The sequence below is a fragment of the Bradyrhizobium sp. UFLA06-24 genome (assembly GCF_054967145.1).
The window spans coordinates 1-111861 of the sequence record NZ_JADFUE010000004.1 but is presented as its reverse complement, the minus strand read 5'-3'; the positions used below and the strand labels follow the sequence as shown (position 1 = coordinate 111861).

The 111861-nt window shown below is 64.7% G+C and carries 108 protein-coding genes, 1 tRNA gene and 1 pseudogene (1 of these 110 only partly in view); 57 read left to right on the top strand and 53 right to left on the bottom strand.

The features are described 5' to 3' along the window. From IF809_RS05725 to IF809_RS05715, 3 genes are all read left to right on the top strand, one after another. Window positions 1-224: the final stretch of a calcium:cation antiporter gene (locus IF809_RS05725; RefSeq protein ID WP_128964241.1), read on the top strand. The gene continues 874 nt to the left of window position 1, outside the view; only the last 224 of its 1098 coding nucleotides appear in the window; its start codon lies off the left edge, out of view; the stop codon is at window positions 222-224. Window positions 225-249: 25 nt separating this feature from the next. Then, window positions 250-534 carry a cupin domain-containing protein gene (locus tag IF809_RS05720; RefSeq protein WP_209958831.1) on the top strand — a complete coding sequence of 95 codons (285 nt, stop codon included), beginning with the start codon at window positions 250-252 and terminating at the stop codon, window positions 532-534. A gap of 93 nt (window positions 535-627) precedes the next feature. Beyond that, the gene (locus IF809_RS05715) at window positions 628-1572 is read left to right on the top strand and encodes a hypothetical protein (RefSeq protein WP_462837059.1); all 945 of its coding nucleotides are present in this window, start codon (window positions 628-630) and stop codon (window positions 1570-1572) included. Between the two features lie 91 nt (window positions 1573-1663). Here the strand turns inward: IF809_RS05715 and IF809_RS05710 are convergent, their stop codons facing one another. Both IF809_RS05710 and rpsU read right to left on the bottom strand, forming a co-directional pair. Continuing rightward, window positions 1664-2314, bottom strand: coding sequence for a tetratricopeptide repeat protein (locus IF809_RS05710; protein WP_462837058.1), 651 nt, complete (start codon window positions 2312-2314; stop codon window positions 1664-1666). A gap of 120 nt (window positions 2315-2434) precedes the next feature. After that, window positions 2435-2731: a 30S ribosomal protein S21 gene (gene rpsU / locus IF809_RS05705; RefSeq protein WP_027545547.1), complete on the bottom strand. Its 297-nt coding sequence runs from the start codon at window positions 2729-2731 to the stop codon at window positions 2435-2437. A gap of 256 nt (window positions 2732-2987) precedes the next feature. Between rpsU and aqpZ the strand changes: the two genes are divergently transcribed. Further along, complete coding sequence (aqpZ, locus tag IF809_RS05700; RefSeq protein ID WP_453982047.1) at window positions 2988-3710, top strand: aquaporin Z; 723 nt, start codon at window positions 2988-2990, stop codon at window positions 3708-3710. Between the two features lie 36 nt (window positions 3711-3746). On the opposite strand, the gene IF809_RS05695 is transcribed toward aqpZ, so the two are convergent. Both IF809_RS05695 and purE read right to left on the bottom strand, forming a co-directional pair. Beyond that, entirely contained in the window at window positions 3747-4853 is a 1107-nt protein-coding gene (locus IF809_RS05695) for a 5-(carboxyamino)imidazole ribonucleotide synthase (protein WP_453995321.1), read from the bottom strand. Further along, window positions 4850-5338 carry a 5-(carboxyamino)imidazole ribonucleotide mutase gene (gene purE, locus IF809_RS05690; protein ID WP_128964246.1) on the bottom strand — a complete coding sequence of 163 codons (489 nt, stop codon included), beginning with the start codon at window positions 5336-5338 and terminating at the stop codon, window positions 4850-4852. Before purE ends, IF809_RS05695 begins: the two co-directional genes overlap by 4 nt. Window positions 5339-5479: 141 nt before the next feature. Here purE and IF809_RS05685 point away from each other — a divergent pair, with 141 nt between their 5' ends. Continuing rightward, window positions 5480-6190, top strand: a complete 711-nt coding sequence (locus IF809_RS05685) for a GGDEF domain-containing protein (RefSeq protein ID WP_462837057.1) — start codon at window positions 5480-5482, stop codon at window positions 6188-6190. Here IF809_RS05685 and IF809_RS05680 read toward each other — a convergent pair. From IF809_RS05680 to IF809_RS05670, 3 genes and pseudogenes are all read right to left on the bottom strand, one after another. Next, window positions 6191-6439: pseudogene (locus tag IF809_RS05680) on the bottom strand (hypothetical protein); the annotation flags it as partial. It lies immediately after the preceding gene. A 19-nt stretch (window positions 6440-6458) separates the two neighbouring features. After that, the gene (locus IF809_RS05675; protein ID WP_128964248.1) at window positions 6459-6677 is read right to left on the bottom strand and encodes a hypothetical protein; all 219 of its coding nucleotides are present in this window, start codon (window positions 6675-6677) and stop codon (window positions 6459-6461) included. 142 nt (window positions 6678-6819) lie between these two features. Then, entirely contained in the window at window positions 6820-7026 is a 207-nt protein-coding gene (locus IF809_RS05670) for a YdcH family protein (protein WP_128969171.1), read from the bottom strand. A gap of 326 nt (window positions 7027-7352) precedes the next feature. Here IF809_RS05670 and IF809_RS05665 point away from each other — a divergent pair, with 326 nt between their 5' ends. Then, entirely contained in the window at window positions 7353-7535 is a 183-nt protein-coding gene (locus IF809_RS05665; protein ID WP_092302764.1) for a YdcH family protein, read from the top strand. A 156-nt stretch (window positions 7536-7691) separates the two neighbouring features. Here IF809_RS05665 and IF809_RS05660 read toward each other — a convergent pair whose 3' ends face one another. Further along, window positions 7692-8795, bottom strand: a complete 1104-nt coding sequence (locus IF809_RS05660) for an NAD(P)/FAD-dependent oxidoreductase (RefSeq protein WP_462837056.1) — start codon at window positions 8793-8795, stop codon at window positions 7692-7694. Window positions 8796-9000: 205 nt separating this feature from the next. Here IF809_RS05660 and IF809_RS05655 point away from each other — a divergent pair, with 205 nt between their 5' ends. From IF809_RS05655 to IF809_RS05630, 6 genes are all read left to right on the top strand, one after another. After that, window positions 9001-11679 (top strand): sensor domain-containing protein, encoded by a 2679-nt coding sequence (locus IF809_RS05655; RefSeq protein ID WP_462837055.1) that lies wholly within the window; start codon window positions 9001-9003, stop codon window positions 11677-11679. A 139-nt stretch (window positions 11680-11818) separates the two neighbouring features. Beyond that, window positions 11819-13288, top strand: a complete 1470-nt coding sequence (locus tag IF809_RS05650; RefSeq protein ID WP_462837054.1) for a glycerol-3-phosphate dehydrogenase — start codon at window positions 11819-11821, stop codon at window positions 13286-13288. A gap of 52 nt (window positions 13289-13340) precedes the next feature. Beyond that, complete coding sequence (locus IF809_RS05645) at window positions 13341-14510, top strand: ABC transporter ATP-binding protein (protein ID WP_462837053.1); 1170 nt, start codon at window positions 13341-13343, stop codon at window positions 14508-14510. Further along, the gene (locus tag IF809_RS05640; RefSeq protein ID WP_462837052.1) at window positions 14507-15418 is read left to right on the top strand and encodes an ABC transporter permease; all 912 of its coding nucleotides are present in this window, start codon (window positions 14507-14509) and stop codon (window positions 15416-15418) included. The genes IF809_RS05645 and IF809_RS05640 overlap by 4 nt, the downstream gene beginning before the upstream one ends. A gap of 1 nt (window position 15419) precedes the next feature. After that, window positions 15420-16232, top strand: a complete 813-nt coding sequence (locus IF809_RS05635) for an ABC transporter permease (protein ID WP_462837051.1) — start codon at window positions 15420-15422, stop codon at window positions 16230-16232. A gap of 12 nt (window positions 16233-16244) precedes the next feature. Beyond that, the gene (locus IF809_RS05630; RefSeq protein WP_462837050.1) at window positions 16245-16745 is read left to right on the top strand and encodes a DUF6622 family protein; all 501 of its coding nucleotides are present in this window, start codon (window positions 16245-16247) and stop codon (window positions 16743-16745) included. Here IF809_RS05630 and IF809_RS05625 read toward each other — a convergent pair. The 4 genes from IF809_RS05625 to IF809_RS05610 all read right to left on the bottom strand — a co-directional run bounded on the left by IF809_RS05625 (window position 16742) and on the right by IF809_RS05610 (window position 21122). Continuing rightward, complete coding sequence (locus tag IF809_RS05625) at window positions 16742-17608, bottom strand: carbohydrate ABC transporter permease (RefSeq protein ID WP_128964255.1); 867 nt, start codon at window positions 17606-17608, stop codon at window positions 16742-16744. The two genes, IF809_RS05630 and IF809_RS05625, sit on opposite strands and share 4 nt — an antisense overlap. Next, window positions 17605-18474: a carbohydrate ABC transporter permease gene (locus IF809_RS05620; RefSeq protein WP_128964256.1), complete on the bottom strand. Its 870-nt coding sequence runs from the start codon at window positions 18472-18474 to the stop codon at window positions 17605-17607. The genes IF809_RS05625 and IF809_RS05620 overlap by 4 nt, the downstream gene beginning before the upstream one ends. Window positions 18475-18568: 94 nt before the next feature. Beyond that, window positions 18569-19954, bottom strand: coding sequence for an ABC transporter substrate-binding protein (locus IF809_RS05615; RefSeq protein WP_128964257.1), 1386 nt, complete (start codon window positions 19952-19954; stop codon window positions 18569-18571). Between the two features lie 229 nt (window positions 19955-20183). Then, entirely contained in the window at window positions 20184-21122 is a 939-nt protein-coding gene (locus IF809_RS05610; RefSeq protein WP_462837049.1) for a LysR substrate-binding domain-containing protein, read from the bottom strand. A 118-nt stretch (window positions 21123-21240) separates the two neighbouring features. Between IF809_RS05610 and IF809_RS05605 the strand changes: the two genes are divergently transcribed. Beyond that, complete coding sequence (locus tag IF809_RS05605) at window positions 21241-22314, top strand: 4-oxalomesaconate tautomerase (RefSeq protein WP_462837048.1); 1074 nt, start codon at window positions 21241-21243, stop codon at window positions 22312-22314. 55 nt (window positions 22315-22369) lie between these two features. Further along, entirely contained in the window at window positions 22370-23752 is a 1383-nt protein-coding gene (dctA, locus tag IF809_RS05600) for a C4-dicarboxylate transporter DctA (RefSeq protein WP_462837047.1), read from the top strand. 88 nt (window positions 23753-23840) lie between these two features. On the opposite strand, the gene IF809_RS05595 is transcribed toward dctA, so the two are convergent. Continuing rightward, a complete protein-coding gene (locus IF809_RS05595; RefSeq protein WP_164938979.1) occupies window positions 23841-25730 on the bottom strand; it encodes an AsmA family protein in 1890 nt (629 codons plus the stop codon). Window positions 25731-25992: 262 nt separating this feature from the next. On the opposite strand from IF809_RS05595, the gene IF809_RS05590 reads away from it, so the two are divergent. Genes IF809_RS05590 through IF809_RS05580 form a run of 3 tightly spaced genes read left to right on the top strand, consistent with a single transcriptional unit; the run spans window position 25993 to window position 28029 of the window. Then, complete coding sequence (locus IF809_RS05590; protein WP_128964262.1) at window positions 25993-26721, top strand: CoA transferase subunit A; 729 nt, start codon at window positions 25993-25995, stop codon at window positions 26719-26721. Continuing rightward, the gene (locus tag IF809_RS05585; RefSeq protein ID WP_092302797.1) at window positions 26721-27371 is read left to right on the top strand and encodes a CoA transferase subunit B; all 651 of its coding nucleotides are present in this window, start codon (window positions 26721-26723) and stop codon (window positions 27369-27371) included. The genes IF809_RS05590 and IF809_RS05585 overlap by 1 nt, the downstream gene beginning before the upstream one ends. 22 nt (window positions 27372-27393) lie before the next feature. Further along, window positions 27394-28029: a GNAT family N-acetyltransferase gene (locus tag IF809_RS05580; protein ID WP_128964263.1), complete on the top strand. Its 636-nt coding sequence runs from the start codon at window positions 27394-27396 to the stop codon at window positions 28027-28029. 43 nt (window positions 28030-28072) lie between these two features. Here the strand turns inward: IF809_RS05580 and IF809_RS05575 are convergent, their stop codons facing one another. The 3 genes from IF809_RS05575 to IF809_RS05565 form a co-directional block, all read right to left on the bottom strand. Further along, window positions 28073-28951: an SUMF1/EgtB/PvdO family nonheme iron enzyme gene (locus IF809_RS05575; RefSeq protein ID WP_128964264.1), complete on the bottom strand. Its 879-nt coding sequence runs from the start codon at window positions 28949-28951 to the stop codon at window positions 28073-28075. Window positions 28952-29003: 52 nt separating this feature from the next. Then, the gene (gene nirK, locus IF809_RS05570) at window positions 29004-30101 is read right to left on the bottom strand and encodes a copper-containing nitrite reductase (protein WP_462837046.1); all 1098 of its coding nucleotides are present in this window, start codon (window positions 30099-30101) and stop codon (window positions 29004-29006) included. A gap of 245 nt (window positions 30102-30346) precedes the next feature. Beyond that, window positions 30347-30553 (bottom strand): hypothetical protein, encoded by a 207-nt coding sequence (locus tag IF809_RS05565; protein ID WP_462837045.1) that lies wholly within the window; start codon window positions 30551-30553, stop codon window positions 30347-30349. Window positions 30554-30708: 155 nt separating this feature from the next. Here IF809_RS05565 and hemN point away from each other — a divergent pair, with 155 nt between their 5' ends. Further along, a complete protein-coding gene (gene hemN / locus IF809_RS05560; protein ID WP_128964267.1) occupies window positions 30709-32061 on the top strand; it encodes an oxygen-independent coproporphyrinogen III oxidase in 1353 nt (450 codons plus the stop codon). A gap of 130 nt (window positions 32062-32191) precedes the next feature. Next, entirely contained in the window at window positions 32192-32389 is a 198-nt protein-coding gene (locus tag IF809_RS05555) for a DUF1858 domain-containing protein (RefSeq protein WP_128964268.1), read from the top strand. Between the two features lie 87 nt (window positions 32390-32476). On the opposite strand, the gene IF809_RS05550 is transcribed toward IF809_RS05555, so the two are convergent. After that, window positions 32477-33187 carry a Crp/Fnr family transcriptional regulator gene (locus IF809_RS05550; RefSeq protein WP_128964269.1) on the bottom strand — a complete coding sequence of 237 codons (711 nt, stop codon included), beginning with the start codon at window positions 33185-33187 and terminating at the stop codon, window positions 32477-32479. Between the two features lie 127 nt (window positions 33188-33314). Between IF809_RS05550 and IF809_RS05545 the strand changes: the two genes are divergently transcribed. After that, the gene (locus IF809_RS05545; protein WP_128964270.1) at window positions 33315-34526 is read left to right on the top strand and encodes an NnrS family protein; all 1212 of its coding nucleotides are present in this window, start codon (window positions 33315-33317) and stop codon (window positions 34524-34526) included. Window positions 34527-34528: 2 nt separating this feature from the next. Here IF809_RS05545 and IF809_RS05540 read toward each other — a convergent pair whose 3' ends face one another. After that, entirely contained in the window at window positions 34529-35566 is a 1038-nt protein-coding gene (locus tag IF809_RS05540) for an AraC family transcriptional regulator (protein WP_128964271.1), read from the bottom strand. A gap of 202 nt (window positions 35567-35768) precedes the next feature. Between IF809_RS05540 and IF809_RS05535 the strand changes: the two genes are divergently transcribed. Both IF809_RS05535 and IF809_RS05530 read left to right on the top strand, forming a co-directional pair. Beyond that, window positions 35769-36389, top strand: a complete 621-nt coding sequence (locus IF809_RS05535) for a response regulator transcription factor (RefSeq protein ID WP_128964272.1) — start codon at window positions 35769-35771, stop codon at window positions 36387-36389. A 182-nt stretch (window positions 36390-36571) separates the two neighbouring features. Further along, on the top strand, window positions 36572-38254 hold the full coding sequence (locus IF809_RS05530; protein ID WP_462837044.1) for a mucoidy inhibitor MuiA family protein: 1683 nt from the start codon (window positions 36572-36574) through the stop codon (window positions 38252-38254). 211 nt (window positions 38255-38465) lie between these two features. Here the strand turns inward: IF809_RS05530 and IF809_RS05525 are convergent, their stop codons facing one another. From IF809_RS05525 to IF809_RS05510, 4 genes are all read right to left on the bottom strand, one after another. Next, entirely contained in the window at window positions 38466-39308 is an 843-nt protein-coding gene (locus IF809_RS05525) for a carbohydrate ABC transporter permease (protein ID WP_373291575.1), read from the bottom strand. Window positions 39309-39360: 52 nt separating this feature from the next. Beyond that, the gene (locus IF809_RS05520) at window positions 39361-40317 is read right to left on the bottom strand and encodes a carbohydrate ABC transporter permease (protein WP_462837043.1); all 957 of its coding nucleotides are present in this window, start codon (window positions 40315-40317) and stop codon (window positions 39361-39363) included. A gap of 169 nt (window positions 40318-40486) precedes the next feature. Then, entirely contained in the window at window positions 40487-41830 is a 1344-nt protein-coding gene (locus tag IF809_RS05515; RefSeq protein ID WP_453982069.1) for an ABC transporter substrate-binding protein, read from the bottom strand. An 88-nt stretch (window positions 41831-41918) separates the two neighbouring features. Then, complete coding sequence (locus tag IF809_RS05510) at window positions 41919-42962, bottom strand: C-terminal binding protein (RefSeq protein ID WP_164938462.1); 1044 nt, start codon at window positions 42960-42962, stop codon at window positions 41919-41921. Between the two features lie 250 nt (window positions 42963-43212). Here IF809_RS05510 and IF809_RS05505 point away from each other — a divergent pair, with 250 nt between their 5' ends. After that, window positions 43213-44898, top strand: a complete 1686-nt coding sequence (locus IF809_RS05505; RefSeq protein ID WP_128969173.1) for a methyl-accepting chemotaxis protein — start codon at window positions 43213-43215, stop codon at window positions 44896-44898. Window positions 44899-45020: 122 nt separating this feature from the next. Here the strand turns inward: IF809_RS05505 and IF809_RS05500 are convergent, their stop codons facing one another. Beyond that, window positions 45021-45998, bottom strand: a complete 978-nt coding sequence (locus IF809_RS05500; RefSeq protein ID WP_128964278.1) for a Bug family tripartite tricarboxylate transporter substrate binding protein — start codon at window positions 45996-45998, stop codon at window positions 45021-45023. Between the two features lie 93 nt (window positions 45999-46091). Further along, complete coding sequence (locus tag IF809_RS05495) at window positions 46092-47027, bottom strand: DMT family transporter (protein ID WP_164938463.1); 936 nt, start codon at window positions 47025-47027, stop codon at window positions 46092-46094. Between the two features lie 105 nt (window positions 47028-47132). On the opposite strand from IF809_RS05495, the gene IF809_RS05490 reads away from it, so the two are divergent. Beyond that, the gene (locus IF809_RS05490; protein ID WP_462837042.1) at window positions 47133-47522 is read left to right on the top strand and encodes a DUF1330 domain-containing protein; all 390 of its coding nucleotides are present in this window, start codon (window positions 47133-47135) and stop codon (window positions 47520-47522) included. On the opposite strand, the gene IF809_RS05485 is transcribed toward IF809_RS05490, so the two are convergent. Further along, on the bottom strand, window positions 47519-48451 hold the full coding sequence (locus IF809_RS05485) for a DMT family transporter (RefSeq protein WP_128964280.1): 933 nt from the start codon (window positions 48449-48451) through the stop codon (window positions 47519-47521). The genes IF809_RS05490 and IF809_RS05485 overlap by 4 nt on opposite strands. A gap of 154 nt (window positions 48452-48605) precedes the next feature. Next, window positions 48606-51104 carry a magnesium-translocating P-type ATPase gene (mgtA, locus tag IF809_RS05480; RefSeq protein WP_462837041.1) on the bottom strand — a complete coding sequence of 833 codons (2499 nt, stop codon included), beginning with the start codon at window positions 51102-51104 and terminating at the stop codon, window positions 48606-48608. Window positions 51105-51292: 188 nt separating this feature from the next. Here mgtA and IF809_RS05475 point away from each other — a divergent pair, with 188 nt between their 5' ends. From IF809_RS05475 to IF809_RS05455, 5 genes are all read left to right on the top strand, one after another. Continuing rightward, window positions 51293-52561: an efflux RND transporter periplasmic adaptor subunit gene (locus tag IF809_RS05475; RefSeq protein WP_128964282.1), complete on the top strand. Its 1269-nt coding sequence runs from the start codon at window positions 51293-51295 to the stop codon at window positions 52559-52561. Continuing rightward, window positions 52558-53784, top strand: a complete 1227-nt coding sequence (locus IF809_RS05470; protein ID WP_128964283.1) for an ABC transporter permease — start codon at window positions 52558-52560, stop codon at window positions 53782-53784. The genes IF809_RS05475 and IF809_RS05470 overlap by 4 nt, the downstream gene beginning before the upstream one ends. Continuing rightward, on the top strand, window positions 53777-54460 hold the full coding sequence (locus IF809_RS05465) for an ABC transporter ATP-binding protein (protein WP_462837040.1): 684 nt from the start codon (window positions 53777-53779) through the stop codon (window positions 54458-54460). The genes IF809_RS05470 and IF809_RS05465 overlap by 8 nt, the downstream gene beginning before the upstream one ends. A 199-nt stretch (window positions 54461-54659) precedes the next feature. Beyond that, complete coding sequence (locus IF809_RS05460) at window positions 54660-55952, top strand: adenylosuccinate synthase (protein ID WP_128964285.1); 1293 nt, start codon at window positions 54660-54662, stop codon at window positions 55950-55952. A 37-nt stretch (window positions 55953-55989) separates the two neighbouring features. Next, the gene (locus IF809_RS05455) at window positions 55990-57573 is read left to right on the top strand and encodes a hypothetical protein (RefSeq protein WP_462837039.1); all 1584 of its coding nucleotides are present in this window, start codon (window positions 55990-55992) and stop codon (window positions 57571-57573) included. Window positions 57574-57697: 124 nt separating this feature from the next. Here IF809_RS05455 and IF809_RS05450 read toward each other — a convergent pair whose 3' ends face one another. From IF809_RS05450 to IF809_RS05440, 3 genes are all read right to left on the bottom strand, one after another. Next, on the bottom strand, window positions 57698-57994 hold the full coding sequence (locus tag IF809_RS05450) for a hypothetical protein (RefSeq protein ID WP_453995383.1): 297 nt from the start codon (window positions 57992-57994) through the stop codon (window positions 57698-57700). Between the two features lie 255 nt (window positions 57995-58249). Continuing rightward, complete coding sequence (locus IF809_RS05445) at window positions 58250-58480, bottom strand: hypothetical protein (protein WP_128964287.1); 231 nt, start codon at window positions 58478-58480, stop codon at window positions 58250-58252. Window positions 58481-58515: 35 nt separating this feature from the next. Then, window positions 58516-58758, bottom strand: coding sequence for a hypothetical protein (locus IF809_RS05440; protein WP_453995385.1), 243 nt, complete (start codon window positions 58756-58758; stop codon window positions 58516-58518). Window positions 58759-58914: 156 nt separating this feature from the next. On the opposite strand from IF809_RS05440, the gene IF809_RS05435 reads away from it, so the two are divergent. Then, entirely contained in the window at window positions 58915-59340 is a 426-nt protein-coding gene (locus tag IF809_RS05435) for a DUF5413 family protein (RefSeq protein ID WP_453982081.1), read from the top strand. 60 nt (window positions 59341-59400) lie between these two features. Beyond that, complete coding sequence (locus tag IF809_RS05430) at window positions 59401-59946, top strand: DUF4112 domain-containing protein (RefSeq protein ID WP_128964290.1); 546 nt, start codon at window positions 59401-59403, stop codon at window positions 59944-59946. A gap of 140 nt (window positions 59947-60086) precedes the next feature. On the opposite strand, the gene IF809_RS05425 is transcribed toward IF809_RS05430, so the two are convergent. From IF809_RS05425 to msrA, 4 genes are all read right to left on the bottom strand, one after another. Next, window positions 60087-60380, bottom strand: a complete 294-nt coding sequence (locus tag IF809_RS05425; protein ID WP_128964291.1) for a hypothetical protein — start codon at window positions 60378-60380, stop codon at window positions 60087-60089. A gap of 211 nt (window positions 60381-60591) precedes the next feature. After that, window positions 60592-60756 (bottom strand): DUF3309 family protein, encoded by a 165-nt coding sequence (locus IF809_RS05420; RefSeq protein ID WP_453982082.1) that lies wholly within the window; start codon window positions 60754-60756, stop codon window positions 60592-60594. 107 nt (window positions 60757-60863) lie between these two features. Beyond that, on the bottom strand, window positions 60864-61283 hold the full coding sequence (gene msrB / locus IF809_RS05415) for a peptide-methionine (R)-S-oxide reductase MsrB (protein WP_462837038.1): 420 nt from the start codon (window positions 61281-61283) through the stop codon (window positions 60864-60866). Window positions 61284-61314: 31 nt separating this feature from the next. Next, complete coding sequence (gene msrA / locus IF809_RS05410; RefSeq protein ID WP_453982084.1) at window positions 61315-62016, bottom strand: peptide-methionine (S)-S-oxide reductase MsrA; 702 nt, start codon at window positions 62014-62016, stop codon at window positions 61315-61317. 243 nt (window positions 62017-62259) lie between these two features. Here msrA and IF809_RS05405 point away from each other — a divergent pair, with 243 nt between their 5' ends. After that, the gene (locus IF809_RS05405; protein ID WP_462837037.1) at window positions 62260-63945 is read left to right on the top strand and encodes a caspase family protein; all 1686 of its coding nucleotides are present in this window, start codon (window positions 62260-62262) and stop codon (window positions 63943-63945) included. A 15-nt stretch (window positions 63946-63960) separates the two neighbouring features. Here IF809_RS05405 and IF809_RS05400 read toward each other — a convergent pair whose 3' ends face one another. The 7 genes from IF809_RS05400 to napE form a co-directional block, all read right to left on the bottom strand. After that, window positions 63961-65328: a twin-arginine translocation signal domain-containing protein gene (locus IF809_RS05400; RefSeq protein WP_462837036.1), complete on the bottom strand. Its 1368-nt coding sequence runs from the start codon at window positions 65326-65328 to the stop codon at window positions 63961-63963. A gap of 78 nt (window positions 65329-65406) precedes the next feature. Beyond that, complete coding sequence (locus IF809_RS05395; protein WP_128964296.1) at window positions 65407-66522, bottom strand: ATP-dependent DNA helicase; 1116 nt, start codon at window positions 66520-66522, stop codon at window positions 65407-65409. A gap of 101 nt (window positions 66523-66623) precedes the next feature. Further along, window positions 66624-67277 carry a NapC/NirT family cytochrome c gene (locus IF809_RS05390; protein WP_128964297.1) on the bottom strand — a complete coding sequence of 218 codons (654 nt, stop codon included), beginning with the start codon at window positions 67275-67277 and terminating at the stop codon, window positions 66624-66626. Further along, complete coding sequence (locus IF809_RS05385; RefSeq protein ID WP_462837035.1) at window positions 67274-67744, bottom strand: nitrate reductase cytochrome c-type subunit; 471 nt, start codon at window positions 67742-67744, stop codon at window positions 67274-67276. Before IF809_RS05385 ends, IF809_RS05390 begins: the two co-directional genes overlap by 4 nt. Further along, on the bottom strand, window positions 67741-70254 hold the full coding sequence (napA, locus tag IF809_RS05380) for a nitrate reductase catalytic subunit NapA (protein ID WP_462837034.1): 2514 nt from the start codon (window positions 70252-70254) through the stop codon (window positions 67741-67743). Before napA ends, IF809_RS05385 begins: the two co-directional genes overlap by 4 nt. 17 nt (window positions 70255-70271) lie before the next feature. Next, a complete protein-coding gene (locus IF809_RS05375; RefSeq protein WP_128964300.1) occupies window positions 70272-70586 on the bottom strand; it encodes a chaperone NapD in 315 nt (104 codons plus the stop codon). 26 nt (window positions 70587-70612) lie between these two features. Continuing rightward, on the bottom strand, window positions 70613-70798 hold the full coding sequence (gene napE / locus IF809_RS05370) for a periplasmic nitrate reductase, NapE protein (RefSeq protein WP_128964301.1): 186 nt from the start codon (window positions 70796-70798) through the stop codon (window positions 70613-70615). Between the two features lie 235 nt (window positions 70799-71033). On the opposite strand from napE, the gene IF809_RS05365 reads away from it, so the two are divergent. The 4 genes from IF809_RS05365 (at window position 71034) to IF809_RS05350 (ending at window position 75088) form a co-directional block, all read left to right on the top strand. Beyond that, window positions 71034-72227, top strand: coding sequence for an LLM class flavin-dependent oxidoreductase (locus IF809_RS05365; RefSeq protein ID WP_462837033.1), 1194 nt, complete (start codon window positions 71034-71036; stop codon window positions 72225-72227). A 142-nt stretch (window positions 72228-72369) separates the two neighbouring features. Beyond that, a complete protein-coding gene (locus IF809_RS05360) occupies window positions 72370-73059 on the top strand; it encodes a Crp/Fnr family transcriptional regulator (protein ID WP_453995401.1) in 690 nt (229 codons plus the stop codon). A 623-nt stretch (window positions 73060-73682) separates the two neighbouring features. Next, window positions 73683-74177 (top strand): septal ring lytic transglycosylase RlpA family protein, encoded by a 495-nt coding sequence (locus IF809_RS05355; RefSeq protein WP_188637352.1) that lies wholly within the window; start codon window positions 73683-73685, stop codon window positions 74175-74177. Between the two features lie 122 nt (window positions 74178-74299). Then, complete coding sequence (locus tag IF809_RS05350) at window positions 74300-75088, top strand: helix-turn-helix transcriptional regulator (protein ID WP_462837032.1); 789 nt, start codon at window positions 74300-74302, stop codon at window positions 75086-75088. Between the two features lie 104 nt (window positions 75089-75192). Here the strand turns inward: IF809_RS05350 and IF809_RS05345 are convergent, their stop codons facing one another. After that, on the bottom strand, window positions 75193-77103 hold the full coding sequence (locus IF809_RS05345) for an autotransporter family protein (RefSeq protein ID WP_462837031.1): 1911 nt from the start codon (window positions 77101-77103) through the stop codon (window positions 75193-75195). On the opposite strand from IF809_RS05345, the gene IF809_RS05340 reads away from it, so the two are divergent. The 3 genes from IF809_RS05340 (at window position 77069) to IF809_RS05330 (ending at window position 79549) form a co-directional block, all read left to right on the top strand. After that, window positions 77069-77800: a hypothetical protein gene (locus IF809_RS05340; protein WP_462837030.1), complete on the top strand. Its 732-nt coding sequence runs from the start codon at window positions 77069-77071 to the stop codon at window positions 77798-77800. The genes IF809_RS05345 and IF809_RS05340 overlap by 35 nt on opposite strands. Before the next feature lie 168 nt (window positions 77801-77968). Then, entirely contained in the window at window positions 77969-78352 is a 384-nt protein-coding gene (locus IF809_RS05335; protein ID WP_462837029.1) for a hypothetical protein, read from the top strand. A 297-nt stretch (window positions 78353-78649) separates the two neighbouring features. Beyond that, window positions 78650-79549 (top strand): NAD(P)/FAD-dependent oxidoreductase, encoded by a 900-nt coding sequence (locus tag IF809_RS05330; RefSeq protein WP_462837028.1) that lies wholly within the window; start codon window positions 78650-78652, stop codon window positions 79547-79549. 64 nt (window positions 79550-79613) lie between these two features. Here IF809_RS05330 and IF809_RS05325 read toward each other — a convergent pair whose 3' ends face one another. Then, window positions 79614-80504 (bottom strand): LysR family transcriptional regulator, encoded by an 891-nt coding sequence (locus IF809_RS05325; RefSeq protein WP_128964305.1) that lies wholly within the window; start codon window positions 80502-80504, stop codon window positions 79614-79616. A gap of 106 nt (window positions 80505-80610) precedes the next feature. Here IF809_RS05325 and IF809_RS05320 point away from each other — a divergent pair, with 106 nt between their 5' ends. The 10 genes from IF809_RS05320 (at window position 80611) to IF809_RS05275 (ending at window position 92416) form a co-directional block, all read left to right on the top strand. Then, window positions 80611-82197: an NADH-quinone oxidoreductase subunit L gene (locus IF809_RS05320; RefSeq protein ID WP_462837027.1), complete on the top strand. Its 1587-nt coding sequence runs from the start codon at window positions 80611-80613 to the stop codon at window positions 82195-82197. A 13-nt stretch (window positions 82198-82210) separates the two neighbouring features. After that, window positions 82211-84784, top strand: coding sequence for a YbcC family protein (locus tag IF809_RS05315; RefSeq protein ID WP_462837026.1), 2574 nt, complete (start codon window positions 82211-82213; stop codon window positions 84782-84784). 401 nt (window positions 84785-85185) lie between these two features. Continuing rightward, on the top strand, window positions 85186-86349 hold the full coding sequence (locus IF809_RS05310; protein ID WP_453982098.1) for a cytochrome P450: 1164 nt from the start codon (window positions 85186-85188) through the stop codon (window positions 86347-86349). 214 nt (window positions 86350-86563) lie between these two features. Further along, on the top strand, window positions 86564-87514 hold the full coding sequence (locus IF809_RS05305; protein WP_128964309.1) for a sulfonate ABC transporter substrate-binding protein: 951 nt from the start codon (window positions 86564-86566) through the stop codon (window positions 87512-87514). 38 nt (window positions 87515-87552) lie between these two features. Continuing rightward, window positions 87553-88506 (top strand): sulfonate ABC transporter substrate-binding protein, encoded by a 954-nt coding sequence (locus IF809_RS05300; RefSeq protein WP_462837025.1) that lies wholly within the window; start codon window positions 87553-87555, stop codon window positions 88504-88506. A gap of 8 nt (window positions 88507-88514) precedes the next feature. Continuing rightward, complete coding sequence (ssuD, locus tag IF809_RS05295) at window positions 88515-89681, top strand: FMNH2-dependent alkanesulfonate monooxygenase (RefSeq protein ID WP_462837024.1); 1167 nt, start codon at window positions 88515-88517, stop codon at window positions 89679-89681. Further along, on the top strand, window positions 89678-90484 hold the full coding sequence (locus IF809_RS05290) for an ABC transporter permease subunit (protein WP_128964312.1): 807 nt from the start codon (window positions 89678-89680) through the stop codon (window positions 90482-90484). The genes ssuD and IF809_RS05290 overlap by 4 nt, the downstream gene beginning before the upstream one ends. Before the next feature lie 8 nt (window positions 90485-90492). Continuing rightward, window positions 90493-91323, top strand: a complete 831-nt coding sequence (locus tag IF809_RS05285; protein WP_462837023.1) for an ATP-binding cassette domain-containing protein — start codon at window positions 90493-90495, stop codon at window positions 91321-91323. A 264-nt stretch (window positions 91324-91587) separates the two neighbouring features. Next, a complete protein-coding gene (locus tag IF809_RS05280) occupies window positions 91588-92169 on the top strand; it encodes a flavin reductase family protein (protein WP_462837022.1) in 582 nt (193 codons plus the stop codon). Between the two features lie 91 nt (window positions 92170-92260). Beyond that, on the top strand, window positions 92261-92416 hold the full coding sequence (locus IF809_RS05275; RefSeq protein WP_164938468.1) for a hypothetical protein: 156 nt from the start codon (window positions 92261-92263) through the stop codon (window positions 92414-92416). A 63-nt stretch (window positions 92417-92479) separates the two neighbouring features. Here IF809_RS05275 and IF809_RS05270 read toward each other — a convergent pair whose 3' ends face one another. The 9 genes from IF809_RS05270 to IF809_RS05230 form a co-directional block, all read right to left on the bottom strand. Continuing rightward, a complete protein-coding gene (locus IF809_RS05270; RefSeq protein ID WP_462837021.1) occupies window positions 92480-93628 on the bottom strand; it encodes a M20 family metallopeptidase in 1149 nt (382 codons plus the stop codon). 168 nt (window positions 93629-93796) lie between these two features. Further along, window positions 93797-95182 (bottom strand): sigma-54-dependent transcriptional regulator FlbD, encoded by a 1386-nt coding sequence (gene flbD / locus IF809_RS05265; RefSeq protein WP_128964316.1) that lies wholly within the window; start codon window positions 95180-95182, stop codon window positions 93797-93799. Window positions 95183-95291: 109 nt separating this feature from the next. Next, window positions 95292-95642: a flagellar motor switch protein FliN gene (gene fliN, locus IF809_RS05260; protein ID WP_092302896.1), complete on the bottom strand. Its 351-nt coding sequence runs from the start codon at window positions 95640-95642 to the stop codon at window positions 95292-95294. Between the two features lie 3 nt (window positions 95643-95645). After that, on the bottom strand, window positions 95646-96266 hold the full coding sequence (locus IF809_RS05255; protein WP_462837020.1) for a FliH/SctL family protein: 621 nt from the start codon (window positions 96264-96266) through the stop codon (window positions 95646-95648). Then, the gene (gene fliG, locus IF809_RS05250; RefSeq protein ID WP_128964318.1) at window positions 96266-97363 is read right to left on the bottom strand and encodes a flagellar motor switch protein FliG; all 1098 of its coding nucleotides are present in this window, start codon (window positions 97361-97363) and stop codon (window positions 96266-96268) included. Before fliG ends, IF809_RS05255 begins: the two co-directional genes overlap by 1 nt. 17 nt (window positions 97364-97380) lie before the next feature. Further along, window positions 97381-98997: a flagellar basal-body MS-ring/collar protein FliF gene (fliF, locus tag IF809_RS05245; RefSeq protein WP_128964319.1), complete on the bottom strand. Its 1617-nt coding sequence runs from the start codon at window positions 98995-98997 to the stop codon at window positions 97381-97383. A gap of 183 nt (window positions 98998-99180) precedes the next feature. Then, complete coding sequence (sciP, locus tag IF809_RS05240; RefSeq protein ID WP_002714638.1) at window positions 99181-99456, bottom strand: CtrA inhibitor SciP; 276 nt, start codon at window positions 99454-99456, stop codon at window positions 99181-99183. Window positions 99457-99847: 391 nt separating this feature from the next. Beyond that, on the bottom strand, window positions 99848-100555 hold the full coding sequence (locus IF809_RS05235; RefSeq protein WP_128964320.1) for a flagellar hook assembly protein FlgD: 708 nt from the start codon (window positions 100553-100555) through the stop codon (window positions 99848-99850). A gap of 12 nt (window positions 100556-100567) precedes the next feature. Beyond that, window positions 100568-102202: a flagellar hook-length control protein FliK gene (locus IF809_RS05230; RefSeq protein WP_462837019.1), complete on the bottom strand. Its 1635-nt coding sequence runs from the start codon at window positions 102200-102202 to the stop codon at window positions 100568-100570. A 347-nt stretch (window positions 102203-102549) separates the two neighbouring features. On the opposite strand from IF809_RS05230, the gene mnmA reads away from it, so the two are divergent. The 4 genes from mnmA to IF809_RS05210 all read left to right on the top strand — a co-directional run bounded on the left by mnmA (window position 102550) and on the right by IF809_RS05210 (window position 105361). Further along, entirely contained in the window at window positions 102550-103731 is a 1182-nt protein-coding gene (mnmA, locus tag IF809_RS05225) for a tRNA 2-thiouridine(34) synthase MnmA (protein WP_453982109.1), read from the top strand. A gap of 164 nt (window positions 103732-103895) precedes the next feature. After that, the gene (locus tag IF809_RS05220; protein ID WP_453982110.1) at window positions 103896-104534 is read left to right on the top strand and encodes a class I SAM-dependent methyltransferase; all 639 of its coding nucleotides are present in this window, start codon (window positions 103896-103898) and stop codon (window positions 104532-104534) included. Between the two features lie 139 nt (window positions 104535-104673). Further along, window positions 104674-105039 (top strand): hypothetical protein, encoded by a 366-nt coding sequence (locus tag IF809_RS05215; protein ID WP_462837018.1) that lies wholly within the window; start codon window positions 104674-104676, stop codon window positions 105037-105039. Window positions 105040-105284: 245 nt separating this feature from the next. After that, window positions 105285-105361: transfer RNA gene (locus IF809_RS05210), tRNA-Met, on the top strand. A 190-nt stretch (window positions 105362-105551) separates the two neighbouring features. Here IF809_RS05210 and IF809_RS05205 read toward each other — a convergent pair. After that, window positions 105552-106250: a hypothetical protein gene (locus IF809_RS05205; RefSeq protein ID WP_462837017.1), complete on the bottom strand. Its 699-nt coding sequence runs from the start codon at window positions 106248-106250 to the stop codon at window positions 105552-105554. Between the two features lie 777 nt (window positions 106251-107027). Beyond that, complete coding sequence (locus tag IF809_RS05200) at window positions 107028-107414, bottom strand: DUF1622 domain-containing protein (RefSeq protein ID WP_164938469.1); 387 nt, start codon at window positions 107412-107414, stop codon at window positions 107028-107030. 174 nt (window positions 107415-107588) lie between these two features. Here IF809_RS05200 and IF809_RS05195 point away from each other — a divergent pair, with 174 nt between their 5' ends. The 4 genes from IF809_RS05195 to IF809_RS05180 all read left to right on the top strand — a co-directional run. After that, a complete protein-coding gene (locus IF809_RS05195) occupies window positions 107589-108884 on the top strand; it encodes a DUF2254 domain-containing protein (RefSeq protein ID WP_453982114.1) in 1296 nt (431 codons plus the stop codon). A gap of 17 nt (window positions 108885-108901) precedes the next feature. Continuing rightward, complete coding sequence (locus tag IF809_RS05190) at window positions 108902-109546, top strand: hypothetical protein (protein ID WP_244659243.1); 645 nt, start codon at window positions 108902-108904, stop codon at window positions 109544-109546. Beyond that, complete coding sequence (locus IF809_RS05185; RefSeq protein WP_453995442.1) at window positions 109543-110631, top strand: AI-2E family transporter; 1089 nt, start codon at window positions 109543-109545, stop codon at window positions 110629-110631. Before IF809_RS05190 ends, IF809_RS05185 begins: the two co-directional genes overlap by 4 nt. Before the next feature lie 65 nt (window positions 110632-110696). Further along, window positions 110697-111861: DUF3141 domain-containing protein (locus tag IF809_RS05180; protein WP_462837016.1), on the top strand; the 1165-nt coding region annotated here is incomplete at its 3' end.

Sequence of the window (111861 nt, the reverse complement as noted above, 5' to 3'; positions counted from 1 at the left end):
CCTCGCTGGCCACCATCGGCCTGACCATCCCGGCGGTCGGGCTCGCCACCTATGTGATCGACCAGCCGCTGGTGCTGGGCCTCAATCCCCAGAACACGGCGCTTCTGATCCTGACATTCTTGCTGAGCATGCTGACCTTCGGCACGGGCAGGACGAACGTGCTGTTCGGACTGGTTCATATGGTGGTATTTGCCGTCTACACGTTCATGGTGTTCGTGCCCTGAACCGCTTCCCCGAACGAGGTTCCAGATGCTTGCCGCCAGGTCCGAAGTCCAGGTCGATAACGAAGAGGTCCGGGTGACCGAATGGCGGCTCGCCCCCGGCAGCGCGACCGGGCATCACACCCACGGGATGGACTACGTGATCGTTCCCGTCGTGGCCGGCGAAATGACCATCGTGGCGCCGGGCGGCGAGCGTTCCAAGGCGCAGCTTGCGGCCGGAAAATCCTACTTCCGGAAGGCGGGTGTCCAACACGACGTACTTAACGAAACCTCAACCGAGATCGTGTTCCTTGAGATTGAGCTGAAGCCGTGAGGCACGCGTAGACTTTGCCATCGATCCGTCGCAGTTGATCCCTTACAATGCCCCAAAGTTCCCGCATCAGATCGCGCGGGGAGTGGCCGAGAAATGCTGAAATACCTCGCTAAAATCTCGATGGATATTTTCCCCTCGGTGCTCGCGACGATCATCGGGGCCTACATCGTTAATCACTACATCAACGCCAAGCCGGCGGCAGATACGCCAGCCGCGGTGGTGACCCCTGCCGATGCCGCCAAGAACGGCAAGCCTGCCGACGTCGCCAACCTCCCGGGCCCCGGCGTCAAGGCCAAGGGCGTCTCCGAGAAGAGCATTTCCGAGAAGAACGCGTCCGACAAGCCCGCGGCTGAGAAGCCTGCCGAGACCAAAGCTGCCGACGTGACGCCCGGCGAGACCGCTTCGCACGGGCGTACCCCGGCCCACGAGAAGTCGGTTGCCAAGTCTACCCCGGCGGCGCCTGCTGCCGCGCCGGTGGTTGAGGCCAATTCGGCGCCGGCGGCCGCATCTCCGGCCGCGACCCCTGACGCCAACGATCTCGCGCGGGCTGCCATCGAGCGCCTGCGGAAGTCGCCGGAGGGCAAGGCCGCTGAAAAGGCGGCCGAGGCCAGACCTTCCGAAACCAGACCTTCCGAAATCAGGCCGGCCGAGACCAAGGCCGCCGAGCGGACGCCGGAGCCTGCGGTGCAGGAAGCGTCCCGGACGCCTGAGGCCCCTCGCGTCGTGACTGCGCTGCCCTCGACGGTGCGTCCGTTGCCGCCGCCGATCAACGTGTCCACGCCAGCGCCCGAGGCCTATGGCAATGGTGGCCCGTCGCAGGCGAATCCGTCTTACACGGCATCGGTCGGCAACGACGATCCGAATCGGTTGACGCCGCCGGCCGATATTCCGGTGCCGATGATCGCTCCGCCGCTCGACCTCCGCGCCGATGCCGGCCCGACCGCGCCACGCCCCAAGACCAATGTTGCCGACGAGATGCTGTCGGGCATGAAGTCGATGTTCCATGCGGTTCTGCCGAAGGGCGCCACCCCCGACTAAGGGGGTGGATGCGCTCTCCCGGCGCGCTTTCGCCCCCGGGGATGCCGGTTCGCGTGAGGCCAACGCGTCAGATCCAACCTTAAGGAATTCGTCAGCCGCCGACGCGGGCAAGGCCGCTGCGGGCGGCGTCATCGCGTGGGCGCAATGCGAGGGCCTTGCTGTAGGAGGCCGCCGCCTTGGTCTTGTCGCCCAGCCGTTCATAGGCCTGTCCCCGTGTCGTCCAGACCTGAGCGTTGTGCGGATCGGCTTCGGAAGCCTCGTCGAGATCGGCCGCGGCCTCTTTGACCTTGCCGATGGCGAGATAGCTGACGGCACGGCCGAGCAGCGGTTCGGCCTTCTGCGGATTGAGGCCGCTGGCGGCACCGAAATCGGCGATCGCGAAGTCGTGCTGGTTGTTGCCCTGGTAGAGCAGGGCGCGGCCGTAGAGCGCCTGGGCATTATAGGGATCGAGCGCGACGGCGCGATTGAACTCGTCCAGCGCGGCCTGGGTCTCGCCTGACTTCGCCAGGCCTTGCGCTTTTGCCGTGTGGGCCTCGGCCTCGGTGACATTGGCGGCGCTGACTGCGCTATCCGGCGCAGCCGCCGCCTTGGGCGCCTCCTGCGGCTTTTCCTTCTCCGGCATCAGCGAGCCCAGGTCGAAGGAGCAGCCGCACAATGCGATCCCCATCACGGCCAGCGCGAGCGGCTGACGCCAGATCCGGCGCCACCGCACCAAGCCGGGCTCGGGGAAAGGGGAGGTCATCTACGGTTCGCTCGTCCCGCATCTGTAGTGCCCCGTCCCAGAAAGGCACCGCTCACAAAATAATAACGCGGGCCAGGAGCCCGCGTTATCGAAAAACTCAGTCCTGCACTGTCGGCAAGATCAGCGCGGTCCGCGCGGACCAGCACCCGGGCCGCCGCGGCCGCCACGCTCGCCACCGGGGCCAGCGCCGAACACCGGCTTCGGCTTCATCGGCAGCAGGCCTTCGCGCTGCAGCTTCTTGCGGGCCAGCTTGCGCGCGCGGCGCACGGCTTCGGCCTTTTCGCGGGCCTTCTTCTCGGAGGGCTTCTCGTAGTGACCGCGGAGCTTCATCTCGCGGAAAATGCCCTCGCGCTGCATCTTCTTCTTCAGCGCCTTGAGGGCTTGGTCGACATTGTTATCGCGAACGAGAACCTGCACGCGGCATCCTCTTCAGTGGATCGGATTTGAATTCTGGTAAGTCAAAGGGGATGGCAAAACGCGCAAGCCCTTAACCTGAGGGCGCGGATGTATCAGACAAAAGCTGGGATGTCCACCTGCCAAGCGGGGTTTCGGGCCAAGTTCAGCCACTAAATGCGGCGAAAATGCCCCCTTGCGGCCCTGATTTGGGAGAATCGGCGCTAAGAAGGGCCGCAGCGGACCTTGTCCGGAATCTTGCAATCAGGGGAGACGCCTCATGGACATGAAGAAATACGCGGCCGAAGCCATCGGCACGTTCTGGCTCACATTCGCAGGCTGCGGCAGCGCGGTGATTGCGGCCGGCTTTCCGCAGGTCGGGATCGGCCTGGTCGGCGTGTCCCTGGCCTTCGGCTTGAGCGTCGTTACCATGGCCTATGCGATCGGCCATATCTCCGGCTGCCATCTCAATCCGGCCGTCACGGTCGGCCTCGCCGCCGGTGGACGGTTTCCGGCCGGCCAGATCCTGCCTTATGTGATCGCGCAGGTTTGCGGGGCGATCGTCGCTGCCGAACTGCTCTATGTGATTGCCAGCGGCGCCCCCGGTTTCGACATCACCAAGGGCTTTGCCTCCAACGGCTATGACGCGCATTCGCCCGGCCAGTACAGCATGATCGTCTGCTTCGTCACCGAAGTGGTGATGACGATGATGTTCCTGTTCGTCATCATGGGCGCGACCCATGGCCGCGCGCCCGCAGGCTTCGCGCCGCTCGCGATCGGACTTGCTCTGGTGATGATCCATCTCGTCAGCATCCCCGTCACCAACACGTCGGTGAATCCGGCGCGCAGCACCGGCCCTGCGCTGTTCGTCGGCGGCTGGGCGCTGTCGCAGCTCTGGCTGTTCTGGGTCGCGCCTTTGATCGGCGGCGCATTGGGCGGGGTGATTTATCGCTGGCTCAGCGAGGAGCCCGCTGGCGTCGTCGTGGGCGCGAAGACGGCTTAGCGGAGAAGGGGGATCGGAGCTCTTGCTGCGGTCCCCTTACTTGCCCTTCGAGGGGCGGACTTCGGTGACGTGGCCCATCTTGCGGCCGGGACGCGGAGCGCCCTTGCCGTAGATGTGCACGGTCGCGCCCGGCACGCTCAGCCACTTCTCGTAATCGTTGATCTCGTCGCCGATCAGATTGGTCATGGTGACGACCTCGCCGTGGCGCACAGGCTTGCCGAGCGGCCAGCCTGCGATGGCCCGGATGTGCTGCTCGAACTGGGAGACGGACGCGCCGTCGAGCGTCCAGTGGCCGGAATTGTGCACGCGCGGGGCGATCTCGTTGACCAGCACCTTCGATCCGCCGCCATTGGCGAGCACGAACATCTCCACGCCGAGCACGCCGACATAGTCGAGCGCGGTCGCGATCTTGCCCGCGATGCTGCGCGCCTCTTCAGCCAGCGCATCGGGGATCGGCGCCGGCGCACGCGATATCTTCAGAATGTGGTCGCGATGCTCGTTCTCGGTGACGTCGAAACACTCGACTTGGCCTGATGCCGAGCGTGCGGCGATCACGGAGATCTCGCGCTCGAACGGCACGAACGCCTCCAGGATCGCCGATTTGGTGCCGAGGCTGGTCCAGACTTTCGCGATGTCGTCGCCCTCGCGAATGATGGCCTGGCCCTTGCCGTCATAACCGAAGCGGCGGGTCTTCAGCACCGCGGGCAGGCCGATTCTGGCGATCGCCTCGCGCAGCGAGGAAACGGAAGTGACGTCGGCATAGCCTGCAGTACCGATGCCGAGCCGCGTCACGAAATCCTTTTCGGCGAGGCGGTCCTGGGTGGTCTCGAGGATCTTGCGGTTGGGCAGCACCGGGCGGCGCGCGTCCAGCACCATGGCGGCTGCGGCCGGCACGTTCTCGAATTCGTAGGTGATGACGTCGACGTCGTGAGCGAACAGCTCGAGCGCCTCGACGTCGGCATATTCGGCGCAGGTCGCGTTCAGCACGACGTCGAACGCCGGCGAGTCCGGATCGGGTGAGAATACCTGGCAGCGCAGCCCGAGCCGTGCTGCGGCCATGGCCAGCATCCGACCGAGTTGTCCGCCGCCGAGGATCCCGATGGTGTCGCCGGGCTTCAGCTTCACCTGCTTTGCGTCAGTCACGCCTTGTCCTCCGGGCGCTCGGCAACCGCCTCGGTCTGGGCCTTGCGCCAGGCGGCGAGACGGTCCGACAGATCAGGATCGGACAGCGCCAGCACCGATGCCGCGAGCAGCGCCGCGTTGATGGCGCCGGCCTTACCGATCGCGAGGGTGCCGACCGGAATGCCGGCGGGCATCTGAACGATCGAATAGAGCGAATCGATCCCCTTCAGCGTCCTGGACTCGACCGGTACGCCGAACACCGGCAGTTCCGTCAGCGCCGCGGCCATGCCGGGCAGATGCGCAGCCCCTCCGGCGCCGGCGATGATGACCTTGAAGCCGGCAGCCTTGGCGCCCTTGGCGAAGGTAAACAGGCGCTCCGGGGTGCGGTGTGCCGAAACGACGCGGGAATCGGAGGCGACGCCGAGCGCTGCAAGCGTATCGGCAGCGTGCCGCATCGTCTCCCAGTCCGACTGGCTTCCCATGATGATGGCGATCGGCGCGGTCATGACGTCAATTGTGCTCGGAAAACAGAAGGATAGGCCAGATTAAAGGTTCCGGCCGGCGGCTCGCAAGGCGGTGGCAAGGAGAAGGGAATGCACTATCCTGTCTTGGTGAATCCCCGCAAGCCTTCATTGAGCAGGAAGCCCATGAAGAAACCAAAAAGGGCGACCGCCGCGAAGGCCAAAAAGGGCCGGAAAACCAGCGGGAGCCGCACGAAAACTGCACCCAAGCGGGTTGCGGCGCCGCGCCGCGCGGCCGCCGCCAATGACGCGGGCAAGGATGGCAGCAAGGCGGTCATCCGCAGCCTGCGGACCAAGCTGACGAAGGCGCTGCGTCGCGTTGCCGAGCTCGAGGCTGCGGCCGACACTGATTTCCTGCTGGATATACCCAACCGGCGGGGCTTCGAGCGCGAGCTCCAGCGCGCCATCGCCTATATGAAGCGCTACCGCGCCAGCGGCGCGCTGATCGTGCTCGATGTCGACCGGCTGAAGCCGATCAACGATTCCTTCGGTCATGCCGCGGGGGACGAGGTGCTGAAGGCGATCGCCACGACGCTGACGCGGCAGATCCGCGCCTCCGACGTGGTCGGTCGTCTCGGTGGCGATGAGTTTGCCTTGCTGTTGTGGAATCTCAGCGAGACCGATGCCAAGGCGAAGGCCGCCATCTTCGAGCAGGCGATCGACGATTTGTCATTCACCTTTCGCGGCCAGCACGTCACGGCGGGCGCCTCAGCCGGCATCTCGCTGCTTGGTGTGCACTCAGAGGCCGCCCGTGCGCTCGAGGAGGCCGATGCAGCCATGTATGTGCGCAAGGCCCATCGACGGCACGAGCCGCGGATCAGGCTCGTGAGCAGCTGACAGGGTGGCGAGATCTTCCGGCACGTTGCCGAATTTGCGCAGCAGCGTGGCATCGCCGAATTCGCCCGTCATGGGATCGCCGCTGCGGCTGAATGCGACCGCGCCGATATGACCGGTGCCGCGCGCCAACGCCTCGGCGCGCCGCAACGCGGCTGTCGAGCTCTGGCATTCCTCGGCGGCGCCCGCGACAGGCGATCCGTCGGCATCAATCAGGAAGGGCATTGCAACGTAATAGGTCACATCAGACATGGCGTTGCTCCTTTGAAGCTCAGGCGGCGCTGCTGTTGCTCCGCACTTTGCTGCGCGACGTCTCGGGGATGCAGCCGGCCGAAATCGCCGCCTGCAATTCCTCCAGCTCGGCTTCCAGATATTCGTTGGCCATGATCAGCGCCTTGATGGTGCTGCGCAGATTGCCGTCGCACATCGCGATCGCCTGATCGCAGGCCTGTTCATAATGGCTGTTGTCGAGAAGGGCGGGGACTGACATCGGCAGCGTCCTTGCGGGTTGTCTTTGGGCGTTTCCTGGGGGCCGGGGGCAGTATTTATGTTCCTCTTTTGTTCTTTTTGAGTCAAGCGGATTCACGCGCGGCAATTCGCCGGCGAAGCCAACGAGAGCAGGTGCTCGCGGGTCAGGCGATGATGTCGGGCGTGATCTGGTCTTCGATGAAGGCGATGCGGTCGCGCAACAACAGCTTGCGTTTCTTCAGCCGCTGTAACCGCAACAGATCGGGGGCAGGCGATTGATGCAGTGCATCGATCGCCGCGTCGAGATCTCGGTGTTCCTGCTGCAACCGGGTGAGCTCAGCTTCGAGCTCACGCTCGTTTTCATGGGTCATGTCTGCGGTGGCCGAAAACCGATAGCTTGAGATCAAGGCTGTGGATGCCCTGTGGAAATTATCGTCCTTGCGCGGCGTGATCGCAAGCGATCTGCCTCTCCACACACCGCCATCCCGCAAGATATTTCAATGATTCGGAGCCGCGTTGCGCAAGCGCATTGATATCATGGATCTTTCGGCGCGTGGTTCCTTACTCACGCTTCATTACATATGAATTTTCAAAAATGACGGTGCGACGACGGATACCCATCGACAGAACGAATCGGTGATGTACACTTCCTCGTCCGGATCGAATCCAAGGTTCACACCTACCGAGGAGGTTTCGAATGACAATTCAGGCACATCTGGTTGAATTGGAACGGAAGCATAAAACTCTCGAAAACGAATTGCACGAAGCTCTCGTGCACCTTTCAACAGACGACCTGCAAATTGTTGAGTTGAAGCGCCGCAAGTTGCTGGTCAAGGACCAGATAGAGCGACTGAAGCAGTCCGGCGACACGCTTCACTAGTAACCCCCGTAACAGCGTCAAGTTCGATCGTAGCCCTTCAGACAGGGATGAGACGCTTGCGCTCATCCCTGCTGTAAGGTGCACGCCGCGCGACATGAGCTTTTGTTTGGACGCGTTTCCTAACGCGAACCGGTCTCCACCCGATTTGAAACCGATCTAGATCTCGGCGAGCTCCGCGACGTGGTCCGCAATCGCGAGCGACGACGTCAGGCCCGGCGATTCGATGCCGAACAGATTGATCAGGCCTGCAACGCCATGATCGCGCGGACCCTGCATCAGGAAATCCTGTGTCGCCACCGCCGGCGGCACGATCTTCGGGCGGATGCCCGAATAGCTCGGCATCAGTGCGCCGTCGGGCAGTGTCGGCCAGTATTTGCGGATCGCGGGATAGAAGCGTTCGGCGCGTGACGGATCGACCTCATAGTCGATCGTCTCGATCCATTCGACGTCGGGGCCGAAGCGCGCCTGTCCCGCCATATCCAGCGTCAAATGCACCCCCAGCCCCCCGGGCTCGGGCACCGGATAAATCAGGTGGGAGAACGGCGCGCGCGCATTGCAGCTGAAATAGTTGCCCTTGGCGAGATAGGCCGGCGGAATCCGGTCGACAGGCATGCCGTCGATGTGACGCGCCACGTTCGTTGCGGAAAGTCCTGCGGCATTGACGAGCAGGCCGCATTGCAGCGTCATCGGCGCTTCGCCGCCGGCTTCGATCTCGATGATTCCGCCGTCCGCCTTGGCGCGGATCAGCGGCGTGTGGAAGGCAAAGGCTGCACCTGCCTCCTCGGCCTCGCCGCGCAGCGAGAGCATGTAGGCATGGCTGTCGATGATGCCTGTTGACGGCGACAGCAGCGCGGCATCGCAGGCCAGCGCCGGCTCCAGCGCGCGTGCGGCCTCACCCGGGAGCAACTGCATGTCGAGCACGCCATTGGCCTCGGCATGCGCCTTGATCGATTGCAGCTTCTCGGTTTCCTTCGGATTCGTCGCGACGATCAGCTTGCCGCAGTTCTTGTGCGGGATGCCGCGCTCGCCGCAATAGCGGTACAGCGCGTGCTTGCCGCTGACGCACATGCGGGCCATCCAGCTTCCGGCACGGTAATAGATTCCGGCATGGATCACCTCGCTGTTGCGCGAGGAGGTCACGGTGCCGATGGCCTCGGCTTCCTCGAGCACGATCACCTCGCGGCCGGCCTGTGCGAGCCGCCTTGCCACCGCGAGCCCGACCACGCCGGCTCCGACGACGACGCAGTCGACCCTATCCATGGTTGTGCTGGCGCCCTGTTGAAGAGGCTGATGGCGCCGGTTTGCCTTGCAGGCCTGCCGCGCGGCCGTTTTCCGTTAAGGAAGCATTTATCATGTCAGGGCAATTGCCGTAATTCACGTCACATTTTTCTGTTGGGCGTACAGGCGTTTACCCGATCCAAACCCGTGAAGCCAGACAATCCGCAGTTGAAATCGCGGGTGGCTGATGGCTGAGAAGAACTGGCAGGAAGGCAGCATGCTTCCGATTGCTGTGCAGGCCGTCGTGTGCCTGACCAGCGCGGTCGCGCCTTCGCGTGCCTATGCGGAGAGCCTCCCGGCGCCGAGCCGGCTCGGCGATCTCGATCCCAATCTGATCTGGGAAGTCCTGATTGGGGGCATCGTCGTCTGCGCGTTCCTGGTCGCCATCGCGCTGTGGATCCATTCCGCGCTGCGCCGGAACAGGCGTGCGCAGCTGCGCCGCAACGCCTTCATCTCTTCCGCCATGAACAACCTCAATCAGGGCGTAGTGATGACGGATGCGCAGCGTCGCATCATCTTCTGCAACGACCGCTATCTCGAGATCTACGGCTTGGCGCGCTCGGATCTCCGGGCCGGGATGACCGGCTACGACATACTTGAGCTCAGGCGAAAGCGCGGGGTCCTTGGCGTCTCCGACGACGACTTCTACGAGAAGGCGTCAAGTCCCAACGGCCTGATCACCGAATTGCCCGACGGTCGCGCCATTCTGGTCAAATATTTCATTCTGCCCAACGGCGGCTCGGTGGCGACCCATCTTGACGTTAGCGAGCAGCGCAAGCTGTCGCGGCAGCTTGCCGCGACCAAGCAATTCCTGGAATCGGTGCTGGACCACGTGCCCGCCTGCGTCGCCGCCAAGAACATCGAGGACGGCTGCTATATCTTCGCGAACAGCGCCTATGAGCGGTTCTGGGGATTGTCGCCTGACTTCGCGGTCGGCAGGAAAGCGCGGGAGCTGTTTGCGCCCGGCTCGGCGGCCAGCATCGAGGCGGCCGACCGGGCGGCGCTCGATTCGCCCGATGGCCAGTACCGCAACGAGTTCGAGGTCGATCGTGCCGGTGCGCGACGCATGGTTGCCTCGATCCGCATCGTGGTTCGCAACGAGAGCAACAAGCCGGAATTCCTGCTGGTGGTGTTCGAGGACATTACCGATCGGCAATCGCTGTCCAAGGAGCTGGAGAGCACCAAGAAGTTCCTCGAGCTCGTGGTGGACAACATTCCGGTCGCGCTGATCGTGGAGCAGGTCAAGGATGGCCGCTACCTGCTCGCCAATCGCAGCGCCGAGACGATCCTCAACCGCAGGCGCGAGGAAGCCACCGGCCTGACCGCCTCCGATATCTTCAATGCCAAGGAAGCCAAGCTGATCATCGCGCGCGACGAGGCCGCGATCAAGAAGCGCGGGATGATCACCGAGGAGCATCCGATCTCCACCAAGGACGGCTTGCGCCTGTTCCTGACCCGCCGTGCCACGGTGCTCAACGACGCCGGCGAGCCGCAATATCTGATCAAGACCCACGAGGACGTCACCAACCGCCGGCAGACCGAGTCGCGCATGGCGCATATGGCCTATCACGACGGCCTGACCGACCTGCCGAACCGCGCCGCCTTCCTCCAGGCGCTGAACCAGATGATCGAGGCCTGCGAGGGCACCGACGAGGAGTTCGCGGTGCTTTGCGTCGATCTCGACGGCCTCAAGGAGGTCAACGACGTGTTCGGCCACGCGCTTGGCGACAAGCTGCTGGTCGAGGTGGCGCAGCGGCTCCAGGATGCCGCACGCGGCGGCCTGGTGGCGCGCCTGTCCGGCGACGAATTCGGCCTGATCATCGACGGCAAGCAGCCCGATGCAGGCCTTGCGCTGGCGCAGCAGCTCGGCGAGGTGCTGGCGCCGGAGTTCCACATCGATGGCCGCGCGGTTCGTGCCGGCATCACCACGGGCATGTCGATCTTCCCGCACAATGGCCCCGATGGCGCCGCGCTGCTCGCCAATGCCGGCGCGGCCCTGTTCCGCGCCAAGCAGAAATCGCGCGGCACGATCAGCCTCTACCAGCCCGAGATGGACCAGCAGATCCGCGACCGCCGCGTGCTGCACCAGGACCTCTCGATGGCAATCAAGAACGGCGAGCTGTCGCTGGCCTTCCAGCCGCAGGGCATCGCGCGCAACAGCGTCGCCGAGAGCGAGATCATCGGCTTCGAGGCGCTGGCGCGCTGGCAGCACCCGGTGCGCGGCCAGGTCTCGCCCGCCGACTTCATCCCCATCGCCGAGGAAAGCGGGCTGATCGTCGAGATGGGCGAATGGATCCTGCGCGAGGCCTGCCGCGAGGCGGCGTCGTGGCCGAAGCCGCTCCAGGTCGCGGTCAATTTGTCGCCGGCGCAGTTCATGCACGGCGACGTGGTCGGGCTTGTTCATTCGATCCTGATCGAGACGGGCCTTGCGCCCGGCCGGCTCGAGCTCGAAATCACCGAGGGCGTGCTGATCGAGGATTTCGATCGCGGCCTGGCGCTGCTGCGTCGGCTGAAGGCGCTCGGGGTGCGGATCTCGATGGACGATTTCGGCAGCGGCTATTCATCGTTGAGCTATCTGCAGGCGTTCCCGTTCGACAAGATCAAGATCGACCGCGCCTTCATCGTCAATCTGGGCCGTAACCCGCAATCGGCCGCGATCGTCCGCGCCGTGATCGATCTCGGCCACGGCCTCGAAATGTCGATCATTGCCGAGGGCGTCGAGACGATTGACCAGCTCGCCTTCCTCGCTCGCGAAGGCTGCGACGGCGTGCAGGGCTATCTGCTCGGCAAGCCCTTGCCGATCGGACAATATGCCGGCCTCATCGGCCGCGTCGAGACCATGGAGCTTGCGCTCAAGACCGGCTAGAGCGTTTTCGAGCGAAGTGGCTACCGGTTCGCGTGAAGAAAACGCGTCAAGACAAGAATCTAGAGCCCCGTTCCGATTCCATCGGAACGGGAAAGGCTCTAGTGAGGAGAGACTTGGCTCGCTCCCTCTCGACGGTTTCATGGCGGATTACGACCTCGCGATCATCGGTGGCGGCCTCAATGGCGTCGGCCTCGCGCGTGATGCGGCCGGCCGCGGCCTGCGGGTCATCCTGATCGAACAGGGCGATCTCGGCGGAGCAGCCTCGTCGGCGACGCCGCGGCTGATCCATGGCGATTTGTCGGTGCTGGAGCGTCGCGGCTTCCGGCGGGTGCGCCGAGCCCTTGCCGAACGCCGAACCTGGCTGCGGATCGCGCCGCATCTGGTGCGGCCGATGAGTTTTGTGATCCCGGCGCATGCCGATGAGCGTCCGCCATGGCTGTTGCGGGCTGGATTGTATGTCTATGACGCGCTGGCGAACCGCGGCGGCCTGCTGCAATCGACCACGCTCGACATCACGCATCATCCGGTCGGCAACGCGCTGAAGCGTCCGTTCGGTATCGCATTTGGATACTCTGATTGTATTGTCGACGATTCGCGCCTCGTCGTGCTCACGGCGCTGGATGCCGCCGAGCATGGCGCCACGATCCGAACCGGGGCGCGCTGCGCCCGCGCCGACAGGACCGACATCTGGCGGCTCGCGCTGGTCGATCGCGGCCATCGCCGGGTGATCACGGCACGTGCGCTGGCCAATGCCACCGGGGGCTGGACATCGTTAGTCGCTGAGACGGTGCTGCGACAGCCGCTGCCGGCAATGGCAGCCGTACAGATGAGCCAGATCGTCGTGCCCAGGCTGTTCGAATCCGACAACGTCTATGTGTTCCAGAACAATGACGGTCGGCTGATTTTTGCCAGCCCGTTCGAACGCGGCTTCACGCTGGTCGGCACGGTCACGCACGACTTCACCGGCGATCCCGCTGTTGTCGCGATGCCGGGCGCCGATGTCAGCTATCTCTGCGAGGCCGTGAGCCGTTACTTCCGCGAGCGCGTCGCCCCGACCGACGTGGTGCGCACGGTCTCCGGCGTCAATTTGACGCTCGCAGCCGCACGGCGAAGAGACGTCACCACGCTGTTCCACGCGCGCCGGCGCAAGGCGCCGCTGCTCACGATGTTCGGTGGCGACGTCACGACCTCGCGGCTGCGCGCCGAGCGGGCGGTGACACGGCTGACGCCGTTCTATCCGATGTTGCGGCCCTGGACTTCAGACGCAGCATTGCCGGGCGGCGATTTCGCCTGGGATCGTTTCGAAACCGAAGTCGATCTGGCGCGCCACCGCTGGCGGTTTCTTTCCGAGCCGCAAGCGCGCCGCCTGCTCGCGGCCTACGGCACGCGGCTGCCTGATGTGCTGGGCGAGGCGAAGACACGCGAAGAGCTCGGCCCGGCCTTCGGTCCTGAACTGACCGGCGCCGAGGTACGCTATCTGATGGCCCGTGAATGGGCGCGCTTTCCCGACGACATCCTGTGGCGCCGTTCCAAGCTCGGCCTGACCATGCCTGCCGCGGATCGGGACGCACTAGCGGCCTTCATGGCGGACTTGGCTCGAACCAGTTGAGCAAAGCACGTTCCGCGGCTAGCGTGCGGCGGCATTGGGGTTGGCTGGGACGATGACTGACGAATTGCCTGGAACGGATACCGCGGCCGCTGCGGCAGGAGATGTGTCTCCGTCCATTGGCCAGCCGCTGTTGCGCATCGAGGGCGTGGTGAAGACGTTCGGAACGTTCCGTGCCGTCGACGGCGTATCGCTCGACATCAAGGCCGGCGAATTCTTTGCGCTGCTCGGGCCAAGCGGCTGCGGCAAGACCACGCTGCTGCGCATGCTCGCGGGGTTTGAGGCCCCGGACGAAGGGCGCATCCTGCTCGGCGGCAAGGACATTGCGCAGGCGCTGCCGCACGAGCGCCCCATCAACATGATGTTCCAGAACTACGCGTTGTTTCCGCATCTGTCGGTGCGCGACAACATCGCCTTCGGCCTCAAGCGCGCCGGCATGTCGCGCGCCGACATCGCCCCCCGTGTTGCGGAGATGGTCGCGCTGGTGAAGCTCGAGGGGCTGGAGAAGCGCAAGCCCGACCAGCTCTCCGGCGGCCAGCGGCAGCGCGTCGCGCTGGCCCGCGCGCTGGCCCGCCGGCCGCAATTGCTGCTGCTCGACGAGCCGCTCGCAGCGCTCGACAAGAAACTGCGCGAGAACACGCAAGGCGAGTTGATGGAGCTCCAGCGGCGACTCGGCATGACCTTCATCATCGTCACCCACGACCAGGAGGAGGCGATGACGATGGCCAGCCGGATCGGCGTGATGAAGTCAGGCAAGCTTGTGCAGGTCGCGTCTCCGCGTGAGCTCTACGAGGCACCCCGCTCGCGCTGGGTCGCGGAGTTCGTCGGTGACATCAATCTGTTCGACGCCGAGTCCAAATTGCGCGATGGCCATCGCCTGGTCGTCGGCACGCGTGATGCGGGGACGCTGGTGGTGGCCGAGCCGCGCCAGCCGCTCGGTGACGTCAAGTTCTCGGTCGCGATCCGCCCCGAAAAGGTCAAGCTGTCGCGTCGTGGTCCGGTGAGCGAGGCCGGTCGTGGGACCGCTATCAACGTGCTGGACGGCGTGATCGCCGACATCTGCTATCTCGGCGGCACCACCACCTACAAGGTCAGGCTCGATGCCGGCGGGGTGATGCAGGCGTCCGTCGCCAACAGCGCCCGCCTCGATGTGGATGCCTACAGCCTGAACCAGCATGTCGTCGCCTGGTTCACGCCCGACGACTGCGTGGTGCTGCCGTCATGAGCGCGCGCCGGATTTTCGCGCGGCCGGCGCGCTTTGCCGCGATCGCGCCTTATGTCTGGATGGTGCTGTTCTTCCTGGTGCCGTTCGGCTTCGTGCTGAAGATCAGCCTGTCGCAGACGGTGATCGCGCAGCCGCCTTACGAGCCGGTGTTCGATCTGACGGCTGGGTGGACCGCAATCCAGGCGGCTTTTGCCGCGCTCTCGATCGACAATTTTCGGCTGCTCGCCTCCGACGACCTCTATGTGTTCGCCTACCTCCGTAGTCTGACCGTTGCCCTCACGGCGACCGGCTTGTTGCTTCTTATCGGCTATCCCATCGCTTACGGCATGGCGCGATTGCCGAAGCGCTGGCAGGCGGTGGCGATGGTGCTGGTGATCGTGCCGTTCTGGACCTCGTTCCTGATCCGCATCTATGCCTGGATCAACATCCTCCAGCATGATGGCCTGCTCAACCAGATCCTGCTGGCGCTGCACCTGGTCAGCCAGCCCGTGGTGTGGTTGTCCACTGACACGGCGATGTATATCGGCATCGTCTATTCCTATCTGCCGTTCATGATCCTGCCGCTCTATGCCACGCTCGCCAGGATGGAGCCGGCGCTGGAAGAGGCCGCCAGCGATCTCGGCGCGCCGCCGTGGCAGGTGTTCTGGCTGGTGACCTTCCCGCTGTCGCTGCCCGGCGTCGGCGCCGGTGTGCTGCTCTGCTTCATCCCGATCGTCGGCGAGTTCGTGATTCCGGATCTCCTCGCCGGCTCCAATTCGCTGATGATCGGCCAGACGCTGTGGCTTGAATTCTTCACCAACAAGGACTGGCCGGTGGCTTCAGCTGCGGCGATCCTGCTGCTCGTGGTGCTGCTGTTGCCGCTTCTCTTCTACGAGCGGCTGCAGCGCCGGCAGCTGGAGGAGCGCTGAGATGCCCAAGGTCTCCCGCCTGTCTCGCTTCAACATCGCTTCGCTCGCGCTGGGCCTCGCCTTCCTGTATCTGCCGATCCTCATTCTCGTGATCTATTCCTTCAACGCCTCGCGGCTGGTGACGGTGTGGGGCGGCTGGTCGCTGCGCTGGTATCACGAGTTCTTCGCCGACCGGGCCATGATCGAGGCGTCCTGGATGAGCCTGCGGGTCGCGGTCTCATCCGCAACGATCGCCACGCTGCTCGGCACGCTGGCCGCCGTGGCGCTCTCGCGCGGCGAGCGCTTTCGCGGCCGCACGCTGTTCTCCGGCATGCTCTATGCGCCGCTGGTGATGCCGGAGGTGATCACGGGACTGTCGCTGCTCCTGTTGTTCGTGGCGCTGAACGCCGAGCGCGGCTTCTGGACGGTGACGATCGCCCACACCACGCTGACGATGTGTTTCGTCGCCGTGGTCGTGCAGTCGCGTCTCGGCTCGCTCGACCGCTCGCTGGAGGAGGCGGCGATGGATCTCGGCTGTGCTCCGGTTCGCGCCTTCCTGTTGGTGACGTTGCCGCTGATCGCACCCGCTATCGTCGCCGGCTGGATGCTGGCTTTCACGCTCTCCCTCGACGATCTCGTGATCGCGAGCTTTACGACCGGCCCCGGCTCGGCAACCCTGCCGATCCGGATCTATTCCGAGGTGCGGCTGGGCGTGAAACCCGAGATCAATGCGATCTGCACGCTGGTGATCGCGCTGATCGCGGTGGTCATCGTCATCGCCTCGCTTGCTTCAAAACTGTCGAGTTCGCAGGGCGAGAGTGCAGCGCCTCTTTAGGGAGAAGCGGTCATGACGTTCTTTTATCAGATAATCGCCCATACGCCGCCATGGGTCTGGATCCTGCTCGCTTATCTGGTTTGGCAGGGCATCAAGTCGATGCAGCCGCGCAAGGCGCCGATCTGGCGCGCGCTGATCGTCCCGGTCGTGTTCATCGTCTGGGGCGTCTCGCGGATTGGCTTTGGGCACCAGGATAACCAGTGGCCGCTCGTCGCATGGATCGTGGCGGCGCTGGCGCTCCTGCCTTTGGGCGTGCTGACGCCGCGCCCGTTCGATGTCGATCACAAGACCGGGGAAATCATCCGGCCGCGCAGCGCGTTCGGGCTGATCCGCAATCTCGTCGTGTTTTTTCTACAATATACGGTGAGCGTGATCTCGGCGATCGACGCCGGCGACCGCGCCGTGGCCATCATTGTCGGCCGCGCCATCTCGGGCGCGACCGCCGGCTATTTCTTCGGCTCGATGATCGCGCTGTTGATTGCTTATCGCAGGAAGCGCGCGGCCGATGTCTAGGACTTCACCGCACCGGCCGTGAGCCCGCCCACCATGTAGCGGCGGAAGGCGTAGTAGACCGCGGCCGGCGGCAGCGCGTAGATGAAGCCGGTGGTCATCAACAGCTCCCACGGCGAATCGTCGGCGGCGAGGAAGTTGCCGAGCGCGACGGGAAGCGTGATGTCCTGGTCGTTCGAGAGCAGCAGGAACGCGTAGAGATATTCGTTCCAGGCGAGCAGCACCGCATAAGTGCCGATCGCGACCAGCGACGGCATCATCAGTGGCAGATAGACCAGGCGGAAGATCTGCAGCGTCGTGGCGCCGTCCATCACCGCGGCTTCGTCGAGCTCGACCGGCAGCTTGTCCGAGGCCTGCTTCAGCACCCAGATCGCGTAAGGCGAGGCGATCGTCACCATGGCGAGGATCAGCGACCAGCGATTGTTGAGCAGGCCGTAATTGCCCATGGTGCGGTACATCGGCACGGCGAGGAACGCGGCGGGGATGAAATAGGTGAACAGCGCGAGGTTCAACACCATGCGTCCGCCCGGCACCTTCAGCCGCGAGATCGAGAACGCCGCGGCAGTTGCGACGACCAGTGTCAGCGCGCCGACGGCAGCCGCAATCACCACCGAATTCCAGAACTGGACGTAGAAGTCGCGCAGGAAATAGTGCTGCTGCTTGAACACGATCTCGAAGTTGTGCAGCGTCGGGTGGTCCGGCCACAGCTTGCCCGAGAACGCGTCTTCCTTCGGGGAGATGGCGAACAGGAACATGTGGTAGATCGGAATCATCGTCCACAGGAAGACGGGAATGCCGATCAGCAGCAGCCGCGCTTCGGTGGCGACGTCACGCCAGGAGAATTCGCTTACGCCGGGGAGCTTCATCGCGACAACCGTTTCATCATGAAGTACACGAGCGGCAGGACGAACGGCATCGCGCAGACGATGGAAGCCATCGCTAGCGAGAGCTGGTCGAGCCGGAGATAGCGGATGCCGAGTGTCGACAGCACATGCGTGAGGTCGGCCGGCCCACCGCCGGTGAGAAGGTAGACGCTGTTGAAGTCGCCCAGCGTCCAGATCATCGAGAGCAGCGTGCAGGTCACGTAGAGCGTCTGCATCGACGGCCAGGTGATGAAGCGGAATTTCTGCCACCAGCTGGCGCCGTCGACCTCGGCGGCCTCGAACAGATCGTGCGAGATCGCAAGGCGGCCGGTGATCAGGATCAGCGTCCAGAACGGCAGCGACTTCCAGATGTGCACGGCGATCGCCATGGTCAGCGCCACGGTCGGGTCGTTCAGCCAGTTCGGGCCGTCGTCACCGGTGAAGGCGAAGATGTAGTGATTGATTATGCCCCATTCGGGATTGAGCATGAACCGCACCGACAGGATGGTCGGGATCGACGGCACCGCCCAGGGCAGGATGAAGATCACCGACAGCCATTTGATCCAGGTGCGCTGCTGGGCGAAGAAGCCGGACAGGAACAGCGCGATCAGCATCTTGATGTTGATGCCGATCACCAGGAAGATCAGCGTGTTGACCGCGGCGCGCGCGAAGATCGGGTCGTTGTAGAGCGCGACATAGTTCGATGGGGCTCGCGCCAGCCAAAGCCCGTAGCAGACGGGGTAGACGACGAAGGCGAGGAAGACGAGGAAATAGGGCGTGAGCAGCACGATGCCCCAGACCTGCGCCGGGCTCAGCCGCGACGACAAGGGTGGGGCGATCGCCTGATCGCCAGAGAGCGTGATCGCCATTCTTTTCGGACTCTTCAAAGAGAAGCCGGCCGCGAAACGCGGCCGGTGTTGTTCTTACACCTCTCCCCGCGAGGCGGGGAGAGGGAGGATGGACTTAACCCGCGACCTGCTTGATGCGGGCGATCAGTTCGTCGACCGCCTTGTCGACCGGAACCTTCTCGCTGACCACCCGGTTCATCGCCTTGGCCCACACGTTCTCGTTGTTGAGGATCGTGAACTTCCAGTTCTTGGTGAAGTCGAACGGCGCGGTGCCGCCCTTGAACTGCGCGTACACCGCCTTGCGGTGCTTGTCAGCCTGCCAGAACGGGCTTTCCTGGCTTTCCTTGGTCACCGGGAACCAGCGGCCGAGCGCGCCCTCGATATAGGGGCGAACGTTATCCTCCTGGAGCAGGAAGCTGATGAACTGCTTGGCCTCGGCCTTGTTCTTGGCCGCGGTGAAGATCAAGCCGGTCTTCACGTCGGAGCGGTACTTGATCGTCGAGCCATCCGGCGCCTTGGGGAAGGACGCCGTGATGATGTCCTGCTCATAGGCCTTCTTGCCGGCATCGCGCTGCTCCTGGGTGAGCGCCTGGTTCTGCGAGTCCTCGTACCACTTCGCCGCGATCGAGATCGTGAAGTTGTGGGTCATCACGATGGTCTTGTTGTGGAAGGCGACGTTGTTGTCCGGATCCTTCCAGGTCGTGGAGGACGGCGGCGTGCAGCCCTTGATGTAGGTGTCGGTGTAGTCCTTCATCGCCTTGATCAGCCCGTCGCGGACCTTGGGATCATCGACCAGGAGCTTGCCGTCGTCGTCAACCAGCTTGACGTGATAGGCATCCATGAAGGTGTAGAACGACTGGAAGGCATCGGTGGATTCCACGCCCATCGGCTGGCCGACGGCATAGATGCGCTGACCGGTGGCCTTGCGGATCGCCGGCTGCACCTTGTCGCACCAGAACGACCAGTAGCCGGTCCAGTCGTTCGGAATGTCGCTCTGCTTGAAGCCGGCCTTCTCCAGCATGTCGTTCCAGATCTGGACGTGCATGCTCTGCTGCTTCAGCGGGAAGCCGTAATAGGCCTTCTTCTTGGCGACGTCGTTGTAGAGGATCGAGGCGTCAAGCGTGTTCTGCACGAACCGATCCTTGATCGGCTCCATGACGTCGGTGAGATCCTCGAGCTTGCCTTCATAGGCCCACTTGCCCTGTGCCTGCACGTCATAGGAATCGGAGTAGGCGACATCGGGCACGGTGCCGGCGTCGAGGGCGGCGACCGTCTTCGGAATCATGTCCTGGATCGCATACTGCGACAATTCGACCTTGATGCCGGTCTTGGCCTCGAATTTCTTGATCGTCTCGATCAGTGCGTCGTCTTCGGAGCGGTAGAAGCCCTTGCTCCACCAGACCGTAATCGTCTTCTGCTGCGCAAAGGCGGGTGCGGCGGCTGCAAACAGCCCGACCGCAGCGACCGCCAATGATACTGCGCCAATAACCTTGGATCTCACGTTTTTCTCCCTCAAACGGCCGGTGTTTTAACCGGTCGGATAAAACACTAGCGCATGGCGGAAGTCCGATCTAGCGCCATCTTGTCAGACCAATGTCGCGGGGACAGAGCCTCAGGGAGATGCTTAACGCGCGCATCGATCCAATCGCCGCATCAATTCGCGGCAATCAATTCGCCTTGTGCGTCGCGGCTCAGCCCGACCAAGCGCAGCGCCACGCGCCTACGAGCCTCTATTTCGAACGGCTTGACCGCGGCTTGCCTTGCCCGCGGGCTTGCGGAGGAGAACGCCATGCCTCGAGCAGCATCTTGAGGAATTGGCTGGCATGCGGAGAGAGTGTCGCCCCGCGCCTGCGCACGATGCCGATCGTCCGCGACACTTCCGGCTCGGTCAAGCGAATGGTGTGAATGATCGGATGGCCGGCGGCGGGTGTCGCCAGCCGTGGCAGCACGGCGATGCCGAGGCCCGCTTCGACGAGGCCGAGCGAGCCGGAGAGGTGAGCGACTTCGTAGGACCAGTTCAGCTGCAGGCCGTGTCGCGCCAGCGCATTGTCGATCAAGGCGCGATTGCCGCTGTTGCGGCCGACGGTGATGACCCGGTGCGGCACGATCTCCGGCCAGCTGACCTGTTTGCGCGATGCCAGCGGATGGTCATGGCGGCAGGCCAGCACGAAAGGATCCTCGACCAGCTTCTCGAATTCGATCTCGGCATGCGAGGCCCCGATGAAATTGATGCCGAAGTCGACCTCTCCGCGCGCGACCGCTTCCAATCCCTCGTTGGCACCGATGTCCAGGATGCGGACGCGAATGCGCGGATAGGCTTCGGCAAACCGGCCGATCGCGCGCGGCAGGAAGTAGAACACCGTTGTCGGCACCGCCGCCACCGAGACCAGGCCCGAGCTTCGCGCGCCGATATCCTGGATGGCGAGCACGGAAGTCTCGAACTCGTCGATCAGGCGCCGCACCTTTGGCAGGAAGTCGCGGCCGGTCATGGTGAGATTGACGTGGCGCGTCGACCGCTCCAGCAACGGAGCGCCGAGGCTTTCCTCCAGCTTCTGAATGCGGCGGCTCAGCGCTGGTTGAGACAGGTTGAGCGCCTTGGCGGTCCGGACAAAGCTTCCCGTTTCCGCGACGGTGATGAACGCCTTGAGGTCGAGCAGTTCTGCGTTCATGGCGAGCTCCTATTATACCGATATACGAAATAATACCTCAGATATTTGCATTTCACAAAAGAGTTCGGAGGGAGGATGTTCTGGGTCAGGCGAAGAGTTCGCCGAACGGAACAGCACCATGAACGATCAGATTGCCATTCCCTGTGTGGTCATGCGCGGTGGGACCTCGCGCGGGCCGTTTTTCCTGGCCCGCGACCTTCCGGTCGATCCGCAGCAGCGCGATGCGTTGCTGTTGTCGGTGATGGGAGGCGGGCACGATCTCGGCATCGACGGGATCGGCGGCGGCAATGCCGTCATCAACAAGGTGGCGATCGTCGGACCGGCATCGGTTCCAGGCGCCGATGTCGACTACCTGTTTGCCCAGGTCCGTGTCCGCGAAGGGGTCGTGGATACGTCGCCGAACTGCGGAAACATGCTGGCGGCGGTGGGGCCGTTCGCAATCGAAGCCGGCCTGGTCGCCGCGACAGCAGATATCACCCATGTGCGCATCCACAACGTCAACACCGGCAAGCTGATCGATGCGGCGGTCGCCACCCCCGGCGGGCGCGTGACTTACGAGGGCGAGGCGCGGATCGACGGCGTTCCGGGAACGGCCGCGCCCATCGAACTGTCGTTTCCGAACGCGGCCGGCGCACGCACCGGTCGCCTGCTGCCGACGGGACGGCCGGTCGACCGCATCGATGGGATCGACGTGAGCTGCATCGACGCGGCAATGCCTGTGATGCTGGTCCGCGCGGCGGACCTGGGCTGCACCGGCCGTGAGGCGCCTTCGGACTTCGCCGACAGCAGCTTTCGCGCGCGTCTCGAAACGCTGCGCATCGAGGCCGGGCGCCTGATGGGTCTTCCTGACGCCGCCAACATGGTGATCCCGAAGCCGGTTCTGATTGCACCGGCAAGCGGGGCGACGTTGAACGTCAGGTACTTCATGCCGCATGACTGCCATAGCGCGCTGGCGGTGACCGGCGCCGTCGCGATTGCGACGGCGTGCCTCACGCCCGGAACGATCGCCGCGGAGATGGTCGGACCGCTGACGGCGCCGGTGCCGATCACGCTCGCCCATCCCTCCGGCCAGCTCCTGGTCCGGCTGGAGCCCGGGCCGGTCGCCCGGGTGCAGCGGACGGCCCGCCGGATCTTCGAGGGCCAGATCTTCGCTCGCCGGTCGCACGTGCCTCATGCGGTCCTGGCGGCCTGAGGGCCACCGCTTTTGCAGCCATCAAGAAAAAATCAGAGCCATGGGAGAAGCGATCATGCACAAGGAAGCGCGGATTGGATACGAGGTCATCGAGGCGCGGAAGCCGTTCTACCGGATCCTCTACGTCCAGGTCCTGATCGGCGTCATGCTCGGCGTCCTCACGGGCCACTTCTGGCCTGAATTCGGCGCCGCGCTGAAGCCTTTCGGCGACGGCTTCGTCAAGCTGGTCAAGATGATGATCGCACCGATCGTGTTCTGCACCATCGTGAGCGGCATCAACAGCATCAGCGATTCCCGCGAGGTCGGCCGCACGCTGGTGAAGTCCATGGCGCTGTTCTATCTGCTGACCGTGCTCGCGCTGCTGGCCGGGCTGATGGCCGTCTCGTTGATCCAGCCGGGCGCGGGCATGCATGTTTCAGTCGCGACGTTGGATCCGTCGGTGGCTGCGAAATTCACCAAGCAGGCAGCTACGACCGGCTTTGCGGACTTCATGCTGCACATCATCCCGCATTCGTTCTTTGGCGCGTTTGCGGACGGCGAGGTGCTGCCGGTCCTTCTGGTCTCCATCCTGATCGCTTTTGGTCTCAGCCGTGCCGGCGACCAAGGTGTCGCGGTGACAAAGGCGGTCGCCTCGTTCTCGCACGTGCTGTTCGTGTCCTTCGGCTTCATCATGAAGCTCGCGCCGCTCGGAGCCTTCGGCGCCATGGCGTTCACGGTCGGCCGCTACGGTGTCCGTTCGATCGGCTCCCTCGGACTGCTGATCCTGACCTTCTATATCGCCTGTTCCGTCTTCGTGGTCGTCGTGCTCGGGACGCTGGCGCGGCTGAACGGCTTCAGCCTGTGGAAGACCATCCGATATTTCAGGGAAGAATTGCTGATCGTGCTCGGCACGTCCTCGTCGGAGCCGGCGCTGCCTGGCGCGCTGCGCAAGCTGGAGCAACTCGGATGCCGGAAAGGCGTGTCGGGGCTCGTGCTGCCGATGGGCTATTCCTTCAATCTGGACGGCAGTGCCATCTATCTCACCCTGTCGTCCATCTTCATCGCGCAGGCCTGCGATATCAACCTGTCGTGGGGGCAGATCGCGGCGATGCTCGGACTGATGCTGCTGACGTCCAAAGGGGCGGCAGGCGTCACCGGCAGCGGCTTCGTCGCACTCGTCGCGACCCTCACCGTCATGCCGGATCTGCCGGTGACCGCCGTGGCGCTGCTGGTCGGCATCGACCGCTTCATGTCGGAAGCGCGGGCCCTGACCAGCATGATCAGCAACTGCGTCGCGGCGATCACTGTTTCCCTGTGGGAGAATGCCTGTGACCGCGAAGTGCTGGCCCGTGAACTCGGGCAGAGCGGCGCTCTGCAAGCCCCGGCCGGCGCGGGGATCCGCGAGGCGACGGTAGCCGAGGACAAGAGCTGGATCGCGACGACGCGATCGGCTGCCTGACGGAAACCAGCCGCTCGCCGCGTTCAACCCGGCAAGTCGCGCCTGAAGTTAAGGAGACGACCGAACGGAGAGAGCGGCATCGATCGCGCTAGTTGGATTTGGCGTTCTCTTTGGCGTTCTCCGCCGTCGGCGATCCCTCAGGCTCTTGCCGCTTTCCGCCGGTGATGCGCTGCTTCAAGAGGTCGAGGAAAGGAGACGCGGCGGGCGAGTGGCGGATCAGGGCCTCGGGGTCGGGGAAGATCAGCGGATCGTCCCAGGGACCCTGCACCATGAAGGGCAATTGAAAGCCGGAGGCCGTGTTGAGGCTGGCGACACCCTTCATGTCGTATTCGCGCGTCGGCACCGACGCGGTGCCGGTCAGCGTGATCTTCGCCGAAGGCCCCTCGATGCGGATGTCCTCGGCGGTGGCGATCCCGTCGGCGAATTTCACCGCAATGGTGAGGTTGTCGTAGGGCGTCGAGCCGTTCCGGAAATTGCCGCCGCCGGACAGCGGGCGGCGCTCGAGCCGCTTCAGGAGCTGCTCGGCATTGAAGCCCGAGATCGCGCCGTCGTGCCCGGTCACCGTGGCGGTACCGTCGAGCGACTGCATCAGACCGAACGGGCTCGAGCCGGAGGCGACGAGAGACACGTTGATGTTGCCGCGGCCGGACAGCTTGCTGAGGCCGAACAGTTCGGTGGCACAGGCCTGGAGGTCGACGTCGGTGAACTGGAATTGCGCCTTGATGTCGGCGACGGTGTCGGCGCGCGAGATGCCGAACGAACCCTTGGCGATACCGCCATAGACCTGCGCCTCGCCGACCGAGAGCGCCAGCGTGCCGTTGCGCAGATTGGCGCCGATCGCGGTGCGGCCGAGTTTGGTCGGGCCGACCGTCAGCTTGGCTGCCGACAGGCGCATGTCGAGGTCGGTGGTCGAGAGGCCGTTGAGGTCGAACAGCTGCCTGTTCCAGTCGCGCGCCCCGCTCGCGAGCAGGCGGAAGGTCGAGATGTAAGGCGTGAAGTCGAGCGCGTCGGCGGCGAGCGTCGCCTGCAAGGTCTGCCGGCCGTTGTTGGCATAGGTCATCACGCCCTCGGCGGCGTTGCCGTCGAGCTCGACATTGACGTTGGTGAGTGCGATCGAGGCGCCGACGACGTTGGCGCGCGCCTTCAGCGTGAACCGGCCGAAGCCGCCGCTGCCGGGCTGCGGCTGCCCGGTCCAGCGCAGCGCGTTGCGCAAGGACGGGCTATCGATGGTGAGGGTGCCTTCCATCATCGGGCTGGTGCGGTTGGCGACGCTGCCGTCGAAGGCGAGCTTGAGCGGCGCGCTCGCGATCCGCGCCTTCAGCCCGGAACGGTCGCCGGAGAGGGCGGCGACGAAATCGGCAAAGCTGATGGAGCCGTCGACGCGCTCGCCGCGCCAGTCGAATTGCCCGGTCGCAGCGAAGGAGCGCGAGATGGAGGGCCAGGCCAGCGACAGATCGATGTCCTCGAACTTCTCGGTCGCGTGCGTTGCCATGTCTTCGTAATTGAGCACGCCGTCCTGGATCCTGATTTCCGAGAACGAGACCTGGTTGTCGGCGCCGGGCTTCATCGTGCGTGCGATGGTCTGGATGAAGGGAGTCCAGTTGCTCTCGCCATCCGGCTTCAGGCTGACATGGATGTGAGGCCGCAGCAGCGTCAGGTCGGCGATCTCGAATCGTTGCAGCAACAGCGGCAGCAGGCGGAGATTGGCGGTGAGTACGTCGACATGGAGCGCGGGGTCGGCCGTGCCGCCGCCCTTGAGGCCGACGTCATGGAAGGAGATGTAGCTCGCCGGCAGCACGGAAATGTCGATGCTGCCTGCCACACTGAGCTCGAGCCCGGTGACGTCGCGGATCTGCGCTTCCACGGCCTTGCGCAGCGCGTCGCGGTTGATGAGCCAGGAGGTCGCGATCAAGGCGATCAGCGCAACGCCGAGCAGCGCCGCGATCGGCGTGCCGAGGCGCTTCATTCCTTGGGCCATGGTCAATGGCATGTCCTGATCGAGTTGGTCGCTGGAGCCAAATGGGCGGGGCGGGAAACCTGAGCGCCCCCACGCCCAACCCCTGCAACTTGATGGGTTTTCTTGTCGCTTTCAAGGCCGCGGACGGGTCTGCCCACGGTGTGGGCAGCTTCTAGCACCGGGCCGCGATGCGGAGAACCCCGTATCATTGACGGCTTCGGACGATTTCGCCTAATAATCGCCGCCAATAGGGCGCGACGCCTGCAAGCCGAAGGTTTCCTGCATGAATAAGGTCTATCCCGACGCGAAGTCGGCCCTCGACGGTATTCTGAAAGACAATATGATGATCATGTCGGGCGGCTTCGGCCTCTGCGGCATCGCCGAGGAGCTGTCGGACGCGATCCGCGAGTCCGGCGTGAAGGGGCTGACGGTCGTCTCCAACAATGCGGGCGTCGACGGCATCGGTCTCAGCCGCCTCTTGGAAACCCGGCAGATCAAGAAGATGATCTCGTCCTATGTCGGCGAGAACAAGCTGTTCGCCCAGCAATTCCTCGCCGGCGAGCTGGAGCTCGAGTTCAATCCGCAGGGCACGCTGGCCGAGCGCATCCGCGCCGGCGGCGCCGGCATTCCGGCCTTCTACACCAAGACCGGCGTCGGCACGCTGATCGCCGAAGGCAAGGAAGTGAAGGAGTTCGACGGCGAGAAGTATCTGATGGAGCGCGGCCTGTTCGCCGACCTCGCCATCGTGCACGCCTGGATGGGCGACACCGCCGGCAACCTCATCTACCGCAAGACCGCGCGCAACTTTAACCCGATGATGGCGACCGCGGCCAGGATCACGGTCGCCGAGGTCGAGCATCTGGTTCCGGCGGGCCAGCTCAATCCCGATCACATCCACACCCCCGGTATCTTCGTGAAGCGCATCGTCGAGGTCGGCACGGCCAAGAAGCGTATCGAGTTCCGCAACACCCGGCCGCGTCCCTCTGCGGCTGCAACGGGAGAAGAAGTCTGATGGCCTGGACCCGCGAACAGATGGCGGCGCGTGCCGCCAAGGAGCTGCGCGACGGCTACTACGTCAATCTCGGCATCGGCATCCCGACGCTGGTCTCGAACTACATCCCCGACGGCATGGATGTCTCCCTGCAGAGCGAGAACGGCATGCTCGGCATGGGCCCGTTCCCGTATGAGGACGAGGTCGATCCGGATCTCATCAACGCCGGCAAGCAGACCGTCAGCGAGCTGCCCTCGACCTCCTATTTCTCCAGCGCGGATTCCTTCGGCATGATCCGCGGAGGCCACATGGACCTGTCGATCCTGGGCGCCATGCAGGTGGCCCAGAACGGCGATCTCGCCAACTGGATGATCCCCGGCAAGATGGTCAAGGGCATGGGCGGCGCGATGGATCTCGTCGCCGGCGTCAAGCGCGTCATCGTGGTGATGGAGCACTCCGCCAAGGACGGCGCCAAGCTGCTGAAGAAGTGCAATCTGCCGCTGACCGGCGAGCGCGTCGTCGACATGGTGGTGACCGATCTTGCCGTCTTCACCATCGACAAGCACGGCAGCGGCGGCATGGCCCTGATCGAGCTCGCCGACGGCGTCACGCTCGACGAGGTCAAGGCCAAGACCGAGGCCGAATTCCGCGTCGCGCTGAAGAACACGTAAGGTCTTCGCCAAGGGGGCGCGCATGACGATCCGGTCTGCGCGTCCCGAAGACGCCGATTTCATCGCCGGAATCATCCTGTCATCGATGCGCGGCTATCGCTCGCGCGGCTGGTTCGACGTCGCGCTCGGCTGGCCTGAAGCGCGGTGCCTCGATTTCATTGCGCGCGTTGCGACGGCACGCGCGGTGTCGATGTGGCATGTCTCGCAGTTCCTGGTCGCGGAGATTGACGGGAAACCGGCAGCGGCGCTCTGCGCCGTGCCTGCGGCGAACACCGGCCTTTTGGCCTGGCGCGCGATCGAGGAGGTCGGTTTCGCGACAGGGCTCGCCGCGGCGGAACTGGACGCCATCCGACAGCGCGGTGCCTACACGCGAGCCTGCTGGGTTCAGGGCGGCGAGGGCGACTGGATGATCGAGCATGTCGCCACCGATCCGGCCTATCGCGGCCGTGGTCTCGTGCAGGCCTTGATCGCACACGCGCTGGAGAAGGGGCGGGCGGCCGGATTTGCCCGCGCGACGATCTCGTTCCTGATCGGCAACGAGCCCGCCGAGCGCGCCTATGCCAAGGCGGGCTTCGCGTTTGCCGAAGAGAAGCGCGATCCCGCCTTCGAGTCGATCATCGGCGCGCCGGGCTTTCGCATGTTCGCGCGGACGATGTGATTGCGCCGCGCCTCGATTGGAAGCGATCCGGCGACGACGTGGCCTACGACCGCGCCGCCCAGACCTTGCTCCACCGTGCCGACACGCTCGCCATCCAGGTCCTCTCCTCCCGCACCAGGCGGAAGCCGAGATTGGCGGGCGGCACGCCCTGTGCGCAGCCGCCGGCGCGGGCGTCGCGAATGAAGTCGGTGACATAGGCGCGGTGGGCGCCCTCGGCGACACGCACGCCGCAATTCACCGTCGGTCGGCCGGCATTGCCTGACGCATCGAGGTGCGAGCGTACGAAGCAGGTCGAGGTCCACTCCCAGACATTGCCGGCGAGATCGGAGACGCCGCGCTCGTTCAGGCCGAACTTGCCGAACGGATAGGCCCTGGTGTCGGAGGAGCCGCGCTCGGATTCGCGCTCATAGCGGCTGATCCAGCGCTTCGAGGGATCGCTTTGATCGACCGGCACGCCGTCATCCCTGAACCTGGCGCCCGCGGCGAACGCCCATTCCTCATCGCTCGGCAGGCGATAATGCTTACCCGTCTTGCGCGACAGCCAGACCGCATAGGCTTCCGCATCGTGCCAGTTCACCTGCACGACGGGGCGGTCGGGCGCGATCACGACGTCCTTGTCCAGCGCGCGGCAGGCGCCATCCTCCACGCAAAGCTGATAGTCGGCGGAAGAGACCTGCTCTCGCATGATGTGAAGCGGTCTGTCGAATTGCAATGTACGCAGCGGCGCTTCGGCCTGCTCCCCGCCGCGGGTGAAATCCCCGGCCTCGCGATATGCGAAGCTGCCGGCGGCGATCTCGACGATCGCGGGCTCGCTTTGTGTGCCGTGAGCCGTCATCTCGGAAACCAGCGGCGCAACGGCGAGCGGTCCGGCGAATCCGGCCGCGCAGGCGAGCACCAGTTTAAGCTTGAATGCGATCAGCATGGTCGCCCCCGGAAGGAAGAAGGGGCCGGCTGTTGCCGGCCCCGCGTCGCGTCTAGTTGGTGGTACCGGGCGGGATTTCCGCAGGCGCCTTCACCTGGGTCATCAGATCGTCGTTCCACTTGCCTTCGACCTTGAAGTGCGCGGTGGCACCGAGATCGGCCGCCTCGATCAGATTATGCGTGACATAGGCGTAGATGCCGGGTTGCAGGAACTTGTACATCGCCGCTCCCGCCGAGCCGCCGCGGATGAACCAGGTCTCGAGCCCGGTCTCGGGCGGATTGGAGAACTTGCCCGTTTCCCAGACATAGTCGCCATGGCCGCCGATCAGATGCGGACGGCTGTCGCGGTTGGCCTGAGAATGTACGATCAGCACGTTCTCGCCGACATTGGCGATCAGCGCGTTCTTGCCGGTGAGTGCGCCGACCTTGCCGTTGAACACGACATGGGTGGGGATCAGCTTCTTCATCACCTCTTCGGTGTCGGTGAAGGCTTCACCCGGCGAGTCGTAGGACTTGAAATTGCCCTTCTCGTCGCGCGGCACGTACATGTCCTGCTCGCCGATATAGTAGATCTTGTCGTATTTCAGGGCGTGGCCCTTGCCGTCGTTGAGGCCGTCGCGCGGCAGCACCATCACCGCGCCGTTCATGCCGGAGACGACATGCCAGGGGATCATCGGGCCGCCCGGGGCGCAGTGGTAGACGAACACGCCGGTCCGCGTCGCCTTCCAGCGCAGCACGACCTGCTCGCCGGGATTGATCAGGGTGAGGGCGGCGCCGCCGAGTGCACCGGTTGCGGAATGGAAGTCGATGTTGTGCGCCATCGTGTTGCTCGCGGGATTGACCAGCGTCACTTCGACGTAGTCGCCCTCATGCGCGACCATCAGCGGACCCGGCATCGAGCCGTTGAAGGTCATGGCCTGGAACGTGGTGCCCTTCTCGTCGATCACGACCTTCTTCTCCTGGATCGTGAGCGTGAACTCGAGGATCTTGGGACCCTGCTTGGTCGCCTGCTCGTGCGCATGCACGAAGGGCGGTGCGACCAGTTCGATCTTCTGGCGCGGCAGCTTGAGATCCTCGGCCGCGAAGGCGGGGGCTGCCAGCATCAGGGCGGTCGCGGCGGCGCTGATCAATGCGGCTCTGCGGGTGAACATCGGAAGCATCCTTCATGTGAAAGGGTTTTGATGACGGATGCAGTGTGCTCCTGTTGTGGCAAGAGTGTTTGCGCTGCGACAAGCTTTCGCCGGATTCGCCTCCGGTACAATCCTTAAGAGCGTTGCCGAAGGACAGGCAAAGGGCGCGGCCGCAGATCACGCGACACACTTCGCATCATTGGCCGCGTCAGCGGCAACTCATTCGCATGTTCAGTGTGTTCGATTGCGAATATCGGATGCGTCGATCAGAGAAGCTCGATCGCGATCCGGACCGTGCCCCAGACCGCGAGCGCGACCACGGCGAGCACCGCGATCACGATGGCCATCATGCGTATGTGATGGCCTCCGCTGGCGGCCGGCGTGACGGGCACGGGACGAAAATCGTCGAAGCGCGGGATATGGCCGCGAATACCGGCAAGCCAGAGAACGAGATCGAGCGCGAGCGACGCCATGGCCTGTCTCCCAAAGGGTAATGATCGTTATCATGGTCTCAATCCGGTGCTCTGACTTTGAGCGAGCGCAAGGTGATCCCCGCGAAAGCGGGTAATCTAATGCCATCCGGAGCTTGCCGTGACTGCAAGCGAATGAATTTACGAATGGATAAGCTATGAGGACTGATCTCGCTGCGAGCTACGGCGAAGAAAGATTGCCGCGCTACACGAGCTATCCGACCGCGCCGCATTTTTCGGCCGCGATCGGTGCCGATACCTATGCACGCTGGCTGGCCGAGCTTCCCTCCAACGCCAGCGCGTCCCTCTATCTTCACGTGCCGTTCTGCCGCGAGATGTGCTGGTATTGCGGCTGCCATACCCAGATCGTGCGTCGCGATGGTCTGATTGCAGCCTATCAGCGCACGCTGCGGAGCGAAATTGCGCAGGTCGCCGACACCATTGGCCGCCGCATCAAGGTCGAGCACATCCATTTCGGCGGCGGCACGCCGACGATCATGGCACCGGATGCCTTTGCCGAGTTGATGGCGGAGATGCGCCATGCTTTCTTCGTGCTGCCCTCGGCCGAGATCGCGGTCGAGATCGACCCGCGCACATTGACCGCGGAGATGGTGGAGGCGATGCGGCTCTCCGGCGTCAACCGCGCCAGTCTCGGCGTGCAGAGCTTCGATCCGGTCGTGCAGCGTGCCATCAACCGCGTGCAGAGTTACGAGCAGACCGCTTCCGTCGTCGACATGCTCAGGCAGGCCGGAATCCAGGGACTCAATTTCGACCTGATCTATGGCCTGCCGCACCAGACCATCGCATCCTGCCTGGATACGGTGCGGCGTTCGCTCGCGCTCGCGCCGGCTCGTTTCTCGGTGTTCGGCTACGCGCATGTGCCTGATTTCAAGAAGCACCAGCGCATGATCAACGAGAGCCATCTGCCTGACGGTCCTGCGCGTCACGACCAGGCCTGCGCCATCGCCAACGCGCTGAAGGAGGCCGGCTATGTGCAGATCGGCCTCGACCATTTCGCCCGCCCCGATGATGCCATGGCCGTGGCCTTCGAGCAGGGGACGCTGCGGCGAAATTTCCAGGGCTACACCACCGACCAAAGTGAGGTGCTGCTCGGCTTCGGTGCCAGCGCAATCGGACATCTGCCGCAAGGCTATGTCCAGAACGAGGTGCAGATCGGTGCTTATCAGCACAGCATCGCGGATGGCCGCCTCGCCACGGCGAAAGGCTACAGGCTCACTGAAGACGACCGGTTGCGCGCCGACATCATCGAACGGATCATGTGCGAGTTCGGCGCCGATCTCGCCGACATCTGCGCGCGACATGGCACTGAGCCGGAGGCGATGTTGCAGTCTGCGCCACGCCTGAAGTCGCTGATCTCCGACGGCGTGGTGCGGCTGGATGGCAGCCATATCGCGGTTGCGAACGACTCGCGCTTCCTCGTCCGCAGCGTTGCTGCCGCTTTCGATGCGCATCTGGATCCGGGCAAGCAACTGCACAGCCGGGCTGTGTAAAGGTTCGCCGTCATTCCGGGCTCGCGCTACGCTCGCTGCGGAATGACGGCAGAGAAGCAACCGCCAGCTTGCGCTTCCACAAAGAAACTATGATCCCCTCCGCTATCGTCATTTCGGAACGGAGTTGTCCATGCCTTTCCGATCTGACGATTTGGTCGATGACATCATGCGTATGGCGCCGCACACGATCCGCGTGTTCCTCGCCTTCAAGATGGCCTGTGTTGGCTGTCCGATCGCGACCTTCCACACCGTGGATGACGCCTGCCGCGAGCATGGCATCGACCGTGACAAATTCCTGGCCGCGCTGAGCGATTGCGTGCCGGCGTGAGGCGGATCGGAGTCTGCGCGGAGGGCGCGCGGATTCCAGGGTGAGGGAGAGCTTTCGCCGCAAGCGAGAGTGCCCTCACCCGTTTCTTCAGGCCGCCCCGCTATCCGGGTTTCGCTCTGCCAGCACGACGATCCGGTGCGGCTCGCGCAGGATGATGCGTTGCCGGCCGCTCTCGACAAGTCCCTGGCTCTCCCAGCCGCTGAGGATGCGGCTCACGGTGTGCAGCGTGGTGCCTGTCATCTGCGCAATGTCCTGGCGGCTGATCGGGAAGTCGATCTCGACACCGTGGTCGAGCTTCTTGCCGGATTGGTTGGCGAGCCGCAGCAATGCGTGTGCGACGCGCTGCTCGACCTGCTGGGTCGACATTTCCAGGATGCGGGTATGGCTTTCCTGCAGTCGCTTGCCCACGGTCTGCATCGTGTTGGCGGCAAGCGCGGGAAACCGTTCGATCAGCCGCGGCCAGGCGGAGGTCGGCCAGATCAGCACCACGCTGTCGTCGACCGCCATCGCGGTCGCGGGATAATGGGCGGAGCCAATCGCCATCGCGAGCCCGAAAGTCTCTCCGGGCGCCACGTAGCGCACCACGATCTGCTCCCCGGTCGGCGTGGTCTTGGCCGCGCGGACATGGCCGTGCAGCAGCAGGAAGAAGGACTGCGCGTCCGCGCCCTGCTCGAAAATGGCGGTGTTCTTGGGATAGCGCGCCGAGCGGGCCTCGCGCAGGATCTCGTCGAGTTCCTCCGGCTTGACGCCGGCGAACAGCGGCAAATGTGCAACCAGCGATGTGTCGACCTTGGCCATTCTGCCTCCTCAGGCTTGGGAGTGTGATGGCACCTGCAATCGTCGGACAGTTTGCGATAGCGCAAAACGGGCTGGCCGTGCGGCAGTATTTTTCCAGACAACCGTTTGAATTCACAGGAGTTGCCCCATGGCTGGTGCCCGATCCCGCAATTTTGCGGGCTGGCCGTTGTTTGCGAACAGTTTCCGGCCCTTCTTCCTGCTCGCTGCGGTCCAGGCCGGACTGTCGATCCTCGTCTGGCTGCCGATGTTCTATGGCGAGTTGTCGGTGACCTCAGCCTTCGCGCCGCGGGACTGGCATGTCCACGAGATGCTCTACGGGTTCCTGCCGGCCGTCATCACCGGGTTCCTGTTCACGGCGATCCCGAACTGGACCGGGCGGCTGCCGATCCAGGGCAAGTCGCTGGGGGCGCTGGTGGTGGTCTGGCTGGCCGGGCGTGCCGCGGTGGCACTCTCCGCCGAGACCGGCTGGGCGTTCGCGCTTCTCGTCGATGCCGCCTTCCTGACGCTGGTCGTCGCGGCCGCAACCCGCGAGATCATCGCGGGTAGCAACTGGCGCAATTTGCCGGTGGTGGTGCTCGTGCTGCTGCTGCTCTCAGGCAATATCGCCTTCCATCTCGAAGCCCATTACGAGGGGGCGGCCGATCTCAGCATCCGCATCGGCATCAGCGTGGTCATATTGCTGATCTCGCTGATCGGGGGCCGGATCATCCCGAGCTTCACCCGCAACTGGCTGGTCAAGTTCAATCCCGGCCGCCTGCCGGTGCCGTTTGCGCGGTTTGACGGCGCGGTGATCGGGCTGAGTGCACTCGGGCTGATCGCGTGGATCGCGGCGCCGTTGACCATGATCACCGGCGTCATCATGGGGCTCGCCGGCGCACTGCACCTGGTGCGGCTGGCGCGCTGGGCCGGTGATCGTACCACGCGCGAGCGGCTGCTCGTGATCCTTCACGTCGGCTACGCTTTCGTGCCATTGGGCTTCCTCCTGAACGCCTTGGCCGGCTTCGGCGTGCTGCCGTCGAGTGCAGGCATTCACGCCTGGATGGTGGGAGCGGCCGGGATCATGACGCTGGCGGTCATGACGCGCGCGAGCCTCGGCCACACCGGGCAGGCGCTGACGGCTTCGCTCGTGACGCAGGGCATCTATGCCGCGATCATCATTGCGGCGCTGGCCCGGGTGTCTGCGGTGTTGCTGCCTGCTCATAGCGATGTGCTGCTGCACATCGCCGCCTGCGGCTGGATCGTGGCGTTCCTCGGCTTTGCCGCTGCGTTCGGACCGCTGCTCGCCGGCAATCCCCGGCGCGCGCTTGCCATCATGGGCGTGCCGGCTGCGGCGCGCTGAAGTCAGGCTGCGCTGGCTGGCAGCATGTTGGCCGGCTGCGCCAGCGGGCGTGCGCCCTTGCGCCAGTCGGTGATGGTGCAGCCGAAGCGGCCGCGGAACCAGCGGGCCATGGCGCTCTGCGCGGAGAAGCCGAGCTGTGCGGCGATATCGGCCAGCGGCCGGCCGGGGTCCTCGATCAATTGGATCACGAGGTCGGCGCGTTGCGCCTCGAGAATGGCCGAGAAGCTGGTGCCTGATGCGGCCAGATGCCGGTGAATGGTCCGCCGGGTGCAGGCGAGATGCTCGGCCACGCGTTCGACCGTGCAGTCGCCGCTCGCGAGCAGGCTGCGCACGACGTCGTCGACCTTCTCCTCCCAGCTCGCCGGCCGGTTCTCGATCGCCTCGATCCGCTTGCGCAGATAGTTCGCGACCAAGGGATGCGCGCTAGGAATCCGCCGCTCCATGTCGTGCACCGACAGCAGTATCGCATCGTCATCCGCGTTGAAGACCACGCGGCAGCCGAAGAAGTCGCGGTAGCGTTTGCGGTCGTGCGGCGGCGGGTAGTGCAGGTGAACTTCCTGCGGCCGCCAATCGCTGCCGAACAGCGACTGGATGATGCGGTGGACGCTGCCGAGCGCGGTGTCGATCGACTGGCGCGGCGCGGTCGGTCGCCGTCCGCGCAGATGCAATCTGACCGTCACGGTCTGCTTGTCCCTGACAATGTCGAGCTTCATGCCCTCATGGTGGACATGGATGAAGCGGGAGAAAGCCTCGATGGCCTCGCCGACGGTTGCCTGTTCGCGCACGATGAGGCCGACCGCGCCGAAATTGGTCAGGCCGCCGCGCTCGGCCAGTCGCAAGCCGAAATCTTCGGCGCCGGAGGCCGCCGCCGACATCTCGAGCAAGCGGCGCAGGCTTGCGACGGGGATGGGCGTATCGGGCTTGTCGAGAACGGCCAGCGGCAGCCTGGCCTTGCGCATCATCTGCCGGGGGTCGAGCCCGACCGACCGGGCGATCTCCGGGTAATAACTCAGGCTTGCGCTGCGAATGAGATCGGCCATGCGACCAGGTCCTGCCGGCTGTTCCCGCAGATGTCCCGAAATGTAAAGTTTCTGTCCCGATCCGTCAAATCGGGGAACAGCGCGGAACATACATAAAGGAAAGCGACGCACCGGCGCGAATGCCGTGCTCATGACGGCGGGGCGCGATGAGGCCCCCGGCCGTCTCGCATGATTTGACCAAGACATTGCTGGATCGGGGATTATGCCGGGGAACATGGTTTCCAAGGGCGAGGTATTCGTCATCGACACCGACGCTGCCTGCCGCGAAGAACTGTCGAACGCGCTGCGGCAGAGCGCCTACGACGTGATCTGTTTTGCCGACGGCGCATCGCTGCTGTCGGAAGCGAAGGCGCGGATACCCGCCTGCGTGCTGCTGGAGATGCCGCCGGATCGCTCCGCCCTCGAGGTGCTCAGGCGCCTGCGCGAGGAAAACTGCATGGCGCCGGTGCTGGTCACTTCGGCGAACGGCAACATCGCCATGGCGGTCGACGCCATCAAGAGCGGAGCTGCGGATTTCATCGAGAAGCCGTTTCGCACCCACGATATCGTCGGCCGGATCAATGCCGCGATCGACGAATCCGCCCAGCCCACTTCGAGGCGGCAGCGCTGGTTGCCCGGTTGCGAGCCCCTGACCGCGCGCGAAGGCGACGTGCTCGCGCTTCTCGCGGCTGGCCTCACCAACAAGGAGGTCGCCCGGCGCATGCATCTGAGTGCGCGCACGGTCGAAGGCTATCGCGCCAGCATTTTGAAGAAAGCGGGCGCACGCAACGTGACTGACCTGCTCCGCCGCATCTACGGTCAGGGCTCGCCCAGCCAGGTCTGACCGCTCGATGTTGCTTGCTGTCGCGGCCTGGTGACGCGTTCCGCGGCCATGGTGCTGCCGCAGCGGCGCCCAATGGAAACCCCAATCGAACCGGTTCCTTCCCTGCCGCGTCTCACCACGATGGTGTGGCACGTTTTCGCGCGTCCGGCTGGCGGCGCGGCGATATCGGCAGGGAGAAATTGATGCGCACGATCGCAAGATGTCTGGCGACGACGAGCCTGGTGCTGGTGACCGCGATGCTGGCGCCGCCCTCATGGGCCGCCGATGTGGATGCCACGTCGGCGATCGACGCCGTCACGGTTTACCCAGACGGTGCCACCGTCACCCGCGTGATCGCGATCGACCTGGCCTCCGGCGACAGCACGCTTGTCGCGAAGGATTTTCCGCTTTCGCTCGATCCGTCCTCGCTCCGCGTCGAGGGCGAGGCGGGGACCAAACTCACCATCGGCACCATCGATGCCCGGCCGCCGCGGGCGGCGCCCCCGGTCAATCTGCCCGAGCTCGACAAGCGCATCGAGGCGCTCAAGGATGAGCGCGCCGATCTGCAGGGCGCGATCGATGCGGCCACCGCACGGCGTAAATTCGCCGAGCGCTTTGCCGAAGCATCTCCCGCCGGCATCGGCGAGAAGGGCGAGGCGCGCCCGATCACGGAGTGGCGGGCGGCCTTTTCCGCCGTGGCCGAGGAAGTCGCAGCCGCCGACACGGCGATCCGCGATGCCGCGCGAAAACAGCGCGAGATCGATCGCCAGATCGCGCAGCTCGAAGCCGACCGATCCGCCAAGCCGCCGAGCAAGCTCGAGGTGCGCATCGATATCGCCTCCGACGCCGCAACGAAGGCCAGGCTGCGGGTCACCTACACGGTTCGCAACGCGCGCTGGCTCCCGCTCTATGACGCCCGGCTCGATACCGGCGCCAGGGACCGCAAGCCTCAGCTCGAGCTGGTCCGCCGCGCCGAGGTGACGCAATCGACCGGCGAGGATTGGTCCAACGTCACGCTCGGTGTCTCCACCGTGCGCATCGCCCGCGGCGGCAGCGTGCCGGAGCTGGGCTCGCTGGTGGCCCAATATCCGCAGGTGCCGAAGCCAACGGCACTCGGCTCGGTTTCGGATCTGGCAAGGCCCGCTCCCGTATTGCGTCAGATGCAGGCTCCATCCTTCGCGGCCAAGCTCGCGGAAGCATCCGAGCCGCGCGAGCGCGCCGATGAACAGCAGGCCGTTGCCGAGATCGGCGACTTCCAGGCCACCTTCAAGATTCCCGGCCGCGTCAGCCTCGGTGCCGCCGAGGGTGCCAAGAGCCTGCGCATCGCCTCGATGAGCGTGCCCGCCGAGCTGGCGGTCCGCGCCGCACCGGTGCAGGACCCCACCGCTTTCCTCGAAGCCAGCTTCAAGCAGACCGACGATATGACGCTGTTGCCGGGCAAGGTCGCGATCTATCGTGATGGCATCTTCGTCGGCCGCGGCAAGCTGTCGGCATCAGCCAGGGACGACATCGTGCGGCTCGGCTTCGGTGCCGACGACAAGGTCAAGGTCGAGCGGGCCGTCCTCAAGCGTAACGAAGGTTCCGCCGGCCTTCTGGTCACGACCTCGAAGACCGACGAGCGCGCCTTCAAGACCACCATCCGCAACGGCCACGACTTCCCGATTCACGTCGCGATCGAGGATCAGCTGCCGGTCAGCGAAAACGAAGATATCGTGGTCGAGATGCTGCCCGCGACCACGCCGCCCACGGCCAAGGACATCCGCGACAAGCGCGGCGTGCTGGAATGGTCGTTCGACGCCAAGCCCGGCGAGGTCAAGGACATCAACTTCGCCTGGCGCGTCCGCTGGCCGAAGGACAAGAGCATGGTGATCGTGCCGTCGGGCTAGGACTTCTTCGCCACGGAGGAAATGCGCTCTCTCTCCCGCCTGCGGGAGAGAGGGCAGGGGTGAGGGCTCTTTCCTCTCGAGGAGTCTTCGTCGTCGAGACACCCTCTCCCCGACTCTCCCCGCAAGCGGGGGAGGGGGAGGACTGTCTTCGTGGTTCGCGCGTTGAGCCGATCTGACTCTTGTGACGGTCGTTCGCGAGCAAACGAGAGAGCTATTCCTTCACCGCGCCTGTGAGCGAAGACACGTAATAGTCCACGAACAGCGAGTAGAAGATCGCAACCGGCAGCGAGCCGAGCAGCGAGCCGGCCATCAGCGCGCCCCACTGGTAGACGTCGCCGGTGACCAGCTCGGTCAGGATCGCGACCGGCACGGTCTTGTTGGCGCCGCTCTGGATGAAGGCGAGCGCGTAGATGAACTCGTTCCAGGACAGGGTGAAGGAGAAGATGCCGGCCGAGATCAGGCCGGGCACTGCCAGCGGCAGCGTGATCCGGCGCAGGATCTGCAGCCGCGTCGCGCCGTCGACCAGCGCGCATTCCTCGAGCTCATAGGGGATCGACTTGAAATAACCGATCAGCAGCCAGGTGCAGAACGGCACCAGGAAGGTCGGATAGACCAGGATCAGCGCCAGCGGAGAATCGAACAGGCCGAACTGCACGACGACGGTGGCAAGCGGAATGAACAGGATCGAGGGCGGGACGAGATAGGCGAGATAGATGCCGAGGCCGACATAGGGGCTGCCGCGAAAGCGCAGGCGCTCGATCGCATAAGCGGCCAGCGTGCTCGCGACCAGCGACAGCGTGGTCGCCCCGATCGCGACCAGCATGGTGGTCCACAGCCAGCGCGGATAGGCGGTCTCGAACAAGAGATGCTTGATGTGCGCCAGCGTCGGCGAGGAGATCCAGAACGGGTTGTGCTCCCGGTAGTTCATCAGCTCCGCGTTCGGTTTGAACGAGGTGATCGCCATCCAGTAGAACGGAAACAGCAGGATCAGCACGAAGCAGCCAAGCGGCAGATAGATCATCATCAGCCGGCGCAGCCCGGAATCCCAGGCCATGGTGTCGGGCGCCGCTTTGGCGTTGGCGATAGTGGAGGCTTGCGCGACGCTGTCAGTCATTGGCCTCTCCCTGCTGCCATTTGCGGCGTGCCAGGCCGAAATACGAAAACAGCGTCGCGAACACCAGGAAGGGGATCATCGACACCGCGATCGCGGCGCCTTCGCCGAGCTCGCCGCCGGCGATGCCGCGCTGGAACGCGAGCGTCGCCAGCAGATGCGTCGAGTTGCCCGGACCACCGCGGGTGATGGCGTAGACCAGCTGGAAGTCGGTGAAGGTGAAGATGATCGAGAACGTCATGACGATGGCGAGGATCGGCATCATCATCGGAAAGGTGATGTAGCGGAAGCGCTGCCACGAACTGGCGCCGTCGAGCATCGCGGCCTCGTAGAGCGAGGGCGAGATGGTCTGCAGGCCCGCCAGCAGCGAGATCGCGACGAAGGGAATGCCGCGCCAGATGTTGGCGGCGATCAGCGAGAACCGCGCCGGCCAGGGCGAGCCCAGGAAGTCGATATTGCTCGATTTCCAGTGCAGCACATCGACCAAGAGATAGGAGATGATCGAGAATTGCGGATCGTAGATCCACCAGAATGCCAGGGCCGACAGCACCGTCGGCACGATCCAGGGCAACAGGATGATCGCACGCAAGAGGCTCTTGAACGGAAAATGGTTGTTGAGCAGCAGCGCCAGCCAGAAGCCGAGCGCGAACTTTCCGAAGGTCGCGATACCGGTGTAGATCACACTGTAGGACACCGCGCCCCACCACAGGGGATCGCTGAGCAGATATTGAAAGTTATCCAAGCCGACGAAGATGCCCTTCTGGCCGATCGTGGTGTCGGTGAAGGCGAGCCAGATGCCGAGCCCCAGCGGAAAGGTGAGGAACACCGCGAGCAGTCCGATCGCGGGCGCAAGACACATCGCGATCAGAAACGGCTTGTAGTCGAACAGGCGAACGAGCCAGTTCGGTTGCCGCTGGGGCAGGACGGGAGAGGAGAGGGTGGTCACGGACATCAGGGCGTTGTCCTGTCGTTGAAGGTCACCACACCCGTCATTGCGAGGAGCCCGCGACAAAATTGCGAAGCAATTTTGCGTTGGTGCGACGAAGCAATCCAGGCTGTAACCGCCGAGAGACTCTGGATTGCTTCGCTTCGCCCGCAATGACGGTTCGCTCTGTTCGATGCTACCTCTGTCGCCTGAAATACCGCTTGCAGCGCTGCTCGGCTTCCGCGGCTGCGGCCTCCGGCGTGGCCGCCCCGGTCGCAACGGAAGCGAACATCTGGATCAGCACGTAGTCGGCGCTGACGGCACCCGTTGCCGTCGAGATCGGACCGGCATAGCCGTCGTAGTAGGTGCTGTTCATGGTGTCCTTGAAGATCGCGACCTTGGGATCACCTTTCCACACGGCCGCCTCCGCATAGGCCGCGAGCGGCTGCGCCCAATAGCCGGAATTGGCATTCAGCCACGGCTCGTACTGGTCCTTCTCCAGCATGTATTGCAGGAACGCCTTTGCGGCGTTGGGATACTGGCTGTGCTTGAACACCATGGCATTCAGCGTCAGGCCCGCCATCGGCGAGACCTTGGCCACGCCCTTCGGCAGCAATTGATGCTCGCTGTCGTCGGCGATCGCCTTGGTCGCCGGATCGTTCTTCAGCGAGAAATACAAAGAGACGCCGTTGGCCGTCAGCGCGATCTCCTGCGCGGAATAGGCGCGGTTGTTGCTGACGTCGTTCCACGACGTCGTGCCGGCGATGAAGGTCGGGTAGAGCTGCTTGACCCAGTTCAGCGCGGCGATGGTCTCCTTGCTGTTGATGGTGACGTTGCCATCGGGGTCGAGCAGGGCCGCGTTGTGCGACCACAGCGCCCAGCTCGCAAAACCGTTGCCGTCGCCCTTGGCGTTGCCGAGCGCGAAGCCCGCCGGCTTGCCGGCCTTTTGCAGCTTCTGGCAGAGGTCGAGGATGCCGGCATGGTCTTCCGGCACCTTGTCGAAGCCGACCGATTGAAGGATCGACTTGCGGTAGATCAGCGGACCTGCGGTCGCGCCGAACGGGAGGCCGATCCAGGTGTCGCTCTTGTTCTTCTTGCCGTAGCGCTGCGCCAGCGGCAGCCAGCCGCCATAGCGCTTGCCGACATAGTCGGCGACGTCGGTCAGCTCGATCAGCTTGTCGACATAGATGTGCGGCGCGTCGGAGAAGCCGATGATGATGTCGGGGCCGGCGCCGGAATTGGCGGTCACCGCGGTCTGCTGGCTGATGTCCTCCCAGCCGACGAAATCGACCTTGACCTCGACTCCGGTCTCCTTGGTGAATTTCGCCGCGTTGGCGCGGAACACGTCCTCGTCGGCCTGCACGAAGCGCACCGGCCGCAGCATGCGCAAGCTTGCGCCCTTCTCGATCGGCAGCTTCGGTGCGGGGACGTCGGCGGCCTTGATTGCGGATTGAGCGTGCGCTGCAACACCCGTGGCAGCGACCGTTGCAGCGGACAGGCCCAGCGCCAAGGCATCACGACGCGTGATGTCGTTCCTCATCGGTTCCTCCCTATGATGTCTCCCTTCCCGGCGTTGATCGCCGGTGAAGGGCCGTTTCAGTCCTTCGGCGCGTTGTGCGCCGGCCGCCTTAGCTGTTCGGGCCGCGATCCATGCTGACGGGTTGCCAGCGGCGGAGCGCGGTGTTCTGCAGCACCGACGGATTGACACAGCTTACCGGCCACATGCCCTGAAGCACCAGTGACAATTCGTAGCCTACGCGCCGCTTGCGCGCTTCGTCGAACCGTGCCGAGGCCGAGGCGACATGGGCGGTCAGCGTCACGTTCTCCATGCCGAGCAGCGGGTTGTTGTGCGAGGGCGGTTCCTTCTCCAAAACGTCGAGTGCGGCATGTGCGATCCAGCCCTCCTGCAGCGCCTTGATCAGGCTCTCCTCGTCGACGGTGGCGCCGCGCCCGGTGTTGATGAAGATCGAACCCTTCTTCATCTGCCGGAAGTGCTTCTCGGTCAGCATGTGATGCACCTCGGGCCGGGCGGGCGCGTGCATCGAGACGAAGTCGGATTGCGAGAGCACCTCGTTCAGCGTCGCCGGGATGACGCCGTGGTCGTACATCAGCGTTTCCTGGATGAACGGGTCGTAGGCCATCATGCGCAGGCCGAAGGGAGCGGCGCGCTTCGCCACCGCACGCGCGACGCGGCCGAACGAGATGAAGCCGAGCGTCTGGCCCATCAGCCGCGGGATCCTCAGCAGCGCCGGCCGGCCCTCCGCCCAGCGGCCGCTGCGCACCATCCTGTCCTGCTCGACCAGGCGGCGGAAGCCTGACAGCAGCAGCATCATGGCGTGGTCGGCGACCTCCTCGATGAAAGTGTCGGGGATGTTGGTGACGGGAATGCCCCGCGCGGTCGCGGCCTTCACGTCGACGCTGTCGACGCCGACCGAGCCGAGCGTGATGACCTTGCAGCTCTCCAGCGCATCGATGATCGATTTGGTGATCGGCATGCCCTTGGCGTAGATCGCATCGGCAGTCCTGGCGGCGGCGATGAACTCCGCCTCGTTGGCCGGCGCCTCGACGATTTCGGCATCGATCGGATCGAGCGCCTCGCGCTCGTAGGAATAATCGCTGCCGGCGACCGTGAAGCTCGCGCCCTTCGGCGTCACCACCCTGTATTTCGGCATGTCCTGCTCCCGATTTGGTTTCTTGTTGTGACCCGGCCTTCTTGGGCGGGCCTTTGCGTCTTTTACGCGAAATCGGCGGCGCCGCGTACAATTCACGGTTGCCGTCGGAGCCATTATTTGCCGTTTTGCTCGGTGTCGTCCGGGCTTCTACGGAGGCCTGTAAGTAACTTGCTAAGGGGTCCGACACTAAAAGTTGATTCAAATCAAAACTGCCTGGCGGTGCATTTCCGCGTCATTCGAGGAGCCCATGGTGAAGTTGAGCAATCTGAAGATCGCCCCGAAGCTGGGCATCCTTGTCGGCGTCACCTTGTTCGGCCTGTGCGTCTCCGGGGTTCTGGCCGGCTATCTCATGAAGCAGGAGATGGTGAACGCTCGCATCGAGCAGGCCAAGGCGATCGTCGACATGGGGCGCAATTATGCCGTTGCGCTGAAGAAGCGGGTCGACGCCGGCGAGATGACGAAGGACGCGGCGATGGCCGATCTTCGGCGCTATGGCAACGCGATGACCTATGACAAAGGCGCCGGCTATCTGTTCGGAACGTCCTACGACGGCATCACGCAGTTGGCGCCAGATCCAAAGCAGATTGGCACGAACCGCATGGAGGTCGTGACCAACGGACGCAAACTGTCCTGGGAATTGATGAACGGTGCGAAGGCCAACGGGTCGATCCTGCTGACCTATGAATACGCAAAGCCGGGCCAGGAAGGGCTGATCCGGAAGATGGGTTACGCCGTGGCCGTCCCCGAGCTCGAGATGTATCTCGGCACCGGCGCCTATCTCGACGACATCGACGCCAAGATGGTCCCGGTCTACTGGCTGCTCGGGCTTGCCATGCTCGGCATTGTCATCGTCGCCGGCAGCGTCGCCTGGATGCTCGGGCGCAGCATCAGCCGCCCGCTGGCGCTACTCGGTATTCGCATGAAGGATCTCGCCGACGGCAAGCTCGAGGGCGACATTCCCGGCGTCGGCCGTGGTGACGAGATCGGCGAGATGGCCGCCACCGTCCAGATCTTCAAGGACAACGCGGTCCGGATTCGCGAGATCGAGAAGAGCGAGGCGGACGCGAAGGAGCGTGCCGCAGCGGAACGTCGCCGCGCGATGGAAGACATCGCCAACGATTTCGAACGCAGCGTCAACGGCATCGTGCGCTCTGTCTCCTCGGCCGCAGCGGGCATGCAGTCGACGGCGCAGTCGATGACTGCGACCGCCAGCGATGCATCCTCGCGCGCGGCAACGGTCGGTGCTGCCTCGCAGAAGGCCTCCGGCAATGTCGGCACGGTTGCGGCCGCTGCCGAAGAACTGTCGAGCTCGGTTGCGGAAATCTCCCGCCAGGTGACGCGCTCGACGGAAGTGGCGAGCCGCGCCGTCAGCGACGCCGAGCGCACCAACGCCACGGTGCAGGAGCTCTCGACCGGCGCCGAGAAGATCGGCGAGGTAGTCAAGCTGATTCATTCGATCGCGGCGCAGACCAACCTGCTCGCGCTCAACGCCACCATCGAGGCGGCGCGTGCCGGTGAATCCGGCCGCGGCTTCGCCGTTGTCGCCTCCGAGGTCAAGGCACTCGCCAACCAGACCGCCAAGGCGACCGAGGAGATCTCCGCGCAGGTGGCGGCGATGCAGACCTCGACCAGCGATGCGGTCGCGGCGATCGGCGGCATCACCCAGACCATCGCCGAGATGAGCGAGATCACCGCCGGCATTTCCTCATCGATCGAGCAGCAGGGCGAGGCGACGCGCGAGATCGCGCGTAACATCCAGTCGGTCGCGGCCGGCTCGAGCGAGATCAACGCCCATATCGGCAGCGTCACCTCGGCCGCGGAAGCGACCGGCACGGCGGCCGGCGACGTGCTGACCAACGCCCGCGAGCTGGATCATCAGTCCGGCGCGCTGCGCAGCGCGGTGGACGGCTTCCTCGCCAAGGTGCGCGCGGCGTAAGATCTTGCGCTGAATTCGTAGGGTGGGCAAAGACGCGGAAGCGTCGTGCCCACCTTTTCATTTTGAGATCGTTGTGACGTCTCGGTGGGCACGCTTCGCTTTGCCCACCCTACGAGACCTGCTTACTGCTTCTCGATCCCGGCGTCCCTGATCAGCTTCTCCCACAACACCAGCTGCTCGTTGACGAACGTGCCGAGCTCTTCGGGCGTGCCGGAAAAGGCGTCCATGCCCAGCGTGGCGAGCTGGGTCTTGATCTCCGGCTTCTCGACGATCTTGCGGATCTCGGCATTGAGCCTGACCACGATCTCCTTGGGCAGGCCGGCGGGCCCGAAATAGCCCTGCCATGACGAGATGTCGAAATCAGGCACGCCCGCCTCCTGCATTGATGGCAGGCTGGGCACCAGCGGCGAGCGGTCCTTGGTGGTGACGGCGAGCGCCCGCAATGCGTTGCCCTGGACGTGCGGAAGGCCGGTCAGGATGTCCACGAACATCATCGAGACGCGCCCGCCCATGACGTCGTTGAGCGCGGGCGGCGAGCTCTTGTAGGGCACGTGCAAGAGGTCGAGCCCGGCATTGTGCGCGAAGGTGGCGCCCGACACGATCGCCGAGGACGAGCCTGAGGCGTAGCTCAGCTTGCCCGGATTGGCCTTGCCGTAGGCGACGAGCTCGGCGACGGTTTTGGCCGGCACGTCCGGATTGACGACCAGCATGAAGGGCAGATCGCCGGTGCGCGCGATCGGCGTGAAATCCTTCACCGGATCGTAAGTCAGGCTCTTGAGCAGATAAGGATTGGCCGAATGCGTCGTGTTGGTCGTCACCAGCAGGGTGTAGCCGTCGGGGGCGGCCTTCGCGACATAGGTCGCCGCAATCATGCCGTTGGCGCCGGCCTTGTTCTCGATCACGATGCCGACGCCGAGCGCCTGCGACAAGTGCTGCGAGATCAGCCGCGTCGTGGTGTCGGTGCCGCTGCCGGCCGCAAACGGCAGCACCAGCGTGATGTTGCGGCTCGGCCAGGTATCGGCTCGTGCGGTGGATGCGGCGGCTAGACACAGTGCGGCGGCGCCGGCGGTGCGCAGAGTGCGCACAAGTGATGACAGCATGGTTGGACGTTCCCTCTTTTTTCGTTGGCGAGGAACCTAGCCGGTTCGCATCAAAGGCGAAAGGCGGCAGCGCGCCGCGTCCGCAGCGCGGAATTATTTCGCGGCGGAGCCCTGGCGCGAGGCGAAGACGACGCCGGCGAGCACCAAGGCGTAGCCGATCAGGTGGAACGGTCGCAGCTGTTCACCCAGCAGCAGGATCGCCATCGCCGAGCCGAATACCGGCACCAGATGGAAGAACGGCGCCGCACGGTTCGGCCCGATCAGCGCGACGCCACGGTTGAAGAAGAGGTAGGCGAGCGTGGAGGGGAAGATCAGGATGTAGCCGAGCGTCATCAGCGTCACGGCGTCGAACTGAATGACGTGGCCCTGCCAGGCCTCCCACACCGCCGTCGGCAGCAGCATCGTGGCGCCGCAGCAGGTGGTGAAGGACAGGAACGACAGCTGGTGGATCTTCGGCCGGCGCGGGATGAAAGCGGAGTAGAGCCCGAAAGCCACCAGCGAAGACGCGAACATGATGTCGCCCCTGTTGAACGAGATGCCGGCCAGCGCCGCGAGGTCGCCGCGCAGGATGATGATCAGCACCCCGATCAGCGAGATCGCGATCCCGGCAAGCTGCGCGGGCGTCAGCCGCACGCCGAACAGCACCAGCGACCAGAGCGCCACGAACAGGGGGCCTGCGGACTGGATCAGCAGCGCGTTCAGCGCCTCCGTATATTGCATCGCCCAGTAGGAGATCGCGTTGTTGAAGGCAAAGCCGACCAGCGACAGGAACAGCATCAAAGGCAGGCTCTTGCGTAACGCCCGCCAGTCGCGCTTCAGATGCGGCCAGGAAAACGGCAGCAGGATCAGGAATACGCCGAACCAGCGGATCGTGGTCACCGTCAGAGGCGGCACATGTGCGCCGACATGGCGCGCGAGCACGATGTTGCCGGCCCAGAACAGCGAGCTGAGGCTCAGCAGCAGATAAGGCTGGTTGTTGAGCCAACTGGCGGGATTGGTGGCCGGTGGCGCAGGCGAAGCAATCGTCATGGGCGTCGCGTGCGACCTTGCGCCGGATTGCCGTCGTGACACAAGTCACGCCGCCGCAATGCTACAATGCAGGCACGACCAGAGGAGGTGCCATTGGCGGTCAATATGTTGAACATTTGGGGTCTCGAAGCGCTCGATCAGCATGCGCCGGTGGTGATGCTGAACCTGATGCGTTTCCATGTGCGCTCGCGCGACGGTGACGGCTCCGGCTGGGACGCCTATTTGCGCTACAGCGCGATCACCGTGCCCATGATCAAGGCGCGCGGCGGCACCCTGCTGTGGACCGGCGAGGCCAAGGCCATCGCGCTCGGCCCGCATGGCGGCAACGACTGGGATTTCGTCGCGCTGGTTTACTATCCCTCGGTCGCAGCGTTCCTCGACATGATGACGTCGGAGGCTTACGAGCGAGAGGCAGATCCGCATCGCCTCAGCGGCTGTGCCGAGCATGTCATTATCGCGACCAGCGAGGCGTACAGCAAATTCAGAATGACCTAGCTCGTCTGCTTCCTTGACGCCACGAACACGCCCGACAGCACCAGCGCGAAGCCGATGAAGTGGAAGGCCTGCGGGCGCTCGCCGAGGAAGGCCATCGCCATGATCGAGCCGAACACCGGCACGACGTGGAAGAACGGCGCGGCGCGGTTGGCGCCGATCAGCCTGACGCCGCGGTTGAAGCAGAGATAGGCAAGCGTCGAGGGAAACACCGCGACATAGAACAACGTGAGCAGGTTCGGTCCGTCCAGCTTCATGACGGGGCGGGCCGATATCTCCCAGATCTCCAGCGGGATGAGGCAGGCCGCGCCGGCGCCGAAGGTGAAGGCGAGGAACGACAGGCCGTGGATCGGCGGGCGTTTCAAGGTCAGCACCGAGTAGAGCGCGAAGATGATCAGAGCGACGATGAAGATCAGGTCGCCCTTGTTGAAGGCGATGTTCGACAGCGTGGTAACGTCGCCGTGCAAGAGGATGATCAGCACGCCGCACATCGAGAGCAGCACGCCGAAGGCCTGCGCCGCGGTGAGGCGGATGCCGAGGATGACCAGCGACCACAGCGCCACGACGAGGGGCGCGGCCGACTGCAGCAGCAGGGTGTTGAGCGCCTGGGTGTGCTCCAGCGCCCAATATTGCAGGGTGTTGAAGGCGCCGATGCCGGTGATCGACAGCACGATCATCAGGCCGAGCTTGTCGCGGATCGCCGGCCAGTCCTCCGCGAGATGCTTCCAGGCGAACGGCAGCACCAGCAGGAAGGCGAAGAACCAGCGCAGGAAGGAGAGCGTCACCGGCGGGATGTGGCCGGCGGCAAGCCGCCCGACGATCGCATTGCCGGCCCAGCACAGCGCGGTGATGCTGAGCAGGAGGTATGGCTGGTTGGCAATCCAGTGGTGGCCGGATGTTTCGGCGTTCGTGGTCTGGCCGGTGGCGGACATTGTGATTGTTGTGGCCCCGCGTCATGCGCCGAGCCTCGGCCCGGCGGATGTCCAGGCCGTCCCATGGCCCGGCACGGTCCAAAGACACGGAAATCGGCTTGATATCAATGGGGCGGTGTGCATCGCCTCCATGCGTTGGGCGAGCCGGGGAACTTCAACTCCTCCGCCCCGCGCGGATCGCGAACGGCTTCAATAGTTCGGCGCAGCCGAGATAGACGACGACGAGAACCGCGATACCGGCCGTCATGATCGGCGGCGGTGCGACGAAGCCGAACCAGGCTCCGAGCGGCGTGAACGGCAGGACCATCGCGACGAGCAGCGCGACCAGCGAGGAGGCCGCGAGCGCGGGATCCGGCCAGTTGCGCCATGGCCGCCCGTTGGTGCGGATGACGAAGATGACCAGGATCTGCGTCGCCATCGATTCGACGAACCAGGCGGTGCGGAATTCGTCCGGCGAAGCCTGGAACAAATACAGCAGCGCGCCGAAGGTCAGAAAGTCAAACAGCGACGACAGCGGTCCCATGATCGCGGCGAAGCGCACCAGTCGCGACATGCTCCACACCTGCGGCTGCGCGGTCGCCTCGGCCGAGACGCGGTCGAACGGAATGCCGAGCTCGGAGAGATCGTAGAGCAGATTGTTGAGCAGGATCTGCGTCGGCAGCATCGGCAGGAACGGCAGCGCGATCGAGGCCGCCGCCATCGACAGCATGTTGCCGAAGTTCGAGCTCGCGCCCATGCGGACATATTTGAGGATGTTGGCGAAGGTCCGCCGTCCTTCCTCGACACCGTCGGCGACGACCTCGAGATCCGACGCGAGCAGGATCATGTCTGCGGCGGCCTGCGCCACGCCCGTTGCGCCGTCGACCGACAGGCCGACATCGGCGACCTTCAGGGCCGGTGCGTCGTTGATGCCGTCGCCGAGGAAGCCGACCACGTCCTTGCCCGCCTGCAGCGCCTTGACGATGCGCGACTTCTGGTCCGGCGCAAGCCGGCCGAACGCATCGGTGGAGCGCACATGCACGATGAGGGCCTCGTCGCTCAGCTCGGCAATCTCGGCCCCCGACAGCACCCGTTCGGCATTGAGGCCGACCAGGCCGGCGAGCCGCTTCACCACCACGGGATCGTCACCCGACAGGATCTTGAGGCTGATGCCGCTCGCCGCGAGGCGGGCGATTGCAGCCGCGGCCGTCGGCTTCGGCGGATCGGCGAAGGCGCAAAAGCCTTCGAAGACCAGGTCGGTCTCGTCCTCCGTTTCGACGTCGCGCAGCGCGCCATTCCAGGGCCGGGAAGCGACGGCCACTGCGCGCAGGCCCGCGGTCGCGAGCTCATGCACGCGGGCCATCGCCGCCTGGCGCGCCTGCTCGTCCAGCGCGCACAATGCGAGCACGGCCTCCGGCGCGCCTTTCACGATCAGGAGCGCGCCTTCGGGACCCGTCGCGAGCACCGATCCCAACCGGCGCGAGAAGTCGAAGGCCTGCCGTCCGGCCAGCGTCCAGCCCTGGGCGGCGTCCGGTCGGCCGGCAACGAGCGCGGCATCGAGCGCGCCGCGGTCGCCGCCGAGCGATGCCGCGATGGCGCCGAGCTGTGCGGCGCGGACCTCGTCCTTGCCCGCGGCATCGAGGCTTCTTGCAAGCGTGATCTCGGCCGAGGTCAGCGTGCCCGTCTTGTCCGTGCACAGCACGGTCATGGCGCCGAGGTCGTGGATCGCGGCGAGCCGCTTCACGATCACCTTGCGCCCGGCCATGCGCAGCGCGCCGCGCGACAACGTCACCGTGGTGATCATCGGCAGCAGCTCCGGCGTCAGCCCGACCGCGAGGGCGACGGCAAACAGCAGCGAATCGAGCACCGGGCGGCCGAACACGACGCGGATGGTGAGCACGACCAGCACCAGCGCCAGCGTGGCGCGCGCGATCACGAGGCCGAATTCGCGCAAGTCGCGTTCGAAGGGCGAGGGCGCCTGGGTTTCGGCGAGCGCCGAGGCCGCCGCTCCGAACACCGTGTCGCGACCGGTCCGGACCACGAGTGCGATTGCTTCGCCGGTCTGCGCCACGGCCCCGCGGAACAATGCATTCGATGTGTCGTCGGGCCCGCTGGCGGTGCCGGCCTGCTTCTGCACGGGATAGGGTTCGCCGGTGAGCGCGGCTTCGCCCGCGGTGAAGGCCGTAGCTTCCAGGATCAGCGCGTCGGCGGGAATGATGTCACCGGCGCGGACGCGCAGGATGTCGCCGGGCACGACCTGATCCACCTCGACCTCGCGAAAGCCGCCGTCGCGCTTGACCTCGGCCTTGAGTGCGACGGAGCGGCGCAGGATCTCGGCGGCACGTACCGCATGGCCCTCCTGGACGGTGTCGAGCCCGATCGAGAGCGCGAGAATCAGCACGATGATGAGGCCGCCGATCTCATCGCCGGTCAGCATCGAGATGATGCCGGCCACCAGCAGGATCAGGGACAGCGGCTCGAGCAGCCGGCGCAGGATGGCGCGCGCGGCGCCCTCGATGCGCGGCGGCGCATCGCTGTTCCGCCCGAAACGGTCGAGCCGTCCGGCTGCCTCGGCCGAGGTCAGGCCCGTGAGCCCGCAGCCGAGGCGAGCGGAGAGGTCGAGAGGGGACAGACGCCAGAAATGGGTGTCAGGACGGCTTGGATTTTCCAGCAAACATTGCTCCCGCTATCAGGGCCTCTCATGGCGGCAGATGCATCTAAATTCGGCGTAACCTCTTGACCTAGAACAATCTCGATTTTCGACGGCACGGTAGCGTCGCTGCCAATCAGTCGCGTTGCGCCGACCTTTGGGCCGGGATCCGGATTCAGCGGCCGGCGCGGCGCGCGTTGCGGGACGATGTCATGGCCGAACAAGCTATCGTCCTGACACAGCACAGGCGATGGTTTTCCGTCTCCGCGTTGTGGTCGGGATTTCTCAGTCACAAATGGTTCATCCTTGCGGTGACGGCGCTGCTCGGCCTCGGCGCCTGGCAGGGCGCGCGGGTGCTGCTCGGGCCCGCTATCGTGGTGGACCAGGTCAAGCTCGGTCGCCTCGTCGAGACGGTCGTGGCCAGTGGCCATGTCGAAACGCCATATCGTGTCGAGATTGGCAGCCAGATCACCGGCACGGTAGAGGACGTGCTGGTCCAGCAAGGCGAAAAGGTCACCAAGGGCCAGCCTCTGATCGCGCTGGAGTCCCGCGAGCTGAGGGCGACCATGGTGCAGGCGCAGGGCGCGGTGGCGCAGGCGGAAGCCCGCATCAAGCAGCTCGAGGAGCTCACCCTGCCATCTGCCAAGGAGGCACTGACCCAGGCGCAGGCGACACTGCTCAACGCCCAGCAGACCTACGACCGCACCGCCCAGCTCGAACACAACGGCTACGCGACGCGGGCCGCGCTCGACGATGCCCAGAAGACTCTCGACGTCGCGCGCGCCGCGACGCGTTCGGCACAATTCCAGGTCTATACGGCGAGCCCCGGCGGCAGCGACTACGTGATGGCGCAGACCCAGGCCAACCAGGCGCGCGCCAATCTCGACACCGCGGAGTCGCGGCTCGGCTATGCGACGATCGTGGCCCCCCGCGACGGCGTCCTGATCTCGCGCAGTGTCGAGCGCGGCACGGTGGTGCAGCCCGGCAAGACCTTGCTGGTGCTGGCGCCGACCGGCGACGTGCAGCTCGTGTTGCAGATCGACGAGCGCAATCTCGGCAAGATCTCGCTCGGGCAGAAGGCGCTTGCGTCTGCCGACGCCTATCCGGACCGGCGTTTCCCGGCCACGATCACCTATATCAATCCCGGCATCGATATTTCGCGCGCCTCCGTCGAGGTCAAGCTGACCGTCGCCGATCCGCCGGATTATCTGCGCCAGGACATGACCGTCTCGGTCGATGTCGAGGTCGCCGCACGCGACAATGCGCTGATCCTGCCGCTGCGTTCGGTGCACGACGTCCTGTCGGGAAACGCCTGGGTGCTCGGTATCAAGGATGGTCGCGCCAGTCAGCGGCCGGTGAAGATCGGGCTGCACGGCAACAGCCAGGTCGAGATCATCGATGGACTTGCCGCCGGAGACGTCGCGATCCCGCAGAGTTCCGGCGTCCTGACCGGACAGCGCGTGCGGCCCGTGCTGCAATGAACCGCTGGCTGCCGATCGAATGGGCGATGGCCGTGCGCTTCCTGCGCGAAGGCCGGCTGCAGACCATCTTCATCATCGGCGGCATCTCGATCGGCGTCGGCGTGATCGTCTTCATGTCGGCGATGCTCGCCGGGCTCCAGGCGAATTTCATCAAGCGCGTCTTGACCTCGCAGCCGCAGATCCAGCTGCTCTCGCCGGATCAGATCGCGCGCCCGCTGCGCAATGCCAAAGGCGAGATCGAGGACGCGGTGGTGCAGCGTCCGAGCCAGCGGGTGATCTCGATCGATCAATGGCCGAAGATCAGGACGCAGATGCAGGCGATGCCCGAGGTCGTCACGGTATCGCCGACGATCCTGGGCTCGGTGCTCGCGGTGCGCGGCGATGCCAGCCGCTCGGTGAACCTGTCGGGTGTCGAGCCGGACTCCTACTTCAAGATCGTGAAGGTGCCGGACTACATCGTCGCCGGCGAACCTCGCCTCACCAGCGAAGACATCATCATCGGCACCGAGCTTGCGAAGGATCTCGGAGCCACCGTCGGCGACAAGCTCAACATTCGCGCCGCGTCCGGCGCAACGCGCGTGCTCACGATCTCGGGCATCGTCGATCTCGGCAACAAGAGCGTCAACCAGCGCGTCTGCTACGCCGCGCTCCGCACCGCGCAGTCGCTGCTCGGCATGATCGGCGGCATCACCACGATCGACATCACGGTTACCGATATCTATGCGGCCGAGGAGATCGCCCAGCGCATCCAGGCCGCCAACGTCGTCGAGGCCGACAGCTGGATCAGGACCAATGCGCAGTTCTTCACGGCGGTGCAGGCCCAGCAGAACACCAACACCCTGATCCGCCTGTTCGTCGGACTCTCCGTGGCGTTCGGCATCGCGGCGGTGCTCATCGTCTCGGTGATCCAGCGCTCCAAGGACATCGGCATCCTGCGTGCGATGGGAACGTCGCGAGCTCAGATCCTGCGCGTCTTTCTGGTCCAGGGCGGCCTGCTCGGCTTCGTCGGCTCGCTGGTCGGCGCAGCCATGGGCGCATTTGCACTGGTCTATTGGCATTCGGTGGCCCGCCAGGCCGACGGCACCGAATTGTTTCCGCTGATCCTGGAGCGATCCCTGTTCATCTATACGGCACTGCTTGCCACCGGCACCGGCATCCTGGCCGCGATGGCGCCGGCGATCCGGGCGGCCAAACTCGATCCAGTGGTGGCGATCCGTGGCTGATGCGATCCTGAAGCTCGAACGGGTGTGCAAGGCATATAATGTCGGCTTGCCGACCGAGACCGAAGTGCTGCACGACATCGATCTCGAGCTCGACCATGGCGAGTTTCTCGCCTTGATCGGTCCATCGGGCTCCGGCAAGAGCACGCTGCTCAACATCGTGGGCCTGCTCGATCGTCCGACCTCCGGCCGGCTGTCGATCAAGGGCCACGACACCGCTTCGCTGGGCGACGCCGAAATCACCCGCCTGCGCGGCCATACCATCGGCTTCGTGTTACAGTATCACCTGCTGATCTCGGCTTTCACGGCCCGTGAGAACGTCATGATGCCGATGCTGGTCGATCGCGGCTTTGCGAGCGCGGAGATCGAGGCGCGGGCCGACCGCTTGCTGGCGCAGGTGGGCCTCGAGAAATTCGCCGGCAATCTCGCGAACAACATGTCGGGCGGCCAGCAGCAGCGGGTGGCGGTGGCGCGCGCGCTCGCGATGGGGCCGGACCTCGTGCTGGCGGACGAGCCGACCGGCAATCTCGACACCAGATCAGCCGATGCCGTGTTCGAGCTGATGCGCCAGGTCAATCGCGACAGCGGAACGAGCTTCCTGCTCGTCACCCACAATATGGACCTGGCGCAGCGCTGTGACCGCATCATCGAAGTGATCGACGGCCGCATCCGCGCCTAACGTCGTAGACGCCGGCCCCGCAGGACAGATTTTTAGGGGATATCAAGGGCTTGGATCGCGTATTGGGCCCGAAAAAAGCCCCGTTCTTGCTTGCCTAGAGGGGCTGCATCCTTTATCCGGTTGGCTGCCTCGCGTGCGAGCGGCCTTGGGCTGTGGATTGGCTGGGCGCATCTAAAATCTTCGAAGGGAATCCCCGCGAATGGCCAATGTTGTCGTCGTCGGCGCCCAGTGGGGCGACGAAGGAAAGGGCAAGATCGTCGACTGGTTGTCGGAGCAGGCGGACATCGTCGTCCGCTTCCAGGGCGGCCATAACGCCGGCCATACGCTGGTCATCAACGGCAAGACCTACAAGCTGGCTCTGCTGCCCTCCGGCGTGCTGCGCGAGGGCAAGCTGTCGGTGATCGGCAACGGCGTGGTGTTCGATCCCGCCGCCTTCCTCGACGAGGTCACCAAGCTGCGTGCGCAGGGCGTTGCGGTCTCCCCGGAAAATCTGCGCGTCGCCGAGAACGTCACCCTGATCCTGCCGCTGCATCGCGAGCTCGACGCCTTGCGCGAATCCTCCAACGCGGCGACCGCGATCGGGACCACGCGCCGCGGCATCGGACCGGCCTATGAGGACAAGGTCGGCCGCCGCGCCATCCGCCTGATGGATCTCGCCGACCTGAGCACGCTGCCCCACAAGATCGACCGGCTCCTGGCCCACCACAACGCGCTGCGCCGCGGTCTCAATCTGCCGGAATTCGACGGCAAGGAGATCTTGAAGGAGCTGAGCGCGCTGGCGCCGCAGCTGCTGCCTTACGCCGAGACGGTGTGGCGCCTGCTCGACATCGAGCGGCGTGCCGGCAAGCGCATGCTGTTCGAGGGCGCGCAGGGCGCGCTGCTCGACGTCGACCACGGCACCTATCCTTACGTCACCTCGTCCAACACGGTGGCGGCGCAGGCCGCGACCGGCGCCGGCCTCGGTCCGGGCGCTGTCGGCTATGTGCTGGGTCTCTGCAAGGCCTATACGACCCGGGTCGGCCAGGGCCCGTTCCCGACCGAGCAGGACAACGAGACCGGCCGCAAGATCGGCGAGCGCGGCCGCGAGTTCGGCACCAACACCGGCCGTCCGCGCCGCTGCGGCTGGTTCGACGCCGTGCTGGTCCGCCAGGCGGTCCGGACCTGCGGCATCAACGGGCTGGCGCTGACCAAGCTCGACATCCTCGACGGCTTCGACACGATCGAGGTCTGCACCGGCTACAGGCTCGACGGCAAGGAGATCGACCATTTCCCGGCCGGCGAGGGCGCCCAGGCCAGGGTCGAGGCCATTTACGAGACCATCGAGGGCTGGAAAGAGCCGACCGCCAACGCGCGGTCCTGGGCCGACCTGCCGGCCCAGGCGATCAAATATGTCCGGCGGATCGAGGAATTGGTGGGGTGCCCGGTCGCGCTGCTTTCCACCAGCCCCGAACGCGAGGATACTATCCTGGTGCAAAACCCGTTTGAGGCTTAACGATCTCTTACCAGGACGCGGGTATAGTTGAGTAGAAATGGCTGATTACTATCCGCTGATCGCCCGCGCTATTGCCGCCCTGGACCCCAATGCTCCCGGCGAAAGCCGGCGCGCGCTCTATGAACGGGCGCGCACGGCCCTGATCGCGCAGCTGCGCAGCGTGCAGCCGCCGCTCTCCGAATCCGAGATCACCCGCGAGCGGCTGTCGCTGGAAGAGGCCGTCCGCAAGGTCGAATCGGAAGCCGCCCAGCGCGCCCGCGAGGCCTCGCGCCCCGGTGGCGGTGCCAGGGGGGCCAGCAGCAGCGGCGATGCGTTCCGAAAGGCGAGCACCCGGGCGGCCGACAACAATCCATCCGCTCCGCCGGCCGCGCCGCGGGCTCGTCCCGCCGCGCCGCCGCCGCCGCGCAACGATCGCCCGCCGCTCGGTGGTGACGAGCAGGGCGATGCCCCGCGTCCGCCGCGCGCTCCGCGTTTCGATGCGCCGCGCCCGCCGGAGCCGCCGGCCGCGCGTGATCGCTCCGCTCCACGCCGCTCGCCGGAGGGCGGACCGCCGCCACCCATGCCGCCGGCGCCGGGCGTGCGCGGCTTCCGCGACATCACCGCCGATGCCAACGATCTCGGCGGCGCTGCCGCGCAGGCCAATCGCGCCGCGCGTCGCACCTACGCCAACGTGCCCTCGCCCTCGCCGGAATTCGACCGGCTCGAGCCGAGCCTGGAAAACCGCGTTGCCGAAGGCGATGCGCCCTATTCCTATGACGAGTCGATCGAGGAGGCCGAGCGCTACACGCCGCAGCCGCCGTCGCCGCGGCCGCGCATCGCGCCCAATCGCGACGTCAAGAAGCGCGCGCGCACCGGCTCCATGTTCCCGTTCAAGAGCGCGATCGCGATCGGCATCGTGCTGATCCTGGTCGGTGCCGGCCTGCTCTGGGGCAAACAGCTGGTCCAGACCGCGACCAATCTGCTCAAGCCCGCGCCCACCCAGGTGGTGGAGGCGCCGAAGGACACCTCGCAGCCGCAGAGCAAGCCCAAGATTCCGGATCGCGTCGGCCAGCCCTCGGCGAGCGACCAGCCGGTCGCGCCGGTGGCGCAGAAGGTCGTGCTCTATGACGAGGATCCGTCCGACCCGAAGGGCAAGCAATATGTCGGCTCGGTGGTGTGGCGGCTCGAGCCGATCAAGGCGTCCGGCAACCAGAAGGCCGACGTCGCGGTGCGCGCCGACATCGAGATTCCGGATCGCAAGTTCAAGATGACCATGTCGTTCCGCCGCAACACCGACTCGTCGCTGCCGGCGAGCCATACGGCCGAGCTGACCTTCGTCCTGCCGCCGGACTTTCCGGGCGGCAGCGTCTCCAACGTGCCGGGCATCCTGATGAAGTCGAACGAGCAGGCCCGCGGCACGCCGCTCGCCGGCCTCGCAGTCAAGGTCACCGACGGCTTCTTCCTGGTCGGCCTCTCCAACGTCGATGCCGACCGCAGCCGCAACGTCCAGCTCCTGAAGGAGCGCTCGTGGTTCGACGTGCCGCTGGTCTACGCCAACCAGCGCCGCGCCATCATCGCCATCGAGAAGGGCGCCCCCGGCGAGCGCGCCTTCAACGACGCCTTCGCGCAGTGGGGCGATTAGGCGATCTGTCATTCCGGGGCGACGCGTAGCGTCGAGCCCGGAATCCATTTTTCCTCGTCACGTGCAGCCTGATGGATTCCGGGCTCGCGCTTCGCGCGCCCCGGAATGACGCCTGGACGATGGGCTACTGCGCCGCCGCTTCCCGCTTCCGCGAGGCCGTGGCGGCGGCGTGCTCGCGCTCCATCACGGCGCGGCAGCCGGGGCTGACCTGCGACTTGTTCCGAACCATGCAGGCGGTGATGCGCGGGATGTCGGGGATTTCGTTGGAGCACAGCCGCATCGCATCGCCGGAGCACATCTGCTGTGCTTCGGGCGAGAAGGCGAGACCGGGTGAGGTCTGCAGCGTGAAAGCGGTAGCGGTGAAGGCCAGCAGCGAAGCGGTGGTCTTGAGCAGCGAAGCGATGGTCCGGTAGCGTGTCATGAACAATGCGTCCCCGAGTTCCGTGGATTGAACCACTTGGTTTTGGGGCGCCGCACGCGACTTGATCTGCCGCATGTCACAGCCTTCACGCCGGGAGCTCGATCCCAGGTGTGGTCGCTCGATTTCTGGTGTTCGAATCGAAAAGTGCTGCGCCGCCCGATTCGAGTATGCGCCAAAGCCGCGAAGCTTCAATGGGAGACGCGAAGGAATTCGCAGCTGTTGCGCGACCGTCACGCAAAACGATTGGGCACGCGCTCAGATCAGTCGATCGGACGATGCGCCGGCCTGTTCCATGTCGTCAGCCGCAAGCGCAGCGGCGTGTTCCTCGACCGCGGTGATGCCCTTCGCCGTGAGCTCGAACAAATCGCCGTCCTTCATCACGTAGCCGTCGGCGATCAGCTCGCCGATCTTGCCGTGACGATCGTCGGCGAATGCGATGGACTGGCTGATGTCCTTGAGGATCGAGAGCTGTTCATCCCGCAACATCGCTTCGTCCTCCATTCGCCGGGATCGCCGGCTCCTCACATGCCGTGGCTCTGAAAAACCTTGCTGCAGGACCGCGACAGCTTGGCGCGATTGGCCTGCAGGCAGCTCTGGACCGCCCCGTCGTTGCCGAGGTCCTTGCGGCACAACCGCGAGGCATCGCGGGAGCAGGCGTTCTGCTCCTGCGGCGTGCCCATATGACCTTGCGCGAGGGCGGGCGCGCTGGACAGCCCGCCAAGGGACAGGAGGGTGATCGTCGCCAAGAACAGTTTACGTGACATCGGCCGCTCCAAATCTGCCAGGTCAATTTCAGGTCAGGTGAATTTCAGGTCCTGTCAGAACTCGTCGCTTTGCCACTTGTTCCCCGGGAGGTCCGAACCGCTATCCAAGGTTCCCGCCGCGCTGCTATAACAGCTCTCGGCTATGAGGAGTCCTTGATGAAACGCTATCTGGTGTTTGCGCTCGTTGGTCCCTTCGTGGGCGGCTTCCTGTTGCTGCTGACCACCACCTACCAGTCGGGCTACTGGACCCAGACCAGCCTCGGAGAGGTCGGCAAGCTGTTCGTCGTGTTCTTCAAGACCCTGCAATACAGCTATCTGTTCGGCTTCCTGCCGTCGCTGATGATCGGTGCGGTCGACGACATCCTGACCCATGTCCGGCGGATCCGGCCGGGCTTGCGGATGCTGCTGGTGGGCCTGTTCGCCTTCATCCTCGCCGCCTTCACCTACGGCTCGCGCGGGTCGGATTCGGGCGCGGTGCAGTTCATCCTGTACGGCCTGGTCGGCTTCGTGCCGACGGTGATTTCATCCTGGCTCGTGCATCACTACGTCGAGGAGCCGCAGCCGGCCGCGGCGGCGGGCTGAGCGCGACCCTCGGACGCGGCGCAGCAACCTTCCGCCGCGCTCGCGCGTTTCCCGATGGCCATGACCATGCCAGACGACGACATTCTCGCACCCCGCAAGTCCCGCTCCGGGCCGCATTCGCCCGGAGATTTTTCCGCGCGCGGACCGATCATCGACCAGGAGGGGCATGAGATCCGCCCCGAGACGCTGGAGCAGGGCTTTCGCGAGTTTCGCTTCGAGTTCGGGCAAGGATTCGGAAACGGAAATCCGTTCGGCAATCTGACGCGCGAGCAGCGCATCGCGCGCTTCGAGGCGATCGCCAGACTGCTCGACGTCGCCTTCATCCTGCCGGGCACCAATATCCGCTACGGCATCGACGGGCTGATCGGCCTGATCCCCGTGATCGGCGACCTCATCACCACCGCGATCTCGCTGTGGCTGGTGCGCGAGGCCCGCGCGCTCGGCGCGCCCTGGTACATCACCGCGCGGATGCTCGGCAACGTCGCGGTCGACGGCGTGGTCGGCATGGTGCCGTTCGCCGGCGATGCCTTCGACGTCATGTTCCGCGCCAACATGCGCAACGTCCGCCTGTTGCGCCGCTGGCTCGACAAGCAGCCGCGGATGTAGTGGCAATTGGTCGAGAATGCGCCGGATTTCTCTACGTGGTCATTGCCGAGGGGAGAGAGAAGAGCGCCGCCAAACGCAAAAAGCGCGACAGCCTTTCGGCCGTCGCGCTTCCTGCGCACATCGGAGGCTTGCGAAAAAACTTACGCCGCGTCGGCGTCGGCCTCGGCGGCCGGGGCCGGCTTGGGACGGCGGGGCAGCGGGAAGGCTTCGCTCTCATAGAGGGAGCGGATGCCGTTCTGGTCGAAGCGGGCTTCCTCGACCTGCAGATAGGCGCCGTTCAGTGAATCCGTCGGCAACTGCTCCATCGCAAATTGCACAGCCTCGGCCGCGGTGCCGAACCGGCGATAGGTGAAGCCCGCACGCTTCTTCTTGCGGATGGCGGCGGGGAAGAGCTCGGCGGAAGTGTTGAAGTTGAACGGACGCAGTGGACGCATGGTCAAAGACCTCGTGATCTTCTCTGGGGCTTTAAGCGCGTGGGGTTTGGGAGGGCAGGGGCTGCGATCAAGCGAGCCCGCCGCACGTCATTTTCGCCCCCTAATATAGGCCGATTTGACAGAAATGCGACCCCTGCGATGGAAGATGATGAATCCATGCATGGCAGCCCCGCAACGGAAATAAGTCAAGGCATTTCAAATGCTTACGTGATTAAAGCTTGCCGACAAGCAGCAGGACGATCAGCACCACCAGAACGACGCCGCCGATCCCCATCCCGGAATGGCCCATGCCGTAGCCATAGCCGCCGAACCGGCCGGACATGCCGCCCAGCAGATAGATGATCACCAGGATGATCAGGATGGTCCCGAGTGACATGACACCCTCCCTGGCGGAGGCCGGATTGCGCTCAACGGCTGCACCGCCAGACAAGAAAAGCACATCGGACCGCCGGGTTCCATGACGGAACCCGGCGGTCTGCAATCTTATTTCGGCTCGAGCTTCAGCGCCGCCGAATTGATGCAGTAGCGCAGTCCGGTCGGCCCCGGTCCGTCGGGGAAGACATGGCCGAGATGGCCGCTGCATTTGGAGCAGAGCACCTCGGTGCGGATCATGCCGTGGCTCGTGTCGCGCTCCTCGTCGATATGGCTCTCGGCGGCGGGCGCGGTGAAGCTCGGCCAGCCGCAGCCGGAGTCGAACTTGGCATCGGACTCGAACAGCACATTGCCGCAGCCGGCGCAGACATAGGTGCCGGCGCGATGGTCGTGCTCATATTCGCCGGAGAAGGGACGCTCGGTCGCCTTCTCACGCAGCACGGCGTACTGCATCGGCGTCAATTCGCGGCGCCACTGCTCGTCGCTCTTGATGACCTTGTCTTCGGTGATTTTCGTTTTGGTGTCGGGCATGGGTCTCCCGTTGTTTCCAGTGAGTTTGCGATCAGTTGGTGGCCTTGCTGGCGCTCACCAGCGTCGGCTTCTCGATGTAGTTATCCGCGAACAGCTTTTTCAGGTTCTCGACCTTCGGGATGTCGTTGTAGGCGATGTAGGGCTGGTTCGGGTGCAGCGTCAGATAGTCCTGGTGGTAGGCCTCGGCCGGGTAGAACGCCTCCAGCGTGCCCACCTTGGTCACGATCGGCCTGCTGAACACCTTGGCGGCGTCGAGCTGGGCGATATAGGCCTCCGCGATCTTCTTCTGCTCGTCGGAGGTGGTGAAGATCGCCGAGCGATATTGCGTGCCGGTGTCCGGTCCCTGGCGGTTGAGCTGGGTCGGATCGTGCGCCACCGAGAAGTAGATCTGGAGGATCTTGCCGTAGGAGATCTTCTGCGGGTCGAACTTGATCTCGACCGACTCGGCGTGACCGGTGCGGCCGGTCGAGACGGTCTGGTAATCGGCGGTCGCCTTGGTGCCGCCGGCATAGCCGGAGACGGCGTTGACGATTCCGGCCGTGTGCTGGAACACGCCCTGCACGCCCCAGAAACATCCGCCGGCGACCACCGCGGTCTGGATGCCGCTTGCGGGGGCCGCATCCATGGCAGGAGCGGGGATCACGACGGCGTCTTCCGCGGCCCGGGTCGGTGCGGCAAAGCCCAGCGACAAGGCGGCGGTGGCGGCGAGCAGGGACAGGACGGAACGGCGCATGGCGGGTCCTCTTTCGAAAGGCCTGGCAGTCTAGGGCGGTTGAGGGCGGGCGAACAGCCGGCCCGGCGATTTCAGACACCGGAGATACGGACCTTCAGGGCGATTGTTACGGACGGCGAGACACGTCTCCGTGAAGAATCTGCATCCACCGGCCCGGCTTGGCGGAGTGGGAACTCCGGGGTAGATGAACCGGCGCGATCGCTGATCGACTTAAAATGTGATGGCTGGAGCTGATCGGACAACATGCTGCGCGTCGTCGCCCTGATCTCGGTCATATTCCTCTCGGGCGTCGCGATGGCCGCGGCCGAACCGCAAGCCGGCGACGATCTCGCCACCTGCCGCGACCGCCAGGCCGAGACCCAGGCGCGGACGACGGCGTGCGAAAATCTGCTCAACGCGAATCGCGTCACCGGCAAGGACAAGTCGCTCGCGCTCGTCATTCGCGCCCAAGCGCTGATCAGCAAGCGCGATGATGACCACGCGATCGAGGTGCTGACGTCCGCCATCGAGCTCGATCCGGACAATGTCGGCGCCATCAACGTGCGCGGCATCGCCCATGAGCACAAGGGCGAGGACGATCTCGCGATGGCCGACTACAACCTCGCCATTCAGAAGCGGTCGAACTTCGGATACGCCTACAACAATCGCGGGACCATACAGCTGCGCCGGGCTGCGCTGCAGAGCGCGCTCGACGATTTCAACCTGTCGATCAAGTACACGCCCAAATTCCTGCTCGGCTGGACCAATCGCGCCCGCGTGCGCACGTTGATGAAGGACTACGACGGCGCGATCTCCGATTTCGCGGAGGCGGAGAAGATCGATCCGGCCGCGCAGCAGATCGCCGCCAATCGCTGCATCACCTACGGCCTGATGGGCAAGTTCGACCAGGCCTTTGCCGACTGCAACGGGCTGATCGAGAAGCAGCCCAAGAACATCTACGCGATCAACAATCGCGCCGACGTCAGCATGATGAAGGGCGATTTCGACGCTGCGCTGAAGGACTACAACATCGCGCTGCAGCTCAACCCGAACAATGTCCGCGCGCATTCCGGCCGCGGCCAGATCTACGAGCGCAGGAAAGAGCTCGCCCAGGCGCGCGCCGATTATCGCTCCGCGGCCTATTCGCTCACCAAGTTCGACGAGCTCGATGTCGCGCGCGCCAGAGCCATCGCGCAGGAGCGGCTCGCCGCGCTGACGCCGCAGGCTCCCGCGGCGGCTGCCGCGCGCCGCGTGGCGCTGGTGATCGGCAATGGCGCCTACAAGAACGTCCACGCCCTGCCCAATCCGCCGCGCGATTCGAAGCTGATCGCGAGCGTGTTGAAGGAGGTCGGCTTCCAGACCGTGATTTCAGTCAGCGACCTGACCCGGGACAAGTTCTTCGAAACGTTGCAGACCTTCGCCGCCGAGGCGGAGAAGGCGGACTGGGCCGTGGTCTATTACGCCGGCCACGGCTTCGAGATCGGTGGGGTGAATTACCTCGTTCCCGTCGACGCCAAGCTCGCGGTCGACCGGGACGCCGAGACCCAGGCGGTTGCCCTCGAGCAGGTGATCGCCGCGGTGGGCGCTGCGCGAAAAGTGCGTCTCGTGATGTTGGATGCCTGCCGCGACAATCCGTTCGCGCCGACCATGCAGCGCACCTTGTCGCTGAAGCTGGTCGACAAGGGCTTTTCCAACATCGAGCCGGGCGCCGGCTTCATGGTGGTCTATGCCGCCAAGCACGGCGAGACCGCGATCGACGGCGAGGGCAGCGCCGACAGCCCCTTCGCCACCGCGCTCGCCCGCGACATCAAGGAGCCGCGCGTCGAGATCCGGAAGCTGTTCGACATCGTCCGCGACGACGTCTGGGCCGCCACCAGGCATGAGCAGCAGCCGTTCACCTACGGATCGCCGCCGGGACGCGAGGACTTCTATTTCATGGCGGGGAAGTGAGGCCGCCGGAGCGGCTCATCGCAGCGAATTAAACCAGTCGAACGCGGTGGATTGTCCGTTTAGCGTCGTGCCGTCCCCATAGAGGCTCGCCAGGAACGTGACGCGGTGGCTGGCGCCGCCGACCGGAACGCCATCCGCGAAATGCCCGCCGGCGGCGACCGCCGGCTTGACCAGCCGCGGATGCAGCGCCTCGTCCGCCAGACCGTAATAGAAGCGGATCGGGGAATCGTAGTCCCAGAAGGTCGCGCCGTTATTGCCGAGCCGGCGCAGCAGCCTGCTGTTGGTGTCCTTGGTGAAGCGCTCGAACAGCCCATCCACCAGGAAATCTCCCGCCGGCGGAACGCTGCTCGCGGTCTCGCCCGCCAGGCTGTAGTCGGCCCAGTATTTTTCAGCGAACGCCTGATATTGCGGCTTGATCGCAGTCTTGAACAGATCGCTCAAGCCGTAATATTGGCGATAGCTTCCGAGTAGCACGACCAGGCAGGGCGTGATCCATGCCGGCGGCATCGGATAGGATGGCTCCTTGGCCGGAATATAAGAGGCCGGGTCCACCCAGTAATGGAAGCTCTCGGCCAGATTGTTGAACGGGCTCTGCACGGCGGTCGCCGTCACCTTCATGCCGCGGCGCTGCATCTCCTGCTTCAGCCATTGCGTGTTCAGCGCGCCTTGCGACCAGCCGTTCAGAAACAGCGCCGCTGGGCGGAGGCCGGCCGTCCGCAGCTCACGCAACCCAGCACTGAGCACGTCGAGGCAGCATTGCACGGTGGCACCCTTCACCGCATAGGCCTCTCCGCGACCGTCGCGATAGGGGCCCTTGCCGACGTAGTCGGCGGCGATGACGGCATAGCCGTTGCCGGCGAAGCGCTGGACGTTGAACAGTGTCTCCAGCGAATCGATGTTGTCGCGGAGCTGATAGTTTTCATCGCCGAGGCGCAGCAGGTTCGACGGAACCTGGTCGAACGACAGGATCGTGCCATGCTGCCAGGATACGACCGGCAATGCGCCGCGGACGCCAACGGGGACGGCGACCAGCGCGCTCACCTTCACCCGCTCGCCGGTCTCCGGTATGCGCGTGAAGGTGACGATCCGGCGCAGCTCGACGTCGTAACGTGCGGCATGCTTGTCTGAGAAGTCCTTGGGCAGAATGTCGTGTTCGTTGAACACGGCATAGAATTTCGCCGCGAGCGCATTGAGGCGTTCCCTCGAGACCCGCACCGATTTCTCCGAACGTGCTGTGCGAAGCGGAGCGGACAGTGCGATAGCAGGCGCGGCGAGCGAGGCCGCGAGTGTCCCAGCCGCGACGCCGGTCATTTTCAGAACGTCGCGACGGCTCGCGCGGGCTGGATCCAACGTGTTGAGGTAGCCGGGTCTTCCGGTGTTCATGCGCATGCCCCATGCCGATTGCATGGTGATATCAGTCAAAGCCTAGCGCCTCGTGAACGCATCGCGCGGCGCTCTGCATCACACCACAATACTCAACCTTTTCGCCGCCCGTGTGATTCCGGTATACAACCACCGCTGCCGCGAGTCCTGAAACGCAAAGCTCTCGTCGAACAGCACGACGTCGTCCCATTGCGAGCCTTGCGACTTGTGCACGGTCAGCACGTAGCCGTAGTCGAACTCGTCATAGGGCTTGCGCTGCTCCCAGGCGATCTGCTCGACCCCGCCCTCGAAGCAATCGGCGCGCACCGAGACCTTCGTGACCTTGTGGCCGAAATCCTCGTCCGGCGACAACCGCATCGAGAGGATGCGCGATTTCGAGCGCGATGTGTTGCGCGACTTCACGCGCCACAGGCCGCCGTTGAACAGGCCCTTCTTGCGGTTGTTGCGCAGGCAGACCAGCTTGTCGCCCGCGACCGGAAACGTGTCCTCGATGTTCTGACGCTGGCGCACCCGCATGTTGTACGCGCGGCGGGTGTTGTTGCGACCGACCAGCACCTGGTCGGCGCCCATGACGCGATCGGGATCGAGCTCCTTGCGCGACACCACTTCGCTCTCGCCGTAGCGGCCGATGTCGAGCTCGCGGCCCTCGCGGACGTCCATCGACATCCGCACGATCGGATCGTCCTGGGCCTGGCGGTGCACCTCGGTCAGCATCGCGTCCGGTTCGGTGTTGGTAAAGAAACCGCCGCCCTGGATCGGCGGCAGCTGCGCGGGGTCGCCGAGCACCAGCAGCGGGCACTCGAACGACATCAGGTCGCGGCCGAGCTCGGCGTCGACCATCGAGCATTCGTCGATCACGATCAGCTTCGCCTTCGAGGCCGGCGCATCGTCCCACAATTCGAAGCTCGGCTGCTCTTCGCCGGATTCGCGGGCGCGGTAGATCAGCGAGTGGATGGTCGAGGCCTCGTCGCAGCCCTTGTTGCGCATGACCAGGGCCGCCTTGCCGGTGAAGGCGGCGAACTTCACCTCGCCGTCGACGCCCTCGGCGATATGCCGCGCCAGCGTGGTCTTGCCGGTGCCGGCAAAGCCGAACAGGCGGAAAATCGGCGGCGTGCCGCCCCTGCCGGGCTTGGCCTTGAGCCAGTCGCCAACGGCCTTGAGAGCGGCATCCTGATGCGGGGTGAAAGTGGCCATGTCTGTCTTGAGGAGGGACGGAATCGAGGCGATTCGCCGGACCTCAAAACTAACCATTCGCCCCGCTGGTTCAAGCGGGGCAAATCCGGTTGCGCTCGCCCCTACTGCCAGCCCGGAACGCCGCGCATGTCGGGCAGGTGATGGGCGATGCCCTTGTGGCAGTCGATGCAGGTTTTTTCACCTGAAAACAGGAAGCGCTGGTGCGCCACCGAGGCCCGCGGCGACTGCTTGGTGATGTCCATGGAATCGGCGCTGTGGCAGTTGCGGCATTCCAGGGAATCGTTGGCCTTGAAGCGCGCCCATTCATGCGCGGCAAGTTCGAGCCGGTGATCCAGGAACTTCTCCCGCGTGTCGATCGTGCCGAAGATTTTGCCCCAGACTTCCTTGGAGGCCTGCATCTTGCGCGCGATCTTGTCGGTCCAGTTGTGCGGCACGTGGCAATCGGGGCAGGTCGCACGCACGCCTGATCTGTTGGAGAAGTGGATGGTCGATTTCAGCTCGGCGTAGACGTTGTCCTTCATCTCGTGGCAGCCGGTGCAGAATTTCTCGGTGTTGGTCAGCTCCAGCGCGGTGTTGAAGCCGCCCCAGAAGATCACGCCGGCGGCAAAGCCTGCGAGCACGAGCGTGCCGAGCGCGAACACGGTGCTCGGCCGCGACAGCACGTGCCATAGCTCGCCTGCGAAATCCCACGCGCGCGCGATGAAGCCGCGCTTGGCTTTCAGCTCCGCATTGGGCTCGTCAGCGGTCGTCGTCATCGCCGGCCACCGGGACTTGCGCGCGACAGCAGCGTGTCGATGTCGGTGAAATCGTTGCTGACGGGCGGATTTGCGGTGCTCTGCGGCACGTGGCACTCGGTGCAGAAGAAGCGTCGCGGCGAGATCGAGGCCAGGAACTGGCCGTCGCGGTCCATGAAGTGGGTGATCGACACCATCGGTGCCTGCGATTCCGCCGTGCGCGCCCGCGCGTGGCAGGACAGGCACTTGTTGCCGTTGAGGTCGACCTGATAGCCGTCGATATTGTGCGGGATGACAGGCGGCTGTTCCGGATAGTTGCGCGACTCCCGCTCCGATGTATTGCGGTTCGGCAGTATCGGCGGCGCCGGCCCCTCGTCATTGAGCGGGGTCGCGCCGCGCAGGCTGGAAGAGACCGTCTGTGCGGCCAGTGAACTCGCGCCGGCTGCGATCGCGAACGCCAGCAGCGCAATTGCGGAACGTTTCATCATGACATGTTCACCCGCTCGATGCGCACGGCGCATTTCTTGAAGTCGGTTTGCAGCGAGATCGGATCGGTGGCATCCAGCGTCACCTTGTTGATCAGCTTGGACTCGTCGAACCACGGCACGAACACGAGGCCGCGCGGTGGCCGGTCGCGTCCGCGGGTCTCGACCCGGGCGCGGATGAAGCCGCGGCGGGACACTACCTTCACTTCGTCGCCGCGTCGCAGTTTCATGTCCTGGGCGTCGTCTGGATGCATGAAGCAGACGGCTTCCGGGAACGCCTTGTAGAGCTCGGGCACGCGGCGGGTCATGGTGCCGGAATGCCAGTGCTCCAGCACGCGGCCGGTCGAGAGCCAGAACGGATAGTCGCCGTCGGGCGATTCCGCTGGCGGCTCGTAAGGCAGCGCGAAGATGCGCGCCTTGCCATCAGGGTAGCCGTAGAACTGCACGTCGGTCCCCTGCTTGACGTAGGGGTCGCTGCCCTCGCGGAAACGCCACTTGGTCTCCTGGCCGTTGACGACCGGCCAGCGCAGCCCGCGTTCGCGATGATAGGTGTCGAACGGTGCAAGGTCGTGGCCATGGCCGCGGCCGAACGAGGCGTATTCCTCGAATAGGCCCTTATGGACGTAGAAGCCGAACGCCTTGGACTCGTCGTTGAGATAGCCCGCCTCGATGTCGGAGACGGGAAACTTGTCGACCTGGCCGTTCTTGTAGAGCACGTCGAACAGCGTCTTGCCGCGCACCTCCGGCTTCTTGGCAATCAGCTCCTCGGGCCAGACCTCCTCGATCTTGAAGCGCTTGGAGAATTCCATCAGCTGCCAGAGGTCCGATTTCGATTCTCCGGGCGCGGCGACGAGCTGGTGCCAGAACTGGGTGCGCCGCTCCGCATTGCCGTAAGCGCCTTCCTTCTCCACCCACATCGCGGTCGGCAGGATCAGATCGGCGGCGAGCGCGGTGACGGAAGGATAGGCATCCGAAACCACGATGAAATTGTCGGGGTTGCGGAAGCCGGGATAAGTCTCCTCGTTGGCATTCGGGCCCGCTTGCAGATTATTGTTGACCTGTACCCAATAGGCGTTGATCAGTCCGTCCTTCAGCATCCGGCTTTGCAGCACGGCGTGTGCGCCGGGCTTGTCCGGAATGGTGCCCTCGGGCAGCTGCCAGATGTGTTCGGCTTTGGCGCGGTGCTCCTTGTTGGTGACGACCATGTCGGCGGGCAGGCGGTGCGAGAAGGTGCCGACCTCGCGCGCGGTGCCGCAGGCGGAAGGCTGCCCCGTCAGCGAGAACGGGCTGTTGCCGGGCGAGGAGATCTTTCCCGTCAGAAGATGGATGTTGTAGACGAGATTGTTGCACCAGACGCCGCGGGTGTGCTGGTTGAAGCCCATGGTCCAGAACGAAACCACTTTTGTCTTGGGATCGGCATAGAGCTCGGCCAGCGCCTCGAGCCGGTTCACCGGCACGCCGGACATCTCCGCCGCCTTCTCCAGCGTGTAGTCCGAGACGAACTTGACGTATTCGTCGTAGGTCATGTCGGTGGAGTCGTTGGCCTTGGCGGCGCCCGTCGCCTTCTTCTGCAGCGGATGTTCGGGCCGCAGGCCGTAGCCGATGTCGGTCTGACCGCGCCGGAAGATCGTATGCGCCGCGACGAAGTCCTTGTTGACGCGCCCGGTCTGGATGATGTGGTTGGCGATCGCGTTGAGGATGTAAAGGTCGGTCTGCGGCTTGAACACCATGCCGATGTCGGCGAGGTCGAAGGAGCGGTGCTCGAACGTCGAGAGCACGGCAACGCGGACATGCGGCGCGGACAGCCGGCGGTCGGCCACGCGCGTCCACAAGATGGGATGCATCTCCGCCATGTTGGAGCCCCACAGCACGAAGGCATCGGTCGCCTCGATGTCGTCATAGCAACCCGGCGGTTCGTCGATGCCGAAGGTGCGCATCATGCCGGCGACGGCGGAGGCCATGCAGTGGCGCGCATTGGGGTCGATGTTGTTGGTGCGGAAGCCGGCCTTGAACAGCTTCGAGGCCGCATAGCCTTCCCAGACCGTCCACTGGCCGGAACCGAACATGGCGACGCCGTTCGGTCCGCGCTTCTTCATCGCCTCCTTCCACTTCAGCTCCATGACGTCGAAGGCTTCGGTCCAGCTGACAGGCGTGAAGTCGCCGTTCTTGTCGTACTTGCCATTGGTCTTGCGCAGCATCGGCTGGGTCAGGCGATCATGGCCATACATGATCTTGGAGAGGAAATAGCCCTTGACGCAGTTGAGGCCGCGATTGACCTCGGCCTTGATGTCGCCGTGGGTGGCGACGACGCGGTTGTCCTTGGTCGCGACCATCACCGAGCAGCCTGTGCCGCAGAAGCGGCAGGCGGCCTTGTCCCATTTCAGCTCGGAGGAGTCGCGCTCGGTCACGAGATTGGCGGCGAGCGAGGGTGCCGGCATGCCGGCAGCGGCGGCCGCGATCGCGGCAGCCTCGAGCTTGAGCATCTGGCGGCGGTCGAGCTTTGGCGATGTCATGATGGCTCTCCCGGCCGTTAGGCGGTTTCGATGGCGTGAAAGACCAGCGCCGCGGAATAGACATCGCGCAGCGACTGGATGGTGTTGAGCATGGTGCCGAGGCTGCCGGCGTCGGGCGCCTCGGTCACGACGACGAGTTTTCCTCTGATGTCGCGGCCATGGATCTCGCAGCCGGGCAACGCGGCGATCTCGGCTTCCAGAGCGTCGAGGCGCTCGGGGCGCGCCTGCACCAGGATGCTGGCGATCTCGCAGCCCGGAGGAGAGATGATGCGGTCAGTGTTGAGCACGCGGCCTGTGATCAGTGCGCGGCGGTTCAATGTGGCGTGTGCCATGATGCCTGTCTTTTCGTTTGTCGAGATCAATGGGGGGAGGGCGGCGGACCGGGAGGGCCGGCGAACATCTGGTAGATCCAGACGCCTAGGCCGTAAGAGCCGACCGTTCCGACCGCGAGAACGGGCATCACGACCGCGGTCAGGAACAGGAACGCAAAAATTTCCATGCGCTTACGGCGCACGCGGGAAGGCGCGTCGTCAGGGGCCGACATATTCGGTCTCTCTGAAATGGTATGGGGAATCGGGACGGCATCCGGGCCGTTGCCTTGCCTCACATTAGATGCAGCAGGCCGATTGAAGCGTTGATCTGGATCAACCGGTCGCTTTCGCCGCACGCAGCTGTCGTGGCCCCTTGCGGTCTCCCGCGCGGCGGAATTGCTGCTCCGTAGACAGCCGTTCCTCGTGCATTAAGATGACGTTAACAACAATAAGCGGGAGAGCGACGCCATGAAGTTCGGCATCTTCTACGAGCTGCAACTGCCGCGGCCCTGGACGCCCGGCGACGAACTCGCGCTCTATCAGAACGCGCTCTCGCAGATGGAGCTCGCCGATCGTCTCGGTTACGACCATGCCTGGGTGGTCGAGCATCACTTCCTCGAGGAATATTCGCACTCGCCTTCGCCGGAGTCGTTCCTCGCCGCCGCGAGCCAACGCACCAGGAACATCCGGCTCGGCCACGGCATTCTCCAGCTCACCACCAACCATCCGGCGCGAATCGCCGAGCGCGTCGCGGTGCTCGATCTGCTCAGCAACGGCCGCTGCGAATTCGGCATGGGCGAGAGCGCCTCGATCACCGAGCTGACGCCGTTCGGCCGCGACATGGAGACCAAGAAGGAGGTGTTCGAGGAGGCGGTCGCCGCGATCTTCCCGATGTTCAGGGACGCCGGCTCCGAGCATCACGGCAAGTATTTCGACATCCCGTTGCGCAACGTCGTGCCCAAGCCGGTGCAGAAGCCGCATCCGCCGCTGTGGATGGCCTGCTCGCAATTGCCGACCATCGAGCGCGCCGGCCGTCACGGTTTCGGCGCGCTCGGCTTCCAGTTCGTCAGCGCCGATGCCGCGCATGCCTGGGTGCATGCCTACTACAATGCGATGACCAAGCGGCTCACGAAGCTCGCCGACTACGAGATCAACCCGAACATGGCGCTGGTGTCGTTCTTCATGTGCGCGAAGACCGACGAGGAGGCGCGCGCCCGCGCCGACGGCGCCACCTTCTTCCAGTTCGCGCTGCGCTTCTACGGCGCCTCGCAGAATCGCCAGCGGCCGGCGCCCTACACCGTCAACATGTGGGACGAGTATATCAAGTGGAAGCGCGACAATCCGGAGGCGCAGGAGGCCGCCTTGCGCGGCGGCCTGATCGGCTCGCCCGAGACCATCCGCCGGAAGCTGAAGCGCTTCCAGTCCTCGCATATCGACCAGGTCATCCTGCTCAACCAGGCCGGCAAGAACAGCCACGAGCACATCTGCGAATCGCTGGAGCTGTTCGGCCGCGAGGTGATGCCGGAGTTTCAGAACGATCCGGCGCAAGCCGCCTGGAAGCAGGGCGTGATGAGCGGCGAGATCCAGCTCGAAGAGATCGACACCGAGGCCTTCACCGACCGTTACGGCAAGCTCGGCATCAACGTCGCGCGCGCCGGGTAGCGCAAATCCGGTGGCGCGAATGCCGCCGCGCGGGTCCGGTGGTCCGGTCCTTCAGAGGAGGAACCATAGTCGGCCGCGCTGCTTGGGACGGAGACCCTATGTCGTCCAGATGACATAGGTTAATCCCTCGCGCGGAGCAGGCATGGACAACAAGCTTCTGGCAAGGCTCCCGCCGGCGGAGCTGAAGCTCATCCAGCCCCACTTGCAACCCGTCGAGTTGCGCTACGGACAGGTGTTGGCGGAGCCCGATGAGCCGATCAGGGACATGCACTTCCCCACTCAGGGTGTGCTCTCCATGGTGAACGAGCCGGAGGATGGGGACGTCATCGAGTTCGCGACGGTCGGCAACGAGGGCATGGCGGGAGTTCCGCTTCTCCTGGGCGCATCGACCATGCCGAGCCGCGTCTTCGTGCAGGTGGGCGGTTCGGGTTTTCGGGGCGAAGCAAGCAGGCTTCTCGACGTCCTGAAAGAGACCCCCACGTTTCATGCGCGGCTGATGCGATACGTGCTGGCGCTGTTCAACCAGGTCGCGCAGGGGGCGTCGTGCAACCGCCTGCACGACGTGCAGGAACGCTGCGCGCGATGGCTGCTGCACACGCACGACCGTGTGAATGGCGAGAGCTTCACGCTGACCCAGGAATTCCTGAGTCAGATGCTCGGGGTGCACCGTCCCACGGTGACGATTGCCGCGCGGATGCTCCAGCAGGCCGGCCTGATACGCTACAGCCGGGGCCACATCGAAGTCATCGATCGGCCCGGTCTCGAAGCCGCGTCATGTCCGTGTTATCGGCTGATATCGGATCAATATGCGCGGTTGCAGAACGAGACTTGAACTGCTCGAACGAAGACCGCAGAACCTCGTAAGCCGCTGCCGCCGAGAGCCACGAGGCGCGCAACAGCGGATCGCGGCTGCGCTCCGCGGCGACCGTGCAATGCATCTGCAAGCGGCGAAGCCGCAACACCTCGGTCACAAATCTTTCGGCGGCTGCAAGCCCGGCGAGTTGATCCATGCTTCTTCCCGCTGTCTCCACGATGTCGGCTCTTGCTCGCCTTTGCGTGCCGGTAAATCATCCGGCTTGAACATCCGCGAGAGCCGGCGACACCAGAGCATGAGGCGATTCATGCCACAGCGTTAGCGGGAAGCCGGGCTCGCGTCCGTCATGTACCCGACGGATGTCCGGAAATTGTCTGGATCGGCCGGGGCTGCCGATGGGAACTGCGGCGGCAGCGGCCGGACAGGTTGTTCGTCAAGTCATGCTGCTGACGCATTCTCTGTTTTAGACGGCGACAACTTAAAACACCTGCGTGGGAACCACTGAAGGTTCGCACCACGGTTCCATCGCCAAGGGGTTGGCGCGAACCCGCAAAAATCCGGTGCAAGCCCGATGAACGCTGTCGCGTTCGCTTGTGCTGTTTGCGGTGTCGGGAACCGACGACGAAAAAATCACAGGAGTTATGATGCTGTTCCGCTCGAGCGCCGCGATTTGCGGCGCCCTGGTCGCACTTGCCGTGTCTGTTACCGCTGCCAAATGTGAAACGCGTGGGGGTCGCTCAAACGCCGTCGCCGATACTGCCTCCGGGAATGCGGTGGTCGGCGCGGCATCCATGTACAATCCGTTCAGGCCCGGCAAGGAGGAGGGCGGTCCGCGCACCGCCTCGGGCGAACGCTATGATCCCTCGGCCTGGACAGCGGCCATCAAGACGACTTTGCGCCGCAAATTCGGCGGCGTCCAATTTGGTGTGAAGCCGAAATTCGCGCTCGTCGAGGCGGCCGGCAAGAAGGTCATCGTCAAGATCAATGACGTCGGCCCGCTCAGGCCCGGCCGCGTCATCGATCTCAACGAGCGGACGATGCGGCATTTCGATCCAGGCCTGGAGCGCGGAGTCATCAAGGACGTAAGGGTCAGCCCGCTCTCAGGCGACGACTGGACATTGGGACCGGTGGGCTGAACGTCCCTCGCGAAAGAGATCGTGAACGTCTCGGACAGCGGACCGCCTTCAGGGGGCTCCGCCTTCCGCGGAAGCCGCCTCGCTGCTATGCTCCCGCAAAACAACGGTTCGCGGAGGAAGCAATGCGGTCTCGGGCGGTGCGCGCAAATTTGGCGGCCGGCGATGTCGCGCCTGCGGTGCTTGCCATCGGCCGTCCCGACTTTCCTGATGTCCTGATCGACACGCTGCGCCGGCAGGCCGGCGTCGGCCATTGCATGGTGTTTGCGCTGACGCGCACCGGTGCTGCGAGCTGCCTGCTCGATGTCGGCAATATCCCTGTTGGCGGCGATCTCGGTGCCGCCTATGCCGGCCAGTTCCACGAGTCCGATCCCAATCGCGATGCGCTGTTCGAGGCCGAGGCCGGCGCGCCGATCCTGCTGCCGAGCTTCGCGCCGCGCATGTACGGCGCGCGCTACCGGAAAATCTTCTTCAACGATTCCGACATCGTCGACAAATGCGCGACCGCGATCTGGACCGGCGGTACCTGCTTCTACGTCAATTTCTACCGCATCAGTGCGCAGGGGCGCTTTGACGACGCCGCGCGTGCCCGGCTCCAGGCCATTGCGCCGACGATCGGAGCCAGCGTCGCGCGTCATTTCCAGCAAGCGGCGACCGCGACGCCGGACCAATCGTTCACCGCGCTGTTGGAAAGGCGCGCGCCACTTTCGGCTTTGACGCCGCGCGAGCGGGAGGTCTGCCGCGGCATCCTGCTCGGCTTCAGCTCCGAGGCGATCTCGCAAGATCTCGGCATCAGCCTGCATTCGACCCTGACCTACCGCAAGCGCGCCTATCAGCGGCTCGGCATTTCCTCCCAGAACGAATTGTTTGCGATCGTGCTGCGGCTGCTCTCGGGCGCATCCAGCCTGAACTAGCGGTATGTACTCATCATCGCTGCACACGTCTGTTTGACCTTCCGGCCTTCACCATCTCGGATGAATGCGGAGCATCGCCGTTCGGGCCGTTTCGCGGCTGGCCTCTACCAGGCGTACCGCACCGCGCCCTTGCCGGCGTAGGAGCGCGTCATATTGGAGAACTCGCCCTCGAAGCTCGCGCCGACCGACCAGCCGCTGGACCATTTCACCTCGGCTGTTGCCGTGGTGAGGGCGGAGTCGCTGGCCTGGCGCGCGCCGTTGACGACGAACGCTGTGCCTGGCAGCGACTGGAACACGGCGCCGATGCTGCGGTCCGGGCTGAAGTCATGGGCCCAGGCCAAGCGGCCGCGCAGCGTCAGCATGGCGTCCTGCATTGCAAAAGACTCGTCGCTGCGCAGGCCGAGTTCGCTGCGAGTGTCGGTGACGCCCTTGGCCGCATAGGTCAGGGCAAAGGTGCGGGCTCCCGAGACGACGCTCTCCGCGTAGTTCGGCAGGTTGAAGGTCGTGACCTGGCCTGCGGCATAGGGCGTGACACCGATGCCACCGATCCAGGGCGCAACGAAGCGGTAGCCGCTTTCCACGCGCCCCGACCAGGCATTGGCGTTGAACTCCGCGCGCAGGTGGTCGACGCCCGTCGCCGTGACGATGCGGTCGGTGGTCACGTCCTGCCAGCCATAGGCCAGCGCGGCGGTGAGATAGGCCGGGCCGACGGTGTGGCGCGCGAAGGCGCCGGCCTGGAACAGATCCGAGCGGCCCCAGCCGAGGCCGTTGACGCTGAAACTGGTGCCGCCGCCGGCGAGTGCGAAGCCGGCGATGGTGTCCGGCGAGAAGCGGTAGTCGGCACCGACAGCCGTGCCGTAGATGCCGCTCGTCGTGTTGGCCGAGCCGAGCGCAGCGTTGCCGCTTGTGGTCTGCGAACCGCCGAAGCCCGCGGCCCAAACGCTCCAGCGCCGGTCGGAGGCAAGCTCTGCGGCTGCGGCCTTGCGCGGCATGCGGGCGAAGGCGTCGCGCGCATCGCCGGCACGCGCGGCGGAGGCGAGCGACGAGTTCTCCTCGGCGAACGGCACCGCGCCGCTGCTGCCGGCCGTGCTGCCGTCGCGGCCCGCGACGAACGGATCGGTCAGCAATCCCAGGAACTGGCTCATGGCGTCGAACGTGGTCTGCTGCGATCCTGTCGCGCTCTCGCCCGACAGCTGGGTCAGGTCGCTCGCAGAACGCCCGGCAAAGGCGACGTTGATGCCACCGTTGGCGTCGAAGAAGTTCTGCAGCGTGGCCGCGACTGCGCTCTGGTTGGCGTTGAGACCGGTCCGGGTGCCGTAGTCGAGCGCAAAATTCAGATAGGCGTGGCTGCTGTCATAGCTGAGGCTCGCGGCAACGCCGGCCGGCGCGCCCGTACTATCGAGGCTGGTGAATGTGCCGCTGACGCCACCCGCCGCGGACAGGATCGTGTATTGCTTCGCCACGGTGCCGCCGGTGGCGACGCTGATGCCGACCGCTCCGCCGAGCGCCGCGGTGCCGGTCACGTTGACCGACGAGGCGCCATTCGAATTGAGCGTCACCAGGTACAGCGCGCCCGACTGGAAGGCGAGGTTGCCCGCGATTGTCATCGCTGAGCCAGCCGGCCCGCTGCGGGGCAGCAATATGCCGCCGCTGGCAATCACGGCTTCGCCGACGGTGCCGCTGCCTGCGAGTGCGCCGCCAGCATTCACCGTTGTCAGGCTCGAGGATGCGATCGAGCCCTCGACCTGCAACACACCGCCATTGACCGTCGTGGCACCCGTATAAGTGTTGGCGCCCGACAGGGTCAGGGTGCCGGCACCCACCTTCACCAGCGAGCCGCCGACGCCACCCGCCGGATCGCCATCGAACCTGCCATCGGAAATGACCCCGCTGACCGTGGTCGAGAGGTTGTTGCCGCCGACGGTCAGCTCCTTTGCGCCGAGAAAATAGTTTCCGGCGCCCTCGATCGAGCCGGCCGTCATGCCGGCGGTGGCCAGCCCTGAGATGTCGATCAATCCATTCGCACTGGTGATGAAGCGCGCGGTTCCGCCGGTGGCAGCGCCGCTAAATCCGGTGCCGGCGCCGGCATTGGTGATGATCGTGGCGGCGTCCGCCGTGCTGCCGCCTCCAAAGACGACAGCGCTATTGAGGCTGAGAGGGGCGTTGTTGACGATGGTGGCATTGCCCGCGGTGCTGCTGTCGATAAAAATGACCTCGCCGGTGTTGTTGGCGATGGCGGCACTGCCGGCCGTGCTGCTGTCCTGGAACACGACCCGTCCCGCCCCAGGGGTGGCGTTATTCGTGATGGTGGCGTTGGCGCCACTGCTGGTATTCGAGAAAACAACACTACCGCTGCCGCTGTTGTTGATTGTGGCACTGCCGGCGGTGCTGTTGGTAAAGCCCGAACCAATGTCCACACCGAAGACCACCGCGCCGGCATTCGTGATGCTGGCGTGCCCGGCCGTGGCACTGTCCTGGAATTGGATGGTCCCGCTGCTGCTGTTCGTGATGGCCGCGTTGCCTGCCGTGCTCGTGGACTTGAAGACCAAGCTGTCGTTATTCAAAATGCGGGAGCTTCCGGCGGTGCTGCTGCTCGAAAAAAGAAAAACATCTCCGACGTTGATCGTGATGGTGGAATTACCGGCCGTGCTGCTGCCACTGAACTCGCCATGTCCGTTGATCGTGGCGTTCGCGGCCGTGCTGGTTCCATAAAAGAGCGTATAGCCGTTGATGGTGGCGCTTCCCGCACTGCTGGCGATATCGAAAATCAGTGTACCCCCGTTGATCGTGGCGCTGCCGCCATTGATCACGATACCGGCCCCGTCGAACATGAGGTCATGATTGTTGGTGAAGGTGTAGTTCGACGCGCCGGGGTTGAACGTGAGGCCCCCGATCGTCGTATCGCCTGCGAACGACAATGCCGTGGTGTTCGACGTGTTGAAGAACGCGGTGCCGGTGGGGACCGCGGCGGGAGTCCAGTTGGTCGCCGTGTTGAAATCGCCCGAGCCCGGATTGGTGAGCCACGTCGCGTCCTGCGCCTGCGCGCCGGTCGCTGAAAGGCACACCGTAGTGAACAACATCGTTGTGAGGGTCCGCAGGGAGCCGCCGCGAAACGCGGTCAGATCCGACCTGCAAAGCCGCCAGTTGCCTGAGACTCCAATTTGGGACGACGGTTTTGCCCCACCGAAATCATCCGAAACCAGTTTCATTATCCGACTCGATCCAGTTTCAATTTTTGGCTGCGAAACGCATGAGAAACCATGACCCGCGCACTCTGGTACCGATCGGATATTTACGCCTCAACCGTTCGGTTGAATGCGGCTGCCAAACCTTCGACCGAGTGTGAATCACCACCTTGTGTTGCCAAACCGCGACACTGGATATCTGACCGGGAGCCGCGTGACACGCGACGGCGCACAGCGGACCCAGCGCGGTCACCATGTATTGGGCAATACCTTCAGTCGCACCTCATATGAGGAACGAGCGAAGTGCTGAGCATTTGATAGCGAGGTGCGCGCCGCTGCTCGGCGCGCGCGGTGGCCGGAAATGAAAGCGCCTGTGATGCCCTCTTCTGACGAACCCGATGTTCTCGACTGCCTCGTCATCGGAGGCGGACCGGCCGGGCTCACCGCCGCGCTCTATCTGGCGCGCTATAAACGGTCGGTCGCGGTCTTCGATGCCGGACGCAGCCGGGCGGAATGGATCCCGAGGAGCCACAATTACCCGGGCTTCCCGTCCGGCATTTCCGGTCATGAGCTCCTTGGCCTGCTCAGGACCCAGGCGTCTTCCTACGAAATCTCGCTCGTCAATGCCCGCGTGGACAGTCTCGCCCGGGCCGGTGAGCTGTTCGAGGCGCGCTTCGAGGGCGGCACGGCAAGGGCGAGGAGCGTTCTTCTCGCCACCGGCATCATCGATGTCGAACCCGAGATCGACGGGCACGGCGAGGCCGTCCATCGCGGCCTGATCCGTTACTGTCCCGTTTGCGACGGCTACGAGGCGGCCGACAAGCGCATCGGCGTCTATGGCGCCGGCGGTGGCGCCGTGAACAAGGCCAAATTCCTGCGCAGCTATTCGCGTGACGTCGCTCTCGTTCTCTCCGGCGACGAGCCCCTCGACGAGGAGGATCTCCGCGCATCCGGCATCACGCTGATCCGCGCTCCCAATCGATTGCGCATCGACGAACGGAACATCGTCGCCCTGTGCGAGGGGAAAGAAATTGCGTTCGATGTGCTCTACCCCGCGCTCGGCTGCAAGGCGGGCTCGCCCCTTGCAACCGGCCTCGGCGCGACGTGCAATGATGTCGGATGTCTCGACGTGGACGAGCATCAGCAGACCACGGTGCCGGGCATCTATGCGGCGGGCGATGTCGTGTCAGATCTTCACCAGATCGCGGTCGGCACCGGCCACGCCGCGATCGCAGCCACCCACATCCACAAGACATTGCCGCCGAATCCGCGGTGAGAAGGGCGAGGTCGAGATGCGGGAAGGCCTGCGCGATTTTAGCGGGCGCGCGAGGCCGATCTGCTCAAACCGTCCGGTGCCTGTTGCGGGCTCCAATCAATTCCGCCACCAGCGGATTCGGATAACGGCGCTGCTGGGTAACGGCAAAGAACTGCTCCTTCAGCGCGTTCAGCCGCGCCCGCTCGACGAGCAAGCCCGAGCGCAGCTCATCGATCACGACGATCGAGGGCACCAACGTCACGCCGCTGCTCTCGCGAGCCATCAGGCGCAGCATCGCCATGTCGTCGACCTCGGCGGTGATGGTCGGACGGATACCGCTGCTGCCCATGAGCGCATCGAAAGCGGAACGCAGCGCGCTGCCGCGTCCCGGCAGCACCACCGGCGTATCTGCAAGATCATGCGGGAAGCGGAAGCGGGAGGGCTTTACCGGCTTGCGGCCGACCAGACTGACCCGCTGCTCGTCGATCAGCGTATTCTCGAAACTGCTGCTGGCATCCGGCGGCGCCGGATGGTTGGCGAGCACCAGGTCGAGCCTGTGTAAGTCCAGCAATTTCAGGAGATCGCCGAACAGGCCAGTGTGGATGATCAGTTCCACCTCGCTGCGACCGATCAGCGGTCGCAGAAACGCGATCTGGAAGTTGCGCGACAGCGTTGCAGCTGCGCCGACCCGCAACAGCTGGCGTCCGGGCCGCAGGCCCGACAGGGTCTCGATCAACTCGTGCCCGGACTTGAACACGCTGCCGGCGTAATCGAGCGCGATGCGGCCCGCTTCGGTCAGCTGCAGCGTGCGGCCGACCCGCTCGAACAGCTGTTGGCCGAGCTGCTCCTCCAGTGCTTTGACCTGAACCGACAGGGACGAGGGCGAAACGTTGAGCCGCTGCGCCGCACGGCTCATGCTGCCTTCGGTGGCGATGATCCAGAAATAGCGCAGATGATGGTAGTTCAGGTGCGGCATCTTGATCGTTCTATTTGAACTAACGATTGGGTTCAATAATTGAATTTTTCTTAAATAGCGGGACGCGCTACGCACTCGGCCGCCGGACCAACCCAGCCGAGATGCCATGATCAAGCTCCTGCCTTGCCTCGCCGCGCTGGCCCCGCTCACGCTCTGCGCGGTCAGCCTACTTCCATCGCGTGACAGCACCCCCGGTTTCGTCCGCGCCGCGATCGTTGCAGCGGCGGCTGCGCTTGGCTTCGCCGTCGCGGCGGGGCTCGCTTGCGCTCTTGACGGGGCCGGGCGATCAGCGCTGCTCGGCGGATATGGGCTCGGGCTCTCGCTCCACGTCGACGCGCTCGCCGCGACTCTCTGCGTGCTGGTCGGCTTCATCGGTCTCGTCGTCGTCAAGTACAGCCGCAACTATCTGGGCGGCGATCCCGGCCAGGTCAGGTTCATGCGCTCGCTTCTGCTTACGCTCGCCTCCGTTTTGACGCTGCTGATCTCCGGCAATCTGGTGCTCCTTCTGATGGCCTGGGTCGCCACGAGCGTCTCGCTCGGCAGGCTGCTGCTGTTCTACGACACGCGGCCCGCCGCGATCCGCGCATACCGCAAGAAGTTCGTCGTGAGCCGGCTCGGCGATGGCTGCCTCGCGCTTGCCGCCGTGCTGCTCTACCTCCATTTCGGCACACTCGAAATCGCCGATCTCGCGGCCGGGGCGCGCAGCAGCGCGGCGACAGGTTCGCCGGCAATCACGGCGGCGGCGCTGCTGATCGTGGCGACAGCCATGCTCAAATCCGCGCAATTGCCGCTGCATGGCTGGCTGATCGAGGTGATGGAGACGCCGACCCCGGTGTCGGCGCTGCTGCATGCCGGCATCATCAATGCCGGCGGCTTCCTGGTCCTGCGGCTCGGCGACGTGCTGCTGCTGGCGACGCCCGCGCTCGACGTGCTGGCCGTCGTCGGCGGCGCCACGGCGCTATTCGGCTCGCTGGTGATGCTGACGCAGACCTCGGTGAAGGTCCAATTGGCCTACTCGACTGTCGCCCAGATGGGATTCATGCTGCTGCAATGCGGCCTCGGCGCCTTCTCGGCTGCACTTTTGCATATTGTCGCGCATTCCCTCTACAAGGCGCACGCCTTCCTCTCCTCAGGCAGCATCATCGACCTCGCGCGTGCCTCCTGGACCCCCAGCCCGGGTGGTCAGCCCCATCCGGCGCGGCTGATCCTGGCACTTGCCGCGGTCGTGGGTCTGACGCTGCTGATGGGCTGGGCTCTCGGAGTGACCTTGCGCAGTAATCCCGCGCAGATCGCGCTCGGCTCTGTGCTGCTGATGGGGCTGGTGCATCTCATGGCCAATGCCATCGACGAGCGGCCAAACGTTTTCGTTGTCGTGCGCGGCGCCGCAACCGCCATCGCTCTCGCCGCGGTTTACTTCGCGCTCCAGGCCGCGACGGCCTGGCTCGTTGCGGGCAGCGTTCCGACCGGCCGCCCAGTCGATGGCGTTGCACCGATGCTGATCGCGATCCTGGCGGTGATCTCCTTTGCAGCCGTGACCCTGTTCCAGAACCAGATGATGCGCCGCGCCGACGCACGGTTCTGGATCGCTGCCTATGTGCATCTGCGCAACGGGCTCTACCTCAACACGCTCGCCAACCGCCTTGTCCTCGCGATGTGGCCGCAGGCTTCCACCCAACTCTCGACCAAACCCTGACGCCGAGATCATCATGATCCAGACTGCCCTTGCCATCCGGACCGCTTCGATCGACACCGATTCCGATATCCGGCTCGAAGAGCGCATCGAGGCCGCATGTGCGCGCGTCGCGCCGCTCTGGCCGCTCAAGCATTTCGTCGCCGTCAATCCATTCCTCGGCTTCACCGGGCAGAGCTTCGCGGCCACGGCCGCGACGTTCGAACGGGTGGTTCGTACTCGGATCCTGTTGCCGCGCGCCTTCTACCGGCAGGCGCTCGATAAAGGCCGCATCGACGATGCGGCGCTGGCGCAGGCGCTGCAACTCCACTCCGAGGCGGGTCTCGACCTCGATGGGCTCAGGCGGGCGCTTGGCTCGGACGCGCCGCCTGGTGCGCCGCCGGCCGTGGTGGCCACCGTTGCTGAAGTGCTGGACCGTCTCGCCGCCGGCGACCGCTATGTCTCGCTGGTGTCGTTCATGATCGACGAGATCTCCGCCTTCTGCGCCAGCTATTTCGACGAGGGCCAGGCAAACTGGCCGAATCCGGCGCGCAGGCTCAAGCCTTACACCGCGTGGCGCACCCTCGCGATCTACGATCGCAATCCGGAGGTGATGGGAATTGCCGGCTTCCGCAAAACGGTGGCGGCGCTTCCTCCCGATCCCGTCCAGGCAATCGCAGTCATCGTCGAGCGGCTCGGCATTCCCGCGCGCGCGGTGGAGGATTATCTCGTGCGCGCGCTGTTCGACCTCAATTGGTCGGCTTACGCCCGTTATGTTGGATGGAGCGCTCAGCTCGAAGGCCGGCGCGACGATACGCTGGTCGAGCTGCTCGCGATCCGGCTGGCCTGGGGTTTTGCGCTGTTCGAGGCCAGGACCGATGCGGCTTTCAGGGCGGCCTGGGCCGAGGCCATGGACGAAGCCGCAAAGCTGCCGGTCGATCATCGACTCGACGAGAGGCCTGAACTTGCCGTCGATGTCATCCTGCAGGAGGCGTACGAGATCGTGTTTCGCCGTAACCTCGTGGGGCAACTCGCGGCCAATGCTTCGGCCCAACGAGCAGCGCGGCCCGCCGTTCGGCCAGCAGTGCAAGCGGCATTCTGCATCGACGTGCGCTCGGAGATCTTCAGGCGCGCGCTCGAGACGGCCTGCCCCGAGGCGGAAACGATCGGCTTTGCCGGCTTCTTCGGCTTTCCGATCGAGTATGTTCCGATCGGTCACCTCCGCGGCGGGGCGCAATGTCCGGTGCTGCTCAAGCCCGCCTTCATCATTTGCGAGACGGTCAAGGATGCCGATGCCGTCGAGGAAGCCGAAGTGCTCGGCTTGCGGTTGCTGCGCCGGCGAGTTGCAAAGGCCTTCAAATCGTTCAAGGTCTCGGCGGTGTCCTCCTTCTCCTACGTCGAGACGGCGGGCCTCGGTTTTGCCGCCAAGATCGCGACCGACAGCGCAGGGGTGACCCGGCCGGTGCCGTCGCCCGTCATCGACGGCCTTGATCCTGATATCGCCGCCCGGGTCAGCCCGCGGATTGCTCCGGGCAAGCTGGAAGGCCGCCCCACCGGGTTTGCAGGAACCCAGGCCGTCGACATGGCCGAGGCGGTGTTGAAGGCGATGTCCCTCACCGGGCCTTTCGCGCGGCTCGTGCTGCTGGCCGGCCATGGCAGCAGCACGACCAACAACCCGCATGCTTCGGGGCTGGACTGCGGCGCTTGCGGCGGCCACACCGGCGAGGCCAATGCACGCGTCGCGGCGGCAATCCTGAACGATGCCGGTGTGCGCGAAGGGTTGCGCAAACGCGGCATCGACATTCCCGCCGATTGCTGGTTTGTCGGCGCGCTGCACGACACCACGACCGATGACGTGAAGCTCTTTGACGAGCAGGATGTGCCCGCCGGTCTCGCGGCCGATCTGGCGCGGCTCAAAACGGCTCTGGCACAGGCCGCGCATCTGGCAAGGCTCGAACGCCGCGCGTTGCTCGGCATCAAGGATGCCGTCAGCGTCGACGACGCGATCAAAGCCCGCAGTCGTGACTGGTCGCAGGTTCGGCCCGAATGGGGCCTCGCCGGCAACGCTGCCTTCATCGCCGCCCCGCGCAGCGTCACGCGCGGTCTCGATCTGTCCGGGCGCGCCTTCCTGCACTCCTACATGCACGAGCAGGACCGGGACTGTCGTGTGCTGGAGCTGATCATGACGGCGCCGATGGTGGTCGCGAGCTGGATCAATCTGCAATATTACGGCTCGACCGTGAACAATTCGGCGTTCGGCAGCGGCAACAAGGTGCTGCACAACATCGTCGGCCAGCTTGGGGTGCTCGAGGGTAATGCAGGCGATCTCCGGGTCGGACTGCCGTGGCAGTCCGTTCATGACGGAAAGCGCTTCATCCACGAGCCGGTTCGTCTCAACGTCTTCATCGCGGCGCCGGAGGCCGCGATGGACGATGTTCTGCGTCGGCATCCCGGGGTCTGCGATCTCGTCGTCAACGGCTGGGTCATGCTGCATTCGCTCGGCGACAGTCAGGAGACTATCCGCCGCTGCGTGGAGCCCGGCGTCTGGACAGAGGTTCAAGGTGTTCTGCCCCCGTTGGGGCGGCCACTCCTCGGTGATCCAAATCCATAATGAACGAGTTGAGAAACCAAAATCACTGTCCAATCAAACGCCGGTCATGACCGATGAGCAAATGCCGCCATCCCCGCGGCCGACTGGCGAACGGGGGCGCCGCTGCCCCAACTGCGCAGGCCTTTTCCGTCTCTCCCATTCGTTCCTCGACCCAATAAAGGGAAACACGGTTCGACTTTATCGGTGCGCCTGCGGCGAACACATCTGGGATGATTGAGCGGGAGCGCTGCGAACGTCTGTTTCCTCCCATCGGCGAGGGTCCGTCGGCGCTCTCCGCTCCGAGGTCGATCTCGGCCGTCAACACGTTGCGATGGCATCCGTCCCCATCGCTAGGGACAGACAACGGCGCCCGCCTTCGTTAGTCTTGCCCGAAAGCCAGGAGAGACCCGGAGGAGCCCGCCTTGAGCACCGCGCCGCGCATCGACATCGACCCCGTCGCGTTCTGGGCCGACCCCTATCCGATGCTCGCCAAGATGCGCAAGGAAGCGCCGATCGCGTTCGTGCCGCAGCTCGGCTCGACGCTGTTGGCGAGCCGCGACGACATCTCGATCTCCGAGAAGCAGATCGACGTGTTCTCTTCCCACCAGCCCGCCGGCCTGATGAACCGGCTGATGGGCCACAACATGATGCGCAAGGACGGCGAGGCGCATCAGCTCGAGCGGCGCGCGATGTTTCCGACGGTGTCGCCGAAGACGGTGAAGGCGCACTGGACGGCGCTGTTCCAGGCCCATGCCGACCGCATCCTCGATGCGATCGCGCCGGGGCGGATCGATCTCATGCGCGACTTCGCGCTGCCATTCTCCGGCGAGTGCCTGAAGTCGATCACCGGCCTCACCAATATCGGCTTCGCGGACATGGACGCGTGGTCGCAAGGAATGATCGAGGGCATCGCCAATTACGGCGGTGATCCCGCGATCGAGGCGCGCTGCCATGCCGCGACCTCGGGCATCGATGCCGCCATCGACGACATCCTGCCGGTCATGAGGAAAAACCCGGACCAAAGCATTCTCGGTGTGCTCCTTGCCTCCGGCATGCCGATGGAGAGCGTGCGTGCCAACGTCAAGCTCGCGATCTCAGGCGGCCAGAACGAGCCGCGCAAGGCGATCGCCGGCACGGTGTGGGCGCTGCTGACGCATCCCGCGCAGCTCGATCTCGTGCGCAGGGGCGAGGTGACGTGGCTTGCGGCGTTCGAGGAATATGCCCGCTGGATCTCGCCGATCGGCATGTCGCCGCGGCGCATCGCCAAGCCCTGGACCATTCGCGATGTCTCCTTCGAGCTCGATGAGCGCGTGTTCCTGATGTTCGGTTCTGCCAACCGCGACGAGAAGCATTTCGAGCGCGCCGACGAATTCGACGTGCGGCGCGACACCTCCAGGAGCGTTGCCTTCGGCGCCGGCCCGCATTTCTGCGCCGGAGCCTTCGCCTCGCGGGCGATGATCGCCGACGTCGCGCTGCCGACATTGTTCGCCCGTGCCAGGAAACTCGAGATCGCCGACGATGAGCCGATCCGGATCGGCGGCTGGGCGTTCCGCGGGCTGCAGAACCTGCCGGTGAGGTGGCACTGACTTTCAACGCACCCTCGCCACAAAGACAGTCTCACATCCGTGTGCGGAAAGAATCTCCCTGCATTCCTCGCCAGGGTCGAAAGATTAATCATGCGCATCGCACGAGGCGCAGTGCTCGCATCGCTATTTTTCCGCGCGTCTCGACACGCCCGATAAGCCGCACCATCATTCCCGACGCGAATGAATGACGGCCACGAGCGGCCGGGAGTGTGGAATGCAGCGTCGGGACTTTCTGAAACTTTCGATGGGCACCGCGGCGGTTGCCGCGTTCGCATCGCATGCGAATGCGCAAGGCGAGGTGAAGCAAATTCGTATCGGTTACCAGAAGACTGGCGTGCTGGTGATCGCGCGCCAGCAGGCCGTTCTGGAAAAACATTTCACGCCCCAAGGCATCGACGTGAAGTGGATCGAGTTCTCCTCGGGGCCGCCGATGATGGAAGCGATGAACGTCGGTAGCGTCGATTTCGGTGCGGTCGGCGACTCCCCGCCGGTGTTCGCGCAGGCCGCGGGAGCTGCGATCGTCTATGCCGCGGGCCAGCCGATCACCAACGGGCAGGGCATCCTGGTGCCGAAGGAGTCGCCGATCCGCAGCATCGCCGACCTGAAGGGCAAGCGCATCGGCTTCACCAAGGGCTCCAGCGCGCACAACGTCGTGGTGCAGACGCTCGAGCAGGCGGGCCTCATCTATGCCGACATCACGCCGGTCTATCTGACGCCGCCCGATGCGGGCCCCGCCTTTGCCAATGGCAGCATCGAGGCCTGGGCGATCTGGGACCCCTATTTCGCCATCGGCGAAACCAGGCAGAACGGCCGCATCCTGATCAATGCGCGCGAGGTCACCAAGACAAATTCGTTCTACATCGCCAACCGCGATTTCGCGAGGAATCATGGAACGATCCTGCAGCAGATCGTCGACGTCACGACGGCCGCGGGCAGATGGGCCGAACAGCACCGTGACGAGGTCGCCAGATCGCTCGCCGCGATCACCGGGGTCCCGCTGGATATCCAGACGGTCGCGGCCAATCGCGCGAACTTCGTGGTCGGTCCCGTCACCGACGATATCGTGGCGACTCAGCAAGGCGTCGCCGACCGCTTCTACAAGATCGGGCTGATCCCGAAGCCGATCGTCGTCCGCGACATCGTCTGGCGCAGCACGGCGATCTGATCGTGCCGACCAATCTCCCCGTTTCGAAAGGTCTGAACATGAGACGCATCATTCAGGGCCTGATTGCGGCCATCGTGCTGTCAATCGGCATCGTCGCCGCCGCGGTCGGCACCTCCTACGGCCAGGACAAGGTGGTCCGCATCGGCTACCAGAAATACGGCAAGCTCGTGCTGCTCAAGAGCAAGGGAACGCTGGAGCCGAAGCTCGCTGCCGACGGCTACAAGGTGGTGTGGACCGAATTCCCGTCTGGTCCGCCGCTGCTCGAAGCGCTCAATGTCGGCGCGATCGATTTCGGCAACACCGGCGAAGCTCCGCCGATCTTCGCGCAGGCCGCCGGCGCGCCGATCCAGTATGTCGCCTACGAGCCGGCGGCGCCGAAGGGCGAGGCAATCCTGGTGCCGAACGCCAGCCCGCTGAAGTCGGTCGCCGATCTCAAGGGCAAGAAGGTCGCGCTGAACAAGGGTTCCAACGTCCACTACCTCCTGGTCAAGGCGCTGGAGAAGGCAGGCGTGAAATATGCCGAGATCGAGCCCGTCTTCCTCGCGCCCGCCGATGCGCGCGCCGCCTTCGAGCGCGGCGCGGTCGATGCCTGGGTGACTTGGGATCCGTTCCAGGCCGCAGCGGAAGCCGCGACCGGCGCGCGCACGCTCGCGGATGGCACCAACACCGTCGCCAACTACCAGTTCTATTTCTCTTCGAAGAAATTCCTCGATGCCAATGCGAAGGTTGTCGACGCCGTGCTCGCCGAACTGAGCGCCGTCGACGATTGGGCCAAGGGCGACATCCATGCCGTGGCCGAGCGGCTCGCGCCCTCGATCGGCTTGTCGGTTCCGGTGGTCGAGGTCGCCTTGAGGCGGCAGGCCTATGGCATCAAGCCAGTCAGCGAAGCCGTGATCGCCGATCAACAACAGGTCGCAGACGCGTTCTTCGCGCTGGGCCTGATCCCCAAAGCCATCAAGATTGCCGACGTAGCGCGTAAGTCAGGATCGTGAGCATAGTCATGAGCAAGCAAAGCAACACCAACATTCTCTGGTTCCTGCCGACGCACGGCGACGGTCGCTATCTCGGCACCGGCATCGGCGGCCGCGAGGTCAATTTCAACTATCTCCGCCAGATCGCGCAGGCCGCCGATCAACTCGGTTATTTCGGCGTGCTGATACCGACCGGGCGGTCCTGCGAAGATTCCTGGATCGTCGCGTCCGCGGTGGCGCCGTTCACCGAGCGGCTGCGCTATCTCGTCGCCGTTCGCCCCGGGCTGCAATCCCCCAGCGTTGCGGCGCGCATGACCGCGACGCTGGATCGCGTCACGGGCGGCCGGCTGCTCGTCAATGTCGTTACCGGCGGCGATCCCGTCGAGAACAAGGGCGACGGCGTTTTCCTGGGTCATGACGAGCGCTACGAGGTGACCCGCGAGTTCTTGGGCGTCTATAGCGATCTGCTCGCCGGCAAGACCGTCAATGTCGAGGGCAAGCACATCCGCATCGAAGGCGGCAAGTTGCTGTTTCATCCCGTGCAATCGCCGCGGCCGCCGCTCTATTTCGGCGGCTCCTCGGATGCCGGCATCGACGTCGCGGTCGACACCGTCGACAAATATCTCACCTGGGGTGAGCCGCCGGCGCTGGTCGCCGAGAAGATCGCGAAGGTGAGAGACGTCGCCGGCTCACGCGGCCGCAAGTTGTCGTTCGGCATCCGTCTTCACGTGATCGTCCGCGAGACCAATGAAGCGGCCTGGCGCGCCGCTGACGAGCTGATCAAGCATGTCAGCGACGAGACCATCGCGGCCGCGCAGCAGAACTTCGCGCGCATGGATTCGGTCGGTCAGCAGCGCATGGCGCAGCTCCATGGCGGCAAGCGCGACAAGCTCGAGATCGCGCCGAACCTCTGGGCCGGTGTCGGCCTCGTGCGCGGCGGCGCCGGCACGGCACTGGTCGGCGATCCCCCGACGGTCGCGGCGCGCATCAGGGAGTATCAGGACGTCGGCATCGACACCTTCATCCTGTCCGGCTACCCGCATCTGGAGGAAGCCTATCGCTTCGCCGAGTTGGTCTTCCCGCTGCTCTCGCTGGAGCAGCCGAGCAACGTGACCAGACTGCACTTCAACGGCGGCCCGTTCGGCGAGACTGTCGGCAGCGACTACCGTCCGCAGCATCGAGTGTCGCAATCATGAGCCTCATCGACGGCGTCTCCCTCCCGCGTAAGTTCCGCTTGCCGCGCGTGGATGGCCTGGTGCAGTGGATCGTTCCGCTCGCCATCATCGCGATCTGGCAAGCGGCCTGCGTCACCGGTCTCGTGCCGGTGCGCGTCCTGCCGGCGCCGAGCGATGTCGCACTGGCGGGTTGGAAACTGCTGCTCTCCGGCGAGCTCGTCCGCAACATCTGGGTCTCGTTCTGGCGTGCCTCGATCGGCTTTTTGATCGGCGGCAGCATCGGCTTCGCCTTCGGACTCGCCAATGGCCTGTCGCAGCTCTCGGCCACGCTCACTGACACCACCCTGCAGATGGTGCGCAACGTGCCGCATCTGGCGTTGATACCGCTGGTGATCCTGTGGTTCGGCATCGACGAGAGCGCGAAGCTGTTCCTCGTCGCGCTCGGGGTCTTCTTCCCGATCTATCTCAACACGCTGCACGGCATCCGTACCGTCGATCCGCAGCTGATCGAGATGGGACGCATCTACGGCATGAGCGATGGCGAGCTGTTTCGCCGCGTGATCTTCCCCGGCGCATTGCCGTCGATCTTCGTCGGCATCCGCTTCGCGCTCGGCATCATGTGGCTGACGCTGATCGTGGCTGAGACCATCGCGGCATCCTCGGGGCTCGGCTACATGGCGATGCAGGCCCGCGAATTCATGCTGATCGACGTCGTCGTGCTGTCGATCCTGATCTACGCGCTGCTTGGCAAGCTCGCCGACAGCGCCTCCCGCGTGCTGGAGCGGGCGACGCTCGCCTGGCACCCCGCCTTCCAGAAACGTTGAGAGTGACAATGCAGACAGCGCTTCGTACAGCCTTTTCCAACAGCGAACTCGCCCGCCCCGCCAATTTCGTACCCCATGCCCGCGTGGCGGAGCGGCCGGTTCACACCAGCGGCCTGCCGCTCAGCATCCGCGGCTTGCGTAAATCCTTCGGCGACAATGAGGTGCTGCGCGGCATCGATTTGCACATCCCGGCCGGCCAGTTTGTCGCGATCGTCGGCAAGAGCGGCTGCGGCAAGAGCACGCTGCTGCGCCTCATCGCCGGCCTCGAAAAGATTGACGCCGGCGACATCAACTTCGGCGACGAAGTCCAGGCGGAAGACATCCGCGTGATGTTTCAGGAGCCGCGGCTGTTGCCTTGGGCGCGGGTGCTCGCCAATGTCGAGGTCGGTCTCGGCCGCGACCGTGCCTCCGGTGACGCGCAATCGCGCGCGGACAAAGCGCTTGCCGAAGTGGGCCTCGCCGACAAGCGCGAGCAGTGGCCGTCGGTGCTGTCGGGCGGCCAGAAGCAGCGCGTCGCGCTCGCTCGCGCGTTGGTCTCCCGGCCGCGCGTGCTCGCCTTCGACGAGCCGCTCGGTGCGCTGGATGCATTGACCCGGATCTCGATGCAGCGGCTCCTGGAGCGGGTCTGGCGCGACCAGGGCTTTACCGCGATCCTGGTGACCCACGATGTCTCCGAGGCGGTCGCGCTGGCCGATCGGGTGCTCGTGATCGACCAAGGCCGGATCGCCCATGATATCGTGGTCAACCAGGGCAGGCCGCGCGAACGCGGCTCCGCCGAGCTCGCCGCCCTCGAAGCCTCGATCCTGGGGCATCTCTTGTCGGCGGACGATCGTGACTAGGCAAAGAAATGTCAGCGGAGGCCGTGGGGGAGTCTGTCGCCGGCAGCCGATCCCATGATGCCATCATGCCCCTGTTTTGCCCGACGGGTCAATAAAAATTCGAAAAAAGAGAAATATGATGTTTGTCGGTGACGTTGGCTACTGTGCATGGGGTTGTTTTCGCGATTTCGTCGTGTGGCAGCTCGGGCCCTGGATTGGCGCGGGCACTTTCGTCGGCGGACGATCGTACCTAAATACAGCGGACCCCGCTTCGGGGAGCATGCCATGAATCTAGTCCCTCGCGAGCTCATGACCGAAACTGCCGTCTCCTCCGCCGATTTCCGCGGCGCCATGCGCCACCTCACCGGCGGGGTCAGCATCATCACCGCCGGACGGGGCAAGGACATTACCGGCATGACGGTGACCTCGGTCACCTCGCTGTCGATCGAGCCGCCGACGCTGCTGGTCAGCATCAACCGCGATGCCTCGTCCTTCCCGCTGATCCGCCGCTACGGTGCGTTCGGCGTGAACATCCTCGCCGCCGATCAGCTCGACGTCGCCGAGCGCTTTGCCGGCAGGGGTGGCCTGAAGGGGGCGGATCGTTTCGCGGGCAGCCAGTGGGTCACGGCCGTCTCCGGCGTGCCGCTGCTGGTCGGCGCCTTGTCCGCGGCCGATTGCGAGGTCGAGGACATCGTCGAGCGGCACTCGCATGGCATCGTCATTGGCCGCGTCAGGACTATCAACAACTCGGCCCGCACCGCCGCGCTCGCCTATTGGCACGGCCAGTATGTGGCGGTGGATCGGGACGAAGACGCCGCAAGGCTCGCCGATGTCAGCCTTCCCGCGCGCAGCCGCCGCGGCGTTTGACCGCCTCAGGCCGGCGCAGGCTGGCCTTTTTCGCATCATCGCTCTAGAAGCGCCTCGAGCCGTCCCGCCGGGACGGCAATGGAGCGGAACGATGAAGCGCGTCGGGACCTGGGCCTTCTATGCCGTCGGCGCGCTGGCGATTGCCTATCTCGCGCTCTACGCCTATGCGATGTTCCGCGGCCAGCCATTCGTGCCCGGCGATCCCATCCACATCTTCCGCAAGCCAGATGCGCCGAGCTATTCGTAGACGCTGGAAGTTTCGTTCGCGCATCTGCAGGGCTAACCCACCCTATGCAGCGAGGTGTGCCCTTCAGCCCTTTAGAATCGCCAGCGCCAGCGCCTGCGCGCGCGGGACGATGCTGTCGAGCTCCAGATATTCCTCCGGCGTGTGCGCGAGCCCACCGACCGGCCCGAGACCGCAAATGGTCGGCGTGCCCACGGCGGCGGTGAAGCCGGAATCGGCGCAGCCGCCGGAGAACTCGCCCTGGAGCGTGGTGAGGCCAACCTGCCTTGCGGCGGCCTGATAGCCCTCGAACAGCGCCTTCGAGGCCTCGCTCTGCACCACCGGCACGAACTCGCCCTTGATCGTCAGCGTCGCACTGGTGCCCGGCACGTAAGAGGACGCGACGATCTTCTCGATCGCGGCCATCACCCGCGCGCGGTCGGCCGGATCGACATACCGCATGTCGATCTGGCCTTCGGCGTAAGGCGCCGTCGTGTTGACGGACTGCCCGCCCGAGACGAGGCCGACATTGAGCGTGATGCCCTTGTCGAGATCGGTCAGCGCGTGGATCTGAACGATCTTGTGCGCGAGCTCGCCGATCGCGCTGACGCCCGCGGCAAAGTTCGCGCCGGAATGCGCCGCCTTGCCGGTGATGGCCAGATGCATGAAGATTCCGCCCTTGCGCCCGGTGACGACGTTGCCCGTGGGGCGGCCCGGTTCGGAATTGAAGACGGCGCGGGCAGAGCGCCCTTCGCGCTCGATCACGGGTCGCGACGACGGCGAGCCGATCTCCTCGTCCGACGTGATCAGCACCTTGATCGGATGCGGCGAACCGCCGAATTTGTGGAAGGCGGTTGCCACGAAAACGTTCATGACGAGGCCGGACTTCATGTCGGCGACTCCGGGTCCGTAAGCGCGACCATCCCGGATCGTGAAGGGGCGGCGCTTGGCTTCATCTTTGCCGAACACTGTGTCGCGATGCCCCATCAACAGCACCGGCTTTTCGTTGCTGCCGGGTTTTGCCACTTCGGCATGGATCGCGTCGCCGAACGTGGCGTTGGCCTCGCGCCGGAACGGGATGCCGTGCTCGGTAAAATGCCGCTCGAACCGCGCACCGACCGCATCGACGCCTTCCTTGTCATAGGACCCGGAATCGATGTTCACGACGTCACGGAGCAGATCGATCATCGCCTGCTTCTGCGACGCCAGCCAATCCGTGATCTGAGCTTCAGACATGTGCTTCCTCGCGTGGTTCTCGCGAGCGGTTATAGGGCCTGGAGCGGCGATGACCTAGTCGCGAGATGCGGTCCGGCCATGTGTTCGCTCCCTGCGGGGTACCATTTGCCAAAACAAAATGCCCGGGATTGAGCCCCGGGCATTTTCATCGTCACTTTTGCTGGAGCCCTACGCCCCGATCATCGGCAGCCGCGAATGTTCGCCCGGCCCTCCCGCCGGCGTGATCGGGATGCCGCCGTCGGCGTATTCGTTGAGCTTGTTGCGCAGCGTGCGGATCGAAATCCCCAGGATGTTGGCGGCATGGGTGCGATTGCCGAGACAATGCTTGAGCGTCTCCAGAATCAGATCGCGTTCGACATCGGCGACAGTGCGCCCCACCAGAGCCCGGGTCACCTGCTCGGCGGCCATGGTCGCGTGCGCCACGGCCGGCGGCGTCTTGGCGAGGTCGAGGCGATCGCCGTCCGGGGTGAGGATCGCATCGGGGCCGATCTCGTCGCCCTGCGCCATCAGCACGGCGCGGTGCATGGTGTTTTCGAGCTCGCGGACGTTGCCCTGCCAGCGGTTGGTGGAGAGCACGCGGCGGGCTTCCGCAGAGATCGGACGCAGCGGCACGCCGTTGGCTTCCGCATATTTCTTCACGAAGTGCTGGGCGAGCTCCAGGATGTCGGCGGGGCGCTCGCGCAGCGGCGGGATCTTCAGGTTCACGACGTTGAGGCGGAACAAGAGGTCTTCGCGGAACGTGCCTTCGCGCACGGCATCCGCCAGATTGCGGTTCGACGTTGCGATGATGCGGATGTCGACCGGGACCGGCTTGGTGCCGCCGACGCGGTCGATCACGCGCTCCTGGATGGCCCGGAGCAGCTTCGACTGCAGACGAACGTCCATCTCGGAGATTTCGTCCAGCAGCAGCGTGCCGCCGGTCGCCTCCTCGAACTTGCCGATGCGGCGGGCGATTGCGCCGGTGAAGGCGCCCTTCTCGTGGCCGAACAGCTCGGATTCAAGCAGATGCTCGGGGATCGCGGCGCAGTTGATCGAGATGAACGGGCGCTTGGCACGGGCCGAACGGGAGTGGACGTAGCGCGCCAGCACCTCCTTGCCCGTGCCGGATTCGCCGGTGATCATCACCGAAGCGTCGGAGCCTGCGATCTGCTGGGCCAGCTTGATCACGCGCGCCATGGCGTCGTCGCGATAGACCAGTTCGCGGGAATCGTTGGCGACGGCGGCGAGAACCGCGGCGATCAGCTCCGGGTCCGGCGGCAGCGGGATGTATTCCTTGGCGCCGGCGTGGATCGCGGCGACGGCGGCGCGGGCGTCGTTGGTGATGCCGCAGGCGACGATCGGGGCGTGGATGTGCTCGGCCTCGAGCCGCATCACGAGATCGCGGATGTCGAGGGCGACGTCGACCAGCAGCAGGTCGGCGCCCTTGCCGCCGCGCAGCACGCGCATCGCCTGCTCGTGATCCTCTGCGTGGGTCACGGTGGCGCCGTTGTCCATCGCGATCTTGGTGGCGGTGGTGAGCTGGCCCTTCAATGTGCCAACGATGAGAAGCCGCATGTCAGTCTCCTGTCCGTCTGGTCGCGCTGTGGCGCGTCATTCGCTTTGCGTGCATGATCCGGAAAAGTGCGAAGCGGTTTTCCGACAAGATCATGCTTGGAAAAAAACTTTAGCCGCGTTCCGTCCTGATGATTTCCGTCATGGTGACGCCGAGCTTGTCCTCGACCAGCACCACCTCGCCGCGGGCGACGAGCTTGTTGTTGACGTAGATGTCGATGGCCTCGCCGACGCGACGGTCGAGCTCGAGCACGGTGCCGGGCCCGAGCTTGAGGAGCTCGCCGACATCCATCTTGGAGCGGCCGAGCACCGCCGAGACCTGCACCGGCACGTCGAAGACGGCCTCGAGGTCTGCGGCGACACGCGCTGCATATTCGTCCTCGTTGTAGCCGACGTCGGCGCCGGTGGGCGGCAACGGGCCGTTGAGATCGGGCAGCGGGACCTGTCCGTCGGTGTCGCTCATGGCTTAGTTCCCCTTGCGGGACGCGATATAGCGTCCGACCATGTCGTCGATCTTGGCCGCGATGGCGCTGCGCTCCAGCACGACACCGCCATCGGCCCATTCGATCCGGCAGTCGCCGGTGGCAATTTCAGGCTCGGCCAGGATCACCAGCCGTCCTTCGAAGCCGCTCTGCTTGGCGAGCCGCTCGATCTTCTCGCGCGCGCTGTCGTAGAGGGCGTCGTTGATGCGAACCACGAGATGCGGCGTCGCGACCAGATGCGAGAAGCAGTCCTTGACCAGTGCCATGATCTCGCCGAGCGGCTCGGCGGCGATCAGGTCGGCGCACAGCTTGCGCGCCACTGCGATTGCGACCTCGACCGCCTCGGTCTCCATCTTCGTTTCGATGTTGCCGATGCCCGACGCGACGCCCCGGATGCCGATACTGATCTCTTCCATCGCGAGCGCAACGCGGCGGTCGCTCTCGGCCTTGGCCTCGCGCTGGCCGGCAGCAAAGCCGTCCTGATAGGCGCGCGCCTCGGCTTCCGCGACCTTCTGCGCGATCTCGGCCGCGGTCGCGGCTTTCTCGCGCGTCCGGTCCGGCGCGGCGAAGTCGGTATCGAACAAGAATTTGGCGGGAGCGCCCATCAATACACCAGCTCGTCGTCAGCGCGATTCTTGGTCAGCATGATCTCGCCCTTGGCGGCGAGGTCCTTGGCGAGATTGACCAGCAGCGCCTGGGCCTCGTCGACGTCGCGCAGGCGCACCGGCCCCATCGCCGCCATGTCGTCCTGCAGCATCTTGGCCGCGCGCGAGGACATGTTGCCGAAGAAGAAGTTGCGGACGTCCTCGTTGGCGCTCTTCAGCGCCACGCCGAGCTTGTCCTTGTCGACGTTGCGCATCAACGTCTGGGCCGAGCCGGAATCGAGCTTCACGAGGTCGTCGAAGGTGAACATCAGCGCCTTGATGCGCTCGGCCGATTCCCGATTGTCCTCTTCCAGCGAGGTGATGAAGCGGGTTTCGGTCTGGCGGTCGAAATTGTTGAAGATTTCAGCCATCACCTCGTGGGCGTCGCGGCGGCGGGTCTGCGACAGGTTCGACATGAACTCGGTGCGCAGCGTCTTCTCCACGCTCTCGATCACCTCCTTCTGCACCGCCTCCATCTTCAGCATACGGTTGACGACATCGAGCGCGAGGTCTTCGGGGAAGATGCCGAGCACGCGCGCGGCATGTTCCGGCTTCAGCTTCGACAGCACCACGGCGATGGTCTGCGGATATTCGTTCTTGAGGTAGTTGGCGAGGACCTCTTCCTGCACGTTGGAGAGCTTCTCCCACATGTTGCGGCCGGCGGGGCCGCGGATCTCGTCCATGATGCCGTTGACGCGCTCCGGTGGCAGGTACTGCTGGAGCAGGCGCTCGGTCGCGTCGAAATTGCCCATCAGCGCGCCCGAGGCCGACATGCGCGAGACGAATTCGAGCAGCATGTCCTCGACCGTGTCGACCTCGACGGTGCCGAGCGTCGACATTTCCAGGGAGAGCTGACGCACCTCGTCGTCGTCGAGCAGGCCCCAGATCTTGCCGCCATATTGCTCGCCGAGCGCCAGCATCAGGATCGCAGCGCGGCGCGGGCCGGTCAATTGCTCGGCGCCCTTGCCGTCCCTGGCGCGGTTGCCGGCGCGCTGGCCGAGCGTCGAGATCACGCTGGTGATGTCGTTCGAATTGGCGTTTTGCAGGGAAGCAGCCATGTCAGTTCACTTCTCGGTCATTTCGCGGGTTCGGCCAGCCATTGACGGATGATGGCGACGGTTTCGTTGGGATTGCGCTCGGCGAGCTCGCCGACGCGATGAACGGACTGGGCGTGGACCTGGCCCTGGATGGTGGCGACGTCGATCGCGCTGGCGGCGCCGCCCGGGATCAGCGCCTGACCGGCGGCGGCCGGCGCCGCGTCTTCGGACGCTGCGGGGCCGGAGAGCACGCCTGAGATGGCGGCGGCGACTTCGTCGGAGGCGAGGATGCGCTTCACCAGCGGGCGGATCACCATGAACATCACGACGAGGCCGAGCAGCATCATCACGCCGAGCTCGACGAAATACATGACGTCGTCCTTGGTGAACTGCAGCATGCCGAGGAAGCCGGAGGGCTCTGCGATCGGAGCGGTGGAGGGCGCGTCGGCGAAGCGCAGATTGACGACCTCGACCTGGTCGCCGCGCTTCTGGTCGAAGCCGATCGCCGAGCGCACCAGGGTGGCGATGCGGTCGAGCTGCTCCTTGGTCCGATCGGTGTAGGCGAGCTCGCCCTTGTCGTTCTTGGTGTAGATGCCGTCGACCAGCACCGCGACCGAGATGCGGTTGACCCTGCCGGCCTCGGTCACCTCGGTCTTGGTGGTGCGGGAGATCTCGTAATTGTTGGTCTCCTCGGACTTCTTGCTCTGGTCCTTTGCCGGCACGCCGCTGTTCTGCTGGTTGCCGGGGAGCTCGTTGTTGACGGTGACCTGGCCGTTGGTGTCGGCGGTGAGGCTGCTCTCTTCGCGGGTCTGGCTCGAGCGCAGCACGCGGCCCTCGGGATCGAACTTGTCCGAGGTCTGGGTGATCTTGTTGAAGTCGAAATCGGCGGAGAGCTGGACGCGGGCGCGGCCCGAACCGACCACGGAGGAGACGATGTCCTCGACCTCCTTGCGCAGCCGCTTTTCGAAGGCGATGCGCCGGTCGTCGCCGGCGGCCTGCTCCGGATCGGTCGCGGCCCCGTCGGCGAGCAACTGGCCGGCCTCATCCACGATCGAGACCCGCTGCGGCTTCAGGCCGTTGACGGCGGAAGCGACGAGATGACGGATGGCGCGGATCTGCTGGGCTTCGAGCGAGCCGCGGACCCGCACCACGATCGAGGCCGACGGCTCCGGCGCCTCGCGCGCGAACAGCGGACGCTCGGGCAGCACCAGGTGGACGCGGGCGGCCTGGATCCGGTCGATGGCGCGGATGGTGCGGGCGAGTTCGCCCTCCAGCGCGCGCAGATGATTGATGTTCTGGACGAAAGAGGTGGTGCCGAGGGCGTCCGACTTGTCGAACACTTCATAGCCGACGCCGCCACCCTTGGGCAGGCCGCCCTCGGCGAGCTTCATGCGAAGGCGGGTGACCTTGTCCTTGGGCACCATGATGATGCTGCCATCATTGCGCAGCTCGTACTGGATACCCTGGCGCTCCAGGTCTTTGATAATGCTGGAGGAATCCTCCATGCTGAGGTCGGTGAACAGCGTCGTCATCTGCGGTGTGGTGACGCGCATGATGACGAAGGCAAAGAAGCCGATGAGCGCGGCGGTGACCGCGATCATCGCCCCGAAGCGGGCGGCGCCGATACCTTTTAAAAAGTCCGCAAGACCTTGCAAGCAACCGCCCCGACAGATTCGACCCGCATTCCAAGAGCGGACGAGTGGGCAATTATTGCCTAGGTGATGGTTTCGATATGGTTAACGAAGGTTAAGAGCTGGGACAAAAGTAGCGAACATGAAAAAAATCGGCCTCGCAGGGCGAGGCCGATTTTCGTCAAAGACAGCAGATTTCCGCAGCGCTTACTGGCGATATTGCTGGATGCGGGTGGTGCGAAGACCCGCCAGACCATGCTGGTCGATGGAAAACTGCCAGGAGAGGAATTCGTCGACCGTCAGGGTATAACGGCTGCAGGCCTCCTCGAGCGAGAGAAGTCCGCCACGCACTGCGGCGACGACTTCGGCCTTGCGGCGGATGACCCAGCGTTTGGTGCCGGGTGCGGGCAGATCTGCAATCGTCAGCGGACTGCCGTCCGGCCCGATGACGTATTTTACCCTCGGGCGATGGGGTTCTGTCATGGCGTACTCACAAACTCTCAACCACTGAACTCACGCCGTAACCCTACGCGTGCCGGCTTAAAAATCCGCTAAGCCTAAGGCTTCAATACAATTCTCGTTGAATCCGGCTGGAACGACGCCGGCCCGGCGGGCTGAAGCGAGGATTCAGCCGGCCGAGCGGGGTCTTCGTAAATACTTTACTAACGAACGAGGGGGCGGGCGTTGAGGCGCTGCCAAGGCGCCTCCTGTCATCCCGGGGCGCGCGCAGCGCGAGCCCGGGATCCATAACCCCAGGGAGGGGTTTGATGAACACTCGGAGTTCTCAGTCTCGCGCTACAACCGCTCCCTGCGGTTGTGGATCCCGGCCTTCGCCGGGATGACACGATGAGTGGCGAAGCAGCGTGGCCCTCATTTAGTTGCTGCTGGTCGCGATGATGCTCTTCACCTGGCTCAGCGTGTAGCTGTTGCCGTCGATCGAGAGCAGCGGCGGCGACTGGGTCAGGTCGACGGAGCTCACCACGCCCTGCACCTGCGCGGCGATGCCGACATTGTTGTTGGCGACATCCTTGCCGGTCGCGGTGATCGTGTACTTGCCGTCGGGCCATTGCGTGCCGTCGTTGCCCTGGCCGTTCCAGGTGAAGGGAACATCCGAGGCGGCGCCGGCCGTGTATTTTCCGGTAAACACGGTCTGGCCGCTGGAATTCGCGATCGAAATATCGACGGTCGCATCGGTCGGCACATTGAGATGCCAGGTGGCCGACGAGCTCTTCATCGTCGCCGTGGTGCCGTCGACCACCGCGGTCTTGCCGACGAAGCCCAGCGCCTGGGTCGCCTGCGTGGTCTGCTGCAGGGTGACGAGCTGCGACAGCGAGTCATTGGTCTTGAGCTGCTGCTCGACGCCGGCGAACTGCACCAGCTGCTGGGTGAACTGGTTGGTGTCGAGCGGATCGAGCGGGTTCTGGTTCTGCAGCTGCGTGGTCAGCAGCGTCAAAAAGGTCTGGAAGTTGCCGGCGAGCGTCGCGCCCGTGGTCGAGCTCAGGCTCGAATTCGAGGAGGACTTTGGCACATCGGTGGTGCCTGATACGACTGACGGCGCGGTGGCGGCATTCGTGGTGGTCATGGCGAATACTCCTCACACTCTGATATCGACGCCGCTGCTCGATCCGAGCATGCGGCCATAGCTGCGGCTGGCGGGGGCTGTGGTTGCAGAATCGTCCTCGCTGATGATCAGCCGGCGGGCATTGCCGGAATTGTCGTTGTTCTGGCCGGTGTTCTGTCCCGACGAATTCTGGTCGCGCAGGCTGAAGGAGAGCCCGTTGCTGCCGGTCTTGAGGCCGGCATCGTCGAGCGCGCGTTGCAATTGCGGGGCATCCTGCCGCAGCAGCTGCAGCGTCTCCGGCTTCTCGACGGTGACATGCGAGGTGACCTGGCCGTTGCGGTCGACATTGATGCGCACGTCGATGCGGCCGAGATCGACCGGATCGAGGCTGATGTCGAAGCGGGTCTTGCCGGCGCGGGCGGCAGCCGCGATCTCGACCGGGATGCCGCTGATCGGCACCGCCGCCGAATTCGCAGCAGTTGCGGTCAGCGTCGCGGTGGAGGCGGTGGCCACCGAGGTCGTGGTGGTCAGCGGCGCCTGCACGGCGTTGGCGGCTTGCGTGCTGGTGTCGGTGGCGCTGGCTGCGACAGCGGCCTGCGTATCGGCATGGGCGTGTGGGGTAGGTGCCGCCGGGATTGCGTCGGCGGTGCGACTGGCGGCATCAGCCCTCGCATCGGTGGCGGCGCTATCGGCCTGCGGCTTTGCGGCTTGCGGATGCACGGCGGTGGTCGCGGTCGCGGCGTTTTGTGCGGAGGTCGCCGCCTGAGCCGTCTTGCCGGCGTCCTGGCCGATGTTGGAGACGTCGCTCTGGCCTTGCGCCGTCGCGGCGGCCTTGAACGAGACCTTCGGCGTGCCCTGGTCGGCCGCGGTGACTTGCGCGGCTTTCGCCGTGACGTCGGTTGCGGTGGCGTCGGTGCCCGCAACGGTCGCCTCGGCAGGCGAGCCCTTTGCGTCGGTGGTCTTGTCGCCGGTCTTGGCGTCGCCGCTCTTGGCCGCCTTGCCGGTGGCATCCGTTTTCGTGCCTGCGATCTGCGCCGCTGTCGAAGCGCTGGCGGCAATGCCGGCCGCGGCGATCGTCAGCGGCGAGGAACCGGTGCCCGCAGCCTGGTTGGCGGCGGCATTCGGGTCGGCGGGTACAACGGGCGTGGCGACCGGGACGGCGGTCGGATCGGCCGCAGCCGCCGGCGTCGCGGCGGCTTGCGCGGCGGCGGAGGCGTCCACCGCGGCAGCGAGGCCGTCGGTGCTGTTCGTCTTGTCGCTCTTGGTGCTGTCCGGCTTGTCGCCCGACTTCGACGCGGAGGCGTCCGCCTTGTCCTTATCCTTGGATTTGCCGGGGGGCTTGGTCGGATCGGCCTGGGTATCGCTGGCAGCCGGCGTTGCGGAATCCGGAGCGTCGCTCGCCTTGCTCTGCGGGCCCTGATCGGTCGCGGAGCTGTCGCGCGCGCTCTTGTCCGACGAGGAGGACGTCGAGGAGGAATCAGTCCGCCGCGGTGCCGGATCCTGGTTCGGTGACGGTGCGCTGTTGCTGATAGCTTGGGTGTTGCTGTCGACCAGCGCGCCAAAAGAGTCGCCCGGCGCGGTGTCCTTGCTGGTCTGGGAACGGGCAGGCTTTTGCTGCGCGCTCGAGACTTGCGCGCTTGCCGCTACGTCTGACGTGACACCGACCACAGGCGACCCCTTGAAAACATCTTCGGATCAGGAGGTGAGCAAGGAGCGGGCCAGTCCCTCGAAAAGCCATTTTCGGTAGCAAAATCAATGAATTGATAAATCGATGGCTCTCCCGTCAGCCGCCTTGCGGCCCCGTCATTTCTGCCGCCCCGGCAAGAATTGCCCGAAACCCGGGGGCACGCGTGATTGCTTCAGTGGAATGCCCCCTATATTAAAGGCTGCTCTCAGCCGCTTTCGACCGGGCAAGCCAGTGCCTTTCGGGAACTCGAGTTCCCGGGGCGCTCTAGCGGCCCGGCCCAAGGCATCAGCAATCGCGGCAAACGCCGCCGTCACGTCAGCTTAGGCCCATGCTCAACAGTCTGGATCTCGAAGGCCGTCCTGAGGACACTAGGGTCGTCGTTGCCATGTCGGGCGGCGTCGATTCCTCGACGACGGCTGCGCTGCTCAAGGCCGAGGGCTACGACGTCGTCGGCATCACGCTGCAGCTCTACGACCATGGCGCGGCGACCCACCGCAAGGGCGCCTGCTGCGCCGGCCAGGACATCCACGACGCCCGCGATGTCGCCGCCAAGCTCGGCATTCCCCATTACGTGCTCGACTACGAGGACCGCTTTCGCGAGTCCGTCATCGACAACTTCGCCGATTCTTACGCGCTCGGCGAAACTCCGGTGCCCTGCATCGAGTGCAATCGCTCGGTCAAATTCCGCGACCTCTTGAAGACCGCGCGCGAGCTCGGGGCGCAGGCGCTCGCCACCGGCCATTACGTCGCCTCGCGACGCCGCGATGACGGCTCGCGCGCGCTGGTCTGCGCCGCCGATGCCGACCGCGACCAGAGCTACTTCCTGTTTGCGACCACGCAAGAGCAGCTCGACTTCCTGCGCTTTCCGCTCGGCGACATGACCAAGCCCGAGACGCGCGAGCTCGCGCGCCGCTTCGGTCTGTCGGTCGCCGACAAGCACGACAGCCAGGACATCTGCTTCGTGCCGACGGGGCGCTACACCGACATCATCACCCGCCTGCGGCCCAATGCGATGGATCCCGGTGACATCGTTGATCTCGACGGCCGCGTTCTCGGCCAGCATCACGGCATCGCCAATTTCACGGTCGGCCAGCGCCGCGGCCTCGGCATCGCAGCTCACGCACCGCTGTTCGTGGTGCGGCTGGATGCGACCAACCGCCGCGTCGTGGTCGGCCCGCGCGATGCGCTGAAGATGCACCGCATCGCCCTGCGCGATGTCAACTGGATCGGCGGCGGCGACATCGACCGCGCCATCGGCGACGGCCTCGAGCTGTTCGTGCGCGTGCGCTCGACCCGCAGTCCCCAGCCGGCCTGGCTGCGCGGCGCCGATGGTCACTACGAGGTCGAGCTCGTCGGCGGCGAAGAGGGCGTTTCGCCCGGCCAGGCCTGCGTCTTCTACGACGCGCCATCGGGACAGGCGCGCGTGCTCGGCGGCGGCTTCATCCAGAGCGCCGCGGCGAAGGTTTCAGCCGGGACATCGCGCCCGCTGGCGGAAGCCGTGCGCGGCTAGCGCAATGCGATTGAGTCCGACTGCAGCCACCGAAAAGGTGCGCCCCCTCTCCCGCTTGCGGGGGAGGGTTGGGGAGGGGGCTCTCTCCACACGCGATATGTCGCGAGCGGGGCTGGCTTCGATCTCATCACTTATCAATTCTCGTTTCGTGTAAGGCAGGGGGCATGGCAGCAGATATCTCGCGGGCCGGGGTCGAGAAGGCCTATGGCCGCTGGGCGCCGGTCTATGATCTCGTGTTCGGCAAGGTGTTCGACGCCGGAAGGCAATCGACCATCGCGGAGGCCGATCGCATCGGCGGCCGCATCCTCGATGTTGGCGTCGGCACCGGCCTGTCGCTGTCAGATTATGCGCGCACCACGAAGATCTGCGGCGTCGACATTTCCGAGCCGATGCTGCGCAAGGCGCAACAACGCGTGCGGGCCCTTCGCCTCTCCAATGTCGAAGTGCTCTCGGTGATGGACGCGAAGAACCTCGCCTTTCCGGAAAACTTCTTCGATGCGGTGGTCGCGCAATATGTCATCACCGCCGTGCCCGATCCCGAAGGCACGCTCGACGAGTTCGTGCGCGTGCTGAGGCCCGGCGGCGAGCTGATCCTGGTCAACCACATCGGTGCCGAAAGTGGTCCGCGAAAGCTGTTCGAGCTCGCCTTCGCCCCCATCGCCCGCCGCCTCGGCTGGCGCCCGGAATTCCCGTGGGAGCGCCTCGTCAAATGGGCCGCCAAACACGGCGGGGTTACCCTCACCGAGCGCCGTCCCATGCCGCCGATGGGCCATTTTTCGCTGATCCGCTACCACAAATCGTAAGCGCAAGCGGCAAAGCCCTCACCACCCGTCATTGCTTCGCTGCGCCCGCAATGACGAGGGGGATAGCTCAGGGGACTCCACCCCGATCACATCGCACTCCCCCCGGGAACATCGCCCGCGCCCTGCGCGTTTCCCTGCCATGCGCACGACATCGAACATCATCCTGGCCGGCCTCCTGATCGCAGCCTCTGCGCCCGCGATCGCGCAGGCCCCGCCCGCCCCGGCGACGCCGCCGCAAGCGACCGCGCCGCCATCCCCGCAACACGCCGCAGCCGATTGCGCCCCCCAGGATCGCCCGAACCGCGCCACCACGCCCGATGGCACCACGACAGGGCAATCGAGGGAACCGCTCGGCGACAAACTGGCGAAATCCGACGGCGTGCTCTGCCCGCCGGCAGGCGTCGACCCCGAGATGCACGCCCCGGCGCCGAGCACCGACGGCAAGATGCCCGTCATCCCGCCCCCCGGCAGCCCCGGCGGCGACCCCACGGTCAAGCCGAAATAGGGTGAGTTTTCCGGCCGCCTGTCGCGCCGAAGTCTTGGCGAAGGCGGAGGGAGAGGCCGGAATCCCCGCAAAGCGCGGATTGCGGGTGAGGGGGACTCTCCACGAGTCGGGTGCTTAAAGCTCGGATTCCACAGCCAAATCAGCCGCGTCAGATCGTAAGCGACCTTAGCTTGACTTCCCACCGCCCCCTTCCTTATATGCCGCGCGTTCGCGAGATCGGCCTTATTCGCCGCCGCGATCCCTGTGGCGGGGTAGCTCAGCTGGTTAGAGCACGGGAATCATAATCCTGGGGTCGGGGGTTCGAGTCCCTCCCCCGCTACCAATCATCCGATGTTCAGCCCGGACACATAGGTAACGAAACGTACCTGACACATAGGTGACGACCTCGCACCGGTGTGCGGTCGACGCAAGCGCGCTGTAATCGCTGAGCGCTTGCGAAACCGATCACACCTGTCGTCAGTCGGAACTTCGAAGGGTTTAGCTGCGCTCTCCCCATTTTATGTTAGAGCAATTCAATCAAAGTATGTGATCGTCTTTTTCACGACGATTGGCTTTCCCTCGTCAAACAGAATTTTCGGAGATTCGTCCCCGGATCTCAACAACCAAAGCGCTTTGCTCAAAGACACTACATAGCTGTCCGGGGTGACGACCCTTTGTTGCAGGCAGACGAGCAATGAGTCACTCACTGTGAGTCGAAAGATATTCGGGAACACGATACCTTGTTCTCCGAGCGGCTTGCCCGAGAAACCGAAGGCATATTTGAGGTCCCGGATGTCGGTAATCTCGCCAGGCTTTATTACCATCGATGAAAAATCAAACCGCGGGTAAATCTTCGTATCTTGCTCGCCTTCGTCGCAACTCGCGTCTGTCGGAGTCCTGACGTCGTCGTACTTCAGGGCAACCAAGCCAAGATTGCTGGTGCGAGCCTGCCGATTTCCTGAGTTGATGTAAGTGAGTCCGATTGGCTGTGCAAATCCAATCCGGTCGATTGCCCTCGTTATAAGGGGTGCAGGAGAGGTGATCAGTACGCGCAAATCGTCAGTTTGTCGTAGCTTTGCCCAAAATCCAAAAGCCGAAATACCGAAACCAAACACCGTGATCAAAAATGTTACGACGCTGGCTAGGACGGCTCCCGACGATCGATTTTCATGAGTTGTCGAGCTTTGCGATTGACGGGTCTTTAGTAAGGCACGCATCTGCCTGCGATGCATCTCGGCATCTCCAACCTATATGTACATTGCTAAAGTTCGATTGCAATTTATGCGAGTGTTCGGCAGATCAGTCAATCTCGTTAGAGGAGTGCTCTTTTGGCGAATGGTCGACGCGACCGCTTCCTGTTTCGCCTCCGTCAACCTCTCCCCATAAAAATATTCCACTTTGCCGAAATTCGGAAATAGCGTATGTGTCGCCCATCCCGGCTCATCCTTGAGGGGCGGTCTCGAGTCGTCTTGATTGCGAGCCGGGGATGCGGTGGACGCGGCAGCGTCGGCGCGAGAGGTGCGGGCAGGGCGGGTAGTCCCTGTGAGCCCGTCACCGCGCGCAGACGAACGGCGCTGTCAGGTTCGTCTCGCCAGCATGCTTCCGGCAACGTCGACGAAGCCGGGTGATCATGCGGCGAACAAGCGAGCCGTGCGTATGGCAAAACCGTGTGGTCCTGGCTGTCGTTGCTACGGTCAAGCCTGTCGCGGAGGTGTGGAGCGTCCAACCGGATCAACCACATCGTCAATTCGCGGGGCGAGGGAGGCCAGAGGGAAATCGGCTCCCGGGAGAGCACGGCATAAGCCGTCAAACCATCGCGCAGGGAAGGCCGAGTGTTCGGCGCCACCTGTATGCTGCTGTGCGGTCTTCTTGCGCTACATTTTCGCGCAGCGGACCGCGGGTGCGAGGTCGGCACCCGGTCTTCCCTGCGCCCTCTTGGTTCGAGAGGGTAGAACGGAAAGCAAGAGCTCGGGCAGATAGTGCCGCGAGGGCGCACACGCGCGTCGCTTCTATTCCACCCGCTCCATGGATTCGCGCCCCGGCTGCCACGGCCAGCGACCCTCGATCTCCAGCGTCAGCGTCCAGCTCAGGAAAGTGCGAACCACGACGAGGCCGGCAAGCAGGCCGAGGCTCACGAAGGTCAGCTCGATCGCGATCGTCTTCACGATGTCGGCGGCCACCAGCACCTCGAGGCCGAGCAACAGCGATCGTCCAATGCTGATCTTGTAACTGTCGTATCGGGACGCGACGTCTCGGCCGAACAGGTACCGCGCGGACCAGATGATCCCGATGACGATGATGAACACGCCGAAGATTTCGATCCCGATGCCGACGAGGTGAATCCACTGGCTGGTGGCGGTCTCGAAGGAGGGAGAAGGATCGGCGGCGGAATTCATGTTCAGAGGCTGCGTTGCGGCATGGCGTCTCGAAGGCCGAGGGGCCGTCCAATGAGCGCGCATTGATCCACGCGCACGGTACGCATCATTGATCAAGATCAACGAACCGCTCGCAGGCGCGAAGATGCTGCCGTCGTCGACCGATCGGAAGCCGTGGATGGGAAAGGAAGTGGCATGCAGCTCTGGCTGATCCCCACGCTCTACGCGATTGCGAGCGTCGCGGCCGGCTTCCTGGTGCCGCGCCTGGAATCGACGTTCCTGGCCGTCAGCCTCAACCTGTCGACGTCCTCCGCCCAGGCTTACCTGTCGGCGGTCGCCTCCGGCATGATGGCGCTGACCGGCATCGTGTTCTCGATCGCCTTCGTGCTCGTCCAGTTCAATGCCGTGGTCTATTCGCCCCGCCTCGTCGTCTGGTTCGCGCGAGACCGACTGTTGTTTCATTCGCTCGGCATGTTCGTAGCGACTTTCATGTACAGTCTCTCCACGCTCGCCTGGGTCGATCGCCAGGGGACCGAAGGCGTGCCTCTGCTGTCCGCGGCGATCGTGGCCGCCATGCTGGTGGCCAGCGTGCTGATGCTTGCGCAGCTCGTGCAGCGTTTGAACAATCTCCAGATCATCAGGGTGCTGCAGGCGCTCGGCGATACCGGCCGGCAAGTCATCGCCAGCACGTATCAGTCCACCCCGTGGCGGAGATCGGGCAAGGCTGCCCCAGCCCAGCAGCAGGCCTATCCGGCGGAGGTGACCGTCAGGCACGTCGGCAATCCGCAGTCGGTAGCTTCGATCGATATCGGCAGGCTGGTCGACCACGCGCGCCGGCTGGACGTCGTCATCGTGCTGGAGTGCGGTGTCGGCGACACGCTGCTCGAAGACAGTGTCGTGCTCCGCGCTCGGGGCGGGACGTATCCGGCAGCCGAGAAGGAGCTGAACGCATGCGTTCATCTCGACGAGCAACGCACCTTCGAGCAGGACCCGAAATATGCGATGCGGCTGCTCGTCGATGTCGCCATCAAGGCGCTGTCCCCGGCTATCAACGATCCGACCACCGCCGTGCAGGCCATCGATCAGATCGAGGACCTGCTGCGGCGGCTGGCGAAATGCGATCTGGAGGCCTGTTGGGCGTTCGACGACGAGGGTGTTCCAAGGGTGCTCTATCGGATGCCGACCTGGGAGGATTATCTCGCGCTGGCCTTCGATGAAATCCGGCAGTTCGGATCGACCTCCATCCAGGTGATGCGCCGCCTGCGCGCCGCGCTCGCTGAGCTCGCCGAATGTGGCGATGAGCGGCGCGCGAAACAGGTTCGCGACTATCTGGGTCATCTCGACGCCGGGATCGAGCGGTCCAGCTTCGATTCCGAGGATCGCGCCGCAGCCCGCGTCGAGGACCGCCAGGGGCTCGGCTTGTCGCACCCTCACGAGGTGCAATCGGCAAATTTTGCGGGCTCCGGCGAGAAAGGACGGGCAGTCTCGTGATCGTGCAGGCGACCGGATTGACACGCGCCAGACTGCGAGCCCCGCGCGTGGCGGCGGTGGCGGGAATCCTGTTTTCGGTGCTGCTGCTCGCGGTGTTCTGGTTGATGCGGCGCTCCGTCCCGGCCGATCCGCTCGAGCCGGGCGCTTGGCTTCACGGCGGCACCGGCAATGTCGCCTTGGCGTTAAACCTCGTGCCCTTCGCGGGCGTGGCATTCCTGTGGTTCGTCGGCTTTCTGCGCGACCGGCTGGGCACGCGCGAGGACCAGTTCTTCGCAACGATCTTCTTCGGCAGCGCGGTGCTGCTGCTCGCGATGTTGTTTGCCGCCGCCGCCGTCATCGGCGCCGTCATTCTGGCCTTCCACGCTGCGCCGAACGTGCTGATCAATTCCGCGACATTTCATTTCGGCCGGGGCCTGGCCTACGGAATGGTCAACATCTATCTCGTCAAGACCGCCTCCGTATTCATGATGACGACGTCGACGATCGCGCTCTATACGGGACTGACGCCACGCTGGCTCGCCTATGGCGGCTATGCAGTTGCCGCCATCCTCCTGATCGGAAGCTACTACATCGACTGGAGCCTCGTCGTCTTCCCGTTCTGGGTGCTCCTGGTGAGCATCAACATCTGGCTCAAGAAGGACGAGCGCGAGGTGCGCTCGTGAGGACGCTCCGCCAGCTTCTTACGGGAGAGGAGTTGATACGGCTGGTGATCCGTATCGGATTGCTCGCTCTGCTGATCATCTGGGCGCTTGTCCTGATCCGCCCGTTCGGGACGATTCTCGTCTGGGCGTTCGTGCTGGCCGTCGCGTTCAACCCCGTCTTCGTCAGGCTGGCAAAGATTCTCGGAGGACGGCCGAAGCTCGCAGCGGGCCTTCTCACCGTGGTCAATCTTCTCGTTCTTATCGGGCCGGCGGCGTGGCTCGGTATCGGCGCGGTGGAGGGACTCAGGGATTTTGCCGGGCAATTGACGGCCGGCGAGCTCAAGATTCCGTCTGCACCGGAGGCGATCAAGAGCTGGCCGCTCATCGGACCACAGCTCCATGAGCTCTGGGACCAGGCCTCGTCGAACATTCGCTCGGCTCTGCGCACGGTCGCTCCCTACCTGAAGCCGTTTGCCGGAACGCTCCTCGGGCTCGTCGGCGACGCCGGCGTCGGCGCCGTCAAGTTTCTGCTGTCGGTGGCAGTGGCCGGATTCATCCTGCCGTATGGCCAACTGTTCGTGGCGGCGGGACGGGGATTTCTGTCGCGGATCGTGCCCGAACAGAGCGAGCACTTTCTGGATCTCGCGGGGGCGACGATCCGCGCGGTATCCCAAGGTGTGATCGGTATCGCGGTCATCCAGGCCCTGCTTGCGGGGATCGGCTTCAACCTAGCGGGCATTCCGATTGCCGGCCTGCTCGCATTCGTTGTGCTGCTGCTCTCCATCGTGCAGATCGGCGCGGCAATCGTCATGCTGCCCGTGATCATCTGGATCTGGACTGACAAGGACGTCACCACGGCAGTTCTGCTGACGCTGTTTCTCGTGATCGTCGGTCTGCTCGACAACGTCTTGAAGCCGCTGCTGATGGGCCGTGGGCTTACGACGCCGACCCTGGTGATCCTGCTCGGGGTGATCGGCGGGACCCTCGCGCACGGCATCGTCGGCCTCTTTATAGGGCCCATCGTTTTGTCGCTGCTCTGGGAATTGTCGGTGGCGTGGATCGCCATCGACCGTTCTGCCTCCGCTCGCAGTTCGGCCGACCGTTGACCTAGGTCAACGTATCTCCCCGCGCGCGGGCTCTCTATGAAGGGGCGGACAGAAGAGGTCGGAACATGTCGATGGAAACTCCAAATCTCCCAGGTGGTCCCATGTCCGGGCTCGTCGCTTCGGCGGTGGAGTATCTAGTGGACGCAGGACAGCGAAGCGTGCTGTTTCTGGACATCATGCGCCGACGGGGGGACCAATATCGCGAGCACGTCGCGCAGACCGCACCCCACGTCCTGCAATATGCCGCCGAACTGATCATCGACGGCCGCAAGCTCGACGAGCCGGTCAATTATGCGCTTGTCCGCATCATTCCCCCCAAGGGCGTCGAGATCGATCCCGAGCGGCGGCCGTTCATCGTGGTCGATCCACGCGCTGGACATGGCCCGGGCATTGGCGGCTTCAAGGCCGATAGCGAGATCGGCGTTGCGATGAAGGCGGGTCATCCCTGCTATTTTGTCGGTTTCCTGCCCGAGCCAATGCCGGGGCAGACCATCGAGCGCATCGCCCGCGCCGAGGCGCTGTTCATCGAGAAGGTCATCAGCCTGCATCCCAAGGCCGACGGCAAGCCATGCGTGATCGGCAACTGCCAGGCCGGCTGGGCCGTGATGATCCTTGCGTCGCTGCGGCCGGAGTTGTTCGGGCCGATCATCGTCGCCGGCGCGCCGCTCGCCTATTGGGCGGGCGTGCATGGCAAATATCCGATGCGCTATTCGGGCGGACTGCTGGGGGGAAGCTGGCTGACCGCGCTCGCCAGCGATCTTGGCGCCGGCAAGTTCGACGGCGCCTGGCTGGTGCAGAACTTCGAGAACCAGAATCCGTCGAACACGCTGTGGACCAAGCAGTACAACGTCTATTCCAAGGTCGACACCGAAGCGGATCGTTATCTCGAATTCGAGCGCTGGTGGGGCGGCCACGTCAATCTGAACGCCGAGGAGATCCAGTTCATCGTCGATGAACTGTTCATCGGCAACAACCTGGCCGCCGGCAAGATCGAGATGTCCGACGGCCAGAAGGTCGATTTGCGAAACATTCGATCGCCCATTCTGGTGTTCTGTTCCGAGGGCGACAACGTCACGCCCCCACAGCAGGCGTTGGACTGGATTCTGGATTGCTACGCGGATGTCGACGAGATCAGGGCTTACGGGCAGACCATCGTCTATACCGTCCACCAGAGCGTCGGGCATCTCGGCATCTTCGTCTCGGGCGGCGTCGCCAAGAAGGAGCATGCGG

Excerpts from the sequence above, each read along its gene's own strand:
- IF809_RS05710 (WP_462837058.1), bottom strand. The coding sequence starts at position 2,314 with ATGACCTCCCCTTTCCCCGAGCCCGGCTTGGTGCGGTGGCGCCGGATC.
- IF809_RS05520 (WP_462837043.1), bottom strand. The coding sequence starts at position 40,317 with ATGTCCGTGACCACCCTCTCCTCTCCCGTCCTGCCCCAGCGGCAACCG.
- IF809_RS05270 (WP_462837021.1), bottom strand. The coding sequence starts at position 93,628 with ATGTCTGAAGCTCAGATCACGGATTGGCTGGCGTCGCAGAAGCAGGCG.
- IF809_RS05365 (WP_462837033.1), top strand. The coding sequence starts at position 71,034 with ATGAAGTTCGGCATCTTCTACGAGCTGCAACTGCCGCGGCCCTGGACG.
- IF809_RS05395 (WP_128964296.1), bottom strand. The coding sequence starts at position 66,522 with ATGGCCACTTTCACCCCGCATCAGGATGCCGCTCTCAAGGCCGTTGGC.
- purE (WP_128964246.1), bottom strand. The coding sequence starts at position 5,338 with ATGACCGCGCCGATCGCCATCATCATGGGAAGCCAGTCGGACTGGGAG.
- IF809_RS05605 (WP_462837048.1), top strand. The coding sequence starts at position 21,241 with ATGAACGATCAGATTGCCATTCCCTGTGTGGTCATGCGCGGTGGGACC.
- IF809_RS05595 (WP_164938979.1), bottom strand. The coding sequence starts at position 25,730 with ATGGCCCAAGGAATGAAGCGCCTCGGCACGCCGATCGCGGCGCTGCTC.
- IF809_RS05400 (WP_462837036.1), bottom strand. The coding sequence starts at position 65,328 with ATGAACACCGGAAGACCCGGCTACCTCAACACGTTGGATCCAGCCCGC.
- IF809_RS05530 (WP_462837044.1), top strand. The coding sequence starts at position 36,572 with ATGCGCACGATCGCAAGATGTCTGGCGACGACGAGCCTGGTGCTGGTG.
- IF809_RS05350 (WP_462837032.1), top strand. The coding sequence starts at position 74,300 with ATGCGGTCTCGGGCGGTGCGCGCAAATTTGGCGGCCGGCGATGTCGCG.
- IF809_RS05475 (WP_128964282.1), top strand. The coding sequence starts at position 51,293 with ATGGCCGAACAAGCTATCGTCCTGACACAGCACAGGCGATGGTTTTCC.
- IF809_RS05445 (WP_128964287.1), bottom strand. The coding sequence starts at position 58,480 with ATGTTGCGGGATGAACAGCTCTCGATCCTCAAGGACATCAGCCAGTCC.
- IF809_RS05500 (WP_128964278.1), bottom strand. The coding sequence starts at position 45,998 with ATGCTGTCATCACTTGTGCGCACTCTGCGCACCGCCGGCGCCGCCGCA.
- IF809_RS05325 (WP_128964305.1), bottom strand. The coding sequence starts at position 80,504 with ATGCCGCACCTGAACTACCATCATCTGCGCTATTTCTGGATCATCGCC.
- aqpZ (WP_453982047.1), top strand. The coding sequence starts at position 2,988 with ATGGACATGAAGAAATACGCGGCCGAAGCCATCGGCACGTTCTGGCTC.
- sciP (WP_002714638.1), bottom strand. The coding sequence starts at position 99,456 with ATGACAGAACCCCATCGCCCGAGGGTAAAATACGTCATCGGGCCGGAC.
- IF809_RS05630 (WP_462837050.1), top strand. The coding sequence starts at position 16,245 with ATGACGTTCTTTTATCAGATAATCGCCCATACGCCGCCATGGGTCTGG.
- IF809_RS05525 (WP_373291575.1), bottom strand. The coding sequence starts at position 39,308 with ATGGCCTGGGATTCCGGGCTGCGCCGGCTGATGATGATCTATCTGCCG.
- msrB (WP_462837038.1), bottom strand. The coding sequence starts at position 61,283 with ATGCCCGACACCAAAACGAAAATCACCGAAGACAAGGTCATCAAGAGC.
- IF809_RS05510 (WP_164938462.1), bottom strand. The coding sequence starts at position 42,962 with ATGCCGAAATACAGGGTGGTGACGCCGAAGGGCGCGAGCTTCACGGTC.
- IF809_RS05640 (WP_462837052.1), top strand. The coding sequence starts at position 14,507 with ATGAGCGCGCGCCGGATTTTCGCGCGGCCGGCGCGCTTTGCCGCGATC.
- IF809_RS05375 (WP_128964300.1), bottom strand. The coding sequence starts at position 70,586 with ATGGCACACGCCACATTGAACCGCCGCGCACTGATCACAGGCCGCGTG.
- IF809_RS05420 (WP_453982082.1), bottom strand. The coding sequence starts at position 60,756 with ATGTCACTCGGGACCATCCTGATCATCCTGGTGATCATCTATCTGCTG.
- flbD (WP_128964316.1), bottom strand. The coding sequence starts at position 95,182 with ATGCGGCTTCTCATCGTTGGCACATTGAAGGGCCAGCTCACCACCGCC.
- msrA (WP_453982084.1), bottom strand. The coding sequence starts at position 62,016 with ATGCGCCGTTCCGTCCTGTCCCTGCTCGCCGCCACCGCCGCCTTGTCG.
- nirK (WP_462837046.1), bottom strand. The coding sequence starts at position 30,101 with ATGTTCACCCGCAGAGCCGCATTGATCAGCGCCGCCGCGACCGCCCTG.
- IF809_RS05300 (WP_462837025.1), top strand. The coding sequence starts at position 87,553 with ATGAGACGCATCATTCAGGGCCTGATTGCGGCCATCGTGCTGTCAATC.
- IF809_RS05555 (WP_128964268.1), top strand. The coding sequence starts at position 32,192 with ATGCCTTTCCGATCTGACGATTTGGTCGATGACATCATGCGTATGGCG.
- IF809_RS05280 (WP_462837022.1), top strand. The coding sequence starts at position 91,588 with ATGAATCTAGTCCCTCGCGAGCTCATGACCGAAACTGCCGTCTCCTCC.
- IF809_RS05565 (WP_462837045.1), bottom strand. The coding sequence starts at position 30,553 with ATGGCGTCGCTCGCGCTCGATCTCGTTCTCTGGCTTGCCGGTATTCGC.
- IF809_RS05650 (WP_462837054.1), top strand. The coding sequence starts at position 11,819 with ATGGCGGATTACGACCTCGCGATCATCGGTGGCGGCCTCAATGGCGTC.
- IF809_RS05590 (WP_128964262.1), top strand. The coding sequence starts at position 25,993 with ATGAATAAGGTCTATCCCGACGCGAAGTCGGCCCTCGACGGTATTCTG.
- napA (WP_462837034.1), bottom strand. The coding sequence starts at position 70,254 with ATGACATCGCCAAAGCTCGACCGCCGCCAGATGCTCAAGCTCGAGGCT.
- fliN (WP_092302896.1), bottom strand. The coding sequence starts at position 95,642 with ATGAGCGACACCGACGGACAGGTCCCGCTGCCCGATCTCAACGGCCCG.
- IF809_RS05390 (WP_128964297.1), bottom strand. The coding sequence starts at position 67,277 with ATGACGACGACCGCTGACGAGCCCAATGCGGAGCTGAAAGCCAAGCGC.
- mnmA (WP_453982109.1), top strand. The coding sequence starts at position 102,550 with ATGCTCAACAGTCTGGATCTCGAAGGCCGTCCTGAGGACACTAGGGTC.
- IF809_RS05205 (WP_462837017.1), bottom strand. The coding sequence starts at position 106,250 with ATGCATCGCAGGCAGATGCGTGCCTTACTAAAGACCCGTCAATCGCAA.
- IF809_RS05685 (WP_462837057.1), top strand. The coding sequence starts at position 5,480 with ATGAAGAAACCAAAAAGGGCGACCGCCGCGAAGGCCAAAAAGGGCCGG.
- IF809_RS05670 (WP_128969171.1), bottom strand. The coding sequence starts at position 7,026 with ATGACCCATGAAAACGAGCGTGAGCTCGAAGCTGAGCTCACCCGGTTG.
- IF809_RS05290 (WP_128964312.1), top strand. The coding sequence starts at position 89,678 with ATGAGCCTCATCGACGGCGTCTCCCTCCCGCGTAAGTTCCGCTTGCCG.
- IF809_RS05405 (WP_462837037.1), top strand. The coding sequence starts at position 62,260 with ATGCTGCGCGTCGTCGCCCTGATCTCGGTCATATTCCTCTCGGGCGTC.
- IF809_RS05490 (WP_462837042.1), top strand. The coding sequence starts at position 47,133 with ATGTTGAACATTTGGGGTCTCGAAGCGCTCGATCAGCATGCGCCGGTG.
- IF809_RS05360 (WP_453995401.1), top strand. The coding sequence starts at position 72,370 with ATGGACAACAAGCTTCTGGCAAGGCTCCCGCCGGCGGAGCTGAAGCTC.
- IF809_RS05665 (WP_092302764.1), top strand. The coding sequence starts at position 7,353 with ATGACAATTCAGGCACATCTGGTTGAATTGGAACGGAAGCATAAAACT.
- IF809_RS05620 (WP_128964256.1), bottom strand. The coding sequence starts at position 18,474 with ATGGCGATCACGCTCTCTGGCGATCAGGCGATCGCCCCACCCTTGTCG.
- IF809_RS05200 (WP_164938469.1), bottom strand. The coding sequence starts at position 107,414 with ATGAATTCCGCCGCCGATCCTTCTCCCTCCTTCGAGACCGCCACCAGC.
- IF809_RS05645 (WP_462837053.1), top strand. The coding sequence starts at position 13,341 with ATGACTGACGAATTGCCTGGAACGGATACCGCGGCCGCTGCGGCAGGA.
- IF809_RS05610 (WP_462837049.1), bottom strand. The coding sequence starts at position 21,122 with ATGAACGCAGAACTGCTCGACCTCAAGGCGTTCATCACCGTCGCGGAA.
- IF809_RS05340 (WP_462837030.1), top strand. The coding sequence starts at position 77,069 with ATGCCGGCGGTGGCCAGCCCTGAGATGTCGATCAATCCATTCGCACTG.
- IF809_RS05215 (WP_462837018.1), top strand. The coding sequence starts at position 104,674 with ATGCGCACGACATCGAACATCATCCTGGCCGGCCTCCTGATCGCAGCC.
- dctA (WP_462837047.1), top strand. The coding sequence starts at position 22,370 with ATGCACAAGGAAGCGCGGATTGGATACGAGGTCATCGAGGCGCGGAAG.
- IF809_RS05435 (WP_453982081.1), top strand. The coding sequence starts at position 58,915 with ATGAAACGCTATCTGGTGTTTGCGCTCGTTGGTCCCTTCGTGGGCGGC.
- IF809_RS05320 (WP_462837027.1), top strand. The coding sequence starts at position 80,611 with ATGATCAAGCTCCTGCCTTGCCTCGCCGCGCTGGCCCCGCTCACGCTC.
- IF809_RS05235 (WP_128964320.1), bottom strand. The coding sequence starts at position 100,555 with ATGACCACCACGAATGCCGCCACCGCGCCGTCAGTCGTATCAGGCACC.
- IF809_RS05385 (WP_462837035.1), bottom strand. The coding sequence starts at position 67,744 with ATGATGAAACGTTCCGCAATTGCGCTGCTGGCGTTCGCGATCGCAGCC.
- IF809_RS05660 (WP_462837056.1), bottom strand. The coding sequence starts at position 8,795 with ATGGATAGGGTCGACTGCGTCGTCGTCGGAGCCGGCGTGGTCGGGCTC.
- IF809_RS05535 (WP_128964272.1), top strand. The coding sequence starts at position 35,769 with ATGCCGGGGAACATGGTTTCCAAGGGCGAGGTATTCGTCATCGACACC.
- IF809_RS05675 (WP_128964248.1), bottom strand. The coding sequence starts at position 6,677 with ATGTCAGTCCCCGCCCTTCTCGACAACAGCCATTATGAACAGGCCTGC.
- IF809_RS05430 (WP_128964290.1), top strand. The coding sequence starts at position 59,401 with ATGACCATGCCAGACGACGACATTCTCGCACCCCGCAAGTCCCGCTCC.
- fliG (WP_128964318.1), bottom strand. The coding sequence starts at position 97,363 with ATGGCTGCTTCCCTGCAAAACGCCAATTCGAACGACATCACCAGCGTG.
- IF809_RS05550 (WP_128964269.1), bottom strand. The coding sequence starts at position 33,187 with ATGGCCAAGGTCGACACATCGCTGGTTGCACATTTGCCGCTGTTCGCC.
- IF809_RS05305 (WP_128964309.1), top strand. The coding sequence starts at position 86,564 with ATGCAGCGTCGGGACTTTCTGAAACTTTCGATGGGCACCGCGGCGGTT.
- IF809_RS05585 (WP_092302797.1), top strand. The coding sequence starts at position 26,721 with ATGGCCTGGACCCGCGAACAGATGGCGGCGCGTGCCGCCAAGGAGCTG.
- IF809_RS05540 (WP_128964271.1), bottom strand. The coding sequence starts at position 35,566 with ATGGCCGATCTCATTCGCAGCGCAAGCCTGAGTTATTACCCGGAGATC.
- IF809_RS05220 (WP_453982110.1), top strand. The coding sequence starts at position 103,896 with ATGGCAGCAGATATCTCGCGGGCCGGGGTCGAGAAGGCCTATGGCCGC.
- IF809_RS05330 (WP_462837028.1), top strand. The coding sequence starts at position 78,650 with ATGCCCTCTTCTGACGAACCCGATGTTCTCGACTGCCTCGTCATCGGA.
- IF809_RS05515 (WP_453982069.1), bottom strand. The coding sequence starts at position 41,830 with ATGAGGAACGACATCACGCGTCGTGATGCCTTGGCGCTGGGCCTGTCC.
- IF809_RS05715 (WP_462837059.1), top strand. The coding sequence starts at position 628 with ATGCTGAAATACCTCGCTAAAATCTCGATGGATATTTTCCCCTCGGTG.
- IF809_RS05460 (WP_128964285.1), top strand. The coding sequence starts at position 54,660 with ATGGCCAATGTTGTCGTCGTCGGCGCCCAGTGGGGCGACGAAGGAAAG.
- IF809_RS05355 (WP_188637352.1), top strand. The coding sequence starts at position 73,683 with ATGATGCTGTTCCGCTCGAGCGCCGCGATTTGCGGCGCCCTGGTCGCA.
- IF809_RS05655 (WP_462837055.1), top strand. The coding sequence starts at position 9,001 with ATGGCTGAGAAGAACTGGCAGGAAGGCAGCATGCTTCCGATTGCTGTG.
- IF809_RS05485 (WP_128964280.1), bottom strand. The coding sequence starts at position 48,451 with ATGTCCGCCACCGGCCAGACCACGAACGCCGAAACATCCGGCCACCAC.
- IF809_RS05440 (WP_453995385.1), bottom strand. The coding sequence starts at position 58,758 with ATGTCACGTAAACTGTTCTTGGCGACGATCACCCTCCTGTCCCTTGGC.
- IF809_RS05495 (WP_164938463.1), bottom strand. The coding sequence starts at position 47,027 with ATGACGATTGCTTCGCCTGCGCCACCGGCCACCAATCCCGCCAGTTGG.
- IF809_RS05315 (WP_462837026.1), top strand. The coding sequence starts at position 82,211 with ATGATCCAGACTGCCCTTGCCATCCGGACCGCTTCGATCGACACCGAT.
- ssuD (WP_462837024.1), top strand. The coding sequence starts at position 88,515 with ATGAGCAAGCAAAGCAACACCAACATTCTCTGGTTCCTGCCGACGCAC.
- IF809_RS05635 (WP_462837051.1), top strand. The coding sequence starts at position 15,420 with ATGCCCAAGGTCTCCCGCCTGTCTCGCTTCAACATCGCTTCGCTCGCG.
- IF809_RS05455 (WP_462837039.1), top strand. The coding sequence starts at position 55,990 with ATGGCTGATTACTATCCGCTGATCGCCCGCGCTATTGCCGCCCTGGAC.
- hemN (WP_128964267.1), top strand. The coding sequence starts at position 30,709 with ATGAGGACTGATCTCGCTGCGAGCTACGGCGAAGAAAGATTGCCGCGC.
- IF809_RS05450 (WP_453995383.1), bottom strand. The coding sequence starts at position 57,994 with ATGACACGCTACCGGACCATCGCTTCGCTGCTCAAGACCACCGCTTCG.
- IF809_RS05275 (WP_164938468.1), top strand. The coding sequence starts at position 92,261 with ATGAAGCGCGTCGGGACCTGGGCCTTCTATGCCGTCGGCGCGCTGGCG.
- IF809_RS05625 (WP_128964255.1), bottom strand. The coding sequence starts at position 17,608 with ATGAAGCTCCCCGGCGTAAGCGAATTCTCCTGGCGTGACGTCGCCACC.
- IF809_RS05580 (WP_128964263.1), top strand. The coding sequence starts at position 27,394 with ATGACGATCCGGTCTGCGCGTCCCGAAGACGCCGATTTCATCGCCGGA.
- IF809_RS05425 (WP_128964291.1), bottom strand. The coding sequence starts at position 60,380 with ATGCGTCCACTGCGTCCGTTCAACTTCAACACTTCCGCCGAGCTCTTC.
- IF809_RS05575 (WP_128964264.1), bottom strand. The coding sequence starts at position 28,951 with ATGCTGATCGCATTCAAGCTTAAACTGGTGCTCGCCTGCGCGGCCGGA.
- IF809_RS05285 (WP_462837023.1), top strand. The coding sequence starts at position 90,493 with ATGCAGACAGCGCTTCGTACAGCCTTTTCCAACAGCGAACTCGCCCGC.
- IF809_RS05470 (WP_128964283.1), top strand. The coding sequence starts at position 52,558 with ATGAACCGCTGGCTGCCGATCGAATGGGCGATGGCCGTGCGCTTCCTG.
- IF809_RS05195 (WP_453982114.1), top strand. The coding sequence starts at position 107,589 with ATGCAGCTCTGGCTGATCCCCACGCTCTACGCGATTGCGAGCGTCGCG.
- IF809_RS05545 (WP_128964270.1), top strand. The coding sequence starts at position 33,315 with ATGGCTGGTGCCCGATCCCGCAATTTTGCGGGCTGGCCGTTGTTTGCG.
- IF809_RS05720 (WP_209958831.1), top strand. The coding sequence starts at position 250 with ATGCTTGCCGCCAGGTCCGAAGTCCAGGTCGATAACGAAGAGGTCCGG.
- napE (WP_128964301.1), bottom strand. The coding sequence starts at position 70,798 with ATGTCGGCCCCTGACGACGCGCCTTCCCGCGTGCGCCGTAAGCGCATG.
- IF809_RS05255 (WP_462837020.1), bottom strand. The coding sequence starts at position 96,266 with ATGGGCGCTCCCGCCAAATTCTTGTTCGATACCGACTTCGCCGCGCCG.